The 115343-nt window shown below is 30.4% G+C and carries 89 protein-coding genes, 3 tRNA genes, 3 rRNA genes, 1 other RNA gene and 1 pseudogene (2 of these 97 cut by a window edge); 82 read left to right on the top strand and 15 right to left on the bottom strand.

Features of this window, described 5'->3' with window-relative positions; translation table 11 throughout:
- The 10 genes from thiI to QU666_RS09940 all read left to right on the top strand — a co-directional run.
- On the top strand, positions 1–200 hold the 3' end of the coding sequence (thiI, locus tag QU666_RS09985; RefSeq protein WP_021768912.1) for a tRNA uracil 4-sulfurtransferase ThiI. It extends 991 nt beyond the left edge of the window; 200 of the gene's 1191 nt are visible here — the last part of the coding sequence; the start codon falls outside the window, past its left edge; it ends in the stop codon at positions 198–200.
- Positions 201–294: 94 nt separating this feature from the next.
- Positions 295–1857, top strand: coding sequence for a YihY/virulence factor BrkB family protein (locus QU666_RS09980; RefSeq protein ID WP_021768911.1), 1563 nt, complete (start codon positions 295–297; stop codon positions 1855–1857).
- A gap of 19 nt (positions 1858–1876) precedes the next feature.
- A complete protein-coding gene (locus tag QU666_RS09975) occupies positions 1877–3319 on the top strand; it encodes a DNA recombination protein RmuC (protein WP_021768910.1) in 1443 nt (480 codons plus the stop codon).
- A 56-nt stretch (positions 3320–3375) separates the two neighbouring features.
- Entirely contained in the window at positions 3376–4446 is a 1071-nt protein-coding gene (gene nadR, locus QU666_RS09970; RefSeq protein ID WP_021768909.1) for a multifunctional transcriptional regulator/nicotinamide-nucleotide adenylyltransferase/ribosylnicotinamide kinase NadR, read from the top strand.
- A gap of 266 nt (positions 4447–4712) precedes the next feature.
- Positions 4713–6224, top strand: a 16S ribosomal RNA gene (locus QU666_RS09965).
- 42 nt (positions 6225–6266) lie between these two features.
- Positions 6267–6343, top strand: a tRNA-Ile gene (locus tag QU666_RS09960).
- An 11-nt stretch (positions 6344–6354) separates the two neighbouring features.
- A tRNA-Ala gene (locus QU666_RS09955) sits at positions 6355–6430 on the top strand.
- Between the two features lie 75 nt (positions 6431–6505).
- Positions 6506–9411, top strand: a 23S ribosomal RNA gene (locus QU666_RS09950).
- Between the two features lie 61 nt (positions 9412–9472).
- Positions 9473–9585 (top strand): 5S ribosomal RNA (gene rrf, locus QU666_RS09945).
- Together the 16S, 23S and 5S rRNA genes with 3 tRNA genes alongside form the textbook arrangement of a ribosomal RNA operon.
- 15 nt (positions 9586–9600) lie before the next feature.
- Positions 9601–9677 (top strand) — tRNA-Asn (locus QU666_RS09940).
- Positions 9678–10204: 527 nt separating this feature from the next.
- Here QU666_RS09940 and QU666_RS09935 read toward each other — a convergent pair.
- Positions 10205–11530 carry a spherulation-specific family 4 protein gene (locus QU666_RS09935; protein WP_021770327.1) on the bottom strand — a complete coding sequence of 442 codons (1326 nt, stop codon included), beginning with the start codon at positions 11528–11530 and terminating at the stop codon, positions 10205–10207.
- A gap of 385 nt (positions 11531–11915) precedes the next feature.
- A complete protein-coding gene (locus QU666_RS09930) occupies positions 11916–12146 on the bottom strand; it encodes a hypothetical protein (protein ID WP_036072093.1) in 231 nt (76 codons plus the stop codon).
- A gap of 222 nt (positions 12147–12368) precedes the next feature.
- Here QU666_RS09930 and QU666_RS09925 point away from each other — a divergent pair, with 222 nt between their 5' ends.
- From QU666_RS09925 to QU666_RS09890, 8 genes are all read left to right on the top strand, one after another.
- Positions 12369–12803 carry a DnaJ domain-containing protein gene (locus QU666_RS09925; protein WP_021770329.1) on the top strand — a complete coding sequence of 145 codons (435 nt, stop codon included), beginning with the start codon at positions 12369–12371 and terminating at the stop codon, positions 12801–12803.
- 16 nt (positions 12804–12819) lie between these two features.
- On the top strand, positions 12820–13647 hold the full coding sequence (locus QU666_RS09920) for an FHA domain-containing protein (protein ID WP_021770330.1): 828 nt from the start codon (positions 12820–12822) through the stop codon (positions 13645–13647).
- A gap of 43 nt (positions 13648–13690) precedes the next feature.
- On the top strand, positions 13691–14335 hold the full coding sequence (locus QU666_RS09915) for an FHA domain-containing protein (protein WP_021770331.1): 645 nt from the start codon (positions 13691–13693) through the stop codon (positions 14333–14335).
- Between the two features lie 299 nt (positions 14336–14634).
- Positions 14635–17004, top strand: a complete 2370-nt coding sequence (locus QU666_RS09910) for a PP2C family serine/threonine-protein phosphatase (RefSeq protein ID WP_021770332.1) — start codon at positions 14635–14637, stop codon at positions 17002–17004.
- Between the two features lie 15 nt (positions 17005–17019).
- Positions 17020–18435 carry a hypothetical protein gene (locus QU666_RS09905; protein ID WP_021770333.1) on the top strand — a complete coding sequence of 472 codons (1416 nt, stop codon included), beginning with the start codon at positions 17020–17022 and terminating at the stop codon, positions 18433–18435.
- Positions 18392–19297 carry a serine/threonine-protein kinase gene (locus QU666_RS09900; protein ID WP_021770334.1) on the top strand — a complete coding sequence of 302 codons (906 nt, stop codon included), beginning with the start codon at positions 18392–18394 and terminating at the stop codon, positions 19295–19297. The genes QU666_RS09905 and QU666_RS09900 overlap by 44 nt, the downstream gene beginning before the upstream one ends.
- A gap of 400 nt (positions 19298–19697) precedes the next feature.
- Complete coding sequence (locus QU666_RS09895) at positions 19698–22361, top strand: hypothetical protein (RefSeq protein ID WP_021770335.1); 2664 nt, start codon at positions 19698–19700, stop codon at positions 22359–22361.
- A gap of 15 nt (positions 22362–22376) precedes the next feature.
- The gene (locus QU666_RS09890; RefSeq protein WP_021770336.1) at positions 22377–23636 is read left to right on the top strand and encodes an efflux RND transporter periplasmic adaptor subunit; all 1260 of its coding nucleotides are present in this window, start codon (positions 22377–22379) and stop codon (positions 23634–23636) included.
- Between the two features lie 73 nt (positions 23637–23709).
- Here QU666_RS09890 and QU666_RS09885 read toward each other — a convergent pair whose 3' ends face one another.
- Entirely contained in the window at positions 23710–24861 is a 1152-nt protein-coding gene (locus QU666_RS09885) for a CapA family protein (protein WP_021770337.1), read from the bottom strand.
- A gap of 262 nt (positions 24862–25123) precedes the next feature.
- On the opposite strand from QU666_RS09885, the gene QU666_RS09880 reads away from it, so the two are divergent.
- Positions 25124–25789, top strand: a complete 666-nt coding sequence (locus QU666_RS09880) for a Crp/Fnr family transcriptional regulator (protein ID WP_021768311.1) — start codon at positions 25124–25126, stop codon at positions 25787–25789.
- 57 nt (positions 25790–25846) lie between these two features.
- A non-coding RNA gene (gene ssrS, locus QU666_RS09875) (6S RNA) lies at positions 25847–26048 on the top strand.
- 26 nt (positions 26049–26074) lie between these two features.
- Here the strand turns inward: ssrS and QU666_RS09870 are convergent.
- Both QU666_RS09870 and QU666_RS09865 read right to left on the bottom strand, forming a co-directional pair.
- Positions 26075–26938 carry a CPBP family intramembrane glutamic endopeptidase gene (locus tag QU666_RS09870; protein ID WP_021768312.1) on the bottom strand — a complete coding sequence of 288 codons (864 nt, stop codon included), beginning with the start codon at positions 26936–26938 and terminating at the stop codon, positions 26075–26077.
- A 55-nt stretch (positions 26939–26993) separates the two neighbouring features.
- Positions 26994–27599 carry a PadR family transcriptional regulator gene (locus QU666_RS09865; RefSeq protein WP_021768313.1) on the bottom strand — a complete coding sequence of 202 codons (606 nt, stop codon included), beginning with the start codon at positions 27597–27599 and terminating at the stop codon, positions 26994–26996.
- 542 nt (positions 27600–28141) lie between these two features.
- Between QU666_RS09865 and QU666_RS09860 the strand changes: the two genes are divergently transcribed.
- The 10 genes from QU666_RS09860 (at position 28142) to glmM (ending at position 41401) form a co-directional block, all read left to right on the top strand.
- Positions 28142–30130, top strand: coding sequence for a translation factor GTPase family protein (locus QU666_RS09860; protein WP_036069896.1), 1989 nt, complete (start codon positions 28142–28144; stop codon positions 30128–30130).
- Between the two features lie 533 nt (positions 30131–30663).
- On the top strand, positions 30664–31254 hold the full coding sequence (gene cobU / locus QU666_RS09855; protein WP_036069898.1) for a bifunctional adenosylcobinamide kinase/adenosylcobinamide-phosphate guanylyltransferase: 591 nt from the start codon (positions 30664–30666) through the stop codon (positions 31252–31254).
- 261 nt (positions 31255–31515) lie between these two features.
- Complete coding sequence (locus QU666_RS09850) at positions 31516–32094, top strand: 5-formyltetrahydrofolate cyclo-ligase (protein WP_021768317.1); 579 nt, start codon at positions 31516–31518, stop codon at positions 32092–32094.
- A gap of 392 nt (positions 32095–32486) precedes the next feature.
- The gene (gene dnaX, locus QU666_RS09845) at positions 32487–34046 is read left to right on the top strand and encodes a DNA polymerase III subunit gamma/tau (RefSeq protein ID WP_036069901.1); all 1560 of its coding nucleotides are present in this window, start codon (positions 32487–32489) and stop codon (positions 34044–34046) included.
- 49 nt (positions 34047–34095) lie between these two features.
- Positions 34096–34548 carry a 50S ribosomal protein L9 gene (gene rplI, locus QU666_RS09840; protein ID WP_021768319.1) on the top strand — a complete coding sequence of 151 codons (453 nt, stop codon included), beginning with the start codon at positions 34096–34098 and terminating at the stop codon, positions 34546–34548.
- Positions 34549–34753: 205 nt separating this feature from the next.
- Positions 34754–36187, top strand: a complete 1434-nt coding sequence (gene dnaB / locus QU666_RS09835; protein WP_021768320.1) for a replicative DNA helicase — start codon at positions 34754–34756, stop codon at positions 36185–36187.
- A gap of 43 nt (positions 36188–36230) precedes the next feature.
- Positions 36231–37499 carry a U32 family peptidase gene (locus QU666_RS09830; protein WP_021768321.1) on the top strand — a complete coding sequence of 423 codons (1269 nt, stop codon included), beginning with the start codon at positions 36231–36233 and terminating at the stop codon, positions 37497–37499.
- Positions 37500–37744: 245 nt separating this feature from the next.
- Complete coding sequence (locus QU666_RS09825) at positions 37745–38425, top strand: response regulator transcription factor (RefSeq protein ID WP_006805100.1); 681 nt, start codon at positions 37745–37747, stop codon at positions 38423–38425.
- 10 nt (positions 38426–38435) lie between these two features.
- Positions 38436–40040, top strand: coding sequence for a HAMP domain-containing sensor histidine kinase (locus QU666_RS09820; RefSeq protein ID WP_021768322.1), 1605 nt, complete (start codon positions 38436–38438; stop codon positions 40038–40040).
- Positions 40040–41401 (top strand): phosphoglucosamine mutase, encoded by a 1362-nt coding sequence (gene glmM, locus QU666_RS09815; protein ID WP_304984822.1) that lies wholly within the window; start codon positions 40040–40042, stop codon positions 41399–41401. Before QU666_RS09820 ends, glmM begins: the two co-directional genes overlap by 1 nt.
- A gap of 71 nt (positions 41402–41472) precedes the next feature.
- On the opposite strand, the gene QU666_RS09810 is transcribed toward glmM, so the two are convergent.
- Entirely contained in the window at positions 41473–42216 is a 744-nt protein-coding gene (locus QU666_RS09810; protein WP_021768325.1) for a gamma-glutamyl-gamma-aminobutyrate hydrolase family protein, read from the bottom strand.
- Positions 42217–42744: 528 nt separating this feature from the next.
- Between QU666_RS09810 and QU666_RS09805 the strand changes: the two genes are divergently transcribed.
- From QU666_RS09805 to QU666_RS09755, 12 genes are all read left to right on the top strand, one after another.
- The gene (locus tag QU666_RS09805) at positions 42745–43122 is read left to right on the top strand and encodes a hypothetical protein (RefSeq protein WP_021769228.1); all 378 of its coding nucleotides are present in this window, start codon (positions 42745–42747) and stop codon (positions 43120–43122) included.
- 174 nt (positions 43123–43296) lie between these two features.
- Positions 43297–44550, top strand: a complete 1254-nt coding sequence (locus tag QU666_RS09800) for a glucose-1-phosphate adenylyltransferase (protein WP_021769229.1) — start codon at positions 43297–43299, stop codon at positions 44548–44550.
- A gap of 240 nt (positions 44551–44790) precedes the next feature.
- Entirely contained in the window at positions 44791–46179 is a 1389-nt protein-coding gene (locus QU666_RS09795; protein ID WP_036070893.1) for a glycogen synthase, read from the top strand.
- Between the two features lie 500 nt (positions 46180–46679).
- Positions 46680–47375, top strand: coding sequence for an N-acetylmannosamine-6-phosphate 2-epimerase (locus tag QU666_RS09790; protein WP_021769231.1), 696 nt, complete (start codon positions 46680–46682; stop codon positions 47373–47375).
- A 110-nt stretch (positions 47376–47485) separates the two neighbouring features.
- Positions 47486–49105: a PTS transporter subunit EIIC gene (locus QU666_RS09785; protein WP_036070897.1), complete on the top strand. Its 1620-nt coding sequence runs from the start codon at positions 47486–47488 to the stop codon at positions 49103–49105.
- A 104-nt stretch (positions 49106–49209) separates the two neighbouring features.
- Entirely contained in the window at positions 49210–50193 is a 984-nt protein-coding gene (gene holA / locus QU666_RS09780) for a DNA polymerase III subunit delta (protein ID WP_021769233.1), read from the top strand.
- A gap of 174 nt (positions 50194–50367) precedes the next feature.
- A complete protein-coding gene (locus tag QU666_RS09775; protein WP_021769234.1) occupies positions 50368–50520 on the top strand; it encodes a hypothetical protein in 153 nt (50 codons plus the stop codon).
- A 338-nt stretch (positions 50521–50858) separates the two neighbouring features.
- Positions 50859–50957: an IS3 family transposase gene (locus QU666_RS11790; RefSeq protein ID WP_370528895.1), complete on the top strand. Its 99-nt coding sequence runs from the start codon at positions 50859–50861 to the stop codon at positions 50955–50957.
- A gap of 106 nt (positions 50958–51063) precedes the next feature.
- Positions 51064–51618: an ankyrin repeat domain-containing protein gene (locus QU666_RS09770; RefSeq protein ID WP_021769235.1), complete on the top strand. Its 555-nt coding sequence runs from the start codon at positions 51064–51066 to the stop codon at positions 51616–51618.
- Positions 51619–52096: 478 nt separating this feature from the next.
- Complete coding sequence (locus QU666_RS09765) at positions 52097–52699, top strand: TetR/AcrR family transcriptional regulator (protein WP_036069764.1); 603 nt, start codon at positions 52097–52099, stop codon at positions 52697–52699.
- A 108-nt stretch (positions 52700–52807) separates the two neighbouring features.
- Complete coding sequence (locus QU666_RS09760; RefSeq protein WP_021768148.1) at positions 52808–53347, top strand: NAD(P)H-dependent oxidoreductase; 540 nt, start codon at positions 52808–52810, stop codon at positions 53345–53347.
- Between the two features lie 14 nt (positions 53348–53361).
- On the top strand, positions 53362–53991 hold the full coding sequence (locus QU666_RS09755; protein WP_021768147.1) for a hypothetical protein: 630 nt from the start codon (positions 53362–53364) through the stop codon (positions 53989–53991).
- Positions 53992–54090: 99 nt separating this feature from the next.
- On the opposite strand, the gene rpsT is transcribed toward QU666_RS09755, so the two are convergent.
- A complete protein-coding gene (gene rpsT / locus QU666_RS09750; RefSeq protein WP_021768146.1) occupies positions 54091–54357 on the bottom strand; it encodes a 30S ribosomal protein S20 in 267 nt (88 codons plus the stop codon).
- A gap of 638 nt (positions 54358–54995) precedes the next feature.
- Between rpsT and gpmI the strand changes: the two genes are divergently transcribed.
- The 10 genes and pseudogenes from gpmI to QU666_RS09700 form a co-directional block, all read left to right on the top strand.
- The gene (gene gpmI / locus QU666_RS09745; RefSeq protein WP_036069760.1) at positions 54996–56531 is read left to right on the top strand and encodes a 2,3-bisphosphoglycerate-independent phosphoglycerate mutase; all 1536 of its coding nucleotides are present in this window, start codon (positions 54996–54998) and stop codon (positions 56529–56531) included.
- A gap of 439 nt (positions 56532–56970) precedes the next feature.
- Entirely contained in the window at positions 56971–67617 is a 10647-nt protein-coding gene (locus QU666_RS09740) for an autotransporter-associated N-terminal domain-containing protein (RefSeq protein ID WP_021768144.1), read from the top strand.
- A 205-nt stretch (positions 67618–67822) separates the two neighbouring features.
- Complete coding sequence (locus QU666_RS09735) at positions 67823–71161, top strand: DUF4132 domain-containing protein (RefSeq protein ID WP_304984820.1); 3339 nt, start codon at positions 67823–67825, stop codon at positions 71159–71161.
- Between the two features lie 57 nt (positions 71162–71218).
- Positions 71219–71833, top strand: a complete 615-nt coding sequence (locus QU666_RS09730) for a hypothetical protein (protein WP_021770092.1) — start codon at positions 71219–71221, stop codon at positions 71831–71833.
- Positions 71834–71841: 8 nt separating this feature from the next.
- Complete coding sequence (locus tag QU666_RS09725; RefSeq protein WP_021770091.1) at positions 71842–72819, top strand: FAD:protein FMN transferase; 978 nt, start codon at positions 71842–71844, stop codon at positions 72817–72819.
- Positions 72807–74522, top strand: coding sequence for a ClC family H(+)/Cl(-) exchange transporter (locus QU666_RS09720; RefSeq protein WP_021770090.1), 1716 nt, complete (start codon positions 72807–72809; stop codon positions 74520–74522). Before QU666_RS09725 ends, QU666_RS09720 begins: the two co-directional genes overlap by 13 nt.
- A 143-nt stretch (positions 74523–74665) precedes the next feature.
- On the top strand, positions 74666–74848 hold the full coding sequence (locus tag QU666_RS09715) for a transposase (protein WP_304984819.1): 183 nt from the start codon (positions 74666–74668) through the stop codon (positions 74846–74848).
- A gap of 8 nt (positions 74849–74856) precedes the next feature.
- A complete protein-coding gene (locus QU666_RS09710; protein WP_304984818.1) occupies positions 74857–74982 on the top strand; it encodes a hypothetical protein in 126 nt (41 codons plus the stop codon).
- Entirely contained in the window at positions 74946–75878 is a 933-nt protein-coding gene (locus QU666_RS09705; RefSeq protein WP_370528904.1) for an IS3 family transposase, read from the top strand. Before QU666_RS09710 ends, QU666_RS09705 begins: the two co-directional genes overlap by 37 nt.
- A gap of 30 nt (positions 75879–75908) precedes the next feature.
- Positions 75909–76280, top strand: a pseudogene (locus tag QU666_RS09700) (autotransporter domain-containing protein); the annotation flags it as partial.
- 205 nt (positions 76281–76485) lie between these two features.
- On the opposite strand, the gene glpK reads toward QU666_RS09700, so the two are convergent.
- Complete coding sequence (glpK, locus tag QU666_RS09695) at positions 76486–78003, bottom strand: glycerol kinase GlpK (RefSeq protein ID WP_021769950.1); 1518 nt, start codon at positions 78001–78003, stop codon at positions 76486–76488.
- Positions 78004–78247: 244 nt separating this feature from the next.
- Here glpK and cbiE point away from each other — a divergent pair, with 244 nt between their 5' ends.
- The 10 genes from cbiE to QU666_RS09645 all read left to right on the top strand — a co-directional run bounded on the left by cbiE (position 78248) and on the right by QU666_RS09645 (position 89395).
- Complete coding sequence (gene cbiE, locus QU666_RS09690) at positions 78248–78886, top strand: precorrin-6y C5,15-methyltransferase (decarboxylating) subunit CbiE (protein WP_036071661.1); 639 nt, start codon at positions 78248–78250, stop codon at positions 78884–78886.
- 15 nt (positions 78887–78901) lie between these two features.
- Positions 78902–80248, top strand: a complete 1347-nt coding sequence (locus tag QU666_RS09685) for an ATP-binding protein (protein WP_021769948.1) — start codon at positions 78902–78904, stop codon at positions 80246–80248.
- Positions 80245–80943, top strand: coding sequence for a hypothetical protein (locus QU666_RS09680; protein ID WP_021769947.1), 699 nt, complete (start codon positions 80245–80247; stop codon positions 80941–80943). Before QU666_RS09685 ends, QU666_RS09680 begins: the two co-directional genes overlap by 4 nt.
- Before the next feature lie 21 nt (positions 80944–80964).
- Complete coding sequence (locus QU666_RS09675; protein ID WP_021769946.1) at positions 80965–81822, top strand: hypothetical protein; 858 nt, start codon at positions 80965–80967, stop codon at positions 81820–81822.
- A 148-nt stretch (positions 81823–81970) separates the two neighbouring features.
- A complete protein-coding gene (gene leuS, locus QU666_RS09670; protein ID WP_021769945.1) occupies positions 81971–84649 on the top strand; it encodes a leucine--tRNA ligase in 2679 nt (892 codons plus the stop codon).
- A gap of 23 nt (positions 84650–84672) precedes the next feature.
- The gene (locus QU666_RS09665) at positions 84673–85509 is read left to right on the top strand and encodes an SDR family oxidoreductase (protein WP_021769944.1); all 837 of its coding nucleotides are present in this window, start codon (positions 84673–84675) and stop codon (positions 85507–85509) included.
- Positions 85510–85729: 220 nt separating this feature from the next.
- The gene (locus QU666_RS09660; RefSeq protein ID WP_021769943.1) at positions 85730–87091 is read left to right on the top strand and encodes a folylpolyglutamate synthase/dihydrofolate synthase family protein; all 1362 of its coding nucleotides are present in this window, start codon (positions 85730–85732) and stop codon (positions 87089–87091) included.
- 288 nt (positions 87092–87379) lie between these two features.
- Entirely contained in the window at positions 87380–87835 is a 456-nt protein-coding gene (locus QU666_RS09655; RefSeq protein ID WP_304984816.1) for a hypothetical protein, read from the top strand.
- Positions 87836–88011: 176 nt separating this feature from the next.
- Positions 88012–88620, top strand: a complete 609-nt coding sequence (locus QU666_RS09650; protein ID WP_021768504.1) for a DUF2278 family protein — start codon at positions 88012–88014, stop codon at positions 88618–88620.
- Between the two features lie 121 nt (positions 88621–88741).
- Entirely contained in the window at positions 88742–89395 is a 654-nt protein-coding gene (locus QU666_RS09645) for a DUF4240 domain-containing protein (protein WP_021768503.1), read from the top strand.
- 359 nt (positions 89396–89754) lie between these two features.
- Here QU666_RS09645 and QU666_RS09640 read toward each other — a convergent pair whose 3' ends face one another.
- The 4 genes from QU666_RS09640 to QU666_RS09625 all read right to left on the bottom strand — a co-directional run bounded on the left by QU666_RS09640 (position 89755) and on the right by QU666_RS09625 (position 93116).
- Positions 89755–90831, bottom strand: coding sequence for a Xaa-Pro peptidase family protein (locus QU666_RS09640; RefSeq protein ID WP_021768502.1), 1077 nt, complete (start codon positions 90829–90831; stop codon positions 89755–89757).
- A gap of 88 nt (positions 90832–90919) precedes the next feature.
- Entirely contained in the window at positions 90920–91903 is a 984-nt protein-coding gene (locus tag QU666_RS09635) for a hypothetical protein (protein WP_021768501.1), read from the bottom strand.
- Between the two features lie 47 nt (positions 91904–91950).
- Positions 91951–92367: a biopolymer transporter ExbD gene (locus tag QU666_RS09630; protein WP_006804489.1), complete on the bottom strand. Its 417-nt coding sequence runs from the start codon at positions 92365–92367 to the stop codon at positions 91951–91953.
- Between the two features lie 122 nt (positions 92368–92489).
- Entirely contained in the window at positions 92490–93116 is a 627-nt protein-coding gene (locus QU666_RS09625) for a MotA/TolQ/ExbB proton channel family protein (RefSeq protein ID WP_021768500.1), read from the bottom strand.
- Between the two features lie 492 nt (positions 93117–93608).
- On the opposite strand from QU666_RS09625, the gene QU666_RS09620 reads away from it, so the two are divergent.
- Together QU666_RS09620 and QU666_RS09615 are read left to right on the top strand one after the other, a co-directional pair.
- Entirely contained in the window at positions 93609–94295 is a 687-nt protein-coding gene (locus tag QU666_RS09620; protein ID WP_021769616.1) for a hemolysin III family protein, read from the top strand.
- A 79-nt stretch (positions 94296–94374) separates the two neighbouring features.
- The gene (locus QU666_RS09615) at positions 94375–94956 is read left to right on the top strand and encodes a helix-turn-helix domain-containing protein (protein ID WP_021769615.1); all 582 of its coding nucleotides are present in this window, start codon (positions 94375–94377) and stop codon (positions 94954–94956) included.
- A gap of 95 nt (positions 94957–95051) precedes the next feature.
- Here QU666_RS09615 and lgt read toward each other — a convergent pair whose 3' ends face one another.
- The 3 genes from lgt to kdsA all read right to left on the bottom strand — a co-directional run bounded on the left by lgt (position 95052) and on the right by kdsA (position 98050).
- The gene (lgt, locus tag QU666_RS09610) at positions 95052–95966 is read right to left on the bottom strand and encodes a prolipoprotein diacylglyceryl transferase (RefSeq protein ID WP_021769614.1); all 915 of its coding nucleotides are present in this window, start codon (positions 95964–95966) and stop codon (positions 95052–95054) included.
- A 117-nt stretch (positions 95967–96083) separates the two neighbouring features.
- Positions 96084–97169: an alanine--glyoxylate aminotransferase family protein gene (locus tag QU666_RS09605; RefSeq protein WP_036071295.1), complete on the bottom strand. Its 1086-nt coding sequence runs from the start codon at positions 97167–97169 to the stop codon at positions 96084–96086.
- A 44-nt stretch (positions 97170–97213) separates the two neighbouring features.
- Positions 97214–98050, bottom strand: a complete 837-nt coding sequence (kdsA, locus tag QU666_RS09600) for a 3-deoxy-8-phosphooctulonate synthase (RefSeq protein WP_021769612.1) — start codon at positions 98048–98050, stop codon at positions 97214–97216.
- Between the two features lie 223 nt (positions 98051–98273).
- Here kdsA and hemL point away from each other — a divergent pair, with 223 nt between their 5' ends.
- From hemL to QU666_RS09510, 18 genes are all read left to right on the top strand, one after another.
- Positions 98274–99575 (top strand): glutamate-1-semialdehyde 2,1-aminomutase, encoded by a 1302-nt coding sequence (hemL, locus tag QU666_RS09595; RefSeq protein WP_036071292.1) that lies wholly within the window; start codon positions 98274–98276, stop codon positions 99573–99575.
- Positions 99576–99597: 22 nt separating this feature from the next.
- The gene (cobT, locus tag QU666_RS09590; protein ID WP_021769610.1) at positions 99598–100725 is read left to right on the top strand and encodes a nicotinate-nucleotide--dimethylbenzimidazole phosphoribosyltransferase; all 1128 of its coding nucleotides are present in this window, start codon (positions 99598–99600) and stop codon (positions 100723–100725) included.
- Positions 100726–101085: 360 nt separating this feature from the next.
- Positions 101086–101706 (top strand): outer membrane beta-barrel protein, encoded by a 621-nt coding sequence (locus QU666_RS09585; protein ID WP_021769609.1) that lies wholly within the window; start codon positions 101086–101088, stop codon positions 101704–101706.
- 274 nt (positions 101707–101980) lie between these two features.
- The gene (locus QU666_RS09580) at positions 101981–102760 is read left to right on the top strand and encodes a lipopolysaccharide assembly protein LapB (RefSeq protein ID WP_021769608.1); all 780 of its coding nucleotides are present in this window, start codon (positions 101981–101983) and stop codon (positions 102758–102760) included.
- Between the two features lie 35 nt (positions 102761–102795).
- Positions 102796–103536, top strand: a complete 741-nt coding sequence (locus tag QU666_RS09575; protein ID WP_021769607.1) for a tetratricopeptide repeat protein — start codon at positions 102796–102798, stop codon at positions 103534–103536.
- A gap of 142 nt (positions 103537–103678) precedes the next feature.
- Positions 103679–103840, top strand: a complete 162-nt coding sequence (locus QU666_RS09570) for a hypothetical protein (protein ID WP_021769606.1) — start codon at positions 103679–103681, stop codon at positions 103838–103840.
- A 327-nt stretch (positions 103841–104167) separates the two neighbouring features.
- The gene (gene ilvD, locus QU666_RS09565) at positions 104168–105847 is read left to right on the top strand and encodes a dihydroxy-acid dehydratase (protein ID WP_021769605.1); all 1680 of its coding nucleotides are present in this window, start codon (positions 104168–104170) and stop codon (positions 105845–105847) included.
- Positions 105848–105874: 27 nt separating this feature from the next.
- Entirely contained in the window at positions 105875–106744 is an 870-nt protein-coding gene (locus tag QU666_RS09560; RefSeq protein ID WP_021769604.1) for an alpha/beta hydrolase, read from the top strand.
- A gap of 209 nt (positions 106745–106953) precedes the next feature.
- Positions 106954–107094, top strand: a complete 141-nt coding sequence (locus QU666_RS09555) for a hypothetical protein (protein ID WP_304984815.1) — start codon at positions 106954–106956, stop codon at positions 107092–107094.
- 36 nt (positions 107095–107130) lie between these two features.
- The gene (gene ilvA, locus QU666_RS09550; RefSeq protein ID WP_036071286.1) at positions 107131–108348 is read left to right on the top strand and encodes a threonine ammonia-lyase; all 1218 of its coding nucleotides are present in this window, start codon (positions 107131–107133) and stop codon (positions 108346–108348) included.
- Between the two features lie 36 nt (positions 108349–108384).
- Complete coding sequence (gene ilvB, locus QU666_RS09545) at positions 108385–110103, top strand: biosynthetic-type acetolactate synthase large subunit (protein ID WP_021769601.1); 1719 nt, start codon at positions 108385–108387, stop codon at positions 110101–110103.
- Positions 110096–110584 (top strand): acetolactate synthase small subunit, encoded by a 489-nt coding sequence (gene ilvN, locus QU666_RS09540; RefSeq protein ID WP_021769600.1) that lies wholly within the window; start codon positions 110096–110098, stop codon positions 110582–110584. The genes ilvB and ilvN overlap by 8 nt, the downstream gene beginning before the upstream one ends.
- Positions 110585–110841: 257 nt before the next feature.
- Complete coding sequence (locus QU666_RS09535) at positions 110842–111591, top strand: class I SAM-dependent methyltransferase (RefSeq protein ID WP_021769599.1); 750 nt, start codon at positions 110842–110844, stop codon at positions 111589–111591.
- A 29-nt stretch (positions 111592–111620) separates the two neighbouring features.
- On the top strand, positions 111621–112310 hold the full coding sequence (locus QU666_RS09530) for an aspartate/glutamate racemase family protein (protein WP_198012131.1): 690 nt from the start codon (positions 111621–111623) through the stop codon (positions 112308–112310).
- A 32-nt stretch (positions 112311–112342) separates the two neighbouring features.
- Complete coding sequence (locus tag QU666_RS09525; protein ID WP_021769597.1) at positions 112343–113854, top strand: 2-isopropylmalate synthase; 1512 nt, start codon at positions 112343–112345, stop codon at positions 113852–113854.
- A 25-nt stretch (positions 113855–113879) separates the two neighbouring features.
- Positions 113880–114290, top strand: coding sequence for a hypothetical protein (locus tag QU666_RS09520; protein WP_021769596.1), 411 nt, complete (start codon positions 113880–113882; stop codon positions 114288–114290).
- Positions 114291–114555: 265 nt separating this feature from the next.
- Positions 114556–115122: an NAD(P)H-dependent oxidoreductase gene (locus tag QU666_RS09515; RefSeq protein WP_021769595.1), complete on the top strand. Its 567-nt coding sequence runs from the start codon at positions 114556–114558 to the stop codon at positions 115120–115122.
- Positions 115123–115179: 57 nt separating this feature from the next.
- Positions 115180–115343: the 5' portion of a PspC domain-containing protein gene (locus QU666_RS09510; protein WP_021769594.1), read on the top strand. Its footprint extends 28 nt past the window's final position; only the first 164 of its 192 coding nucleotides appear in the window; it begins with the start codon at positions 115180–115182; the stop codon falls past the right edge of the window.

Genomic DNA, 115343 nt, shown 5'->3' with positions numbered 1-115343 from the left:
TAATTGAAATTGCAAAAGAAATAGAAACTTATGAAAAATCCATTGAGCCATACGAGGATTCATGCGTAATTTTTGCTCCAAAACATCCTGTTACAAATCCTAAGCTGGAAGATGTGCTGGCAGAAGAGGCAAAAATTGAAAACTATGATGAAATTATGAATGAAATTTTTGATGAACGTGAATATTTTAATTTTGGATAAATTTATTTTATAAAAAGAATATGCATAAATATATTTGTTTATACTATTTAGATACATTTTAATAAAAAAATAAAAAAGAAAATGGAGAAAGTTTATGAAAGAAAAGAAAAATTTTCAAAAACAAAAAAAAGAAGTAAAAGAAAACGGATTTAAAAGAAAAATATCCGAAATAAAAAGAATGATTTACTTAATTTATCGAAATTATCGTGATGGTGAAACGCAAATACTTGCGATTTCTTTAACCTACTACTCACTTCTTGCCATTTTTCCAGTAGTTGCTCTTGTGTTAGGAATCACAAAGGGATTTGGGCTGGATAAAATATTCATACAGAAATTTTTTGAATTATGGCCAGGAAATAACAGTTTTTTAAGGGTAATTGTGGATGTTGCTCAAAGACTTCTTTTGTCTACAGAAAGTAGTATATTAACTGGAGTAGGAATTGTTATTTTAATTTATTCAGCAGTAAAAGTTTTAATAATGCTTGAAAATTCCTTTAATAAAATATGGAAAATTAATAAGAAAAGATCAATTACAAGAAGAGTTATTGACTATATTGCAATTATATTTTTAGGACCAATATTTTTTGTTTTGCTATCAGCCTTAAATTCGGTTGCAGTTGAGGAAATATCCAAACATTTTTCAGGGAATGCAGTAATTATGAACTTATTTATTGGATTATTCGGGCCTGCGACATACATTATTTTGTTCAGTTATTTATTTTATGTAATTCCAAATACAAACGTAAAAATAAAACCAGCAGTTTATGCAGGAATTGTAACAACATTACTTACTTTTGGATGGAAATTGCTGTTCTTATTATTACAGTCGTCAATTACGAGATACAATATAATTTACGGAAGTTTGGCTTTAATACCTATTTTCCTAATATGGGTACAATATGTTTGGGTAACAATTTTGCTTGGAGCGCAAATAGCTTTTTCAATTCAAACATCCGATGAATTTTTATACAGCGAAAAAATTGAAATGCCAATCAAAGTAAAAAGGGAAGCTGGAATTTTAATTTTATCTTTAATTATCAAAAATTTTGTTGAAAAAAAAGAGTCTTTTACGTATCAAAAATTAACTGATAGGCTAGGTATGGAAGTTTTTTTTGTGAAAGAAATTTTGTCTGATTTGGAAAAAATGGGATTTATTAATGAAGTTTTTTATGATAAAAATTCAGACAGCCAATATCAAGTTGCGTATAGCCCAGAATCCATAACAATCAGAGAATTTATGAAAAAATTCGATACAAAGAATATTGAATATTATGAAAATATTTTTGATAATTTGAACGAAGAAGACAAAAAACTTCTTGAAAAAATAAGGGAAAAATTGGCAATGAAAAAAATAGAAAACCCTGATCCTGAATTTGAAAATTCTCCTGAAAAAGAGGAAACATATTTTTCAGAATCAGAACAGCCAGAAAATTTTCAAAATACAATAAAACCAAGAAATCCCGAAGAATTAACAATAGATTTTCAAATTTCAAAACAAAAAAATGAAAATTTACAAATAAAAGATTCTCCAAAAATAATAAGAAAAGAAAAAATTAACCGGGAATCAGAAGTTCAAACTTCTCAATCAGAAGATAATAATTCTCAAGATACTCAAAAAAGAGTCAGATACGAAGATGGAACTTGGAAATTCTTTTAATTAGAAATGAGGAATAGAAATGATAACAGTAGTAATAATTATCGTGATAATAAACATTGTTACAGTTGTTGGAACAATTATTTTTCTTAATAAGAAAAACATTGAAAATGAAGAAAAAATGCTGTTAAATCAGATTAACGAAAATAATCAGCAAAATTTTGAGGAAAATAAGAAAAAATTTGATGAAATTGAAAAAACAATAAGCCTAAATGCAAAAAATAACTTGCTTGAAGGCATAAATAACTTACAAAATAAATTATCTGAAAATAATGAAAAATTACTTTTAAGGTTTAATCAGCTGGGACAAAATTTAAGTGGTACAATGAACGATAATAATCAGTTGTTATCTAAAAATCATACTGAAAATAGCCAACTTTTAACTTCCAGCATGAATAATAACATTCAAAAGCTGTCAGTTCGTTTAAATGAAAATAATACAGCGTTGACAGGTGTAATGACTGAAAATAATCAGAATTTGACAAAAAATATAAACGAATTTAAAGATGGACTTACAAAAAATATAAATGAAAATTTTGAAAAATTAAGTCAAAAAATTGAAAATAGACTTGATGTAATGAATATGAAAGTGGAAGAACGTTTATCAAAAGGGTTTGAGGAGACAACAAAAACTTTTGGAAACGTGTTAGAACGTCTGAGTAAAATCGATGAAGCACAGAAAAAAATTGAAGCATTGTCAAGCAATGTGGTTTCACTTCAAGATATTTTAACAGATAAAAAAAGCCGTGGAATTTTTGGTGAAATTCAACTTTACCAAATATTATCTTCAGTTTTTGGAGAAAAAAATGATAAACTTTACCAAAAGCAATACAAACTTTCAAACGGAACCATTGTTGATTCTATTATTTTCACGCCAGAACCACTTGGAAATATCGCAGTTGACTCAAAATTTCCGTTGGAAAATTATAGAAAAATGTATAATAATGATTTATCTCAAATTGAAAGAGAAAATGCTCGGAAAGATTTTGTTAGTGATTTGAAAAAACATATAGATGCAATTTCTTCCAAATATATAATAAAAAATGAAACGAGTGAACAGGCAATATTATTTCTTCCAGCCGAAGCAATTTTTGCTGAAATAAACGCTTACCACACAGATATAATAGAGTATGCTTACAAAAAAAACGTACGTATAGCATCGCCAACAACTTTAATTTCAGTATTGACAGTAATTCAGGTTATGATGACAAACTTAGAACGTGACAAATATGCAAATATAATTCAGCAGGAACTCGAAAAATTGAATGTTGAGTTTACAAGATACCGTACTCGCTGGGATAATTTACAAAAAGATATCGAAAAAGTTTCTAAAGATGTAAAAGAAATTAATACAACTTCAAACAAAATAAGCAAAAGATTTACAGAAATTTCGAATGCAAAATTTGAAGAAAAAACAGTTAATAATAATGTTGAAAATTTAAAAATCTTAGAAATGGAAGAATAGATTTTATCAAAATTTAGTAGATAAGATTTACTTCAAAAAGGAGAATAAAATAAAAAATGCAAAAAAATGGAATAATATTTGGAAAGTTTTATCCACTTCATATTGGACATGTTGATTTTATTCAAAGAGCTAGTGGTTACGTAGAAAATTTATATGTTGTGGTATGTACTGATGATGACAGGGATAAAAAATTATTTGAAGACTCAAAAATGAAAAAAATGCCAACTGTAAAAGATAGAATTAGATTTGCAGAAAAAACTTTTAAACACCAAAAAAATATAAAAATAATACATCTTGCGGAAGATGGCATACCATTTTATCCCAATGGCTGGAAATTATGGAGTGAAAGAGTACAGGAAACACTTTTAAAAAATAAAATTAAAGTGGACATAATTTTTACAAATGAAACTCAAGATGTGGAAAATTACAAAAATAATTTTTTGACATTACCCAATTTTGAAAAAACTTTCAATAAAAATTTAGAAATTAAATTAATAGACATAAATAGAAACAATTTTCATATTAGTGCAACAGAAATAAGAAAAAATCCATATAAAAACTGGTTTTTTATTCCAAAATATGTAAGAGAATTTTTTGTCCTAAAAGTAGCAATAATTGGTTCGGAATATTCAGGAAAAACTAACTTAACTCATAAATTAGCAAATTATTATAACACAACTTATGTAAAAGAATATCGAAAAGAGTATATAAAAGAAGAAATGCAGAATCACATAGAAAATATTCAGTACTCTGATTACAGCAATATTGCTTATGAACACAATAGAAGAATACTAGAATCTATCAAAAATGCTGATAAATTAACTTTTATAGATACAGAATTTTCTTCTTTACAAACATTTTCAATAATTCAAAATGATACAAAAAACCCAGTAATAGAAGATTTTATTAAACATAGCAATTTTGATCTTCTGCTATATATTGAAAAAAAATCAAACTCAAAAGATAACTCAAAATATAAAACTTCTGAATATGATAAGATATTACAATCCTTACTTGAACAAAATAGCCAAGAGTTTATACAATTATATTACAAAAATAATAGTAGTCTTACAGAAAATTATATAAAAAGTATTGAAATAATAAATAAATATCTTGAAATAAACTAATATAAAATAATACCTTTCTAAGAAATAAAAAATAGACTACGAATAAAAATATTCAAAAACACAAATTTTTTGAAAAAAAGTAGTTGACAAATAAATTCAGTTATGATAATATATATCTTGTCGATACGAAATCGTGTCGCAGGACAATTGAGATAAGAATAGAAGAAGCAATAATGTGTAAAAGATAAATAATAGTCAAGAGCTCTTGTTGTAAAACAAGATTCTCGTCAAGATAAAGGTGAAATTTAAATATATGTAAAATATATTGAATGAAGAGTTTGATCCTGGCTCAGGATGAACGCTGACAGAATGCTTAACACATGCAAGTCTTTGGCAAATCTGTGCTTGCACAGCCTAGCCAAGGCGGACGGGTGAGTAACGCGTAAAGAACTTGCCCTGCAGACAGGGATAACAGACGGAAACGACTGATAACACCTGATACAATTGCCGGCACGCATGTGCCTGGCAATGAAAAGAGATGCTGCAGGAGAGCTTTGCGTCCTATTAGCTTGTTGGTGAGGTAACGGCTCACCAAGGCGATGATAGGTAGCCGGCCTGAGAGGGTGAACGGCCACAAGGGGACTGAGATACGGCCCTTACTCCTACGGGAGGCAGCAGTGGGGAATATTGGACAATGGGGGCAACCCTGATCCAGCAATTCTGTGTGCACGAAGAAGGTTTTCGGATTGTAAAGTGCTTTCAGCAGGGAAGAAGAAAGTGACGGTACCTGCAGAAGAAGCGACGGCTAAATACGTGCCAGCAGCCGCGGTAATACGTATGTCGCAAGCGTTATCCGGAATTATTGGGCATAAAGGGCATCTAGGCGGCCAGACAAGTCTGGGGTGAAAACTTGCGGCTCAACCGCAAGCCTGCCCTGGAAACTGTTTGGCTAGAGTGCTGGAGAGGTGGACGGAACTGCACGAGTAGAGGTGAAATTCGTAGATATGTGCAGGAATGCCGATGATGAAGATAGTTCACTGGACGGCAACTGACGCTGAAGTGCGAAAGCTAGGGGAGCGAACAGGATTAGATACCCTGGTAGTCCTAGCTGTAAACGATGATTACTGGGTGTGGGCATGAAGAGTGTCCGTGCCGAAGCAAATGCGATAAGTAATCCGCCTGGGGAGTACGGCCGCAAGGCTGAAACTCAAAGGAATTGACGGGGACCCGCACAAGCGGTGGAGCATGTGGTTTAATTCGACGCAACGCGAGGAACCTTACCAGATCTTGACATCCTACGAATGCCTGTGAGAACAGGCAGTGCCTTCGGGAACGTAGAGACAGGTGGTGCATGGCTGTCGACAGCTCGTGTCGTGAGATGTTGGGTTAAGTCCCGCAACGAGCGCAACCCCTATCGTTAGTTACCATCATTAAGTTGGGGACTCTAGCGAGACTGCCTGCGAAGAGCAGGAGGAAGGTGGGGATGACGTCAAGTCATCATGCCCCTTATGATCTGGGCTACACACGTGCTACAATGGCCGGTACAGAGAGCTGCAAAGCGGCAACGCCAAGCGAATCTTTAAAGCCGGTCCAAGTTCGGATTGAAGTCTGCAACTCGACTTCATGAAGCTGGAATCGCTAGTAATCGCAGATCAGCAATGCTGCGGTGAATACGTTCTCGGGTCTTGTACACACCGCCCGTCACACCACGAGAGTTGTTTGCACCTGAAGCTGCCGGTCTAACCGTAAGGAGGAAGGCATCTAAGGTGTGGATAGTGATTGGGGTGAAGTCGTAACAAGGTATCCGTACCGGAAGGTGCGGATGGATCACCTCCTTTCTAAGGAGTTAATTCATTACACTGCTTCTTCATATATCTTATGGGCGTGTAGCTCAGGTGGTTAGAGCACTGTGCTGATAACGCAGGGGTCGCTGGTTCGAGTCCAGCCATGCCCACCATATTATGTCTTGGGGATATAGCTCAGTTGGGAGAGCGCTGCCCTTGCAAGGCAGAGGTCAGCGGTTCGAACCCGCTTATCTCCACCAATTAATATTTAGGACAATGGGAAATGAATAGTAGGTAAAAGATTACAATGAAACTAGAGTAAAAGTTATTCTGGATAAAAAGCTAATAAGGGCACACGGAGGATGCCTAGGCAACAACAGCCGATGAAGGACGTGATAAGCTGCGATAAGCTGGGAGAAGATGCACATAATCGTTAATCCCCAGATTTCCGAATGGGAAAACCTGCATGTCTGGAGGACATGCGTGAAAACGGTAAGCCCGTGAACTGAAACATCTAAGTAACGGGAGGAAAAGAAAGTAAAAACGATTCCCTAAGTAGCGGCGAGCGAACGGGGAAAAGCCTAAACCGTGCCAGTGCCAAGCGGACAGCATTGCTGGCACGGGGTTGTGGGACTTCCATTAACGGATTGTCATAATGTTTAAACTGTATGTATGTAAGTAGAATCAGCTGGGAAGCTGAACCAAAGAAGGTGATAGTCCTGTAGAACATAAAATACATATAGTGACTGGAAGCACCCGAGTAGCGTCAGGCACGAGGAATCTGGCGTGAATCAGCGTGGACCATATCACGCAAGGCTAAATACTGTTGTTGACCGATAGTGAAGAGTACCGTGAGGGAAAGGTGAAAAGAACCCTGAGCAAGGGAGTGAAATAGAATTTGAAACCGTGTGCTTACAAACGGTAGGAGCACTTTATGTGTGACTGCGTGGATTTTGGTTAATCATCCTGCGAGTTATGATTAGTGGCAAGGTTAATAAAGTGGAGCCGAAGGGAAACCGAGTCTTAATAGGGCGTTAAGTCGCTAGTCATAGACGCGAAACCTAGTGATCTAGGCCTGTCCAGGCTGAAGCTGAGGTAAGACTCAGTGGAGGGCCGAACTCACCGCCGTTGAAAAGTTGGGAGATGAGGCAGGTCTAGGGGTGAAAAGCCAATCGAACTAGGAGATAGCTCGTTCTCTCCGAAATGCATTTAGGTGCAGCCTTGACGTTAAGATATGTGGGGGTAGAGCTCTGTATGGTCTAGGGGGCGTACTGCTTACCGAAATCAAGCAAACTTCGAATACCATATATTAATAGTCAGGAGTGAGTCCGCGGATGACAAGGTCCGCGGACGAGAGGGGAACAGCCCAGACCGCCAGCTAAGGTCCCTAATTATGTCTAAGTGGGAAAGGAGGTGGATATTCACAGACAACCAGGAGGTTGGCTTAGAAGCAGCCATACCTTAAAAGAGTGCGTAATAGCTCACTGGTCGAGAGTATCTGCGCCGAAGATGTAACGGGGCTAAGACATAAACCGAAGCTGCGGAGGCGTGTTTACACGCCTGGTAGGAGAGCGTTCTGTAGGCCGTTGAAGGAATGCCGTAAGGCCATTCTGGAGGTATCAGAAGTGAGAATGCAGGAATGAGTAGCGAGAAGGCGGGCGAGAATCCCGCCGGCCGGAAGTCCAAGGTTTCCAGGGGAAGGTTTGTCCGCCCTGGGGAAGTCGGGACCTAAGCATAAGCAAAATTGTGATGGCGAATGGAAAACAGGTTAATATTCCTGTACCACTATTATCGCTTGAGAGACGGAGTGACGCAGGAAGGTATGTGAGAAGACTGACGGAATAGTCTTTCTAAGGGCGTAGCATGGACACGCAGGAAAATCCGCGTGTCTAAATGTGAGACCTGATGGGGAAGTGCATTAGCATAAGTCACAGATCCTACACTGCCGAGAAAAACTTCTATCGATGAGAAATAGTGCCCGTACTGTAAACCGACACAGGTGGACAGAGTGAGAAACTTAAGGCCGACAGGATAACTCTAGCTAAGGAACTCTGCAAAATAGCCCCGTAACTTCGGGAGAAGGGGTGCCTGATATACTTGAGAGGAGAAACACCTCAAGGGGAAACAGGCCGCAGTGAAGAGTCCCAAGCAACTGTTTACCAAAAACACAGGTCTATGCTAAGCTGAAAGGCGACGTATATGGGCTGACACCTGCCCAGTGCCGGAAGGTTAAGAGGAGGATTGAGAGATTCGAATTGAAGCCCCGGTGAACGGCGGCCGTAACTATAACGGTCCTAAGGTAGCGAAATTCCTTGTCGGGTAAGTTCCGACCTGCACGAATGGTGAAATGATTTGGGAGCTGTCTTGGCTGGAGACCTGGTGAAGTTGTAATGTCGGTGAAGATACCGACTACCTGCAGTAGGACGGAAAGACCCCGTGGAGCTTTACTGTAGTTTGGCATTGGGTTTTGGCTGTGTGTGTATAGGATAGTTGGGAGACTGTGAAGTTAAGGCGTCAGTTTTAACAGAGTCGTCGTTGGAATACCAACCATATGCCGTTGAAATTCTAATCTGGTAACGGAGACAGTGCTAGATGGGCAGTTTGACTGGGGCGGTCGCCTCCCAAAGAGTAACGGAGGCGTTCAAAGGTTCCCTCAGGCTGGATGGAAATCAGCCTAAGAGTGCAAACGCATAAGGGAGCTTGACTGCAAGACTGACGGGTCGAGCAGGTACGAAAGTAGGAGTTAGTGATCCGGCGGTTCCGTATGGAAGGACCGTCGCTCAACGGATAAAAGCTACCCCGGGGATAACAGGCTGATACTTCCCAAGAGTCCATATCGACGGAAGTGTTTGGCACCTCGATGTCGGCTCGTCTCATCCTGGGGCTGGAGAAGGTCCCAAGGGTTGGGCTGTTCGCCCATTAAAGAGGCACGCGAGCTGGGTTCAGAACGTCGTGAGACAGTTCGGTCCCTATCCACTGCAGGCGCTTGAATACTGAAAAGATCTGACCTTAGTACGAGAGGACCGGGTTGGACAGACCTCTGATGTACCAGTTGTCACGCCAGTGGCATGGCTGGGTAGTCACGTCTGGAACGGATAATCGCTGAAAGCATCTAAGCGAGAAACCGACTTTGAGATGAGTATTCGCAGTATCCATGGAGAACACATGGTTGATAGGCCAGAGGTGTAAGTGCAGCAATGCATTCAGCTGACTGGTACTAATATTACATCTGCTTTTTAATTAATCTTTTACTACTACTATTTATTTCTCATTGTCTTAACTTGACAATTTAGTTTTTAAAGTTTGGTGATGTTAGCAGCAGGGATACACCCGGTTACATTTCGAACCCGGCAGTTAAGTCTGTTTACGCCTACGATACTTGGATTCGTCCCGGGAAAATAGGTAGTTGCCAAACTTTTTTCTTTTGTGTGTCTCCGTAGCTCAGCCGGTTAGAGCATCTGACTGTTAATCAGAGGGTCGTTGGTTCGAGTCCAACCGGGGACGCCATTTTTTTTGTTAAAAATATTCAAAAATAGACTTCTTTCATTTCAACTTTTCTATATTTTAGTTTGATTCTTTAACTTTTTATATATATTATACATTCTTAAATTTTGATGTTTATTTAGGTTTTATTTATTAACTATTGTAAAATAAATTTAGAGTAAATTTTATATAAATAATTAATCTATTAAAATTTTTTTTACAAGGATTAGAATCCAATATTTTTAATTAATATACAAAACTTATATTACAGACGTTATAGGTATTTTTGGTCGCTTGTAAGAGTATGTTATATTTGTGTCTATTTATTTTTAATACATAATAGATTTGTTATTTGATTATGATATTATGTCAAAAAAATAGACTGTGTCATAAAATTGATATCATGAGACAGTCTTAAATTATAGTATGTATAAATTTTTAAATATTTATTTTTGTGTGTTTTTCAAAAATTTTAGAATTTTTAAAAGATTCTTATTGAATACGTAAATTATAGTCTTAATTATGGTACTTTTAATTTTTTAATGTATTTATTATGTATTCCATTTTTTTCTTAGAGTAATTTTAAAATTTCCAAATTTATCCATTATATTGTGCGAAATATCGCTTAAAAATTCATCAAAAATATTAAATCCAAAATCAAAATTATTGTCAAATTTATTTTTTGAATAATTTTTGTAATGATTATTTAAAAGATTCCATAAGTCAAGACTTGAAAGATACAAGTTTCCAGTAATATTATATTTTTTAGGTATTCTTAACTTGAAAGAAACGGAATTAATTTCAACATTTTCTGCTGTATTTTGTGATAATTTGATTGTTTCAATTCCAGAAGTTAATTTTTTTTCCAAATTATTATTAGTATTTGAAAGAACGTGTGATGTTGAGTTATTTATTGATAATATTAAATTTTCAACATTTTGTGGTAAGTCATCATAAGGGATATTTGGCATATTTGTTGTTATCATTAGAAATCCTGCATTGCGTTCTTTTGAGAGTTTTAAAAGAGTTTCGTACTGATCTGGGGTTGCAGAATGAATGACATGAACAATACGATTTGCATTTTCAGGATTACTTTCAAAATTGTAATTTCTAGGAGTCCAGTAGTTGATGTAAGTATCTGCCGATACTTCGCTTGTTAGCCATAAATCAGAATAATTTGACATTTCATCTGTAATACTTACGCCAGGATTTGCAACAACCATTGAATCAGGATACTTTGTTTTGACATAATTGTATAATTGTGCCATATATTTGACCTCTAGAGGGTTTTTTCCAGATGATATTTCATCAAAGAAAATTCCTGAAATATTATCAGAACCATAAAATTGTATATATTTGTCAATTTCAGAATACACTTGCTTTATGCATTTAGTATATTCGTTTGTAGTTACGTATCCGAGATTTTTGATTCCCAGTTCTTTATTTTTTTTGATTTGAACAACATAGTTATAATCAGCCTTGTCAGATGGACCGTTGTCAGGATTGATTATAACGTAAGGAATTGTTGTTTCATATTCATAATTTTCAGAGTCTGGTGTACTAAGGAAATCATGATTAGAAGAATAAGTATTTGTAACTTTACTTTTATGAATATCACCAGTATAGCCAAAATCAACTTTAAATTCATTTTCATTTTTTAAATTATTTTTTATAATATCAAAAATTTCATCATTTTTAGAAAAATTAAAATTACTTTCTACACTTGATATGGTTTTATTTTTTAAATTATTAAAATTAGAAGTTTGTATTGACGAATCAATATTTGAGGAATGTACAGTTTTTTCATAACTTAATCCTGTTACACCCGCTAAGAAAGATGGAATTAAAAAACTGTTATTTTTTAATTTTTTCTTCATTTATTACCTCCCTTCAGCATTATTTATAATGCTAAAATTGTATTTAGCAGTTTTTTATAGATCTTTCAAATTGTAAGTTATATTTTGATTTTCTATAAAGCAGTTGACCAATAAAAATTTTAAGTCTAAAATTTTCCAATCCCATTTTAGCAATATATATTATCATTTTTTTTTTATAATTTCAAGAACTTTTTTCTAAAAGAAGATAAAATTTTATTAAAAATAAAATATGCAGCCAAATTAATAACATTGACTGCTTTTTCATAATTTTAAATTGGATAACATAGTAATACCATGTATTAAAGCTTAAATTAAAAGTTTTAATTACTATAAAGGAGTTTAGTGTCTTTTTAACTTAGCTTGTTTAAAGTTTTAGTAGTATAAATTAATGTCTTTTATTTTGTTTTATACTAGGTTTTTTAGTGTTTCTTTTTTCTTGAGGATTTATTGTTTGTTTTTTTGTTGGCTTTTTGTTTATCGTTTTTCTTTTTGATTGAACAACCGTTATTTTTGGTTTTGGCTTTGGATGCTTAGGAGGTACTGCAAAAGAGACTATTGAAATTCCAATAATTCCTAGAATTGCAACCATTTTCTTAAAGGTGTTTTTTATATTCATATTTAACCATCTCCATTCAAATTTATTTTTTCTATTTTCTCTTGACAAGTATATAGTATCATTTAATTTTGTCAAAATTATGTAAATTTTGTGTCTTTTTTGTGAAATTTAATTTTTATTTTTATAATATTAGTTAAATTAAAATTAAAAAATAATTGACAAAAATATAAAAATGTAGTATTATAAGTTAAAATTAAAATCTAATTAAGAAAAGGAAGGGGAATGGATTATTATAAAATACTGGAAGTGTCTGAAAATGCAGATATTTTGAAAATAAAAAAGCAATATAGAAAATTGGCAATGAAATATCATCCCGATAGAAACGCAGGAGATAAAAGGGCTGTAAAAAAATTTCGAGAAATAACAGAGGCTTATGAAGTACTTTCAAATGGGGAAAAACGGAAAGAGTATGATTATAAAAGAGAAAATGAGAATAATCATACAAAAAAGAAAAATGATAAGGAAAATTTTAAAAATAAATATTCTGAAAATAATTTTAGTTTTGGAAAAGAATTTTTTAAAAGTGCGGCCGAAATGAAAGGAATGTTTGAAAATAGTTTTGGGCTAGATAAAATGATAAAGAATAAAGCAAAAGATGAGAAGGAAAGTGTGAAAAGCAGGTTTGAGAGTTTTTTTGATATGAAAGAGAAAAAGTAAGAAGGGGAAATTAGAAATGTTGTGGGGAATCAGAAGAAGTTTTACAAATTGGAAAAATATTTTTAGGCGTCCGCTTGGGCGTGGAAGCATTTACAGGCTGGAACGGCTTAGAAGTGTGGCACGGCTTGGAAAAAATAGAGAAAATGGAAAAATTAACGATGAAATGAGTAAAATTAGTGTAGAAAAGGGAATTAAAAAATATGAAAAACGGAAATTGAATGTAAAAAATCAAAAAAGTTACAAATTTTTAAATATAAAAAATATTTTGATAATGACAGTTTTAATATTTACATTCATTTTTGTGCATTTTTCAGGATATTCTACTAAAAGTCTCTATTTTTCAATTTTTATTTATATTGGAGTTACACTTTACCTTCTTATTGTGGAAAGATTTTTTGAAAAGGTGAAAGTTGAGGAGGAAATCAAAAATATAAAAAATGAGAGGGAAAGGGAGCATAATGTATTTTTAGAAAGGGTAAAGGAAATTGAGGACTTGGAGAAAAAGCAGATTGAGCATATATTTTTGAAGGATTCAGAAGATTATGATATGAAAATTTGGAAAATTGGGAGGGCAACATCGCTTCTTATTGGGAAACAATCGCCAAGAAACAGGGTAGATATAGATGTAAGTGAAGGAATTTATTCAAATTTAGTCAGCAGGGTTCATGGAATTTTAAATCGTGTCAATGGAATCTGGTATTATGAGGATTTAGGCTCACAAAATGGAAGCGGAATTGAAAGAAGTTTAGATAAACGGAAAATAAAACTGAAAAAAAATATACCAGTAAAAGTGGAATCAGGAGACATAATTTATTTAGCGACTACAAAAATATTATTAAAATAAATCTATAAATTTATAAAATGAAAAAAGAAAGGAAAATTTTAAAATGAAATTGGATAGATGTAAAAATGGGCATATATACGATGTTTCAAGATACAGCTTATGTCCTTACTGCAAATCAGAAGGGCTGGAAACAGAAAATCTGGATGACAAAATTAATCTGGTTGAAGAAATGAAGGATGAAGACAGAACAACAGCCTACTGGTCTAAAGATAGCACCGTAGATCCAGTCGTAGGCTGGCTTACGTGTATTGAAGGGCATGATAAGGGAAAAGACTACAGGATTGTGAGTGAACGTAACTTTGTTGGGCGTGGAGAAAATATGGATATACAAATTTTAGGAGATACTATGATTTCTAGAAAAAACCATTGTTCAATAAGCTATAATCCCAAACAGCGAAAATTTATGCTAACTCCCGGAGATTCTAATGGATTAATTTATCTAAATGGAGAAGCAGTTTACAACACAGTAGAATTACGGGCATATTCAGTAGTGGAAATGGGGGAAAGCAAGTTTGTATTTGTGAATTTGTGCGGAGATTATTTTGACTGGGAAAAGGAAAAATCGAGAGAGGAAAGCGTGAAAAGAAAATATGAAAATTTAAATGATGAAAAAATTGTGAAAAATACGAATTTTCAGAATAAAAATAATGATTTAGAAGTAAAAATTGAAGATTATGAACAGATTTAATAAATTTATACTAAACTCAATTTAAATAAAAAATTTATTACAAACTTTTCTAACAAAAGATATAAATCTTTACTGTAAGATAAGGATTTGCGGCGATGAGCAATCCTACGAAAATAAAAGAAAAAATATAATATAAAATAAGAAAAACTGTTATTGAACAAAATAATCTAATACTAAATCTTATTAGAAAATAGAATACAATTCAAAATTTATTAGATATTAACCTTTTTAATGGGGAATAGTATAAAAATATATTTTATAAAGTTGAATTAATAAAAAATAGAGGGAGAAATTGAGAAATGAGGAAAGATGAGGCAAAATTTATTACGGAATTTTTGAGTGAGGCTGGGACGAAGGTTGAAAATAACGATTATTTTGGGTATGTTTTGCTGGATAATTATGCAATTTGGGCTGTGGCAGATGGATTTGATGAGGAAGAAGGGGCAAAAGTTGCGGCAAGGATTGCTGTGGAATCTGCTATTGAATATTTTATGCTACGTCCACGATTTAACTATGATGTAATAAAGGAAATGATGGATTATGCCAATCTGAAAGTTAAGGAAAAACAGGAAGAAACTCAGAAATATTCTCTTATGCACACTTCTCTTTTAATCATTATAAGTAATTATAATTCAATTTTATATGGAAATATCGGAAATACAAGGTTTTATCATATTAGAGGCGGATATATCATTTCTCAAAGTAGAGATGACACGATAGCACAGCTTTTGGTGGACGAAGAGGCATTGAATATATCGGATATGAGATTTCACAGGCAAAGAAATGATTTGCTGCAGGCAATTGGGGATTTTGGGAAAATTAAGCCAAATATTATAAAAAAACCTGTAGAACTTATGGAAAAAGATGTTTTTTGCTTGACGACTGTAGGATTCTGGGAAAATATTGATGAGCATGATATGGAAAATGATTTATCCAGATTTGAGGATAAGAAGCAATGGTTAAATTCATTGGAAAAACGGATACTTGCTTCGCTTAGGGATAATATTGAAAATTATACGATTGCACAGGTAGAAGTGAGTGCTGTAGCAAGTCCAGAGCCGATGGAAAAGGATAAAAGCAAACTTATAAAAAAAATAATACTTGTAATGCTCATTATTGCTGTAATTATTTTGTTTGTTGTAATTTGGAATGTAAAAAGGCGAAACGGTATTCTGCAGGCGGCAACGCAGTATGAAAAATTGGCGGATGAGGAGATCTTAAAGAAAAATTTTAATAATTCAATTGATAATTTGAAACTTGAAATTGGAGAGTATGAAAAATTAAAGCCAAAAAGCAAGGGTATAATAGGATTTCTTACGAATGCTGAGAAAAAGAGAGCTGATGCAAGTAAGAAAATTGATGAGATAAATAAGAAAATTGGAGAAACTGAGAAGATTAAAAAGGCATTTTCGGATATTAGTGAGGGAAATGAGATGTTTAACAGCGGGAATTATGACGAGGCGAACGTAAAATATCAGCAGGCTAAGTATAACCTGAATGACAACAGTTATAAACGTGACGAGCTGAACACGGAAGAGATTTTAACTACATTGGATTCACGGATAAATTCAACCGTGAAATTAAAGGAAGCCAAGGCTCTGGAGGTTGCTGGAGATGCGGCAGTTAATGAAGGAAGCTACAATTTGGCAAAAGTTAGCTATAAAAATGCGGCTGATATGTATTTGGCAAATGGAAGGGCAGATTATGTTTCGCAAGTTGAGAAAAAGCTGGAGGAAATAACGGATAAGGAAAAAACAGCGTATAATGGGGCAATGCTTGCTGAAAATAAAGGGGATTCGCTGGCACAAAGCAATATTAATTCTTCAAAAGAAGCGTATTATCAGGCACGACAGATGTACCAGACGCTTGGAGATACTGTGAAAGTGGAAGAAATTGACAATAAGATACAGGAACTTAATTCTCAGCAAAACGCTGATTTACAGACTGCCAATAATCTCGTTCAGGAAGGGCTTTCGCAAATAACTGTCAATAATCCAGCACAAGCAATAAATATTCTAACGCAGGCTAAAAATATTTATCAGAAGATGAAAGATACGAATAATGCAAATACCGTCGACAAATACATAAGCCAGGCACAGGAATTTATTAAATTTGAGAGCCAGAATGCTGAAAAGTTGAAAACACAGGAAATGGAATATTCGGAAAGGTTAAGGCAGCAGGAAATACAGATGGAGCAGCAACTGCAGATAAAAGAAGCTGAAATCAAGGCACAGCAGGAAGAAATGGAGCGGGAGCGGCAAAGACGTGAAGAAATAACAAGAAAAATGGAAAATGCGTCAAATCTGGAAACGCAGGCTGATCAGCTGGCTATAAATGAAAGATTTGAAGAAAGTATTTCAAAATATGAGGAAACGAAGAAACTTCTGGAAGAGGTGAATGCAGATGGAAATTTTGGAAATCAGATGTCTAAAATTCAAGATTTGAATAAAAAAATTGAAAAAAGTGAGGGATATTTGCTAAAGAAAAAAGCAGAAGAGGATTTTAAGAATAAAAAATGGAAGGAAGCTGTGGAAAAATTTACGCAGGCAAAGGAAAAGCTGGAAAAAAGCAACGCTAAGCAAAATGAAATAGGGGAAATTGAAAAAAAACTGAAAAAGGCTGAGAAAAAGGCGAGTAAAAAATGGTGGCAGTTTTGGAAAGTTTTTTAAAAGAAAGGAGGGAAAATGATAAAAAAAATAAAATTAAATACTTTCTTTTTTAAGGAATATGCGCAAATTGCTGAAAAAAACACTTATTCGGCATATATTCCAAATGGAAGCAAAGGAATATGGTGTATTGCTGACTTTGATGAAAAGACAAATGAAAAAATGCAGGAAAAGTCAGAAATATCTAAAAAAATTGAAAAAAGTAATGTTGAAAATAAGAAAATTGATAAGACAAATTTAGCAAAAATTGGAGTTCATAAAATTATTGAAAAATATTTGGAAAATAATGAATTTTCGCTAGAAAACATAAAACAGATGATACAATCTTCCATTGATAAAGTGGTTTTTGAGAAAACAAAATTATATAAATTTCATAAAGCTGAAAAAGATTTTGATTTAAAAAATTTTTATTCACAAATTGTTATTATTATTGAAAAAAATAATATGATTGTTGAAAATATGGGGAAAACTGAACTTGTTTTGTATAGGGAAAATAGAATTGTGGAAAAGATAGGTGGTGAGCAAGTCAAAAAAATAAGACTGAAAAAACATGATTATTTGCTGGCTGGGAATTCTGAATTTTGGAAAGTTGTTAATGAGAGTGAAATTGAGGAGGTTTATGTTGATAGGAAAAGTAAATTAAATGTCGAGCAGAATTTAAGTGAACAGATAAAGGCTAGTGAGAAAAAATTGGGAAAAGTGATACCATTTTTGTCGATTTTTGTTGAAGATATTGAAATGGAAAAGAATTATAAATTGTTAGGAAACGAGATTAATGAGAAAAATCAAAAGTGTGAAATGGCTGTAAAATATATGTTTTTAGTTGCAATGTTTATATTTTTATTTGTTTCTGTGGGAAAAAATATTCAAAAAGGTTATTTTGAAAACAGAAAAAACGGAAATACTGAAAATGTGATGGCTAAAAAGATTGGAGAAAAAGCAAATTTATTAGAAAGCAGGCTATATGTAAAAGCAGAAATAGAAAAGAGTAAAATTGAGCTGGAAAATTTGGGAAATGTTAAAGTTGAAGTTAAAGAATCCGCTGGGAATCGTAATTTAGTTGAATATCAAAAGGAAGAAACTGGGAATGAAGAAATAAAAAATAAAGATATGGAAAATTTACAGATAACTGAAAATAATAAAGAAAGTAAAGTAAAAAGGGCTGAAAAATTAAATAATTCAAGAATAAAAAAGAAAAGTTCTAAAAATAAAAAATATAATAGAAAAAATCTGAATGCAGATAATAGAAATTTTAAGAAATATTATAAGGTAAAAAGTAATGGAATTTCACAACTTGAAAAGGAAATTGAGAAAAAATGGGAAGTTCTTGGGCGTGATAGGAATGGGAATAATTTTGTGAAAAATAGAGAATTTAAAAGGGAAAAGAAGAATGGATTTTTTATTAAAGGGAACAATATTGAATGGGAAGTATAAAATTTTAAATTATGTAGCTAAAAGTGATTTTTCCAATATTTATATGTGTGAAGATAGACAAGGGGAAAAAGTAATTATTAAAGAATGTTATCCTTCCGAAATTGTTATGAGAAATGGCAAAGAGGTTTTTACGGAAAAGTATAAGAAAGATTTTGAACGGCTGAAAGAATGTTTTTGGAAAGAGAAATGTATTTTGGAGAAATTTTTGAAAAAATCTAAAAGGAGGAAACAGAGATTTGTGAATGATGTTGTTAAACTTGTGGATTTTTTTAGTGAAAATAGGACAAATTATATTGTTACTGAATATTTTCGTGGAGTTACCTTGAAAAAATATATTTTGGAAAATCGGATAAAAAATGGAAAATTGAGGATAAATCATATTTTGGAAATATTCTTTAAAATTGCAGAAGTAGTTTGTAAAATTCATAAAAAGGGAATTATTCATTGTGATTTGAAGCCTTCTAATATTTTGATTGATATTAGGGGAAATATTAGGATTATTGATTTTGGAGCGAGCTTAAAAAAGAAGGAAAAAGTTGAGTTTGTTAAGGTTTCGGAAGGATATTCGCCGATTGAGATTTATTCAGAAAAAGTAGAGATTGATGAAAGAACAGATGTTTATTCACTTGCGGCACTTTTATATTTTATGCTTTGTGGAGTGAAAGTGGATGGGGCGATTAATAGGTTTTATAAGGCTGAACTGGAGTTTGATAGAGAGGTTATTTTGGGATTTGAGAAGATTGAGAAATTTAAGGAAGTGGAAGAAGTTATAAAAAAAGGGCTAGAGTTTGATAGGCAGAAAAGGTTTGGAAGTGTTAGGGAAATGATTGAAAAATTGCGAAAAATTTTTATACAAAGCTAAATATTTTTAATATTTTTAGATTTTATAAATTATACTATTTGCCATTAAAATAATAGAATTATAGTAAAACTTCTTTAAAACCGAACTCAAAAATCATGACTATTTTACTCAAACTCTAAATTCATATAATTTTTAGTAGTTTAATTTTAAACAGGTTAGAGTATAGTATAATTTTTTTTATGCAACAAAATATAATTTCTGTTTTTTAAATTTGGGTTAGCATTAGATATGCTTGATAACCGTTTAAATTTAAAGTAAATATTGTTTAACAAAGGTAAAGAATTCTTTGTTATTCAGGAAACTATTAGATAAATCACGATAAAATCAAAAACAAGTAAATCTTGAATTTTAATAAAATCGTTATAATACTTGAAAATAGTAAAGGGGAAAAGGTAAAAATATGAGATTATTTTATGAAGAGGAATTGCGAAGAAAATCTTATTATGAGATGTATCAGATTGCAATCGAGGAACATTTGGTAAATGTACATGTGGAAACGCCTACGAGAGAAGAGCTTATCTCACTTTTGATGAAATATCGAGGGGTCAAGGGAAATTACTGTATTGACAAGTATAATAAAAATGGGCTTGTGAATGTTCAGGAACTTTTTGATAATAAACTTGGTGAGAGGATTCATTATGAGAATAAAATACGGGTGCCGCACAAGATTATTTTGTATAAGGAGCTTGATTTGATAAGGGAGGACAATTATAAAATTGAGATTCCTGAAAATGTCAGCAGTGCAAATGCTTTTCTTATAAATGCAAATAATTACTTGTGTGGAATTTTCCAGCTGGAAAAGGATTTGAACAGCAGGAATAAGTATTTTTTAATTAGTAAAAAGGAATTTTTTAGAGTCGAAACGCTGAGAAATAATAAATTTTCATTTTTGTTCTTTAAAGAAAATGACTTGAAATTTATTCATAAGTTTTATAATTTGAAGGAAGATGAAATGACACCGCTTTATCCGTACCAGATGGATTATTACAAAGTTGAAATTGAAAATTTTATTGTGAAAAATCTGGAAACTACGAATACACCGCTTTGTATTGATTTTGGAACGGTAAATACGGCTCTCGGGGCATATCTGGATAAAAATTATGTGAAGGATTTGCCTACTAACGATATTTTGAATGGAAATGTCGTAATAGATGCGATAAATTATGTGAAATTTGATGACGGAGAGAGACATTACCGTGAGATTTTTCCGACGTTGGTTTATGTTGATGATTGCAGCGATGCTAACAATATTCAGTATTCATTTGGCTACGATGTGGTAAGAAAGCTAGAAAGAAATGACTATATTGTCAATGGCTCAATTTTTTACAGCTTGAAAAGGTGGGTGCATGAACATAATAAACTTGAGAAAATTAATGATGAGTTTGGAAATATTCTGTATGTAAAAAGAAAGGATATAATAAAGGCATATTTAAAATATGTTGTGAATCGTGCTGAATATATGTTTAAATGCAAATTTAAAAAAATTCACGCTTCCAGCCCTGTAAAATTGAAGGAGCAGTTTTTGGCGATGTTTCAGGAAATTTTTATGATGGAAAATAAATTTAATAAAAATCAGAATTCTGAAATTTCTGAAAAAAATATAATTTCAAGTGAGAAAAATTATGAATATGAAATTATTCGTGAAAATGCGATGGATGAAGCAATTGCGGTGCTGTATAATACGATTGAGATACAGATAAGAAAGGGGAGATATAAGGAGAACGAAGAATACAGTGCATTAATTATTGACTGTGGTGGTGGGACGACGGATTTGGCGGCTTGTAAATATGTGATTAGTAAGGACAAAATTTCATATTATCTGGATATAAGAACAAGTTTTGAAAATGGGGATGAGAATTTTGGTGGAAATGACTTGACTTACAGAATTATGCAGTTTTTGAAAATTGTGCTTGGGGCAAGATATTCTGAAAATAGGGTCGTTTCTATTAATGATTTGATAAAATATGACAATGATATGATTTACAAGGTAATTGATGAGAGCGGTGTTGAGAAGATTTTTGAAAATATGAATTCGGAATATGAAAAGTATGAAAATGTAATCCCTACAAAATATTCACAGTTTGAGAATAAAATGAGCGAGGAATATCAGAAAATACGGAATAACTTTTATATGCTTTGGGAAGCAGCTGAAAATCTTAAAAAAGAATTTTTTACATCCGATGGAAGACTGCGAACATGTTTTGATGTGCCTAGAAATTATGAAAAACGGAATGATATTCATATAACACAGATAAAAAGCTGGAAAATTCATACTTATGAAAATGGAATATTTACCACAATAACAGATTATCCAAGACATATTTTTACTATAAAGGAAATTGAAAAAATCGTAAAAGCTGATATTTACGGAATGCTCAGAAAATTTTTGAATACATATTACAAGGAAGGGTTGCTTTTTGAATATTCATTAATAAAATTAAGTGGACAGTCAACAAAAATCAGTACATTTCAGGAAGTCCTAAAGGAATTTGTTCCAGGAAAGATGATTGAATACAAGGAACTGAGCCATCGTGATGATTACGAGCTAAAACTGAACTGTCTGGATGGAGCTATAAAATATCTGGATTATAAGCGTTTTGGGCATATAGATGTGGAAATTGTGAATGAAGTTCCGCTTGTACCATATTCTGTGTGGGTGGAAAAATACGATGGGGAAAAAGTGGAAATGATACAGACTTCACGGAAGGCTGATATTCTAATTGGACAAATTGACAAAAAGATTTCTGCTGAAGAACTAAAAATTTATGTTTATACTGCAGAAGGTGAATTGAAGAAAGAAATGATTTATAAAAATGAGGATAATTATGAAGAAATGGACGCACAGGAAATTTTGCCTGAATTTACAAATATAATTTCTCAAAATGATACCGATACAATTCAAAACAACACAGTAAGATTTTTTATTTATACTGATTTGAACAACTGGGGATTTTTTGTAGTTCCAATCCAAAGGAAATCAGACCAGCTTTATCTTGGACGAAAGGAATATTTCCCTTATGAAGATAATTTAAGTGAAAATTCCTATTTTGACGGAAACCACTAAAAAAGGAAGAGAAATTTGAGAAAAAAAGATGAGATAATTTGGATAATGCCCGCAATTTTTATTTTTATTATTCTTTTTATGCTAAAATTCTGTACTCCCAAAATTAATCAGAAATATGTTATTGAAAAAATAACACGTGAAAATCTTGAACTTTTTGTGGACATGAAAGGAACTGTTGTTGCACATAATATTACTAAAATTGGACTGGATGTGAATTTATCCGTTGATGATGTTTATTACAAGGTTGGAGATTTTGTAAAAAAGGGCGATGTGATAGTGAAATTTAGTGATTATCAGAAAAATGGATTGAATGAAAAACGTACGTTATTAGTGATTAAAAATCGGGAATTAAGAAATTTGGAAAAACAAAAGGAATTGGGAGCTGATGTTAGTCAGAAAATTCAGAAATTATGCGGAGAAATATCAGGATTGGAAATTGAAATTAAAGATGAAATGAGAAATACAAGATTGGTTCAGAGAAGTGTAAGAAGTCCATTTGATGCTTATATTGTGAAAATTAATGCAGTGAAAGGTGGAATTGCAAATAAAAATGAACCTATTTTGATTCTTGCCAAAAGGGAAGATTTAAAAATAGTTAGTGAAAGTGTGAAAAGCGATAAAGTTAAAAATCTGAAAATTGGGAATGTGGCTAAAATTAATATTTTTAGGAGAGAAAATAAAAAGATTGGGGAAGAAAAAACACTTGAAGAATTAATTGAAATGAAAAATGATAAAAATAAGGAAATTTTGCAAGATAAGAATAAGATAAAAGAGAATTCAGATTTATTTTCTGAAAAAAAAGTTATTGAAGCAGAATTATTTAAGATTAATAAAATTGGGGATATGAATGTGTTTGAATTTTTGCCAACATTATTTAAGGATTTGTTTTTAAATGAGCAAGTAGATATTCGTGTGATTTATAGGAAAAAAGAAAATGTTCTGGCTGTTCCAAAAAAGGCTGTTATTTTTAAAAATCAGAAAAGTTATATTTATTTGATTGATAAGAATAATTTAGTTAAAGAAAAGGAAGTGTTTATTGGGATGAATAACGGAGAGAAAATTGAAATTTTTGGAATGGATATTGGAGAAGGGTTGGAAATTATTAGAAATCCTGATAATAAGATTGAGAATAATGTGATTGTGGAACGAAGGAATATTAAGGATGAGGAAATTGAAAAGAAGAAAAAATTGGAAAGGTTAGAGAGGGAAAATGAAAAACTGGGGAATAGAATGGATGAAAATGAGAGGGAAATTATTAGACTAAAAAGAAAATAAATCAGGATGTTTTTATCCTGATTTTTAGCGATACTTTTTAAATTGGTATTAAATAAAAGAAGAACTTTTAATTTTAATTGTTGATTTTATTAATTTTTCCTTCTTCGTTGATAGAAAGTCCATTTCCATTTGGAAAATCAGATTTATTCAAGGAAATTATCTTTTTTATTGCTAATTTTTCTGAATCTATAAAAGGGCCTAAACTTTTGTAAGTTTGTCTTACTGGAATAATTTCTCCAGAAATAAAGTCTCCTTTATTGCTTATTTTGATTTTAAAAATAGGTGCAATTCCCATTGAACCAGAAACATTTATTTTTCCAAAAGTTGCAAAATTTCCTCCACTATACGAAATAAATTTATTTTTGTACAGCTCGACTGCTCTTGTAACGTGTGGTCCTTGCCCAAAGATTATATCAGCTCCGTTGTCTATCGCAAAATGGGCGAACTCATAAACATTTCCTCTATCTTCGCCATGAAAAATTTCATGTCTTTTAGTAATGTGTTCAGCATTAGCACCTTCGGCTCCACCATGAAACATGACGATTACAATATCAACTTTTGATTTTAATCCAGAAATAAGTTTTTTTGCATAATTATAATCATTTAGTTTTACAGTAGCTGAATTTGGAGAAAATGAAATAAATCCAAATTTTTTTCCATCTTTTTCTAAAATAACACTTTCAGCAATATCTTTAATTCCAGAATATTTTATTCCTAAATTATCAAGATTTTTAATAGTTTCCTTAATTCCAATTTCTCCAAAATCATTGCTATGGTTATTGGCAATGCTCAAATAATCAAATCCAGCCTGTTTTAAATATGTCCCATATCTTAAAGGCATACGAAAGACATAACATACATTTGGATTATTACAGCTTTTAGGAGTTCCATCATTATCAAATAGAGTTCCTTCCAGATTTCCCACCGTTATATCAGCATTTTTTAGTATATTTTGTGTATTTTGAAGAATATTGGCATCATTTTTAGGAAGCAAATATTCAAAGGGATAGTTTGAACCAAGCATTATATCTCCAACGCCAATTATTGTAAATTCTGTTTTTTTATTATATTTATCAATTTTAGAAGTATCATTTTTGGAAATATTTGATATTTTTGAATTATTAATAAATTTATTAGCAACAATTTTAAAACTAGGATTTGTTGGAATTATCATAAATATTGTAACTAAAATAGCTATTAAAATTAATACAATATATTTTTTCATAAAGTCCTTTCAAAAATGTTAATTTTTACACATATTTTACACATCTTTAATCTAAAAAGCAATAAATTTTATATTTAAAAAAATAATTTTTATTTATTATTGAAATTAAAATATAAAAATGATAATATAGAAATTAAGCAAAATATTTTATAATCAAATTATTTTGATTACAAAATTATAGATTGTTATTAGATTGCTTAAATTTTAAGTTTATTTTAAAAAGTTTAAGTATATTTGTGAAAAATATGGGAGAAAATAAAATATGAAAATAAAAGACTTATCAATTTTATTGACAAAAGTTTCGTTATTTAAAGGATTAGATCCTGAAAAAATTTCAAAATGTTTGGAAAAATTGGATTTTAAAATAAAAAAATATGAAAAGAATGAAACTGTATTTTTTCGTGGAGATACTTTGGAAAAAGTAATAATTATTATAAAAGGTTCTGCTTATGGAGAAATGCAAAAATTTAATGGAGATACGATTGTTATAGGTGAGATGAAAACAGGGGAAGTTCTGGCTTCTGCATTTTTATTTGGAGAAAATAATATTTTTCCTGTTGATTTGATAACTTTGGAAAATTCTAAATTATTATTTTTTGATAAAGAAAAATATTTAGATACAATTCATTCTGATAAAAGACTTTTACTTAATTTTGTAACTGAAATTTCAAATAAAAGTCAACTTTTATCAAAGCGAATATGGTTTAATTTTACAAATAAGACAATTGAGGAAAAGATTTTAAGCTACATAAAAGAAAATTCTGAAAATGGTAAAATTAAATTTTTGCCTAGTATTTCAGCTTTGGCAAAACGTTTTGAAGTAACAAGACCTGCTTTATCAAGAGAAATTTCAAATCTATGTAAAAAGAAAATTTTAATAAAAGCTGAAAATAATGTCTATTTGATAAATTTTAAAAAGAATGTTTGACATTTTTTCAGATAAAAGTTATAATGATTACAGATAAATAATCAATAATAAATTAAAAGTTTTCTGATCTATGCGACACTAATAATGAATTTTTGGGCTTTACTCTATTTTAATGGGGTTATTCCTTTATAAATTGTTTCAGGGAAATCACGACGGCTAATGCTTTGTACGGATTCTGTACAATTTATAAATATGACTACCACCTGTAACGTCTTACAGGCAACCAAAAATTACGTTAGAACGGTAGATCGGATTTTTTTGTGTTTTTAAAAGAAATTACTAAAATTATCTTTGCTGTTTTCTACATTTTCGAATAGATAATCCTATTATCAAATAAAGAATTGTCGGAATTATACCTACTGAAAGTGAAAAGAAAAGTGCTTGATTCTTTTCTACAGATACAATTCCTAGGAGCAGTAAAGGATTTATAACAGCATCTTCCATAGTATGCATAATAACTGCTGGCCACATTGATTTAGTAATTCTAAAAATTTCTGTGTACATTATAGTCCAGCATGCTACTACTACCATCCCTATCAGAAAAAATGTTAATCTATCAACTGGCAAAGTATTTTTTATTTCACTTTCAGATAAAAATATTAGAATATATGGCAAATGCCAAATCCACCAAATAAATCCCACAAGTAAATATATTTTTAAATCAGATAACTTCAGTTTTAAAAGTTGATTTGTAAGATAAGATCTCCAAACAGACTCTTCAAATATATTTTTTATAAATTGAGACGCAATTTGTATAAGTAAAACTCCAATATAGGTTGTAATTCCAATATTTACACTGGAAAATTTAATACTTTGTGTTATTAATCCTAATAAAAGAACAGTTAGAGTAACAACAGGATATATTAAAATGCTGATTAGATAAAACTTTTTATTATTTTTAAAATTGAGGGAAAATCCTGTATTTTTCCATCCATCTCCTTTAAAAGTACGAAGTATTATTGTGCAGATTAATGGAGATACAAGCCATATAAGAAGCCCTAATGATCCGTCCTTCCCTGTTGCCGTTCCAATATTTTGATAATAATCTTGCCCTGTCAGTTTATCAATAAAATATCCTATCCAACCACAAATAGTAATAGAAATTGTAAAAATAATTACATTTTGTTTAATCTTATTCGAATTATTCATATAATTTCACCTCTTATAAAATATATTTAAACTCTGTAATAAAAAATTTTCAAGTCTATATTTTTGTCTTTAGTTTTTTAAACCATTTAATGTTAAAATCTACAACATCAATTCCATAATCTAAAGTAGCTAAAGTAAATTTACTGATTTCTTTGATATTTTTAGACACATTATTTTTTTTATTTAAATTTTTAATTCTTTCCTGATATTCTGTATCTGTAAGTAGATAGTTTTCAATTGCTAGTCTTTCATTTTCAAAATTTATTGATTCTTTTAAGTTTTTTAGTTCAGAATATTCTTCTTCTAAAGAAAGAATGATTTTATTAATTAGATTTTTTTGTTCATTTTTTGGAATATATCCCATAAAAAGAAGTTTTCCCATATCTATATTTTTAGTTTTTGAAATATCAATAGGAATCTTTATCCATTCCATTAATACTTTTTCTCCAATATCAGTTATTACGTATCTTTTTTTATTTATTCCTTTTTCAACAAGCTCTTCAAAAGTAACCATTTTTAATGAGAGTAGTTTTTTTAGAGCGGCCTGAATGCTTCCAAGACTATCGCTGCACATAGACTTAAAATTATCTCTTATAGTATTTCTAAGCTCATATGCAGTCATTCTACGTAACATTAAAATTCCTAAAATTATTTTATCCATAATACACCTCCTATATATACCTTATAGTAACATACTTTTTAGGTATTGTAAAGTAATTATTTTAAGTTATCAAAAAAGAACAGCAAAACATGAATTTTACAGTTCTTTTATTTTTATAGTCAATTTAAAAATTGAAATATTTGTTATTTATTTAGATTAGTAAATAGCTCTAAATGCAAGGACATAAATCTGCTTTTTCACTCATTCTGATGTCATATCGTAAACATGCTTTCAATGTAGCTGCATAATAATGATGTCAGATTTAGCCTAAAATATTTCATCCTCACCCAAGTATTTACGTTTCGTATCATTGATATCAACAAATACATTTTCTCTCCCATTGTCCATTGCAATGTCCTATCCTAATTTTTTTAGGTTATACTGTTTAATTATATTTTCAAAGAGTATGGTTATAAATTAAAAAATTTATACAATTAAAGAAAAATAACAAAAACTAACTTGATTTTTTCGTATTTCAAGTTAAAATTTAATATAAGGTAAATTTTGTTAATTAAAGAAAGTAGATACAGGGAGGAAATGTTATGAGAATATATGACAGCAGTAACATTAGAAATGTGGGAATTTTAGGACATAGTGGTTCAGGAAAGAGTAATATGGTGGAGGGGCTGGAATTTACGGCTGGACTTACCAATCGTATTGCAGCAAATGAAAATGATACAAAAATTACTAATTCTTTGAGTTTGCATGCTATTGAGTATCAGGCTGCGAAATTTAATTTTGTGGATATTCCAGGATACGGAGATTTTTTTGGTGAGGTTGAATCGGGACTTGCGGCAGTTGACGGAGCGATTATTATTGTTGACGGAACTACTGATTTAACAGTTGGGACAGAAACGGCTCTTGAGTTGACAGACAGCAGAAATATTCCACGATTTATTTTTGTAAACAAAATTGACAATGAAAAAGCTGATTATGAAAAGATTCTTTCACAGTTGAGAGAAAAATATGGTAAAAGAATCGCTCCATTTCATGTACCTTGGGGACGGGGAGACGAATTTCGTGGGCATATTAATGTAATTGATATGTTTGCAAGGGAATTTGATAAAAACAAAAATGAATGTGCAACTGTGGAAATGCCCGCTGATATGGATGATGAAATAAATTCAATTCGTGAAATGCTTTTGGAAGCAGTAGCCGAAACAGATGAAGAATTAATGGATAAATATTTTAATGGGATTGAATTTACAACAGCTGAAATTCATCGTGGACTTAGACAGGGAGTGCTAGACTGTTCTGTAATTCCTGTTATTTGCGGTGCGACTCTAAAAAATATTGGACTTCACACAACTTTTGACATGGTAAAGGATTTCTTGCCATCACCTAATGACAATAAAAAAATTGAGCCTGAAAAAAATACATTTACATGCCAACTTTTCAAAACTACGATTGATTCTTTTTTAGGAAAAGTTTCATACGCAAAAGTTTATTCTGGTGAAGTTAAGCAAGATAGCGAAGTTTTTAATATAAATAGAAAAACAAAAGAAAAAATTGGAAAAATTTACACATTCGTTATGAATAAAATGGAAGAAGTTCAAAAAGGAATCGCTGGAGATATTGTTGTATTTTCAAAATTTAACAGTACAAGAACTTCTGATACGTTGTCAACTAATGAAAAAGAAGCTGCCATAAAGGAAATAACTTTTCCAAAACCACAATTATTTGTGGCAATAGAGCCTTTGAACAAAAATGATGATGAAAAAATGTCTTCTGGACTTAATCGTCTAATGGAAGAAGACCCATCTTTCACTTGGCACAGAAACCTTGAAACAGGGCAGACAGTGCTAGGAGTACAAGGAGAACTTCATTCTGCAACAGTTATCGAAAAATTAAAAGCTAAATTTGGAATATCAATAAAAACTATCGAATTAAAAGTGCCGTACCGTGAAACAATCAAAGGAACTTCTGATGTTCAAGGAAAACACAAGAAACAATCAGGAGGGCACGGACAATATGGAGATGTATTAATTAAATTCTCTCACGTAGATGAAGACTTTGTCTTTGAAGAAACAATTACAGGTGGAAGCGTTCCAAAATCATATATTCCAGCTGTAGAAAAAGGATTAAGAGAATCGCTAAAAGAGGGAGTTCTAGCTGGTTATCCAGTAACTAACATAAAAGCTGTCTTATACGACGGTTCATATCATGATGTAGATTCTTCAGAATTAGCCTTTAAAATTGCCGCAAACTTGGCCTTCAAAAAGGGAATGCTGGAAGCAAAACCAATTTTATTAGAACCAATTATGGAACTTACAATTATCATTCCAGAAGAATATATCGGAGATGTAATGGGCGACATCAACAAAAAACGTGGTAGAGTAATAGGAATGGAAGCCCACAAAAATACAAAACAAAAAATAATAGCTGAAGCCCCAATGTCAGAAACATTCAAATATGCCAACGAATTGAAAGCCATCACGCAAGGACGTGGATATTTTGAAATGAAACTTGTAAGATATGAAGAATTAATGGGAGACTTGGCACAAAAAGTAATTGACAGCAGAAAAAAATAAAATTTAACTAAAAATATTTTTATATAGTTTGAGAAAAGAGAGAAATTTAATAATATTATTTTTCTCTTTTTTTGTTTTGATAAAGTAATACTAAGCCCTCGTTTGAATAGTAGAAATCAGAAAATTCATGTAATCAAAGTCTTTTTTACAAGACTACCAAATTAATTGCTGTAGAATTTTATTTCTATTTTTTTAATAGAGTTTAGTATAAAATAATTTGAATGGGAAAATTTTTCTAAAAAACTTTGAAAAATCAAAAAAATATGGTACAATAAGTTTGTAGAAAAAATTCCTACCACTACTAAAAATTAAAATTGCAGAGAAAAATCCAGTAAGAATAGTGAATCCATTAAAACAAGGATTGAGACTTGGATAGCTCTTCGCTAATTTCAGTATATTCTAATACTGAGAGTTTTTCTGGTAAGAATACTGAATCCATTAAAACAAGGATTGGAATCAAAAATTAAAAACAACAACTTTTATGTAAGGTTGTTTTTTTGTTTATAGAAAATTGTAAAAAAGGAGTGAAAGAAATGGCGATAATTTTTGTTACTGGCGGAGCGAAAAGTGGGAAAAGCAAGTTTGCTGAAGAGTTAATTTTAAATTTGAATAATGGGAAGCAGGAGAATGTGTATTTGGCAACATCGCTTGTGTTTGATGAGGAAATGAAGGAAAAGGTGAGGTTGCATAAGGAAAGAAGGAAAAATGATTGGGGAACTGTGGAAACTTATAAAAATTTTGAAAGTAATTTAAATAAATATTTTCCTAAAACAGAAAATGAAATTAAAAATAATATGCTTGTGGATTGCCTTACGAATATGATAATCAACATAATTTTTGAGGAAAAGGATGTTGACTGGGATAATTTTGACAAAAAATCTTATGTAAAAATTGTGGAAAAGTTGAACAAAAATGTGGAAAACATAGTAAATGAACTCCTGAATATAACAAGTCAATTTGAAAATACGGTAATTGTGTCAAATGAGCTGGGACTTGGGCTTGTGCCGAGTTATCCATTGGGACGTTATTTTCGTGAAATTGCAGGAAAGATGAATCAGGCTGTGGCAAAAAGGGCTGATGAAGTTTATTTTGTGGTGTCTGGAATTCCAATGAAAATTAAATAATTAATAGTCTTGTTCGATAACGATAAGAACTTAGAATTTATAACTAATTTATTTTAATGGGGAGTGGTATAAAATATTATTATAGGAAATTGTAAAAGTAAAAGCAATAAAATTATTGAATGATAGGGGTATTTATAAGTACAAGAGATTAATCATTCTTTTCAGAGAATAGAGAAAAATAATAGAATAAAAAACTATATATAATTGAAATTTATATACTTTTACAATGGTTGAAAAGTATTAATAAAGGAGTATTTTAATATGAAAAACAAAAAAACAGATTTACAGCTAGAAAAGAATAAAATTAGAAAAGAAATTTTGAAAAAAAGAAATAATTTATCCATTGAAGAAGTAGAAAAAAAAAGTGATTTAATTATTGAAAATTTGGGGAAATTTATAAAAAATGCTGAAAATATAATGATTTTTATGGATATGAAAAATGAAGTGAAAATCACAAAATTGATGGAACTTTATCCTGAGAAAAGTTTTTTTATTCCAAAAATTACAGATAGTAAAAATAGAGAAATGAAAATTAATAAATATGAGGAAAATGAGCTTGTATTACATAAATTTGGATATTACGAATCTTCTTCCAGCGATTTTTATAACGAAAATATTTTGGATATTGTAATTGTTCCAGCAGTTGTTTTTGATTTGGAAAAAAATCGAATTGGATTTGGCGGCGGGTATTATGATACTTTTTTGAAAAAGATTCGAGAGGAAAATAAAAAAATTTTGTTTATTGGTATTTGTTATGATTTTCAGATTATTGAAAAAGTTCCGACAGAAGAGCATGATGTAGTCTTGGATTTTGTTGTAAGTGAAAGTAGAATTTTTTAAAAGTTTTACTAAAAAACATTATCCAAATATTTCTTTGTTTTTTTGATACTGTAGAATCACAATTTTTTGAAACTTATTTAGAGTTACAAAATCTATTTTAGTATGTAATCTGGTTTCATAATATCACATTTCTATATATTCGTGTATTCTCACTTCTAATCTAACCCTTCTAAATTTTTATTCGAAACATATTTTTTTAGTTATATAAAATGTTTTTTATAGGTATTATTTGAAGAGATTTTCTAGATTCATTGTAATTGAAAAATATAATTTTCTGTGTATTTTTCAAATATACGAGATTGTTTAGTTATTCTTCATTTAATTTTTCAGTAGTTCACAAATCATAGTAAAAATGTTATAATATCAAACAGTAATGAAAAAGGGTGAGAACATTGAATATTACTTTATATAGAAAATATCGGCCTCAGAATTTTGACGAAATTGCAGGGCAGGAATTTGTGTTAAGGGCAATAAAAAATTCTTTGAGGGAAAATAAACTTTCGCATGCGTACTTGTTTACAGGGCCACGTGGAGTTGGGAAAACAACTATCGCAAGGCTTATTGCAAAAGGTGTAAACTGCCTGAATAGTGAAGATGTGACAGATAATCCTTGTGGAGAGTGTGAAAATTGCCGTGAAATTTCTCAAGGGATTTCTATGGATATGATTGAAATTGATGCGGCTTCTAATCGTGGGATTGATGAAATTAGGGAACTGAAGGAAAAGATAAATTATCAGCCTGTTAAAGGAAGAAAAAAAATATATATAATTGATGAAGTCCACATGCTTACAAAAGAGGCTTTTAATGCACTTTTGAAGACGCTGGAGGAACCTCCTTCACATGTTATATTTATTCTTGCGACTACCGAGATTGACAAGATTCCAGATACAGTTATTTCAAGGTGTCAGCGATATGATTTTTTGCCAATTGATAAGGAAGATATAAAAAAATTGTTAAAAAATGTGGCTGAAAAGGAAAATATTAAGATTGACGATGCAAGTCTTGATTTGATTTACCGAAAGTCTGAAGGAAGTGCAAGGGACAGTTTTTCCATATTTGAGCAAGTTGTGTCAAACTTCAACAATGAAGAAATTGATATTACAAAGACGCAGAATGCTTTGGGAGTTGTGCCTGACGTTATTCTGGAAAAATTTTTAAATCTAGTAAAAGAAGGCGATAAAGAAAAATTAGTTGATTTTATTGATAAAATCTGGGAAGACGGACTTATTATCGAAACTTTTTTAAAGGATTTTTCGTATTATTTAAAAGAGCAGTTTAGGAAAAAAACCGATTTATCGGTAAATTTTCTGCTGGATACGATAAGGGCGATTTTTTTTACCTTGAATGAATTTAAGTATGAAGAGGATAAAAGGCTGCTTGGCTATGTGCTTATCCACGAGCTTTACAAAAAGAAGAAGAAAAATTCCCAAAGTACAAATTCTAGTGAAAACATTCCTGCTTTTAATAAAAACGACATGAAAGATATGTCAAACAGCATTTATGAAAAAGTATTAAGCCAAGTTATGAAAAATGCTAATATTGTGAATCAGAAGGCTGGCTCTATGGGAATTTCCGAACCTGTAAATATGGAAAAAACTGAAAAAATTGTAAAAGATTATGATATTTCAATTTTTACTGAAAATTGGAAAAAAGTTTTGGCTGGAATAAAAAAGCTAAGCGTTATGCTGGGGGCACTAGCGATAGAAAGCCGTCCAGATAGAGTGGAAAATGGAGTTTTGTATATAAAATTCCCCAAAAATCAAAAATTTCACAGCGAACAAGTTTTACTGCCAGAGAAAAAGCCGAAAATTGAAGCAGTTATTAATCAAATCTGTAATTCAGATATTATGATCCAAGCTTTTCTTGAAAGTGAAGATTCACAAAATGAAGAGGATAAATTTTTGCAAAATGCAGTCAAGTTCTTTGATGGAGAGATTTTGGAAAAAAAATAATGTTAAAATATTGGACAAAAAGTTTTAAACAAAGAAAGGAATGATAAATATGAAAATTAAAGTAATTTTGAAGGAAACTATCAAAGGTGTTGGGAAAAAAGATGAAATTGTGGAAGTAAAAGATGGATATGCAAATAACTTTTTATTAAATAAAAATAAGGCAATACTTGCGACTCCAGAGAATGTTAATAAATTGAAGGCAAAAAATGAAAAAATTCAAAAAAATCACGATAAAGATGTAAAAAATGCGAATGAACTAAAAGAATTCTTGGCTGACAAAGAAATTGTTTTAAAAGTGAAGGCTGGAGAAAATAATAAAGTGTTTGGTTCAATTGGGGCAAAGGAAATTGTAGAGGCATTGAAGGAGCAGTTAAATGTTGAAATTGATAAAAAGAAAGTTTCTGCTAATTCAAAAGTTAAGGAAATTGGAGTGCATAACGTAGAATTAAAACTTCACTCTGAAGTTAAAGCAAATTTAAAAGTCAGGGTTGAAGCTAAATAACTTAAATTATATTCAAACTTAGTAAAACTCAGAATAGAAGAAATTCGTTTGGTAAATATATGATTATAAAAAAATATTGACAAAAGGGGGGGCTTGCCCCCTTATAAAAATAAAAAACAGTAAATTATCAAACACATTTATAATATTATGGCTTCTAGTTTTGATTTTTAAATGGGATTTTTATAGAAAGTGAGAAATTTTAAAAATGGGATTGTATGATTTGGAAGAAGAAAACAGTAAGCCGTTTAGTATTGAAGCTGAAGAGGCTTTGCTCGGATCTATCTTTATAAATCCTAATGTTATTGGAGATGTTGTCGATATTGTAACATCCGAGGACTTTTACAAAAATAATTATAAGCTGATTTTCTCAGAAATGGTAAAGGCTTATAATGTTGGGAAAATAATTGATGTACTTTTAATTATTGAATCGCTGAAAAAGCAGGAAATGATGGATGAAGTTGGGGGCGAGGACATTATTTACGATTTGACGGAAGTTGTGCCGACTGCTGCAAATGCGGTGAACTACGCTCAAATTGTAAGAGATAAATCTATACAGCGGCAATTAATAGGCATTGGGGAAGAAATTGTTAAAATGGCTGTGCGTGGTTACGAAGATGTCGATAAAATGCTGGATAAATCAGAAGGCATGATTTTTAAAATTGCCGAATCCAAGCAGAAAAAGGACATTGTCCCTCTATTTGAGCTTGTTCAAGGCAAAGTTACACAAATGGACAATTATAGTGAGAGCAAAGGCAAGATAACTGGCATTTCTTCGGGATTTGATAGATACGATAGCATAACCAGCGGGTTTCATGGCTCTGACTTATTAATTCTTGCGGCACGTCCTGCCATGGGTAAAACAGCTTTTGCCTTAAATTTGGCTATAAATGTTGCACGGCAGGGAAAAGGCGTACTTATATACAGTTTGGAAATGGGAAATGAGCAGTTGTTTGACAGGCTTGTGGCAAGTGAGGCAAAAATACGGCTAAAAGCTCTGAAAGACAGCACAATGACACCAGAAGAACTTGTAAATCTGGGAAGTGGATTAGGCCGGCTTTCTGAAATGCCAATTTATATTTCAGATTCCTCAAGTGTGACAATGTTGGAAATAAAGGCCACTGCACGGCGATTAAAATCCGAAGGAAAATTAGACTTTATGTTAATTGACTACTTGCAGTTAATTAATCCATCTGAAAATTCAAGAAAAAGCAGGGAACAGGAAATATCTGAAATTTCGCGTTCATTAAAAATATTGGCAAAAGAGCTGAATATCCCGATTGTAACACTTTCACAGCTATCGCGTGGAGTAGAGCAGAGAGTGGATAAAAGACCAATTTTGTCAGACTTGCGGGAATCAGGGGCAATTGAGCAGGATGCGGATATGGTAATGTTTTTGTACCGTGATAAATATTATCACAAAGACACTGCTCCTGAAGTAGACAATATGAATGTTCCGTCAAAATATCTAAGTGCATCACAGGAAGTCCCAAAAGATAATGAAAATGAACTTGAAAAAGTGGAACTGATAATTGGTAAACATAGAAGTGGCCCGACTGGAACCATAGAATTAGGATTTAGACCAAGCTATCAGCAGTTTGTAAACGTTGTAGACGATGAATTTGTACCGCCTGCTGAATAATAAAAATAAAGAAAAAGAAAAATTAAGGAGAGAAAATTAAAAAATGGAAACAAAAAAAAGAGTAGAATTATTGGCACCAGCTGGAAATATGGAAAAGTTAAAAACAGCTTTTCATTTTGGAGCTGATGCATGTTTTGTTGGAGGAAGCGCTTTCAACTTGAGAGGAATGTCTTCAAACTTTAAAAATAAGGAATTAAAGGAAGCCGTGGACTATGTTCACAGTTTAGGTAAAAAAATATATGTTACACTAAATATTTTTGCACATAATACAGAGATCGAATATATGCCAAGATTTATAAAAAAACTTGATGAATTTGGTGTGGATGCGGTAATTGTGGCTGATCTAGGAGTTTTCCAGATGGTTAGGCAGCATGCTCCAAATCTTAAAATTCACGTAAGTACTCAAGCAAATAATACAAACTGGATGAGTGTAAAAACTTGGAAGGATATGGGAGCAAAAAGAGTTATTTTAGCTAGAGAAATGTCGTTAAAAGAAATAAAAACTATTCGTGAAAAAGTACCTGATGTGGAAATTGAAGTATTTATTCATGGAGCGATGTGTATGGCGTATTCTGGAAGATGCCTATTAAGTAATTACTTTACAAATCGTGATGCAAATCGTGGAATCTGTGCACAGGATTGCCGTTGGAATTATAAAGTGATTGCAGAAGGGCATGAGGAAACAGGGGCTCATGATATTGTAGAAAATGAAGAAGGGACATATATGTTTAACGCTAAAGATTTATGTTCCATCGAATTTATTGACAAAGTTCTTGAAACCGGTGTGGATTCATTAAAAATTGAAGGAAGAATGAAAAGTATTTACTACAATTCAACTGTTGTAAAACAGTATAAAAGAGCATTGGATAACTATTATTCTGGAAATTACGAATATAATCCAGATTGGCTAAAAGAGCTTAAAACAATCAGCCATAGACAATATTCAAATGGATTTTATTTAGGACCAACTTCTGAAAAGGATCAGAATTACGAAACGGGTCTTTCTTACAGCCAAACTTACAGACTTGTTGCAAATGTACTTGAAAAAGTTGACACAAATAAATACAAAATTCAAATAAGAAATAAAGTTTATGCAACAGAAACTTTAGAACTTGTACGTCCGATTGGAGATGCTATTAAATTCAAAGTAGAAAACTTTTTAAATACAAAAAATGACGAATTGCAAGAATATGTAAATCCAAATACAATCGCTATTATTGAAACAGATGTAGAAATGGGACCAATGGATTTGATAAGAATAAAACTTCCAGAAGGGCAATCTGACAGTGATATGGATACGTCTAATTTTTAATATAAATAAATCTTATTTTAATAAAAAATTTAACTAAAAAAAAGAGTAATATTCAAAACACTACATTTTTTAATGATAACCAAACTATATATTCACTGAAAATTATAATAAAAAAAAGATAAAATACTATACAAATCAAAAAAAATAGGTTATAATTATCTATATATTTAGAAACTTTTTATTTTTTAAAATGAGAAGATTGAAAATTATAAATTTAAAAAACAAAAATAGAATTGGAGATAATTATGAGAGAAAAAATATTAGTAATTGAAGATGATCCTAAAATTTCGAGATTACTTGAAATTGAATTAAAATTTGAAGGGTTTGATGTATTTTTTGCATACGATGGTAAAGAAGGTCTAAATATGGCTAAGTATGGTTCATACGATATTATCCTTCTAGATGTAATGCTTCCGAAAATGAGCGGAATGGAAGTTTGTAAAAGAATAAGGGAAACTTCACAAGTACCTATTATTATGCTTACTGCAAAAGATGAGATTAGTGATAAGGTAGTAGGATTTGACTATGGAGCAGATGACTACATGACAAAACCATTCTCAAATGAAGAATTGCTTGCGAGAATAAAAGCTCTTCTTAGAAGAACTAAAAAATCTGTTGTTCATAAAGGAATATTTGAATTTGAAGATTTGACAATTAACTATTCAACTTATGAAGTGTTCAGAGAATACGGAAAAAATCTAATTCAACTTTCAAAAAGAGAATTTGAATTACTTGATTTTTTAGTGTTAAATAAAGGTATTGTTTTATCAAGAGATAAAATCTTGGAAGAAGTGTGGGGATTTGATTATATTGGAAATGACAATATTCTTGATTTGTATATTAAATATTTAAGAGATAAAATTGACAGACCTTATGAAAGAAAATTTATTCAAACTGTAAGAGGAATTGGATTTATTTTTAAATAAGGAGTAAGGGATGAAAAATTTGAAACTAGAAGATCGTATTTCAGCAAATTACGCTCTTCTATTTTTGGTATTAATATTAGTTTCTAATATTATTCTTGTTTATTCACTGCAAAGGCAGTCCAATAAAGTGTTAGAAGATTCTGCCAGCGATAAAATGGATGAAATAAACAGTTTTTTGGATAAAGTTGGAATTTTTTCAGATAAAACAAATGTTCTTACACTTGATTTTAATCCTGAAATTATTGAAGGAAAAAAAGTTATTCATGTAAAACCATTTAATCCTGGTGAAGAAAATTATTTATATGTGCTAGAAATAAAGCAAGCTAAAGATTCTGTAATTCCAATTAATACACTTGGAGACACTGACACAGAGGAAGCTTCTATGACTAATGAAAAAATGGTTAATTTACTTGAAACTTTTAATTTAGAAGACAACGACTATGAAGGAAAAATAATAAATATTGAAAAAAATAAATATTTTGTTTTCAAAGTAAGTCGTGAAATAAAAAATTACAAATTTAATATTTATACTTTAAAGAATGTAACGCAGGAAAATCAAATTTATAAAAGGCTGGAATATCTTGTTATTCTATTTACAATAATTGGTGTTGTTATTACAATTATCGTTTCAAAAATAATGAGTAGAAGAATTTTGAAACCTATTAATAACGTAATAAAAACAGCTAAGAGCATCTCAACAGATGATTTGAGTAAAAGGATAGAAATTCCAAAAGAGGAAGATGAATTGCAAAATTTGACACTTATTATAAACGAAATGCTAGATAGACTTGAAACGTCATTTGAAAATCAAACAAAATTTGTATCAGATGCTTCACATGAATTGCGTACACCACTTGCAATAATAAAAGGTTATGCGGAAATTATACGAAAACGGGGAACTACTGATATTGACATCTTTGTAGAATCGATTGATTCGATAATTAGTGAAACTGATAATATGCGTAATTTAATTCAAAAACTTTTATTTTTGGCTAAAGGCGAGATTACAAAAATTAATACAAAATTTATAGATATTGATGCAAATGAAATGGTCCATCAAATTCATTCTGATACTGTAGTTTCTACTAAAACTCATAAGTTTCATCTTGAAACAGGAGAAAATTACAAAATCAAAGGTGACGAAACATTGTTACAACAAGCAATTAGAGCTTTAATTGAAAATGCTACGAAATATTCTGAACCACATACAAATATTTATATCAAATCATTTATTAAAGATGGTTTTGGACGAATTTCAATTCGAGATGAAGGTGTTGGAATTTCTGATGAAGATGCAAAAAGAATTTTTGACAGATTTTATAGGGTTGATTTATCAAGAACAAAGGCGACAGGTGGAACTGGACTGGGACTTGCGATAGTAAAACGAATTGTAGAAATTCATAACGGAAGAATTGAAATTGATTCTAAAATGAATAAGGGAACAGAAATTTCAATTGTACTACCAATAGGAGATACTGCTACAACTGTATCAGAAGAAGCAGCCAAAAATGTTAAAAAGAATAAATCAGAAAAAAAAGCTGTTTTCAGTTTTTTAAAAAAAGAAAATGAAAAAGAAAATAAAAGAAAAAACAAAAAGAATAGGAAGGAAATATAATGGCTAGAAAATATTTTGGAACCGATGGAATGAGAGGGGAAGCCAACAAAGACTTGACAATCGACTTAGTTACCCGTCTAGGACTTGCTCTTGGATATTATTTAAAAAAACATAGAAAAAAAGCTGGCAAGCCAAAAATTATTCTTGGAACTGATACAAGAATTTCAGGTTATATGATTCGTTCAGCACTTACTGCTGGATTAAATTCTATGGGTGTAAATATTGACTTTGTAGGAGTACTGCCTACTCCAGGAGTTTGCTATTTAACTAGAAAATTAAAGGCTGACGCAGGAATTATGATTTCGGCTTCACATAATCCTGTAAAGGACAATGGAATAAAAATATTCAGTCAAAATGGCTATAAACTGCCTGATTCGGTTGAAGAGGAACTTGAAAAATTAATGGAAAAAAAGGATGAACTTTTAAAACATCAAGTCCCAGGTGATGATTTAGGAACATTCAAATATGTGGAAGATGATATGAGAATTTATTTAGATTATCTTACTTCTACTGTAAAAACTAATTTTTCAAAATTACGAATTGTAATTGATACAGCAAATGGAGCGGCTTATAGAGTTGCTTCAAAAGTTTTTCAAAATTTAGGAGCGGATGTTATTGTAATTAATAATATTCCAAATGGGAAAAATATTAATGTAAATTGTGGATCTACACATCCAGAACTTCTTCAGGAAGTTGTCAAGGTTTATAAAGCTGATTTAGGTCTTGCTTATGATGGCGATGCTGACAGATTAATTGCTGTTGATAATACAGGTGCAATTATAAATGGAGACTTGATTATAGCGATTATTGCAGAATATATGAAAAAAAGAGGTTTGTTAAATGATAATAAAGTTGTAACAACAGTTCTTAGCAATATGGGATTTGAAAAATATCTTGATGAAAAAGGAATTGGATTAATTCGTGCAAATGTTGGAGATAGATATGTTCTTGAAAAAATGAAAGAATATGGTTTAAACATTGGTGGGGAGCAGTCTGGACATATTTTAATGCTTGACTACAATACGACTGGAGATGGAGTTTTATCGTCAATTCAGCTTGTTGCAGCTATTTTAGAAAGCGGAAAAACATTACATGAACTTGTAAAAGGAATTAAATTATGGCCTCAAGATTCTAAAAATATTTTTGTTGCTAAAGAGAAAAAAGCAACTTGGGAAACAAATAAGGAATTAATCGACTTCATAAAGGCAAAGGAAAAAGAAATCGCTGGGAAAGGTAGAATTTTAGTAAGAGCTTCGGGGACAGAATCACTTATAAGAGTAATGGTTGAGGCTGAAAGTCAAAAGATTGTGGATAAATATGTGGAAGAATTAAGTAAGAAAGTGGAAGAAACACTTTGCTAATTAGAAAAAAGAAAAAATAATTATAAAAAAAGAAAATCATAGTTAAACAGGCTATGATTTTTTTCTTTAAATTAATTTTTTTTCCTTAAATTTACTTCATTTACAAATTTTTCAAACAATTTTTGTGCAGTTTCATCATTAATTGCCATCATTTCTGGATGCCATTGAACTCCAACGATAAAAATTTCATCTGAAATATTTTCGATTGCTTCAATTACTCCGTCTGCACTTTTTGCCGTTACAACAAATCCTTGTGCTAGCTTATTTATTGTCTGATGATGATAACTGTTTATAAATCCAATTCCTTCAGGATAGATATCGCTTAAAAAACAGTTGCTTGCTACAGTAATGGAGTGTGTTGGAGTGTGGGCTCTGGCCTTCTGGAAATGCTTTATTGTAACGTTTTCATTGTAGGAAAGGTCCTGGTAAAGCGAACCGCCACATTCAACATTAGCTATTTGCATTCCACGACAAATTCCAAAAATTGGTTTTTTATAAGTTATTGCATAGCGGATAAGAAGTGAATCGAATTTATCACGTTCAGGAAATATTTCTCCAAGCTTCTCTTTTGGCTCTTCCCCATAAAGAAGTGGAAAAACATCATTTCCTCCAGTCAAAATTATTCCATCCACATTTTTTACAAATTCCTCAATAATATCTTCATGCTCATTCAAAGGCAGAAGATGCGGCACACCGCCAGCATTTATTACAGCATTGATATAGGAAACATCGACATAGGCTCGTTTATAGCCAGCAAAAAGACCTTTTTCCAGTCCAAGTATATTACTGGAAATTCCGATAATAGGTTTTTTCATACTATCCTCCAATTATAAATTTTATATATAATTTAACCATATATTTTTTTGTTAGTCAAATTTTTTATTTTTAAAGTGTTTAATATTTTTTTAGTTATTAATTTTTTATAATTTTGAATTTAAAATTATAAGAAACCTTTGTTTTAAAGAGTTTTATTTCATTTTTAACCTTTTATTTAATTTTATTTTAATTTTTATAAATTCTAGAATATATTTGTTTTAGATATATTTAGCCTAATTAACAAAATATAAAATATACTCTAAAAATTTTGAAATTATTATGATATAATTTTTTTGATAATTTATTTTTTTAATAAATTAAACAATTTAAACAAAGATATGGGGAAATAAATAAATAGTATATAGGAGGTGAATAATATTGAAATATATTAGGTTAGATGTAAACTAATAATAGCGAATCTAAAATTATAGACTTATAATCTATGTATAATTTGAACTAATGTGAAAAAACCTTAATAATTTAGATTTGATTGTAATTAAAAAATTAAAAATCAAAAGGAGAAATTTATGAGAAAAAATACAGAAGATTTCATTTTTTATATGGATAAAGAAAATATTGGTACATTAAATCATGAGATATGCGGAAATTTTTATTTAAAAAAAGATGAGATTAAGGATGAAAACATTGAAAAAGTTCAGTTTGACAATTTAAAATTTGGAATCTATTTTTCTAAATCTGAAGAAAATAAAGAAAGAATACTGGTTTTAAAAAATAAAAAGAAGATAAAATGTGGACATTATGTTATAAATGGGATAAAAAAAGAGTTTTATACAGACTTATATTTTCTAATAATGCACCAAAAAGAAAAAGACAAAAATAAAATTTTTGAAGAGTTAATTGAAAAAATATTGGGAATTATTAAAATAAAAGATGTAAATCTATAGAGTTTTGTTGTAAAATTACTGTGAAATAAAAAGAACGTTGTTATAATATAAATTAAGCTACATAATTTAAATAACAGATAATATTATCAAAAGAAATTTTTTAAAAAAATAATTTGATTTTTTGAAAAATGGGGGTATACTTTTAATGTAAAGAACAAAAATGGAGGTATTTATATGAAAGTTTTAGCTATGATTTTAGCTGGTGGAAGAGGGTCAAGGCTTGATATTCTATCAGAAAAAAGAGTTAAACCAAGTGTTCCTTTTGCTGGAAAATTTAGAATTATTGATTTTGCGCTAAGTAACTGTTCAAATTCGGGTATTTACGATGTTGCATTATTAACTCAATATTTGCCATTATCATTAAATGAGCATATTGCATCTGGAAAACCATGGGATTTTGATAGAAGAGACACTGCAATTACAATGTTGCAGCCACATGAAAAACTTGGTGGAAATTCTTGGTATCAAGGAACTGCCGACGCAATTAGACAAAATATTGACTTTATTAAAAGTAGAAATCCTAAATATGTATTAATTTTATCTGGAGACCATATTTACAAAATGGATTACAGATGGATGTTAAAAGAACATGAAGAAAACGACGCTGAACTGACAATAGCTGTACAGCCTGTACCTATTGAAGAAGCAAGCAGATTTGGTATTTTTGAAGTTGATCAAAATAAAAAAATCTTAAACTTTGAAGAAAAACCAGCTGAACCAAAAAGTAACTTAGCTTCAATGGGAATTTATATTTTTAACACAGATTCATTATTAGAATACCTTGAAAAATTGGAAAACCACGATTTAGACTTTGGAAATCACGTTATTCCTGCGATGATTAATGAAGACAGAAAAGTTTATGTTCATACTTATGACAGCTACTGGAAAGATGTAGGAACTTATGATTCATACATGGAAGCAAATCTAGACTTAATCAAAAAATCTGAAGAAGTTGGAATTAACTTGTATGACCAAGGATGGAAAATTTACACAAGAAGTGAAGACTTGGGACCTGTAAGAATTGGAGTTACAGGAAGTGTTCAAAATTCATTAATCTGTAATGGATGTAAAATTGAAGGAAGTGTGGAAAATTCAGTATTAGGACCTGGAGTTACAGTTAGAAAAGGTGCAACTGTCAGAAATTGTATTATTTTCTCTGGAACTTATGTAGATGCAAATTCTCACTTAGATACAATTATTTCTGATAAAAACACATATATTGGTAAAAATTCATTTATAGGAAATGGAAATGCAAATATTCCAAACAAAGAACGTCCAGACTTGCTGTCTTCAGGAATAACGGTCATTGGTAAAGGTGTAGTTATCCCTGATGGTTCAATTATTGGTAAAAATGTAAGAATTTTTGCTGGAGTAAAAATTGATGAACATAACAGATTAATTGAAACAGGGGAAACTGTAAAATGGTAGTTTGAACTGCCTAAAATTAATAATTTAAAAAAATTCAAGTTATTGAGATTTTTAAACTATTTTAAATAGTGTATCTTGGTAGCTTGAATATTTTAGAATGTGCCCAAAACCTTATAAAATCGAACAGATAGAATAAAAAAGGTTTTGGTAAAATAATAGAATAATAGAATAATCATAATTTTGCAGTTTGGTTTTAAAATGATTGTACTAAAAATATTTTTAAGAATAGGAGTGATTAATTTGAAAATAGTATATTTGGCATCTGAAGTGGCTCCGTTTTATAAATCTGGTGGACTAGCTGACGTTTTGGGGGCATTACCTAAAAAAATGCAGGAATTAGGACATGAAGTTTCTATAATAATGCCTAAATATGATATAATACCGTTAAAATATCTTGAAAAGCTGGAATGGGTAGCAAGGCTTGAAAGTCACGGAGATGTGTTTAATTTAGTAAGATACCCAGATGATAAGATAAATTATTACTTTATTGAAAATAAAGCATTGTACGAAAGAGGACATGTTTACGGGGATTTTGATCAGGATGTTCAATATGCGATGTTTTCAGAATTGGCACTTAGATTTTTGAAGGAAATTAATTTGCAGGCGGATATCTTGCATTGTAATGACTGGCAAACTGGTCCAGTTCCGTATTTTTTGAATGTTAGATATAACTATGATCCATTTTACTGGGATATGAGAACAGTTTATTCAATTCACAACTTAATGTATCAAGGAAAATTCTCTAAATACTCATTTGAAAGAATGGGATATTATATGGATGACAGACATGACTTGAACTTTATGGAAATTGGAATTGGATATGGAGATGTTGTAAATACAGTGAGTCCAACTTATGCCGAAGAAATAAAATACGCTTACTTTGGTGAAGGGCTGGAATGGATTACAAACAGAAAATATATTCACGGTATTCTAAACGGAATAGATGTAGAAGAATTTAATCCTGAAACAACAAAGGGAATAATTCCTTTTAATAAAGATTCTTTAGATAAAAAGAAAGAAAATAAATATTTACTGCAAGAAAAATTAGGATTGCCAAAATCAGATGTTGCTTTAATTTCCATAGTTTCAAGACTTGTGGAAGGAAAAGGGCTGGACTTGGTATCAGCGGCACTTGAAAACTTATTGCAATATGACGCTGTTCAAATAGTTATTTTAGGAAGTGGAGATAAATTCTACGAAGACTACTATAACCACTTGGCATGGAAATATCCAGATAAATTCAAAGTTTATCTTGGGTACAACGGACAGCTTGCAAATGAAATCTACGCTGGAAGTGACATGTTCCTCATGCCATCAAGATATGAGCCTTGCGGACTTAGCCAAATGATAGCAATGAGATTTGGAACAATACCAATTGTAAGGGAAACAGGAGGATTAAAAGATTCTGTACAGCCTTACAACATTTTTACAGATGAAGGGAACGGTTTTTCATTTACAAACTTTAATGCAGATGATATGCTTTTTACAATAAAAGTGGCAGAAGGAATTTATTATGACAGGCCTGACATTTGGGAAAAATTGGTAAAAAGAAACATGGAGCTTGATTTTTCTTGGGACAGATCAGCAAGAGAATATGAAAAACTTTATGAATTAGCTAAATCTTATTAATTTTTAAAAAATAAAATGGAGTAGAACTTTGATGTTACACTCCATTTTTTTGTTATTTTAGTCAGTTGAGTGCGTAAGAGTCGAATTATGAAACTACTCGGCTGTCTTATATTAAATGGATGTCTAAATACAATAAGTAAATTTAAGTATAGACGCAAAATTATATACAAACAATACAAAAAAGTGTAGGAGAAATTCTAAGAAGTTTATGTGAATACAACAGGATTAGATCAAGCAATAAAAAATATACAGTAGCAATCGATAAATAAAGTGTAAAAGAGTATAAAAATCATTTCAAATTAAAGTGAAAAATTAGAACTATGATATTAAAATCATAAATTTGTTTTGGTATAAAAGAGTTCAAGTATAATTTGAAAAAGATTAAAATAAAATTTTTTTTATAATAAAAAATTAAAACCTTTTTCTATTGACAAATTGAAAAAATGGGGTAAGATAGGAATATAAGAAATATTAATTGAAGGATAAAAGAAGGTGTAATTATGAGTAAAGAAGAATTATTGAAAAAATTAAAAGGAAAATTGATTGTTTCATGTCAGGCATTGCCTGGGGAGCCTCTTTATATAGAAAATGGGACTATAATGCATCTTATGGCTATTGCGGCGGAACAAGCTGGAGCAGCTGGAATAAGAACAAATGGAATAAGAGATATTGAAAAAATTAAAAAAAATTTAGATTTACCTGTTATAGGACTAATTAAAAAACAATATGAAGGATTTCCTCAGCATATAACTGTAACGATGAAGGAAATAGATGATTTAGTAGAAGCTAAAACAGATATAATTGCACTAGACTGTACAATGAGAGAACGTCCTGAAGCAAAAACAATAAATGAATTTATAAAAAAAATTAAGGGGAAATATCCTGATGTATTATTAATGGCGGATATTTCAACATTTGAAGAAGGAGTGAATGCTGAGAAAGCGGGTGTAGATTTTGTAGGTACAACGCTTAGTGGGTATACTCCTTACAGTAAAAAATCAGAAGGTCCTGACTTTGAATTAGTAGAAAATCTTGCTAAAACTCTTAATATTCCAGTAATAGCCGAAGGGAAGATACATGAGCCAAAACAGGCGAAAAAAATGCTGGAATTAGGTGCGTTTGCAGTAGTTGTTGGAGGTGCCATAACAAGACCTCTTGAAATAGCTCAAAGATTTGTTAGGGAAATGGAGAAATAAAAATTAGTAATTAAAATAAATATTATAGAAAGGAAATTATTGAAACTGTTTTATAACACAAGAAGGGAGAATAATTTAATATTTTAAATAGTTTCAATATGGTATATGCTATGAAAAATAATGGAATTTTTGCAGTATTACAGAAAATAGGAAGGGCTTTTATGCTTCCTATTGCAGTTTTGCCAATGGCAGGGATACTTTTAGGAGTGGGAGGTTCTTTTACAAATCCTGTCCTTATAAAAACGTATAATTTAACTTTTCTTGAACCGGGAACACCGTTAAATTATCTTATGCAGCTGTTTTCTAATACAGGATTATTTGTTTTTGCAAATTTACCTTTACTGTTTGCGGTTGGTGTAGCTATAGGGCTTGCAAATAAAAATAAAGAAACTGCCGCTTTATCAGCTGTTTTAGGATTTTTACTTTTTCACACTATAATAGGAACGATATTGAGTTTTAAAGGGATAACTCCTGATTCGGTAACTTATGACGCTCTTGTTGGAAAAGGTTTGAGTGAAGCCGCAGCAAGAGGAACGGCGGCATTGTATGCAAAGGAACTTGGAATATTTACATTACAGACAGGTGTGTTTGGTGGTATCGTGTGTGGTATTGTGGCTTCGGCAATTACAAACAGTTTTTCAGATAAAAAATTACCTGATTATTTAGCATTTTTCAGCGGAAATAGATTTGTGCCTGTTATGACGATTATTTTGTTTATTCCTTTGGCAGCGATATTTCCGTTTATTTGGCCTACAATTTTTATGGGAATTGTAAAAGCTGGAGAAATGTTTGCAGCTACAGGAGCTATAGGAACATTCTTCTATGGATTTACAATGAGATTGTTAAATGTATTTGGATTACACCATGCTATATATCCTCTGTTCTGGTATACTCAGCTTGGAGGTTATCAGGAAGTGGCAGGACAGATGGTAGCAGGAGGACAAAATATATTCTTTGCACAGCTTGCAGACCCTTCAGTAAAACATTTTAGTGCAGCGGCTACAAAAACAATGACAGGTGGATTTTTACCTATGATGTTTGGATTACCTGCAGCGGCCCTTGCAATGTACAGAACTGCGGATGGTAAGAACAAAGCGGTTGTAAAAGGAATATTGCTATCAGCTGCATTGACATCATTCCTTACAGGAATAACTGAACCAATAGAATTCACTTTCTTATTTGTAGCGCCTGTACTATATGTAATTCACGCATTGCTTGAAGGACTTGCCTATATGCTGATGTATGTGCTTAATGTGGCAGTAGGAATTACATTCTCAAGAGGAATTATAGATTTCACTTTCTTTGGACTTTTACAAGGAAATGCAAAAACTTCATATTACTGGATACTAATATTAGGGCCTGTATACGCACTTGTATATTATTTTGTGTTCAAAACATTAATTTTGAAATTTAATATTCTTACACCAGGTAGAGGAGATTCTGAAAATAAACTTTACACAAGAAAAGATTATAACGAAGCCAAAGAAAATACAGAACTTATAGACAATATAGTAGTTTCATTAGGTGGAGCAGAAAATATAGAAAATATAGATGCCTGCATTACAAGACTTAGAGTTACTGTAAAAGATGCTTCTATAGTTGCTGATGATGCGAGATGGAAAGAATTGCAGGCAAAAGGTGTAATTCGTTCTGGAAAAGGAATTCAAGTAGTATACGGAACTCAGGCTGAGACATATAAAAATCAAATAAGAGAAAAATATAGAATATGATTTTAACAAATTTATTTGTTTTTTGTTTTAAAGTTCAAATTATACAAAAAATTTGATATAATTTTCTCAAGAAATAAAAAATAATTATAGACGTGAGGAAATAAATGATTTATTTTATTGGAGGAAAAAAGCAAAGAGAATTTAAATATTTTGAACTTTTGGAGAAAATTCGGAAGGAAAATGTTGGAATTAGTGAAAGTTTTTTTGATGTGGATTTGAAGGAAAATGAAAAATTTTTGGAAAAAATAAATATTAATTCCATATTTTCAAGTCAGGAACTGGTTGTATTGAAAAGAGCAGAAAAACTTAAAAATATTGAGGAAATTTTGAAATACATAGCAAATCTTGAGATAGTAAATAAGGAAATTATTATTGATTATGACAAGGAAGATGGGAAATTTGGAGTAAAATTAAAAAAGCTGCTGGATGAATTTAGTAAAAATAAGCAAATGGAAGTTTTTTTATTTCAGAAGGAAACAGAAGAGGAAATACGGGCTTATGTTGTAAATGAACTGGATATAAATGCAAGGGATGTGGCAATGCTTCTTGAAATGATAGGGAGCAATCCGTTTAAGGTCAGAAATGAAGTTGCAAAAATTAAGATTTTTCTGGATGGAGAAAAGTTTGATATTGAAAAAATTAAAAATATTGTATCTATTGAAAAAGATTATCAAATTTATGAAATGACCCGAAACATATTGTTAAACAACCCAGCGGATGTAATGAGATACTTGGAGCAAAAAAAAGAATATATGGGAATCTTGTATTCTCTTTACAATGAACTTGAAATAATGTACAAAATAAGCTCGTTAAAAATGAAAGGTCGAAAATTCAGTAAAAATTACAACACTTTTAAAATAGAATTTGAAGAAATAAAAGAAATTTTTAAATCCAATAATAGAATCCCAAATTCCTATGTAATTTTCAAAAAAATAGAACTGGAGCAAAACTACACAAATGCCAGTTTAAAAAAATTAGTTTTTAGATGCTGGGAAATCGAAAAAGATATAAAGACTGGTAAAATAGAAATGGAAACAGGAGTTGAAATGTTAATTATGGAAATTTGCTCATTATTTAGAAAAAAATAATTTTAGAAATCCTAAAATATGAATAAATATAAACATCGAACAAAGATGTTTAAATAATTGATTTATAATTAGATTGCTTAAAAGCTACGTTAACTGAACCTGATAGAATTTTAACAAAAAAATTAAAAAATACGAATAAAATTTGAAAGCAAACATAAAAGAGGTGTATTTCTAATGGGAATATTAAAAAAAATATGGGATATGCTGCCAGAAGGACGTCCAGTTTGTGTGCCTAAGCCTGAAGCGTGGGGAGTAAAACAGGAGGAAGATAAAGAAGCAGATAAAGATTTAAAGAAAAAAGATGATGTGGAAAAAGTAAAAAAATAAAATTTTTTGTGAAATTAAGTTTTAATATAAACTGATTATTGTCAGAAAATAATGGAAGAGGGTGCATTTAGACGCGCTCTTTTTTATTTTATAAGATTTTTATATTAAACCCCGCTTAAAAATAGGAATAATTTTTTATAATAAGGTTGTTTGATAATTGGTTTATAATCATTCAACTAAATTATTTTTTAGATATTTTGATTAATAAATATTTTTTCATAATTACTATGTTTTTTCTTTTTTACTTTCACAGGATTACTTGTTGTCGCAAAACCTTATCTTGCAGTAAAGGTTTGAAAGTCTAAAAACATAAAGCAGAAATATACAATTATAAAGAAATGTGGTATAATAACAGCAGAATACACAGTAAAATAGGATTTACAAGCCCGAATGAATACGAAGAAAGCATGAAGAAAGGAAACAAAGAAATTACTTAAAAATAGTCTAAATTTTGGGGGACACTCCAATGACCCAACACATTATCAATTTGAAGTACCTTTAAATAATAAAAGTCATAAATATGAATAAGAGGGGATGATTTATATGAGTAAATACTCAACATTATTTGCAGCAACATTATTGGGAACATATGAAGATTTTAGAGAAATGTTCAAAGAAGGAGCTCAATATAAGAAAGACACAGTAGGGGATACTTTATTACAGACAGCATTAACAAATTCAAAGCCTGAAGAAAAGTATAAAATAGCAAATTTTTTAATAAATAAGGGAGCAGATGTAAAAGTAGTATCTAAAGATGGAGCAACATTGTTTTTTGAATTGTTTCTTTATGGAAGTGAAGATATAATAAAAACAACGATGTTATGTAAAACTTTGTTAGAAAAGGGAGCAGATATAACACCATTATATAAACCTCATAAAACAGTAATGTTCAAAAATATATTTAATTATGATCTTGTACCTGAAATAGAAATGATACCTCTATATGATTTAATCTTTTCTCAAAAAGGACTGAAATTACTAAAAAAAGATAAATGGGGATTAACAGTATTAGAATTTGCAAAAAAAGGGAATAAACATATAGGAGTTAAATATATGGAAGATTATATAAAAAAATATAATTTGAAAGAAGAAGTATAATAATAAATTTGCCAGTGAAGTAGGAAAAAGAATTTCTAATCGTGGAACTTCGACACCGCCATTTTCTTATGCTCAAAATTTAGAAGAACAATTAGTGGAGTGTACCCAAAATCTTGGACAAATAATTTGAAAACTTGTTTTCTATTTATTAAAACTTAGTTTAAGAAAAGTAATTTGAAAAAAGTACATAGATGAATTTAAAATGTTAATTTTAGAATTATTAGAAGAAGGAAAAATAGAAATTATAAAAAAACAAAGCTATATTTTCAAATAATCGTTGTTGTAAAAGACAGCGGTTATTTTTTTAATTTGAATTTTTAAAACAACTTTTTACCCAATAAATTTTATAAAAATATTTATTTATACTAAACCCAGTTAAAAAGTAGTAATAAATTTTTAAAATAAACTTGACAGTGTTAAGATTTGGGCGTATAATCTTTACAGTGATAAGATAATGAAAGTTAGGAGGAATTTAAGTATGGAAAAATCTAAAAAAAGTTACCATCATGGGAATTTACGAGAAGAATTGATTGAAAAAGGGATAGAGGTGATAAATGAAGTAGGAGAAGAAAAATTATCTTTAAGAAAAGTGGCTAAAATGTGTGGGGTAAGTAATGCAGCACCGTATACATATTTTAAGAAAAAAAGTGATTTGCTTTACGCAATGAGCGATTATATATGGGGAATATTGGCGGTGGAACTTGATAGAACGAGGAAAAAATATGAAAATCAAGAGGATTTGCTGGTAAAATTAGGAAAAACGTACGTTATGTTTTTTTGTGAGAATCATAGATACTATCATTTTATGATTTCAAGAAAAAATATGAAAATAGATTTATTCTCAAAGTTTTCAAAAATAGAAAATAATAATGAAAAAGCTTTTAGCATATTAAAAATTGAGGCAATGAAAATACTTGAAAAAATGGGAGTGCCAAATCAAGATATGCAAGATAAAATTATAGCAATGTGGGCCTTGGTACAAGGATTGACAACAATAATGATTACAAATGATATAAAGTATTCTGAAAGCTGGGAAGAAAAAATAGAGGAGATAATAAAATCAGTTTGTATAGCGAAATAATCTTAAAAGAGAATTGAAAGTTGCTGGTTATTGTACAATTTTGAAACTTAAAATATTTAGCAGTTAAATTTTAGATAGATTTTAATATATCTATGGAAGGTGAGAAATATGGAATTAATTATACACGATTTAGATGATGAAAAATTAGAAAATCTAAAGTGGAAAATTGAAAAAAAAGAAAAAATTATGGATAAAATAAAAGATAGTATAAATCAAAGAAAAATAATAGTTGGGGAAGATGTGTCTATAATTTGTGACAATGATAGAATTAAAAGCTGTATGGGATGTTTTGAATGTTGGATTAAAACTCCAGGGAAGTGTAAAATTAGGGATGGATATGAAAGTTTAGCAAAATTATATTCAAAAGCAGATAAAGTTGTGATTATAAGTCAATGTGTCTATGGTTCTTACAGTCCATTTGTAAAAAATGTGCTAGATAGGACAATTCCATATTTGTTGCCATTTTTTAAATTTAAAAATAAAGAGATGCATCATATTACACGAAATAAAACAAAATTTGACTTAAATGTATATTTTTATGGGGAACATTTGTCGCCAAATGAAAAGACAGCCGCTAAAGAAATAGTAAAGGCCAATAGCGTAAATTTAGATGTGAAAAATTTTACAGTTTCTTTTTTAGAAGATTAGGAGAATGATGAAATATGAAAATTAGTGTAATAAATGGAAGTCCAAAAGCAGGCAAAAGTAATTCTGAAATATTAGGAAATTATATTTTATCCTTGCTTAAAGACAATGAAATAAAAAAATATTATTCAATTTCTTTTAGATTAAATAATGAAAATAAAAATGAAATTTATAATAGTGATGTTTTAATATTTCTTTTTCCATTATATGTTGATGGTATTCCGTCTAATTTATTAAAGTTATTTGTAGAATTTGAGAAAGAAAAAGTTGTAAATCCAGCAACTAGAGTTTATTGCATAGTGAATAATGGATTTTATGAAGGTAAGCAAAATCGGTTGGCAATTTTACAGATGAAAAATTGGTGCGAGAAAGTTAAGGCAGACTGGGGACAAGGAATTGGTGTAGGTGCAGGGGAATTGTTGCCGTATTTGAAAAAATATAAACTGGGACAAGGACCGCTAAAAAATTTAGGTAAAGTGTTAGATGAATTTTCTGCTAATATTAGAACTTTAAAAAGTGATGAGGATATTTATATAAATCCAAACTGGTTGAAAAGCCTGTATTTTTTTCAAGGATCAATTTCATGGATTTTAAAAGGTAGAAAAAATAATTTGAGAGTAAGAGAACTTTTTAGAAAAAGTAATTAAAATTGTATAACTAAAAAAGACTATCCTTAAATTGTGATAGTCTTTTATTTTTGTTAATCTTAAAAAAATTTTTTTAAAATCAATCAGTGGCAAAAAAAATTAATTTGCCAATGAATTAACTTTTAATGTTAATCTAGATTTTTTTCTTGATGCAGTGTTTTTCTTAAGAACACCTTTTGTTACAGCTTTATCTAATTCTTTATATGCTACGCTTAATGCTGATTTAGCTTCGTCGACATTTTTAGCTTCAACAGCGGCAAGCACTTTTTTTACGAAAGTTTTAGTTCTGCTTCTAATAGCTTGATTTCTAGCTGCATTTCTTTCACCAATAAAAACTCTTTTTTTAGATGATTTTGAGTGTGCCATTTATTTCTCCTTTCAATAGTTTTTACTTATAAAATAAAATGCTATATAATTTAATATATGCAAATTACACAATATATTATCATTTTTTTCAATAAAAATCAAGCTATAAAGAATAATTTTTTTCTATTATCTTGATACTAGGTTATTTTAATCAATAAATATTTTTTTGTGATTTATATGTTTTTTCTTTTTTTATAAAGCAAAGGGGAACAGTCGCTATCCCCTTTGCAAACCCAGCTCGTCTAAGCATTTTTTTGGAATGAAAACTAAACTCGCTTTTTAATAAAAGTTATACCAACCCTTTAGATATTTATTTTTTAAATGTTTTGAAAAAGCTCAAACAGTAGTTTTCATTCCAAAAAAATCACGACATTTTTCATTTAATCATAAATAACTATTTTGATTAAAAATTATAATTTAAAAAAAGACTATATAAGTTTTAAAATAAGCAAAATTTTGTTAAAGAAAAAATATGTGAATAATAGAAAGAAAATTCATTAACAATAATTTTTTCAATAAGTATATTAAAAAAAAAGAAAGAGAAATTTTTTATTCAAATTCCTTGATAAATTTAGAAAAAATCTGTATAATAGATATAGAAAAAGAAAGTTATTTAAAAAATGGAAGGAAGAATGTTTATGAAAAAAAGACCAGTAGTTTTAATAATTTTAGATGGATGGGGAATGAACCATCACGATAATGAAGTAGATGGAGTAAAATTAGCAAAACCTATAAATTTTAACAATTATGTAAAAGAATATCCATATACTGAATTGAGAGCAGATGGGGAATTTGTAGGATTGCCTGAAGGACAGTTTGGAAATTCTGAAGTTGGGCATACAAATATTGGTGCTGGAAGAGTAGTTTACCAAATGCTGCCAAAAATTACAAAAGCTATTAAAGAAGGTACAATTTTAGAAAATAAAGTGTTGTCAGATATTATGGAAACTACAAAATCGAATGGTAAAGCTTTACATATTACAGGATTGACTTCTGATGGTGGAGTTCACTGTCACATTAATCATATAATTGGATTAGCTGACATGGCTAAGAAAAAAGGATTGACAGAAGTTTATGTTCATGCAATTATGGATGGAAGAGATACTGCCCCTGAAAGTGGAGTGGAGTACTTGGCACAATTGCAAAAAGCATTGGATGAACTTGGTGTAGGAAAAATTGCTACAGTTGTAGGAAGATACTATGCAATGGATAGAGATAACAACTGGGATAGAATAGAACTTGCCTATGATGCTCTAACTTCTGGAGAAGGAAACTTGGCGGCAACTGCTGATGAAGCAATCAGAAATTCTTATGCAGAAGGAATTACAGATGAATTTGTAAAACCTGTTAAAATTGGTTCAAAAGATAATGGATTGATTAAAGATGGAGATGGTGTAATTTTTGCAAACTTTAGACCTGATAGAGCCAGACAACTAACTAGAACATTTGTTGACCCTGAGTTTACTGGATTTACAAGAAAAGTTTATCCTAAAGTAAATTTTGCTACAATGGCTCAATATGATGCAACATTCAGCTCGCCAGTGGCATTCCCGCCTGAAACAATTGTAAATGGGTTTGGGGAAGTTGTATCAAAAGCTGGATTAATTCAAGTAAGAACAGCAGAAACTGAAAAATATGCACACGTAACATTCTTCTTCAACGGAGGAAAAGAAGAACCATATCCAGGAGAAATCAGATTGTTGTCTGATTCACCAAAAGTTGCAACTTATGATCTGCAGCCTGAAATGAGTGCATATAAAGTGAAAGACAGATTAATTGAAGAATTAAATACTGGAAAAGTTGACACAGTTGTATTAAACTTTGCAAATCCTGACATGGTTGGGCATACTGGAAATGTAGAAGCTGTTATGGAAGCTTGTCAAGCGGTAGACAACTGTACTGGGCAAATTGTAAGAAAAGTATTAGAATTAGATGGTGCGGTATTAATTACTGCAGATCACGGAAATGCTGATTTATTAGTAAATCCTGAAACAGGAGAACCTCATACAGCACACACTGTGAATCCTGTTCCATTTATCTTCATCTCAAATGATATGAAAGACGCAAAATTAAGAACAGATGGAAAACTAGCTGACATTACTCCAACAATGCTTGATTTATTAGGATTGGAAAAACCAGCTGAAATGGATGGAAGTACATTAATTGTAAAATAAATTATTTTAATTGAAAATAGATTCAAAATATAGGTAAAAAGAAATCTCTCTATAAATTTAAAAAGAGAGATTTTTTTGTTGTAATCCAAATAAAAAAGTGTTATAATAGAACGAAAACTAAAAAAAATTTAGATTTAGATTTGAATTATAATTAAAAATTAAAATAACATAATTTAAAGAGTCAATCAATTTAAAATTATTATACAGTTCTACTCAAATCCGTAACTTTCTTAATTCTCTTTAACATGATTTTGAATAGATTTGAACATGTAATAAATGTTTTTGGATATGATTGGCTATATTTATGTAAAAATTTAAAATTGTAATTATTACAGAGTGATAAAGATTTAAAAATTTAAAAATAATTAATTAGATAGTGGTACAATTAGAAAATCATATGTATTTTATCTGATTAGAAAAAAGTAAAAAGGAGAAAAATATGAGTAACAATTTACAACAAGCAAAAAAAGATTTAAAAGCCTTTGCAAAAAGGGCAAAAAATGTAAAGTATACGGAATCATTACTGTTTTCATATTTAATAACAGGAATGATAACGTTTTCAATTGGTTTGAACACTTCTTCAAATGTACTTTATGAGCGTATGAATAAAGAGCTAGTAATGTCAGCTGATAAGACTCGTACTGCTATTAAGAAAAAGAAAAAAGCGAATGAAGAAGCAATAGAAGATTTAAATTTAGAATTGATTCAATTAATGGAACAAGGGGATCAAGTTGTAAAATCAAAATGGGCTTCGTGGCAATTTGGATCAAATACTTTTATATTAAGCAGCAATGGAGCTTACAAAGGTAGAGGAGATAAAGCTGCAAAATATCCGTTTAATGGGATATTTACTCGTGGAAACTGGGCAGATAATGGAATTTTGTCAACTAGACGTAGAGGATTTGGTAGTGCCCCAATACATTCTTCAAATGTGGATACAAGATCTTATGGACTAGCTTCATTATTACATGTTCAAGAGCCAGAAGTAGAAATTCAAATAATGGCAAATGTACGTCCAAAATCTGTTACAAAGGAAGAAATCTCAATCAATCCGCAAATTGATATGCCTAGAGAAGTTGTGCGTCCTGAGATTAATTTGAGCGTAACTTCGCCAATAACAGCCCCAAATATAAAATTTCCAAACGTTAAACCAGTTAATATTGATATAGAAAATCCAGTTGCACCAAGTGAGCCAACAGTAATTGGAGCACCAAGTATAAATATTACATTGGCAGAACCAACTGTTAAATTAAAAATTAATTCACCAGCAACACCAAATATCAATATTAGTGTAACTCCACCAGATATTAAACCATTGACAATAGCTAAACCAAGTGAAGTGGAATTACCCCAAATAGATGCACCAACGATAAATCCAATAAATTTTTCTATTAATCCTACAGGAAATGCGAATTATAAAGATGCAGGATGGAAAAATTGGGCAACTGGGGGTAAAACTACTCACAATATTACTGACTTAAAAAATAAAGATTACATAACATTGAGTGCAGGGCATATTACTGGTGCAAATGTAGAGGAAAAATATACTTTTAATGTAACTGTTGATAATAATAGAGCTTTTGTCTTAGATGAAGCTGCTGATGAACAAGTATTTACAAATAAAGCAACTATAAATCTTCTAGGAAGTCAAAATGTTGCGATTGATATTCAAGGTACACATGGTTCAGGAAAAAGTGGAACAATGCATGGAAGAGAGTTGAAAGCTATTAATGAAGGAACGATTACAGGGGAAAAGGGAAATGGCAATAAAAATCAAGTTGCTTTTGGATTTAACAATCCAGATGCTTCAGATAATAAGACTTTAACTAAGATGATAAATAAAGGAACAATTACATTAAAAGCAGATGAGAGTGCAGCTTTTCAGTTGAAACCGGAAGATCCTCATAACTGGGATCCAGATAAGCCTGGTGGTACTGGATGGGGTAGTGCTCCAATAGAAGTTGGAGGGAGTACACCGCTTAACAATCGTGGAAAAGTTGCAATGCAAGCAATTAATGAAGGGGTAGTAAATATAAATGGTGATAACAGTTTTGGAATTACAACTGTGTTTAACGAAGGACTTCCAATTGGATTTCTTAATAAAAATAAAAGACATCTGTATGAAAATCTGAAATCTCAAAGACAAATTTCAAATCAAATAGTAAATCCAGGTGGAGAATTTGGGAATAGTAAAATTTCAGGATTTGAAAGTGGGGTTTATAACGAAAGTACAGGAACAATAAATATAAATGGAAAAAATAGTATAGCGATTGGTTTACTACATGATATTCAAGAAGCTAAAATTGATGGGATAATAAATATAAATTCAAACAAAGGAGTTGGAGTATTTACTGGTGTTCCTGTTGGGCTTCCAACAGCAACTACACCTGATTTTGTTGAATTAAAAGGTAAAATAAATATAAATGATACAGCTGTAAATGCTGTAGGAGCCTATGTTGGAGATACTTCGACAGCGTTAAACCCTGGAAAAGTAAATGGTACTAATGAGGCAACTCGTAATTATTTAAGATCAGGAGATATAAAAGCTGAATCTACTTCTATTATTACAGTTAAAGGGACAACTAATTATGGATTTGTTGTAAATAGTAATTCAAATTATTCTAAATTTTCAGCTACTACAAAAGATGATAATATGCAACAAGGTACAGATAAATCAAAATATGGTAGAGGTGTAAATGAAGGGAAAATTAATGTAGAGGGAGTGAGATCTGTAGGATTTGCATTGATAAAAGGAGGGACATCTTCAAATAGTGGTACAATCAATGTAAAAGCCGATTCTAAAAATTCTGTTGGATTTTATGGGGAACAGGATGAATTTGCAAATTCAGGAACTATTGAAGTGACAGCAGCAAAAGATACAGGGAACACAGCTGTTGCGTTAAATGGTAAGGCAAAAAAAATTACATTTAATAATACTGGTAAGATATATGTAAATGCTAATCAGAATTCAAATACGAATTTAATAGGTAATACAAATACAGGAATCTATGCCGAAGGAAAATATGAGTTTAATCATAGTGGTACAAATGCTAATATAATAGTTGGAAAAAATGCTACAGGATTTTATGTGAAAAGTGCTACAGGGAAGGTAAATATTAATGCTCCAATCACATTAGAAGAAAGTGCGACTGGAGCAGATGCTGGGACTACAATTGGATTTTATTCAGATGGAGCTGCAGAAGTTAATTTTGGAACAAATTCATTATTAACAATTGGAAAAGGAGCAGTTGGACTTTATTCATCAGATTCAGAAAAATTTAATAACACATTTAGAATAAAAGCTGGAGAAAAATTAGATGTATCTCTTGGTGAAAATTCAACATTTGGATTTTTAAGTGGAAATTCTACAAGCCCTTCATTGAAAAAATATTTAAATAATGGTTCAACAGATAAAATAAATATAACAAATTTTGGTGCAGGTGCGACTGTCTTCTTTGCAGCAAATCAAGGAAAAGCACTTTTAGATGGAGATTACAAGATAACTAATGGTGGAAATGCTTCTACTTCAGTTTTATCAGCGAATAATGGTTCAACAGTTGGAATTAATAGTGGTGTGAAATTAATTACGAATACTCAAGTTGGATTGGTTGCAACAAAAGGAGAAAATGCAACGGATACAGCTTCTACAGCTGAAAATTCAGGAACTTTGGAATCTACAAGAACTTCTGGAGTAGGTATTTATGCTAATGCAAGTAATGGTAAAAATGAAGCTACTGGTAAAATAATAATGACAAAAGCTAGTTCTGTTGGAATATTAGGGTTAGCAGATTCTGAATTAACAAATGCTTCAAGTGGTGAAATTACAGTTGAAAAAGGTTCATCAGCTGGAATATACGCTGAAAATAGTAATGTAACAAATAGTGGAACAATAACTACAGAAGATGAAAAATCAGCTGGAATATTTTCAAAATCTACATCGGCTACTGACAAGACTGTTAAAAATTTAGGAGATATTAAAATTACTGGTGCTGCAGGAAAAGAAGAAAGTGCTGGAATTTATGCGGAGTTAAAAAATACTGCAACTGGTAAATTAAAGGTAACAAATGATACATCTGGAAAAATTGAAGTTGAAACAGCAAAATCAGTAGGGATCTACGGTAAGAATGAAACAACTGTAAAAGAAAATTTTGAAGTAACTAACAAAAATAAAATTACAATGAAAAAAGATTCTTCAGTAGGTATTTTAGCTGAAACAGCAAAAGTAACAAATGAATCTACTGGAAATATTAAAATAGAAGGAAAAGGATCAGTAGGAATATTTGGTAAAACTGATTCTGAAATTGAAAATAGTGGAGAAATTTTAGCAACAAATACGGATGTTGAAAGTACAACTCCACCACTTAGTACTGCCTCAGCTTCAGTAGGAATATTGTCAGATGGTGGAAAAGCAACTAATAAAAAGACTATAAAAATGTCAGGTGGAAGTTCTGCTGGAATAATGGGAATAAATAATGCTGAAATAATAAACGATGCAGCTGGAACGATTACAATGGAAAAAACAGGTTCAGCAGGAATTTACACGCAAAATAGTAATGTTAAAAATAATGGTCAAATTAGTTTAAAAGAAGATAAATCAGCAGGAATTTACGCACAAAATACTTCTGCAAACAATTATACCCTTTCAAATTCAGGAACTATTACTGCTGAAAAAGATAGCAGCATTGGAATGTATGCGAATGTTGTTAAAGATAAAAATACACCAGCTGTTATACCAGGAATAACTACAATGAATAACAGCGGAACTATTGATTTAAAAGATGAATCTTCAGTAGGAATGTATATAAAAAATGAGTTAGATGATAGAACAAAAGCTGTAATGAATAATAAAAATACAGGAATAATTAATGTAGAAAAGTCTAAATCAGTAGGAATAATGGCAGACACAGCAACTGTTCAAAATGATGGGACAATTAATTTAGAAAAAGAAGAATCAGCAGGAATTTATGCAATTGATAATTCTTTTGTTACTAATAATGCTAATATAACTGCCAAAGATAAAAAGTCAGCAGGAATTTATATAAGCGATAGTGATGTTGTAAATAATGCAGATAAGACAATTACTACAAATAAAAGTAAATCAGCAGGAATTTATGGTAAATTTAAGAATAATAAAGATCATACAATTACAAATAATGGAACAATTACTTTAGCAACAAGTAGTTCTGAAAAAGAAAGTGCAGGAATTTATGGTGAATTGGAATCTGGAGCAACAAAAGCACTTACTATTACAAATTCAGCTAATTCAGCAATAAATGTTGGAATGAAGGAATCAGTTGGAATATATGCTCAAAATTCTTCATCAAATGGAAAAGAAAATTTGACAGTTGATAATAGTGGAACAATTGTAACTTCAAAGGAAAAATCAGTTGGAATCTTTGGTGAAAAAGCTACTGTTACAAATAATAAGACTATAGAAGTAAATGGACAAGAATCTATTGGAATCTTTGGAAAATCAGGATCAGAAATAAAAAATGCTTCGACTAATGAAGGAATTAAAGTTGTTGGTGAAAATTCAACAGGAATATATGCGACAGATTCAGGAACAACTGGAGAAAATACAGGGAAAATTACTTTATCTGGAGAAAATACAACAGGAATGGGTGCTGCGGATAGTGCATCTATAACTAATAAAAATGAAATTTCTGGAGCAGTTAAAAATGTAATTGGAATGTATGGTAAAGGTAGTGGAACAAATGTTACAAATATAAAAAATATAAATTTATCAAAAGAAAATTCCACTGGAATATTTACAAAAGATGATGCTGTAGCAAAAAATGAAACAGGTGCAAATATTAATTTAGAAGAAAAAAATTCAGTTGGTATTTTTGGACTTGCAAGTGCTGCAGGTAAAAAAATAGATTTAACAAATAATGGAACTGTAACTTTAAAAGGTGAAGGATCTACAGGAATTTTTGCTAGTAATGTTGAAAATCCTGTTGGAAGTGGTATTTATACAGGAGCACTTACTGATTCTTCTATAAAAAATACAGGAACTATAACTTTAGATGCTAAAAAAACAGTAGGTATTTATACACCAAAATCAAATATATCTAAAGTAGGAAATATAATTATGACAAACAAGGCTGATTCATCAGTAGGTGTTTATCTTACACAAGATGCAAAAGCGGATGGAACAGGCTCTGTGATTGATTTAAATAGTAATTCACAAAACCAAGTTGCTTATTATATTAAAGGTAATGGAACTATATTAAATTCTATTGGAAATATTAAAGGCTATGGAGTTGGAGTTTACTTAGATGGAACGGATAGTACTGGAGCAGCTTTAGCAACACCAGCACAGTTAAATGCACCAGCACTTGATTTTGTAAGTGGAAGTTCAACGCAAGGAAAAGGAATAATTGGATTATTATTAAAAGGGAATACTGATATTTCGACTTATACTGGAGGAATAACAGTTGGAGATTCTGTTTTGGATGGAACAAATGATTTCTATGCATTAGGAATTTATACTGATGGACAAGGAACTTCTGGAACTCCAAAAGCGATATCTACTGCTATTACAACAGGAGCAAATGGAGTTGGATTGTTTGCTGAAAATAGTAGCCATATAAAATATACAGGAACTATGAATATAGGGGATAATACAACAGCTGGAACTGGTATTTATGTTGGAAACGGTGGAGATGGAAGCAAGGCTTCAACGGTAGTAATTGATAAAGGTGCAACAATCAAGTTAAATGGAGCAAATGGAGTTGGAGCAATAGTTACTAGTAAAGCGACTGTTAATTTTGAAAGTGGTGCAAAAATTGAATTTGGTGGAGATGGAGTAGGTATTTTTGCCCAAAAGGGAGGACACATTGTTGATAATGGTGGAACATTAGTTACTAATGGGTACTCTGTAGAAAGAACACGGGTTACTGAAGGAAGCTCCATAACTTCAAAAAATTTAACAGTAGCACTTGGAAATGCTTTGGATACTGGAAATATACTTTCTCACGTTATAAATGGGGAAGCTATTATACAAACAGGAGTTACAGTTGAAGCAAAACCATCAACTAAGAATATTATTGGACTTATGGCAGATGGTAATAGTAATCCTTCATTAACTTGGGCTGGAACTGCTGGATATGATGCTGAAAATAAAGGAACTTTGGATTTATCAAATGCTGAAACAAGTACAGCGATGTATCTTGAATCATCAAGAGGACTTAATTCAAAAGATATTCTTGTAGGAAATAAATCAACTGGAATTTATGGAATTTATAAAGATTCGACACCAGTTTATAGTGGTGCACCAGCAGGAACTGTAAATAAAGGTACAATTACAACAACAGCAACTTCTAAAATAACAATTGGAAATGAGTCGTCTGCTATTTACTCAATTGGATTTGACAAAGTTGAAAATAATGGAAGTATAACTGGTGGAGATAAATCAGTTGGAATTTATGCTAAAAATACGTCTGTTAGCAGCAAACTAATCAATGTTGAAAATACAGGAAACATTACTTTAGGAAAAGGAACAGCAGGAATTTATATTGCACCAGAAACTACAAATGCTTCAAATGCAACAGTTGTAAATAGTGGAAATATTACGGTTGGAGATTCTACATTGAATTCAAGAGGAAATGTTGAATCTACTTCAGTTGGAATATTTGTAAAAAATAAAACAAATTTGACTACTTCTGGAGATGTAACAGTTGGAAATAAAGGATTTGCATTGTATGGAAATGATTCAACATTAACTGTAAATGGTGGAAATTACAATTTTGCAAATAATGGAAGTTTGGCATACTTGGAAAATAATGCAGTATTGAATTATAATAATGGTGGAACATTGACAACTTCTTCAGAACCAATGTTATACATTATTAACAGTAAGGCACAAATGAATAATAATGATATTATCGTGTCTTCAAAAGGAACAGGAATTTATATGACAGGAACATCGACTTTTGGTGGATGGAACGATATGACATTAAATAACGGTTCTACTGGAATTTATGTAGATAATTCAAATGCTACAATAGATGGTAAGAAAATAACTGGTACAGCTGATAAAGCAAAAGGAATTGTTTCAATAGGTTCAAATGTTACAAACAAAGCTGATATGCAATTTTCTAGTGATGATTCAATTGGAATTTTTTCACAAAATAAATCAGGAGTAATAAAAGCGATTGTAAATAGTGGAAATATTGACATTACTGGAAAACGTTCGATTGCAGCATATCTAGAAGGAACATCGGATCAGACATTTGAAAACAGCGGAACTATAAATGTGGATAGAACTGCAACTTCTGTTAAAAATGATTCTACTGTCGGAATTTATGCACAAAATGGATCAACAATTAATATCAAAAACAGTGGAACAATAAATATTGGAGAGGCTTCATTTGGAGTTTACTCACTTAGTGAAAATGGAAATGTAGAAACTACAGGAAGTTCTATAATCAATGTTGCAGATAAGGCTATTGGAGTTTATAAAAAAGGTGGAAGTGTTAATTTAGGTGGAACAGTAAATGTTGCAAATCATTTGGTTATGGATGCGAACAGTGAACCAGTTGGAGTTTATGGAACGAGCGGAGTTACAATAAATGATACAACATCAAACTTTAATGTTGGAGATAAATCTTATGGTGTAATTTTAGCAAATCCAGGAATGAATAAAACAAATGTTTATTCAAATTCAGCTTCGTCAAATGTAACTTTAGGAAAAGAAGCAACTTTCATTTACGCAGAAGGAGCTTCAGTAGTTACAAATAATGCAACAATTACATCTGGAACAAATGGAAAAATTATTGCAATTTATGGAAAAGATGGAGCAAATATTGTAAATAATGGAACAATTGATTTATCACAAGGAATCGGAAATCAAGGAATTCTTGTGACAGGAGCGTCAAATGCTGTAAATAGAGGAACAATAAAAGTTGGAAAAACTGATAAATCTGATCCAGATAATATCGTTTATGGAATTGGTATGGCAGCTATAGGTGGAGCAAGCATTTCAAATGAGAGAGACATTTATGTTTCAGGACATCTAAGTATTGGAATGTACGGAGATGACAGAGGAACACGATTGAGAAACTCAGGAAATATATATTTGGATGCTTCAAGAGCAACATCTTCTGATAAAATTCAGACAATGATGGGAGTATTTGTAAATAATGGAGCTACATTTGTAAATACAGGAAATATTACTACAACTGGTTCTTATCGTGGAAATGAGAATGTTCAAGGACTTGTGGGAGTTGCTGTATTAAACGGAAGTACTTTGGAAAATTATGGAACAATAAATATTGATGCAGATAGTAGTTACGGTGTATTAATAAAAGGTACTACAAACAATAAATCTATAATCAAAAATTATGGAGAAATTAATATAAATGGTTCTAAATCTTACGGAGTTAGATATGATGTAAATTCTCAAGGAGTAGCTGGAGATTTACCAATAGCAGCTAATGCAACTCCTGGAAATGTGTTACCAGCATTGAGTTCTGGAACTGGAAAAATTACTTCTGGAAATGGAGCACAAGATTATTATTCACCAACAGATCCAAGTAAAACTGTTGGAGGAGTTGGAATTGTTCAATTGCCAAATGGACGGCTTGCAATTCAGAGAAACGGTGTAACATTAGATGACAGCCAAGTTCAGACAATTGATTACACTACTCCTTACACAAACTATGCTTTCTCAAACTTTGGAGTATATGTGGATACATTAGGAAGAACACGTCCAATTAATATAAATGGAGCAAATTCTCTTGGAATTAACAGTGATTTATTAATCGGAACAGAATTTTCAGTACTTACAAATGCAAAAAATGTAATTATTGGGAAACAAATATTACAGCCGTTCTTAAATCAGATAAATTCTGGAATATTTAACTTTACTCCGTATTCTGCTTCATTGACTTGGATGGCAACGCCTGAAGTTGATCCATCTACACAGCAAATTACACGTGTTCTTATGACAAAGATTCCTTATACAGCCTTTGTTTCAACAACTTCAAATGAATTTAACTTTACTGACGGATTGGAACAAAGATATGATGTTAATAGCTTGGATTCAAGAGAAAAAGAAATATATAATAAGTTAAACTCTATCGGAAATAGTGAAGAGGCGTTATTAGTTCAAGCAATTGATGAAATGATGGGACATCAGTATGCAAATGTGCAACAAAGAATTTTTGAAACTGGTAATTTGTTAAATAAAGAATTTGGATATTTAAGAAATGAATGGGATACAAAATCTAAAAATTCTAATAAAATAAAAGCATTTGGAATGAAAGGCGAATATAAGACAGATACAGCAGGAATTATTGACTACAAGAATAAAGCCTATGGATTTGCATATTTGAATGAAAATGAAACTGTCAGATTGGGAGAATCATCAGGATGGTACGCAGGAGCTGTTAGAAACAAATTTGACTTTAGCGATATAGGTGGTTCAAAAGAAGAACAAAATATCGTAAAAGCAGGTGTGTTTAAATCAATGCCAATTGGAAAAGATCATAATAATGGATTGAATTGGACTGTTTCAGCAGAAGGATTTGTAGGAACTGGTGAAATGAAGAGAAAATTCCTTGTTGTTGATGATATATTTGAAGCGAAATCTGAATATCGTTCATACGGATTTGGACTAAAAAATGAGCTTAGAAAAAATATTAGAACAAGTGAAAGAACAAGTATTTCTACATACGGAAGCTTAAAATTTGAATATGGAAGATTTGACGGAATAAAAGAAAATACAGGGCAAATGCGTTTAGAAGTAAAAGCAAATGATTATTATTCGATAAAACCAGAAGTTGGAGTAGAATTCAAATATCAACAGCCAATGGCAGTAAGAACAAATTTTGTTGCTAAATTAGGGCTTGCTTATGAAAATGAATTAGGAAAAGTTGGAGATGTAAATAATCAAGGAAGAGTACGTTATACAACAGCTGGATGGTTTGATATAAGAGGTGAAAAGGATGATAGACGTGGAAACGGAAAAGCTGATTTGAACCTTGGAATTGAAAATACAAGATTTGGTGTAACAGTAAACGCTGGTTACGATACAAAAGGTGAAAATGTAAGAGGTGGAATAGGATTTAGAGTAATTTATTAATTTTATCCTGTTTTAATACTAAACTATTATTTATTATCTGATAAATAAAAAATACATTTAATTGAGAGAGTTATTTCAGAATAAAATGAGATAACTCTTTCTTTTTATTTATATAATTTAAAAAAAATATTAATGAAAAAAAATTAGAAATGTTGTATAATATAATGGGAGTTTTTATGAAAGAAAAATAAAAGGAGGCATTATAATGATTAAAGATGAGGTGATTGAAAACCTTGTTAGTGAGGTGGAAGAAGATTCACACCGCAGTAAAATTAAAAAATTTTTAAATGGAGAGATAGATAATTTTTTAGATATTAATAAAAAAAGTTTGAAATTTGTTAATAATTTTAAAATGGAAAATTATATGGAAGAAGACGTTTTTTTTGAAAGTGAAGCAGGGAAAATATTGTTAAAATATTTTAGGTATATGTATAATAATTTTCCTAATGAACTGAGTTATCAATTTTCAAATTTTCCATTGAAATATAAAATATTTAAACTGTTAAACTTCTCAGCAGAATTTGTAAAAAAGGATTTTGAAAATAATTTAGAAATGAAAAATAAGACAGTTTTCGTTGAAAGTTGTAAATATTTTTTGAATTATTTTGAAAATCTGGCGGATGAATATGTCGAAAATTATAAAAAATATAGTGATAATTTTTTATTAAAAATCGGTATTTTAATAATTATTAGAAATAATGATAATAAAAATAGTGAAGAAATAAGAAAATTAGAAAATATTTTTGTAAATTATATAAAAAATAAGATAGATAAATATAATATAAATGAAATATTTGAAAAATATTTGGATAATGGTAATTTTACAAGATATTTTATAAATGTGGAAGCTTTAAATTTGGAAAAAACTAGAAAATATGTTGAAAAGATATTTTTTTTGGTGTTAAAAAAGAATATAGGTATTTCAAAAGTTATTTTTGAAGGAATTGAATTATTTATTATGTTTTCTGAAATAGAATTTTCATCGACAAATAGTAACTATTATTATAGAAATAAAATATTTGATAATTTAAAGAGAATTTTTAAGAAATATTCTTTTTCGCATGGGCAAAAACTTTATTTACTCGTTAATTATGGAACAAATGTTATTTTTTATAATTTTGATTATTCAAAAAAAATGTATGATTTATTTTTGGATACAATAAAAGAAAATGTTATAAATAGTAAAGCATTTTTCAAAGATAATTTGAAAGGGAATAAAATAATATATTTGTTTTTGCTTCATTTTTTTATAAAATATGATTTAATTGGTGAAAAGGAAAAATCTAAATTTCTTGTAAGAGCTGAAAATATTCTAATCAGCAATTTGAAAAAATTATTTAAGCCAAAAGTTTGGAAATGGAAATCAAAAGAATTTAAAAATCTTGAATTTTTGAAGAAAGATAAAATTGATTGGAAAAATATTAAAGTGCAATGTTTGAGAAATAAGGATGGAAAGGCTTTGGTACAGAAGGATACGATAGTTTTTTCATTATTAAAGTATTCTGAAATATATAAAAAAGCTTTTCAATTTTTTGTAAATGGAGTAGAGAAAATAGACTTATTTACAGATATATTTGAGAGATATTCTGTAATTTATGATATGAATGATTTGAAATTAATATTGGATGAAATGTGGGATTACAATTTATCAATTAATTTTATAAATCAAAAATATTTTGAATATATTGCCAAAACAGGCTGTGAAAATGAAAATAATAAAATTTGGATAGAATTTTTGCATAGGCATGAGAAAGAGCTTTACAAGAGCTTTGGAAATGACGCTGAATTGAAAAATGTGGAAAAATATGTGGAAATTTTATACTCAAAGGATAATAATTTTGATTATTTTCAGTTACCAAAATTATTGTTAAAAGCGGATAAAAATACAGGACAAAAAATCGAAAAAATTTTAAGAAAAAAACCAGAAATAAGAAAAGAAGTGGAAAAATTGCTGGAAAATACATTTGCACCAGCAGTACAAATTGCAAGGAATTTAATTAGATATTGGAACAATGTGGAAGCTCAAAGGGAGCTAAAAAATTTGACAAATCCAAAAGAAATTTTTGAATATTCTGAAAATATTTGTCTGAAAAAACATGAGGAAAATGCCATATTTAGTAGTTTAGTTGATTACGGAATGATAAGAATAAGAAAAAGTGAGGAAAAGGTTCCTGAAAAGTTAATGAAATTTTATATTTCAGAATATATTTTGGAAAATGATATAAAAACTATCGAGGTTTGTAATAAAATTGAGGAAATAGTGGACAGAAGTGATTTGAGAAAATTTATTGCAAAAATTTTTCAAAAATGGAAGGAACATAGATTTAATCCTAAATATAAAAATATTTTTATTCCATTAATACTTACTTCTAATATAAAGATAATCAATGATAATATGATAAGTATTATTGACACACTTGTCAGTGAATATAATAAAGTGGCAGTTGCAGCTTATGGAATAAGAGTTCTTGCTTTAAGAAATGAAACGAAGGAAATTGGAATATTAGTAAAAGGTTTTTTAAACAATTACAAAGATAAACGGATAAAAATGGCTTCTGATCAGACACTTGATATAATTGCGAGAAATGGTGGGATTACACGTGATGAGCTAAATGATATTTTGATTCCTAATTTTGAATTTGGACAGGATAGAACAAGAACTTTTGATTATGGTGAAAGAAAGATTAAGGCAAAAATTGATATTATGAGTACACCTGCTAATATCATTGCTTATGATGAAGAAGGGAAAATCTTAAAGGGTCTTCCGAAGGCAAGTAAAAAGTTTAATGATGTAGAAAGTGCAGTTGAAGAGTACAGAAGAGAAGTCAAATATATAAAAAAACAGATAAAGGAAATCATAACAGAACAGTCAAGTAATTTGTTGAGAGCATTGTTTTTAGAACGTAAATGGAAAACAAAAAGATGGATTGAAATTTTTATAAAAAATCCAGTTATGCAAGAATTTGCAGTTCAGCTTATTTGGAAAGAAATTGATGAAAATGGGAAATTAATAAAAACATTTAGGTGCATGGATAATGGGGCTTTCAAAATGTCCCAAAACCAAGAATGTACTTTAAATGAGAATAGCTTTATAAATGTATTGTATTTTCCAGAACTTTCAAAAGAAGAACAAAAACATTGGGAAGAAAACTTCAAAAATGAAAAAATAAAACAGCCAATAAATCAAATTAATATGACTGTTTACAAAATCACAGAAAAAAATCAGGAAAAAATAGAAATTTTGGATTATAATAAAAAAGGTTTTTTAGTTAATAAAATGCGAAAAAAAGCTGAAAAATTTGGCTTTGAAATTAGTTATGGAAATGATGGATTAGGATATGGATGCCATTACTATGATAAAAAAACAAATATAGACATAAGAATTTTAACAAATTCATTTTATCCTGGCGAATATACAAAAACATTACACATAGAAAAAATACTGTTTTTAGAAATTAATAACGAGAATTTTTTAAAATTAAAGGAAGTTCCACAGCGGATATTAAGTTTAGCTTGTTTTATAGCAGAAATTTTGATTGGTTAGAAAATCAAAAAAATTAAAATATTAAAATTTATGTAGAGAAAAAATAGGGAGAAAACAATGAATAATAAAAAGAAAATAATACTATTTTTGGGCGCAATTTCATTAATTGCTTTTGGAAATTATACACGGTTTCTAAAAAATAATAACGGGAAAACGGTAGTTGAAGGTAAAAATAGTGAAAAAGCTACATCTTCAGCAGGAGGAGCAGGTAAGGAAGGAAAAGGTAGCAAAAAAGCAACTTCATCTGCTGGTGGAAAAACTGGAACGGAAGGGAAAAATGCTGAGCAAACAACTTCGTTAGGTGGGAACAATAAAATTCAGAATGCTCAAAATACTGAAGTTATGGCAGAAATAAAATCTGTTCCACAATCTGAGCTGCAACCAGCTCCAGCGGTACAGACACAAAATAAGCCAGTTAATAATGATTCACAAAGTAAAGTATCTGAAAAAAAGAATACAAAGAACGACAACAATCAAAAGAAAAAAGAAAATTCTCAAACTTCAAAACCAGAGACTTCAAAAACAACACAGCAGCAAAAAACTAACACTAATTTAAAAGATAATCAAAGTGCAAAAAATCAGTTTAAGTTAGACAATAAAAAATCAGAAACTTCAAAAACAACAACAGAAACTAAATCAAGTGAAAAAGCGACTTCATCAGGTGGAAATTAGGTGAAAACATGATGTATAAGGTTCAAGTACGTTTTTTATTTCATTCGGATATAAAAATTAAAATACCTGAAAGCTATGATGATTCTGTTTTTGACAGGTTATTTGGAATTTTAGAAAATGTGAATGAAAAGTATAATTCTTATGCTGAAAATTCGTATATTGATAAAATAAATAAAAATAGTGGGCATTTTGTAAAAGTAAATGATGAAACCATAAGTATTTTGAATAATATTATTCATTTATCAAAAATTATTGGTGGAGAGTATGACATTACAGTAATGCCTCTTATAAGATTGTGGGGTTTTTATAAACAAACCCCCATTTTGCCGTCTTTTGATAAAATAAAAAAAGCGAAAAGGCTTGTAGATTATAAAAAGATAATTATTGATAAAAAGAAAAAGCGGGTAAAACTTGAAAAGAATCAGGAAATTATAACGGGTTCATTTATAAAGGCGTATGCAATAGAAAAAATGGCTCAGGAGATGAAAAAAATTGGGATAAAGGACGCAATTGTAAATGCTGGCGGAAGCAGTATCATTGCTATTGATGAATGGGGCATTATCGCTGAAAATCCTGAGGAAGAAAAAGAAATATTAAGAAATGCCGATGGAATGCCTGTAAGAATAACAAAGTATGGGTATAATGGAAAAAATGAAGATAATGATTTATTTGAAATAAAAATAAAAAATACAAGTTATTCCACTTCTAATCAAAAAAATACATATCTTTTGATAAATAACGAAAAATACGGACACATTATAAGTCCCAGAACTGGTTTTCCTTCTCAAAATAAACAAGTTGGAATAATTACAAAAAGTGCCTTTTTTGGTGATATTATTTCAACAGGGATGTATAACCAGACACCTGAAAAATTTTATGAAATTATGGGAAAATTATCTGAAGAAATGGAAATTTCAGGATTTTTGATTAATAAGGCAGGAAAGATATTTTATTTTAATATGGAAGAATATTTTTGTGGAAAATAAAAAAGGAAGAAGGAAATAAAATGGCAAAAGATGTTTTACATGAATTAAGGGATATAAATTCACTAAAATCAAGACGGAATAATGTGGTACTTATATTATTGTGTTTTGTAGTAGGGATTTTTTCAGGAATAATTGTCGGAACATATACATTAATGTTAAAAAAAATGTCGATTTTCAGGGAATTTTTTACAACAAATCTGGAATTTCATAAAATATTTATTGGAATAGCAGTTTTTGTTATTATGGGGTTAGCCATGCAATTTATGCTTACAAAATATCCGTTAATTAGTGGGAGTGGAATTCCTCAGGTTAGTGGACTGCTTACGAAAAAAGTGAAATTTAAATGGTTTGGGGAACTGGTTACAAAATTTGTGGGAGGAATATTAGCAATTGGAGCTGGAATGTCTATGGGGCGTGAAGGACCTTCGGTTCATTTGGGGTCTTTAGTAGGCTCTGGAGTAAAGGAAATTACAAAACGTTCTGAAGTAGAGGAGAAATATCTCGTAACATGTGGGGCAAGCGCTGGGATTTCTTCAACATTTAATGCACCTCTTGCGGGAGTTATTTTTTCGCTGGAAGAACTGCATAAATTTTTCTCGCCGTTATTGTTAATTTGTACTCTTGTGGCAAGTGGAACCTCAAATTTTGTTTCAAGAATGATTTTAGGCTCACAAACTTCCTTTCAATACAATTTTATGCTTCCAAAAGGCATACCATATTATATATTTGCTCTTATAACGGTTGTTTTCTGCGGTATAATTACAATTACTGGAAAAGCGTTCAGCTATTTTTTATTGCTTATTCAAAGACATTATAGAAAAATAAAAATTAATAAATATGTAAAAATAGCTTTGTTTATGGTAATGGCATACGTTATTGCCGTATTTTTTAGTGAAATAACAGGTGGTGGACACGAACTTATTGAGGAAATGTTTGGGAAAGATGTTATTCTAAGGACACTTATTATAATTTTAGCTTTGAAATTTTTTTATACAATGCTTTGCTATGCAACAGGAGCACCTGGCGGGATTTTCTTGCCAATGCTTGTAATAGGAGCTTTAACAGGAAAAGTATATGGAGTAATATTAAATCAGTATTTTGCAATTCCTAACGAAGTAATCGTTCATTTTATGCTGCTTGGAATGGCTGCCTATTTTACAGCAGTTGTGAGAGCTCCGATTACGGGAATCACGTTAATTCTCGAAATGACAGGAAATTTTTCGTATCTTTATATGTTAATAATTGTCTGCACAATAACTTATATTTTTACAGAATTGCTTAAAATGGAGCCAATTTACGAACGGCTTTACTTTAATATGTTTCAGAAGCAGATTTTAGAGGAAGACAAGAAAAAAAGAAGAATGCAGAAACGTTTCAAAAGACTGGAAATTTTAGAAAAATGGTGGAAAAATAAAAAAATTGAAATTGGAATAAAGACAGACGAAAAAAATATAAAGGATAAAATAGTAACACTTTTAATTCCTGTAGGAGCAAATTCTGAATTTGATAATAAGACAGTTAAGGAATTGAATCTGCCTGAAAATCTTCTTATTGTGAGTGTACGTAAGGCTGGGAAAGATAGTATCGCACGAGGAGACACGTTAATTCAGAGTGGAAATCAGCTTGTGATTATTACAGATTATACGACAGCTCAGAAGTATGCTGGGGAATTGAAGGAAAAGGGAATGAAAATAGTGGATTAATATAAAAAGATAAATGAAAATATAAATTAGGTTAGTTTTTTTAGTCTTTTTTATATGTTTGGAGTGTACCCAAAATCTTGGACAAATAAATTGAAAACTAGTTTTCTATTTGTTAAAATATAGTTAAGGAAAGGAATTTGATTATGAACAAGAGAAGTAAAAGGTACACAGATGAATTTAAAATGTTAATTTTAGAATTGCTGGAAGAAGGAAGAACAAAAAAATCATTAGAAAATGAATATGGGGTAGCAACGGCAACAATCAGAAAATGGGAAAAAGAATTTAAAGGAATCATAGATAAAAATACAATGCTGACGAAGCTTTAAATGAAATCATGGCCTTAAAAAGGCAACTGCAACAAGAAATGGATAAAAATAAAAAATTAGAAAAAGAGCTGGAACAAAAGGAATTAGATATTGACATATTAAAAAAGGCATCAGCCATATTGATGAAAAAATAAGAACTGTTGACAAGTACACATTAGTAAAGACTTTATTCAATGAGTTTAATGTTTCAAAATTAAGAATAATTAATTTAATAGGCATTAAAAAAAGCAGCTATTACTACTGGGTTAAAGAGGTCAAGACACAAAGGGATATAGAAAATAAAATTTTGTACGATATAATAAAATCAATACGGCAAGACAGCAGAAAAACTTACGGAGCAGTAAGAATTCATAAAAAGCTAAGAAAATTAGGATTAGAAGTAAACATAAAACGAGTCAGAAGATTGATGAAGGAAAATCAGATAAAGTCAATAATTCATAAAAAATTTAGAAATTATAACAAATCAGAAGATATAAAAGAAACAGCAAGAAATATTTTAAAAAGAAATTTTGATACAGAAAAATTAAATGAAAAATGGGTAAGTGATATAACATATATCTGGACAAGAAAGGACGGGTGGTGCTATTTATCAAGTATAATGGATTTGCACAGCAGAAGAATAATATCACATAAGGTTGGAAAATTTATGGATATAAAATTAGTTATAGATACCTTAAAAATGGCGATATATAAAAGAGGGGATACAACTAATCTCATAATACATACAGATAGAGGAAGCCAGTATATGAGTAAAGAATATCGTAAATTTTGTGCAAAAAAAGGCATAAGCATATCTTACAGCAGAAAAGGAAATCCTTATGATAATGCCTGTATAGAATCATTCCATGCAACATTGAAAAAAGAATATGTACATAATGAAAACTTTGAAAATCTAGAAAGTTTAAGAAGTAGAATGTACGAGTATATAAAAATATGGTATAATAACAGCAGAATACACAGTAAAATAGGATTTACAAGTCCAAATGAATATGAAGAAAGCATAAAGAAAGGAAACAAAGAAATTGCTTAAAAATAGTCTAAATTTTGGGCGACACTCCACATTAAAGAAGACAGAGGAGAAATGAGACTAGAAATACAAGGAAACGATTATTTCTCAGTAAAACCAGAAGTTGGAATGGAATTTAGATATGTACAACCGTTAGCAGTAAGAACAAACTTAACAGTAGGAGTAACAGCTTCTTATGAGAATGAACTAGGGAAAGTTGGAAATATAAACAACAAAGGAAGAGTTAGATACACAACAGCTGACTGGTTTGGAATAAGAGGAGAAAAAGAGGACAGACGAGGAAATGGTAAGTTTGATTTAAATATCGGTGTTGACAATACGAGATTCGGAGTTACAGTAAATGGTGGATATGATACTAAAGGTAAGAATGTAAGAGCAGGAATAGGGTTTAGAGCCATTTACTAATGTATCATAAAAGTTCTTTAAATTAGATTTCAAGTTTATAACAATCTATTTAAGCCTTTATTTTATTTCATTTGGATGATTTAATATTAAAGATATTTAAGTCATAACGAATATTATTTAATTGTTATAAAAAAATGAAAAGTTTTAAAAATAAAAACAGTGGAATTTGACTTTCACTGTTTTTTTGTATTATTTATTATATTTGTTAATCTTCTTCCCAGCTTTTAGCTTTTTCAACCGCCTTTTTCCAATGGATATAATATTTTTCCCTTAAATTGTCAGGTAAGTCTGGTGTAAATTGCTTGTTTAAACGCCAGTTTTTTTTGATTTCTTCTTTATTTTTCCAGAATCCAACGGCAAGTCCAGCCAGATAGGCGGCGCCTAATGCAGTTGTTTCGATAATTTCAGGACGTAAAACTTTTGTATTTAAAATATCGCTTTGAAATTGCATAAGAAAATTGTTTGCTGTTGCACCACCATCGACTTTTAGAGAATTTATTTCAATACCTGAATCTTCTTTCATTGCGTTTATCAAGTCTTTTGACTGGTAGGCGATGGATTCGAGGGCAGCACGAATTATGTGGTTTTTATTAGATCCACGGGTAAGCCCAACGATTGTACCACGGGCGTACATATCCCAGTATGGCGAGCCTAATCCAACAAATGCTGGAACTAAGTAAACGCCACCGTTATCATCGACTTGCTGTGCAAAATATTCTGTATCAGAAGCCTTGTCAAAAAATCTTAATTCGTCACGAAGCCACTGGATAACAGCCCCGCCAATAAAAATACTTCCTTCCAGAGCATATTCCACTTTCCCGTCAATCCCAATGGCAATAGTTGTAAGTAAGCCATTATTTGATTTTATGCACTTGTTCCCAGTATTCATAAGCATAAAGCATCCTGTTCCGTAAGTATTTTTTATATCTCCAGTATGAAATCCAGCCTGCCCAAACAACGCCGCCTGCTGATCTCCAGCGATACCTGAAATTGGAATGGAAGTACCGTTTTCTTCACCAATCGTAATTCCCATTCTTGTTTTTCCGTAAACTTCGCTTGAGTTTCTAACTTCTGGAAGCATACTTTCTGGAATGTTAAGTTCCTTTAAAATTTTTTGGTCCCATTCTAAATTTTTTATGTTAAAAAGCATAGTTCTGGAAGCGTTTGTAAAATCAGTAACATGCACTTTTCCGCCAGTCAATTTCCATACAAGCCAAGTATCAATCGTTCCAAAAAGCAGTTCCCCATTTTCAGCTTTTTCCCTTGCACCTTTCACATTGTCAAGAATCCATTTCACTTTTGTCCCTGAAAAATAAGCGTCAATTATCAGTCCTGTATTTTCCTTTACATAATCTTCAAGTCCACGGCTTTTCAATTCTTCGCAGATTTCAGCCGTTCGTCTGCATTGCCAGACAATTGCGTTATAAACAGGTTCACCAGTATTTTTATCCCACACGATTACAGTTTCCCTTTGATTTGTAATTCCGATTGCCGCTACATCCTTTAGAGAGATTCCAGATTGTGCGATAACTTCGGTAAGAATGGAACGCTGGCTTGCCCATATTTCCATAGCATTATGTTCAACCCACCCCGGCTGTGGAAAAATCTGTGTAAATTCTTTTTGAGCTTTCCCAATAGTGTTCAGATTTTTATCAAAAATAATTGCACGTGAACTAGTTGTTCCTTGATCTAGAGCGATTATATATTTTTTTTGATTATCCATAAAACCTCCTTATAATAAATTATATCTTGAGAAAGTTATTTGTCAAATATTGATTTTAAAAAATATACTTGTGCGAAATTAATAAATTAAACTATACTAATATTTGAGTAGAATAGCTATAATTTTAAAGTTTGTTTTTAAAGTGATTTACTATATTTTTCTTTAAATTTTCAAGTATTTGGGGTATAATAAACATATAAAAACAAAAAATAATAATATAAAATTTACATAGGAGAAAATGAGAATGAAAAATAAAATAAATGTACTCGGTTTAGGACCGGGAAATTTGGACTATACTTTGCCAGTTGTATTAAAAGAAATTGAAAAATCAGATATAATAATTGGTGGAAAAAGACATATCGAAAGTCTTGGAAAATATGCAGAAAATAAGGAATATTGTTATATTAATGCTGATTTGCAAAGAGTTTTAGATTTTATCGAAGAAAATCGAAATAAAAAAATATCGCTAATCTTGTCTGGTGATACAGGTTTTTATAGCATGCTAACATTTATGAGAAAACATTTTGATGCAAAGGAACTTAACGTAATACCTGGAATTTCTTCGATCCAATATATGTTTGCAAGAGTTTCTGAATATTGGAATGATGCTTTTATATCAAGTGTTCACGGACGAGAAGTTGAGTATGTTCAAAAATTGCGTGAATTTGGTAAAATCGGACTTTTAACAGATAACAAAAATACACCTCAAAAAATAGCAGAAATACTTATTGAGAATGGCATGGAAGAGGCTATTATTTTTGTTGGAGAAAATTTGTCTTATGAAAATGAGAGAATTTTGGAACTTTTAGCAAAAGAAATGGTGAAGGTTGAGGATAAATTTGAGATGAATGTAGTTGTGATTTATTGGGATGGGAAGGAATAATGATTGGAGAGGAATATGAAAATAAAATTTAAAAATTTAGGTCCTATTGAAAGTGGAGAGATAGATTTTAATGATTTAAAAGGAATTAATTTGATAATTGGGAAGAATAATACAGGAAAGACTTATTTGAGTAATTTGTTGTATACATATTTTAAAGTGAGAGAAAGACAGAATATAAAAATGTATGAAGTAGTTGGAATCAGGTTTAAAGATAGATTATCTGATTCAGATTATGAAATAATAAAAGATTATTTTGAAAAGAAATATGAAAAGGAAATAAAAGATACTCTTCCTAAAGTTTTCCATACTTCAAAAGATACTTTTAAGGACTTTGAAATAGAAATGGATTTAAGTGATGAAATTTTAGAATTTAAAAAATTAGATGACGATACGATAATATATTTTAGAGAGATGAGAAAAATTATTAAATTAAAAAAATCTGAAGATGAAATAGAATATCTTATGGAAGATTATGATGAAAATAAAGGAAAAAGATATATAACATATAATCCGAAAATTGAAGAAGAAGAAGCAAAACAAATTATATTTGGGTATTTTTTACATATAAAATTTTTTCAAAAAATTTATAAAATTCACTCTTTTCCTGCTGAAAGAAGTGGTGCAGTTTTATTTTATAAACAGTTATTGGAAGAAAGAAGTGATGTTTTAAGAGAATTAGAATTGGAAAATAGTAAAAATATAGGAAAAATTTCAAGATATTCTGAACCTGTGAATGATTATATAAAATTTTTAAATTCTATTTCTGATCGTTCAAAAGGGTTAACAGAACTAGATATTTATAAAAAATTAGATACAGAATTAAAAGAAATATTAGGTGGAGAAGTAATAATTGATTCAGAAGACAACATAATGTTTAAAATGAATGAGAACAAAATAATAGATATAGGAATGGTTTCTTCAACAGTAAAAACATTAACAGGATTTTACTTGTATTTAAAATACTTCGCAATGGAAAGAGATATTATTTTCATTGATGAAATTGAATTAAATTTACATCCTGAAAATCAGAGAAAAATAATGAAACTCATAAATTATTTATCAAAACAAGGAATAAAATTTGTAATAAGCACACATAGTCCAATTATTAGTGAGGAAATTGATAATATGCTTTTATTTGAAAAAGTTAAAAATAAAATCAGTAAAGAAGAAATGAAAGAATATCAACTTAACGAAGAGTATGGTTTAAAAAGTAGCGATATAAATGTATTTCATTTACACAATAAAACTGTTGAAAAAATTAAAGAAAATGATGGAGAATTTGAAATAGAAACATTTAATGGTGTTCTTGAGGAAACGGATAATCTTTATCAGACTTTGTTGTTTTATGCGGAGGAAAAATGATACTTGAAAATAATAATTTTTTTGATTATTGTAAAACTGCATTGCATAAAAATTTTTTTACTGTATCTGAAAATAATAATGTAAAAATAAAAGAATCTAAAGATGATGCAAAATTAAAAGAAGTAAAAGTATATTTTGATAAAAAACATTATAGAGTGCTTCAAATAACTTTTGACATTAATAATTTGGAAAAAAGGGAAAACATAATTAATATTTTTCCCTACTTTAATGGTGAAATATGTAAATCCGTAGATTCAGTAATTTTAGTACAGGAAGTAAATGCTCAAAATTATTATCTTTTCCACATCGAATTAAAATCGAAAAGACCTGATGATACAGAAATATTTAAAAAATATATTTCTTCTATTAAAATGTTAAATTTTATTTTTGAGATTCTGTATTTAAAATATAGAGAAGAAAGTAGAAATTTTAAATTTCCTGAAAAGATAGTGAATATGCCAGTTCTATTTTTTTCAGAACATAATAAAAAATTAAAGAGCCAGAAAAATAAAGAAACGAAATTATTGGCAAAGGAATTTTCAAGTAATAAATTCATTAACTTTGAGAACAAGTACTGTTATTATTTTTGTAATTTTATAGGGAATAGTAAAGGGGTAATTCAACTTAGGGAAATGTGTAGTAAAGGTAAAAATATGGGAATGTCATTATCAGAGGTTAAATTTTTTGAGAGATAGGGGAAGGAAGGAGAAATTTTTTTGGATGAAAAAGAGTATGAAGAATATATAAAAAAGATGTATGGAACAAATTGGAAAGAAGAAATAAAATTAAGAGCAAAAGTATTACAAATTGTACCACCTTATATGATAGAAAATTTAAAAAATGAAAAGATGTATAAAGAAAAATTGAAACGGGCAAAAGAAATATCGAATTTAGTTCCAAAAAATTTTTTAGATAGAATAAAAGATGTCAATAAACTTTTAGAAAGAAAATTATTAATATTAGATAATAAAATTCCGAATAATATAAAAAAGAATCTTGAATGCTGGGTAGAAAAAAATTGGATAATAGTTTTAAGTTTACGTTATGTAGAAATACAAACTTTATTTTTCTCAAAATCTAATGATACTGAAAAGGATAATCTTTATTTGATGGAGGAAGTTAAGAAAAATTTAAAAAATGAAGAAATAAATCAAAAAGTTTTTAAATCAAAATTTTTTAAAAATAATGCTTTTAAATCTGTATTAGAATGTTATAAAAGTAAAAATTATTATGTGGGTGTAATGGTGTTGGCAACTATGATTGATGGGGCTTTGATAAAAATTCAAGAGAAAAAAGAAAATAGAAGAAAAATTGGAAACAATGTTTCAAAAGAAATAAATAATAAAAGTGATGAATCGTGGAGTTTAGAATATATCCTAGATTACAGTTTAATCATTTGGCTAGAAAAATTTTTTGAAAATGCAAATGATTTTAGTAATAAAAAATTAAACAGAAATATGTTATTACATGGTATGTATGAAAAAGAAATAACTGAGTTAGAATTTTTTCAATTATTGAATGTTGTATATGTTATGTCAGAAAGATTAGATGATTGGAGAGAAAAAATAAATTAAAAATAAATTATATTTAAAGCTATAGAAGATAAAATAAAATTAATTGTCAAAAAAACTAAAATATAGTACAATAATTACATTATATATTACTAAGACATGAAATAAAAAGTATCAAAATTATAAATACTGAAAAAAATGGAGGAAAACAATGATAAAGGAATACAAACCGTCGGAAATTGAAAAAAAGTGGCAGGATAAGTGGTTTGAAGAGGATGTTTTTAAATCGGAAAATAAGATTGAGGGGAAAGAGAATTATTATGTGCTTGAGATGTTTGCATATCCATCTGGAAAGCTTCATGTTGGGCATTTGAGAAATTATGCGATTGGAGATGCGATTGCAAGATACAAGAAGATGAAAGGGTTTAATGTGCTGCATCCGTTTGGATGGGACAGTTTTGGATTGCCTGCGGAAAATGCCGCGATTGACAATGGTGCACATCCTGGGAAATGGACTAAAGCGAACATTGACAATATGAGAAGGCAGATGAAGCTTATGGGGCTTTCTTATGACTGGAACAGGGAACTTAGTACTTATACTCCAGAATACTATAAGTGGAATCAGAAATTTTTTATTGAAATGTATAAAAAAGGGCTTGTTTACAAGAAAAAGTCTTATGTAAACTGGTGTCCAGACTGTAATACCGTACTTGCGAATGAGCAGGTTGAAGGTGGGAAATGCTGGCGTCACGGTAAAACTGATGTTATTCAAAAGGAGTTGTCGCAATGGTACTTTAAAATTACAGAATATGCAGAAGAATTGCTGCAGGGGCATGAGGAACTTAGAGGACATTGGCCAGAGCAAGTATTGACAATGCAGAAAAACTGGATTGGAAAATCAACAGGATCTGAAGTTGACTTTATTTTAGATTATAAATTTGAAAATGATGGAAATTCACATTTAAAATTGAATGATAATGGAGAAGTTGTGATTTCTGTGTTTACAACAAGACCTGATACGCTTTATGGGGTTACGTATGCAACTGTTGCACCAGAACATCCGTTGGTTGAGGAAATTATTTTGAAAGAAAATCCTTCGATAAGAGAAGCTGTTGAAAGAATGATAAATGAGGATAAAATTGCACGTACAGCGGAAGATAAGGAAAAAGAAGGAGTATTTTCTGGACTTTATGTGATTAATCCTGTGAATGGTGAAAAAGTGCAGTTATGGATTGCAAATTATGTGTTAATGGATTATGGGACTGGAGCAGTAATGGCAGTGCCGGCACATGATGAAAGAGATTTTCAGTTTTCTAAAAAATATAATCTGGATTTGAAAATTGTTGTAAATCCTGTTGATAAAAATGGAAATTTGGAAGAAGTTTCTGTTGAAAAAATGGAAAATGCCTTGGTAAATTCAGGAGTATTAGTAAATTCAGAAGAATTTAACGGATTAAATAGTAATGAAGCAAAAGAGAAAATTACTGAAAAATTGGAAAAAATTGGACTAGGTAAGAAAACAGTAAATTATAGGCTTCATGACTGGCTAATCAGTAGACAAAGATACTGGGGAACTCCAATTCCTGTGATTTATGATGAAGATGGAAATATTTATTTGGAAGAGGAAGTAAACTTGCCTGTGAAACTACCTACAGACATTGAGTTTAGCGGAAAAGGAAATCCACTTGAAACTTCTGAGGAATTTAAAAATGTGATTTTGCCAAATGGGAAAAAAGGTAGAAGAGAAACTGACACAATGGATACTTTCGTTGATTCTTCGTGGTATTACTTGAGATATTTGGATTCTCACAATGATAAAGAGCCGTTTAAAAAGGAAGATGCAGATAACTGGACTCCAGTTCACCAATATATCGGTGGAATTGAGCATGCGGTAATGCACTTGCTTTATGCGAGATTTTTCCACAAATCATTAAGAGATTTAGGATATGTTGACACAAATGAGCCATTTAAACGTCTTTTGACACAAGGAATGGTTTTAGGGCCTTCTTACTATTCTCAAAATGAAAGAAGATACTTGTTCCCAAGAGAAGTGGAAATGAAGGATGGGAAGCCTGTTTCTAAGGAAACTGAAGAAGAATTGGCAACAAAAGTTGAAAAAATGAGTAAATCTAAAAATAATGGAGTAGATCCAGAAGAAATCGTGAAGGAATACGGAGCTGACTCTTCAAGAGTGTTTACATTATTTGCTGCACCGCCTGAAAAAGAGCTGGAATGGAATATGAACGGACTTGCAGGGGCTTACAGATTCATAAATAGACTTTATCTGCTAATTTCATCAACAGCTGATTTTGCTTATAAAAATGCAACAAAGGAAGATAATTATGGAATTAATTTAGATGCAAGAAGTGAAAAAGACAAGGAAATTCAGAAAAAATTACATCAGACAGTAAAAAAGGTTACAGACAGTATTGAGGACGATTTCCACTTTAACACAGCAATCGCTGCAATAATGGAACTTCTAAACGATATGACAACTTACAAGCAAAATGTAATTGACAAAAACGACATTTCGTCAGAAAGTAAAAAAGTATGGCACGAAGTTCTTGAAAAAGTGATCTTATTAATTGCACCTTTTGCACCGCACGTGGCGGATGAATTATGGAGTGATTTAGGAAATACAACTCTTACTTTTGAGCAAGAATGGCCAACATTTGATGAAAAATTAACTGTGGAAAACAACTTTAACTTGGTTTTACAAGTAAATGGAAAAGTTAGAGATATGGTTCCTGCACAAATTGGAATTTCAAAAGATGACGCTGAAAAATTAGCATTTTCTTCAGAAAAAGTTCAAAAATTTGTTGATGGAAAAGAAGTTATCAAGGTAATTGTTGTGCCTAATAAACTGGTTAATATTGTTATAAAGGGATAAATGGAAAAAGAGGAGAAAATAAAATGGCTAAAATAGCAGTAACTGGAGTGACAGGAAATTTGGGTGGCATGGTTTCAAGATTATGCAAAGAAAATGGCATAAAAGTGAGAAATTTGGCTAGAAATAAGGAAAAAGCTGAAAAAATGGGATTTTCTGATGTTTTTAAATCAAGTTACGACAAGTCAGAAGATACTATAAAATCGCTTGAAGGGATTGATGTGCTTTTTATGGTGTCGGGTTCTGAAAATCCTGACCGTGTTCAGCAGCATAAAGATTTTATTGATTCTGCTAAAACAGCTGGAGTGTCGCACATTGTTTATCTTTCGTTTTACAATGCTTCAAAAAATTCGATATTTACATTGGGAAGAGATCATTATGCAACTGAGGAATACATTAAAGAAAATGGCTTTAAATATACATTTTTGAGAGATAATTTTTATGCGGATTTCTTTGTGGATATGTGCAGAGAGTACGGTGAAATAAAAGGGCCTGCTGGAAATGGTAAAGTTTCGGCTGTGGTGCGTTCGGATGTGTCAGAAGTGGCTGCTAAAATTTTGGAAAATCCAGAAAAATGGGAAAATCAGACTTTGAATATGACAGGATCTGAAGAATTGACAATGGAGGAAATTACAAAACTTGCAATTAAATATTTGGGTAAAGAAATTAAATATATTCCTGAAACAGTAGATGAGGCTTATGAATCACGTAAAATCTGGAAAGCCGAGCAATGGGAATATGATTCGTGGGTTTCGACTTACACTGCAATCGCTGAAGGTGAGCAAGCTGGTATTTCAAATGACATTGAAAAAGTGCTGGGACGTAAAGCAACTTCATTGACTACGTATTTGGAAACACTATAAATAAAAAAATGATAAAAATTACCAATAGGAATATAAAATTATTAATAAAGAGTTAGCATTAGGCTGGCTTTTTATTTTTCATAAATTTCGTTATTTAAACAAGTGGTAGGATTAGATACAAATTTTTTAATATCAAACTGATAAAATTAAATAATTTTAAAGAAGATTTATTATAATTGATTGAAAGGAGAAATTTTTAATTATTAAAATAAATATAAATATGAGAATAGATGAAGTTTTAGAAAAAATTTTTAATATGAGAACAATTAATAAAAGAATAACCAATGAATCTTTGAAACAAAATAATGAAAAGTTGAGAAAAATTTATGAGTTGCTGGGAGAACCGTGTAAAAATAAGAAAATTGTTCATATTGCAGGAACGAATGGGAAAGGTTCGACAGCTACATTTTTAGAGGGTATTTTTTTTGCGGCAGGATATTCTGTTGCAAAGTTTACTTCGCCACATATTTTACGGTTTAATGAGAGAATTTTAGTAGATAAAGAAATGATTTCTGATGAGGATGTTGTGAAGTATTATGAAGCTGTTATGGATATTTTGGAAAAAAATTCATTGCAGATAAATTTTTTTGAGATAACGACTTTTATGGCTTTACTTTATTTTGAGGCAAAAAATCCTGACTTTATATTTTTGGAAACTGGTCTTGGTGGAAGATATGACGCTACAAATGTTGTAAATTCAGCAATTGCGGTTATAACAAATGTGAGTTTTGATCACGTCAGTCTTTTGGGAAATTCACTTGAAAAGATTGCAGACAGGAAAGCTGGGATTATAAAGGACGGACAGTTATGCATTTATGCTCAGAATTTGGCTGAATTGGAGAATGCTGTAAAAAAGGAAACTGATAATTCGGTAAATGTCTTGAAAAAGTATGAGAATTTACAAGTCGAACTGGATACACAAAATTATAAGACAACTGTGAAAATTTTGGAAAGTGAAAAATTGGAAGAATTTGAAAATATTGAAGATAAAAAAAATAAACATAATCTAGAAAAAATATTTATATTGCCACTTTTTGGAAAATTTCAGGCAAATAATTTTTTGATTGCTTACGAAATTGCTAAAATTTATGGTATCAGCGATGAAGTTATTCAAAAAGGGCTTGATGAAATTTCGCTGGCTGGGCGATTTGAGATTTTTTCACAAAATCCAGCTACAATACTGGATGTGGCTCATAATGATGATTCTGTACGAGTTCTTGTGGAAAATTTGAATGAACTTTTTAAAAACGATGAAGTGATTTTTATTCTTTCGATACTTGGAACAAAGGACATTGCAAATATTTTTGAGAAAATTTTGGAAAAAAATTACAAAATTTTTATAACGTCTTTAAAAGACGTTACTTACGGACTTTCTGCCAATGAAATAAAGAAAAATTTGGAAAATGTAAATATTTTGACAAATAATATTATTTTTGAAGACAATATTTTAGATGCCTATAATCAAGCAAAACAGATGGTTTTGGAAAAGAATAGTCGGTATAAGGCGATAGTGGTTTGTGGCTCTTTTTATGAAATTGCGAAATTTAAGAAGCTGTGTGGAAAAAAAGATGAGCATTTTTAACAGTAGAAAAGGGAATTGTTTCACACGATATTGAAAAATATATACAAAATGAAAGATTTGAAAAGAGAATGTACGAATAAGTAGAAATGTGATATAATAATAGCAAGAAACATAATAAAATAGGGACTTGTAATCCTAAATGAAGTTGTTGAATAGATATATAGATTTTAAAGTAATTACAAGAAAGTCTTTTAATTTCTAAAATTATGAGTAGAAATTAATTGTGATATTAATTTTTTAATACTACAAAAGAAAATAAAAAAGAAGGTGATATTTTTGAAATTAAAAGTGAAAATATTTTTTATTATAATAATTATATTTTTTTTGGTAACTATATATAATTATTATTTTCATGAAGCAAAAGATGAATGTCTATTTTCTTCAGAAAATGTGGAAAAAAGTTATTATTTAAAAGTAAATAAATTACTAAAAAAAGAAGGCATAAAATTATTTCTTTATGATAGTAATACGATGAAATATTATGAAGCTAAACGTCCTTATGAAATTTTTTATTCATTAGTACATGTGTCTGGAGATATAATAATAGCAAAAAAACAAAAAAGAATGAATAAAAAAGATAAAGTATCCTGGGCATTAGGTATCTCTAGAGAACCAACATATATCTATATTCCTGAAAATAAAAGAGCAGTTATTTTAAAAAGAAAGAATCAAATTTTAAAAAATATAGGAACATGTTATTTAGTTGATAATTTACTGGGATATCATGTTCCCGTAAAAGAATAAAGAAATTTAATTTTTTAAATAATCGTTGTTGTAAAATATAGCGGTTATTTTTTTGGTTGTAATTTTAAAAAATTTATTTAATAAAATCTCCAATCCCTTTTCTTTCGTAAAAAATATGTTATACTTATAATGAGAGATTAAATATATAATAATATCACTTTAAAATAGAGGAAAATATGGAAAAATATGTGATGTTTCGAGGAAAAGTTATAGATAAATGGTACGACTTTGATAAAAGGGCACATTATCATATTGTAGCGATGGATGATGCTGGGAAAAGATTTGATTTGGCGGTTAATATTGGGAGTATTTATGAGAAGATGAACGAGATAGTTTCTTCCAATTTGAAGGTTTATTATGATGAGAGTTATAGTTGCCGAAAGCGAATTGTCCGTAAAATGCTATTGCAAAAAAATGGTATTACAGAATGTCACAAGGGTTTATATCTGGATTATATTAGAATGAAACTTTTTCCACACGAAAAGATGATACAGATGAAGGGGTTTGATGTAACAAGTATTTACTTGACTGGGATTATTGAGAAGAATGTTGTGCAGGCTATGAATAATGATGAATATGAAGTGATTGCGTTTGGAAGGCTTTATGCGAACGGGAAGGGGTTGCATGATATTCATATGAATCAGGGAAGCACAGATAAATTTAGGAAAAATGATGCTTCGTATTCTGATGGAGGGCTGTTTTTTAGAAATAAACGAGATAATAAAATTACAGCTGTATTTATTGCATTTATTACTCAAAGTTTGAATATGCCTGAAAGTGTTTAGAGTCAGATTAATAAAAATTAGACGGAATTTATGAGGTGGATTTTAAAATAAATTTTTATAAAAATAATTAATAAAATATGGGGAAATATAAAAGTTAGAAAAGAAAAGAGGTGTGACAAAGATGTCTATAAGAAATTTTGCTACAAAACTTAAAATGAAACGTGAAGAGTTTTGGAAATACATTTCCATATCTCATAAAAAAGCTAAAAATAACAATGAGTTTGTAGATTATTTAATAGATATTCTGTCAAAAAAAACAGATGAGGAAATTTTTGATTTTGAAATAATTACATTTGAATTAATGCGTGAAAGTTACAATGAAAAGCTGTGGTGTGCCTCGTATCTTGTGAACGGTGACACAGCGAGCTGGAGCTTTGATTTTTTTAGGCTATGGTTAATTTCGCAGGGAGAAAAAATATATTATTCGATTATAAAAAATCAGGATAATTTATCAAAATACATAAACATATCTTTTGAAGCTAAATTTATGACAAATTATTTTGAAAATGAAACATTCGCCTTTATTCCAGCCTATGCCTTTTCTAGAAAAAACTGCTCACACAATATTTTAAAAAAGGAAAGTTACAAAATTAATAACAGAACTATTTTTCAAGATGATTTTATCGATGATTATAATAAAAGATTGAATACTTATAAGAGAAAAATAGGATATATTAATAAAAAATATCCAAAAATAATATTTCACTGGTGTACACAATTTCCAAACAGCATGAAAGAAGTGTGTCCAACATTATTTAAAAAAATGTATTTTTAAAAAAACAAGGGAGTGTCTCAATTTATGGGACATTCCTTATTTTTGTAATTAGTTTTAATTGATTTCTGCTACTTACACAAAACCCTATTTAAATAATAGATTTGTTACAAATTTTTTCAATGAAAGATAAAAAAAAATTAGCATTTCTAAATAATTAAAATATAATTTTTTAGTTTTAATAAATTGGCGGAGCTTTTATTTGTTCAACTGCGATTGTCTGACGACTGAAAGGAGGTTGGGCAAATAAAAGTCGTAGTCTAGCCATAGGTATTGCGTAGCAATCTTGCCACAAATTTAATCATTAGGATAAACATTTATTGCAAGATAAGGATTTGCGGCAATGAGCAATCCTGCGAAAATTAATGTAAGATAATTAATTCCTTATTACTTTTATTCAATATTTCTCTACCATCTTTTTTCACTACAACATCATCTTCAATTCTAACTCCACCCCATCCGTCAAAATAAAGTCCAGGCTCAGAAGTTACAACCATATTTTCTTTCAGTTCAATATGTGAAGCACTTGATAAGTAAGGTAATTCATGAATTTCAGCACCAATTCCGTGTCCCAGTCCGTGTCCGAAATACTCGCCATATCCTTTTTCAGTTAAAAAATTTCTAACAACTTTGTCAACATCATCTGACATGATTCCTTCTTTTATAGTATTTACACCTAGTATTTGTGCTTCTAAAACAGTATTATAAATTTCTACGTGTCTATCAGAAATATTGTCTCCATAGTAAACAGTTCTTGTCATATCTGACACATATCCTTCATAATATGCCCCAAAATCCATTGTAATAAATTCTTCTTTTTGAATTTTTTTATCAGAAGCAACTCCATGTGGCATAGCTGAACGGTATCCGCTGGCTAAAATTGTTGCAAATGAACGATCTTCAGCCCCCAGTTTTCTTTGAATATATTCCATATATGAAGAAACTTCCTTTTCAGAAACCCCTTCCTTTATAATTTTTAAAGCCTCTGAAAATGCCACATCACTGATTTCCACAGCCTTTTTAATAAGTGCAATTTCTTCTTCTGATTTTACCATTCTTTCCATTACAAGTTTATTTCCAACTGGCACTAATTCTACTTTGAAAATGTCTTTTATCGTTTGATAAAGAGAAAATGACACATTCACATCTTCAAATCCCACATTTTTTAGACCAAATTTCTTTATGTATTCTCCAACTGTCTGAAGTGAGCCACGTGAGACTTCCACAAATTCAAATCCTATTTCACTAACTTGTTTAGTAGCTTGTGTCTTGTATCTAAAATCCGAAAAGAAAAAATTTCCGTTTTTTGTTGCAAGAGCGACTCCAGTCGTCCCAGTAAACCCAGTAAAATATCGAAGGTTATACAAGTCTGTAATAAACAATCCATCAATATTCAGTTCATTTAAAATTCTTGATAATTTTTCAGTTCTTTTTTCCATATTTTTTCCTCTTTTTTATTAAAATTTTTTTACTTTTAAAGTGTAACACAAATTCAAAATTTTTTCTATTTATTTTTTGTAAGAAATTTTAATTAATATTAAATTGCAATGTAACTATTCCAGAAGAACAGTTATTTGTCAAAAAACTTACGTGTACATTACTAGCCGCTCTTCTTGCAGCAGCTTGAGACTGACTGTTTCCTCCTGTAACGGATTGGATAGAAACAGAGCCACCACGGGTAAATCTGATTGTAGCAACAATGGTTTCTTTCCGTTTTAACCGTTGATTTGCAGTTGGTACTTCCAGATGGCTATTGTAAGAAACAGAAAAATCTACGCCACGTCGACATCCACCACCTCGTGTATTTCCAGACTTTTTATCATTTCCATTTCCAGAACTAGTTGAATTTCCGCTTGTTCCTGTTCCATTTCCGTTTTTGTTACTTGTAGAGTTTTCGTTAGCAGTATTTCCATTTTTATTTCCATGTGAAGTTCCTGAATTTGAGGGAGTGTTTTTATGTCCAGAATTATTGGAAATAGTGGAGTTTGAAGCAGTTATGGTGTTTTGTACTGGTTTTGTACTGGCAGAATTTCCTGTGGATTGTGAAATTACTGGTTGTGTAGCATTTTTAGGGGTGAAGGTAACTGGGGGGGTAATTGGTCTTGACGAAGATTTTGGCTGTTCTTTTGGTATGGTGTTTTGAGGTACTTTGGGAGGTTGTGGTGCTGGTTGCTGTGATTGTTTTGGCTGTATTGGTTGTGATGGTGGAAGTTCGGGCTGTTTTAGATTTTTAGGCTGTTTACTTGGTTCTATGTTTTGAGTTTCGGAAATTGCATTGTTTTTATTTTGTGTATCTCCCTTTTGTAATCCAGCCGTTCCGTTACTTTCCTCATTGCTATCCGTATCAACTGTGCTTTTTGTCTTATTTTCTTCTAAAATGCTGTTTTTTAAGTCAATAACAATAGTCTGCTTTTGTTTTTTTTCTTCAATTTTTTGCTTTAAAACTGGAGTTGCAATTGGAATAAGGAGTATTCCCAAGTTTATTGCAGCTGAAATTATGTAATATTTCATTTTTCACCTTCATTCGTTTTCTTTAAATATCTAAATTTTATATAGTTTTAATTTTTATTTTGGATATTTAAACTTATATTTTCTATGTTCATATTTTTTAAAATGCTCATTGTATCTACAATGTCCTTATATTCTAAATGTTCATCAGCAGTTAAAGTTATATTTTTTAATGCTTCCTTTGGCAATTTTGAAAATTCGGAAGCTATTTCATTTTGGGAAAGTTCCCTAGTTTTATCGTCTATTTTTAAGAAGTATTTTTTGTCTTTATTTACGATTACTTCTATTTTTGTATCTTCCTTTTTTTCAAGCTGTGCTGATGTTTTTGGAACTGACAGCTGAAATTGTGAATAATTGTTAAATGTAGTTGCAAGCATAAAAAATATTAGCAACATAAAAATTACATCAATTAAGTTTAACATTGATATATCAACGTTTTGACGTTTTCGTCTGTTAGAAAATTTCATATTTTTCTCCTAAGAAATTTGATTTGTAAATTTTACTTATAATTTGTTTGAAGTTAAACTAATCTAAATCAGATAAAATTAGTTTGGATTTTAAATCTAAGATTAGAATAAAAGGTTAAAAATCAATCTTTTACTCGGCTCAAAAACTGCAATGCCGCCCTTTCCATCTCGGCTACAATAACATCAATTCGTCTGTTAAAATAATTATAAAAGACTAATGCAGGTATTGCAACTATTAATCCAAATGCAGTTGTGTAAAGTGCTTCTGAAATTCCGCCAGCCACTATTTTTGCTGTGCTTGTACCATTTCGGGTAAGGGCTGAAAAGGCTGCAATCATCCCTGTAACAGTTCCCAGAAGTCCAAGTTGAGGAGCAGCATTTACAACTGTTCCCAATAAACTCATCCCTTTTTCGAGTTCAGTAGTCTGCTCTAAAATGCTTTCACTTATTATACCCTCTATAACCTGTCTATGTGAATTATCAAGTTCATCAAAGTTAATATCCATATTGGAAACAATTTTTGTTACACTTTTAGAAATTGAATCAGTCTTATCTTTACAAAGTTTTAAAATTTCTTCTCTGTTACCTGTTCTAAGTGCTTTATAAAGCTGATTTTTCTCATTTTCTGACAATTTTTTCTCTTTTGATAAAAAAGTATACATTTTTTCAATAATAACAGCAAGTCCAGATATTGAGGCAAGTAAAATTACCCACATAAATATCCCGCCCTCAATAAGGTATTTTAACATATTTCGTCCTTCTTTCTCTTAATATTTTTGATATAAAATTATTTTACTATAAAAATATTTTTGTGTCAAATATTGTTTGGAAATAATAATATAATAATAATTTAGAAATTTAGTAATATATTTAATTTTTTTAGTTAAATTTTTAGTATATACAAGTAATTATTTTGTTTTAATTAAAATTTTTTAATTATAAATTGTTATTTTAGGTTGATTATAATCAAAATACCTGTTATAATAAATTATGTAATATAACAGGTGATATATTTGTATTTGAAAATTAAATAATTATAACTTGATAGCAAAAAAAAATCATTTTATAAGCAAAAAAAAATGCACTATTAAATTTTATATGGTATTATTATAATACAAAGTTAGTATTTTAAAATTGATTTTATATTCATATATATCTTATTAATCGTTTATTTAAGCATAAAGATTGATTAACTGATGTGGTAAAACACAAAAAATATCTTTGTATATGAAAGGAAAAATATGAATAAAAAAACTAAGAATAAAAACGCTAATACGTTATTAGAAATACATAAAAAAGCAGAAAGTTTTTCACAAGGTGAGGAAATTGCTAATTTTGTGAGTCATACTGTTGGTGCTGGACTTGCTGTAATAGCTTTCATAGTACTTACGATACGTGCAAGCTGGAATCGAGATATAGGAACAATTATATCTTTTATGGCATTTGGATTTGGATTAGTTGTTTTATATACAATGTCTGCAATATATCACGGGTTAAAACCAGGAACAGCTAAAATGATTTTTGAAATTTTTGATCATTCTGCAATATATATTTTAATTGCAGCATCTTATACACCTTTTTTATACCTAGTCGTTGATTCTCCAATGAACAAAATTATATTGACGATTCAATGGGTAGTGTGTATTTTAGGAATTGTTTTTAAAGCATTTTTTACTGGGAAATTTAAGTTGTTTTCCACAATGTTATATTTAATAATGGGATGGATGATTATATTTGCTTGGAATGATTTGATAAAGAATATAAATCAAGTTTCATTAATTTATTTAATTTTGGGTGGTGTGTTATACTCACTAGGAACAATTTTTTATTCGTGGAAAATATGTAAATTTAATCATATGATTTGGCACATTTTTGTTATTTTAGGAAGTGTCTTTCATTTTTTTGCTGTATACTATTTAGTTTCATAAAAAATTTAAAACGGGGTAATTAAGGTACTTATTGTATTAAAAATGTAAATATATATTTTATTTTGGAAAGGGTAGTTTAATGGGAAGAAAATCGAAAATATCTAATGAACTAAAAATTGAGCTCGTAAAACGGGTATTATCAGGAGAAGCAAGCATTAAAAGTTTAGCAAAGGAATACAATATTGCAAAATCTTCATTAATGACTTGGAAAAAGAAATATGTTGAAATCGGCGAAGAAAGTATTATGGTTGGAGATAAAAATAGACGTTATAGCCGTGAAATTAAAGAAAAAGCTATCAAAAGCTATTTAAATAATGAAGGATCTTTGTTTGATATCTGTAAAAAATACGATATTGCGTCTGTAAGTGTACTAAATTACTGGATTAGAGATTATAGAAGAAGTATGGATGCAAATGGAAATTATACAGTAGTAAAAAAACATATAAGAAAATCAATTGATGCAAAAGTTGAAGCTGTAGTATTTTGTCAAAATAATAATTATGATTATAATTTAACAATCAAGAAATTTGGCGTTTCATATCAACAAATTTATTCATGGGTAAAAAAATATGAAAAAGGTGGAGTTGACGCATTAGTCGATAATCGTGGAAAAAGACATCCTGAAAATAAAGATGAAAAATCTACTAAGAAAAAGAAATAATAAAAAACTGTCACGTTCTAATAAAATGAATTTGACAGTTTTTTTGTATATTTAAATTTTAAAGAGTTTTGTACAAAGAATTCTTAAATAGAAAATTATTCAGCTAATTTTGTTTCTTCTTTTTTAACTTCAATAGGTGTAAATTTTTTGTCTGGACTACTAAGATATTTTATTCCAATAATTGCAACAATAATCATAGCTATACTTATTAGATATGGAAGTCTGATTCCAAAAAGTAACAAATCTTCGGCTCTAAATGTACTTACAAACATTCTAATGATTGCATACATAATTAAATAAATCATTGATAAAACTCCAGGGTTATATTCTTTTTTTCTAAAATAGAACCAAAGAATTATAAAGCCAATCAAATTTAAAAATGCTTCATAAAGCATAGCTGGATGTAATGGTAAATTTGGAAATTCTGAACCAGCAGGCGTATCTAATGGAAAACTTATTCCCCAAGGCACAAGCTGTTTAAACTGAGTTTTTGCAGCAATGCTCATCGCTTGATATTCTGACCACCATTTAGTAAATGTTCCTGAAAAAATTACACTAAGTGGAGTAAATGTTGGTACACCGTGTACTTCTCCATTTGCCAGATTTCCAAATCTTCCTAAAAATTGTCCAAATAGTAAAGGTCCAACAGCCATATCTGTGAGTACCCACAAACTTCGCTTATTTTTTTTAGCATATAAATATGAACCTATGAATGCACCAATAATCCCACCATGAATGGCAAGTCCGCCTTCCCAGATATAAAAAATTGATAAAGGATTTCCTATATAATCTGAAAATTTGAAAATAACATAATAAAGTCTTGCTCCAATCAATCCAGCCAAAATTGTTGTAAATGCAAAATCTTCAATAATTTTTCTATCATCAACGCCTCTTTTTTCGGCAACATCATCAGCAAGTGCGATAAACATTCCAAAAAGAAAGGCTAAAATATACATTAAACTATAAATTCTAAGTTCAAAACCTCCAATTTTAAATAAATATGGTTTCATTTAAGCTCCTTTTCAATATTTTGCAACAGGAACTGTTAAAGTATTGTATTTTTATTTATTATTAATAAATAAAATTCTTTAAGACAGTTCCATTACTTTATTTATTTTTTGTAAATTTTATAATTGTTTTTTTAATTCTTCTTCAAAGATTACAAAGAAGTCATCAATTTGCTCTTTTGAAATTTGTCCTAAAATTCCAATTCTCATAAGACTTTCAGCATATTTACCTTTTCCACCTGTAACAGTGTATCCTTTTTCTTCAAGAGCGGCAATAATTGATTTTATAACAATTCCTTCTCTATACACTGAAATTAATGTATTTGTTCTATTTTCTTCATTTTTTACTAATAGTTCAAATCCTAATTTTTGTGCTTTTTCTTCAACATATTTTCTTAAATCGTGTTTTTGTTTAATTGTGCTTTCAACTCCATTTTTAACTAAGTCTTTTAGCGATTGATTTAATGCTAAAATTAAAGCAATTGCTGGAGTATACGGTGTTTCTGAGTTAGCATCAAAATATTTTTCATATTGTTTTAAATCAAAATAGTATTTTGGCAAATCAGACGTTTCCATAGCTTTTTTTGCCTTGTCACTTACAGCAACAAAAGCAAGTCCTGGTGGTATTAAAAATGCTTTTTGGCTTCCTGCGATTGCTACATCAATATGCCAAGCGTCAAAATCAAAATCATTTACTACAAGTCCACTAATTGTATCAACAACTAATAGAATATCAGTATTGTTTGTTAAATCTCCAAGTGCTTTTATATTATTTAAAATTCCAACTGAAGTTTCACTATGAGTTGCTAGAATTCCTTTTAAATCAGAGTTTTCAGCAATAACTTTCTTTACATCGTCTAGATTATAGCTGTCCCCAAATTCATATTGTAAATTGATTACATTTAAACCATAAATTTCAGCAATTTTTCTAAATCTGTCTCCAAAATATCCAGTATTTATTGCTAAAACTTTATCTCCTTTTGAAAAGAAATTTACAATGGCAGTTTCCATTGAGCCTGTTCCAGATGAAGTAAGTATAGCTACATCATTTGTTGTTTTAAAGACTTTTTTCAAGTTTTCGTTGTTTTCTTTCATAATTCTTCTAAATTCAGGTGTTCTGTGATGAATAATATCATTTCCCAAAATTTCTAAATATTCTTCGGGTATGTTAGTTGGCCCGGGTGTTAATAATAATTTTGAACTCATAATCATAATCCTCCTAAAAATTTATTAAAATAAATATTTTTATTTTATAATTCTTTTGTCAATTTATCATACTGTAATAATTTTGTTAAAATATCTTCAACATCGTCAAGTTTTAACATATTTGGTCCGTCAGATAATCCTTTGTCAGGTTCAGGATGTACTTCTGCAAAAACTCCGTCAACTCCAACAGATACAGCTGCTCTAGCAAGTGGATAAACATAGGCTCGGTTTCCACCTGAAGTTTCTCCTTGTCCTCCTGGAATTTGTACTGAATGTGTTGCATCAAATACAACAGGATAGCCAAATTTTCTCATTTCCAGAAGTCCACGCATATCTACGACTAAATTATTGTATCCAAACGAAGCTCCACGTTCGCAAAGCATTATATTTTCATTTCCAACTTCTTCAAATTTTCTTACAACATTTTTCATATCCCAAGGTGCTAAAAATTGTCCTTTTTTTATATTCACAGCTTTTCCAGTTTCTGCAGCAGCAATAAGCAAGTCGGTTTGTCGTGATAAAAATGCAGGTATTTGAAGTAGATCAATTATTTTGGCCGCTTCTTTACATTGCCAAGGTTCGTGAATATCTGTTGCAAGAGCCACACCGTATTTTTCTTTAACTCGTGCCAAAATTTCAAGTCCTTTTGTAAGTCCTGGACCTCTAAACGAGGAAATAGAAGAACGGTTAGCCTTATCAAATGAAGCCTTAAAAACATATTGAATCCCTAGCTTGTTAGTGATGTCCTTCATTTTCCCAGCCACTTCCATAACCAAATCTTCTGATTCAATCACGCAAGGTCCAGCAATCAAAAAAATCTTATCATTACCAATAGTAAGATTATCAGTAATCTTGACTTTTTTCACTTTATCTATCAACATAAGATCAATCCTTTCCTAAAAAAAATTCTTATATTTCATTTTATCATAATATTGTTTTTTTTGCTAATTTTTTTCTAAAAAATATAGAATAAAAATTTATCATTTCATCTTATTATTTTAATTAGTAAATTTTTTTAAAATTACTAACTTGAATCAATATTTGCAAAATAAAATAAATATGATAAAATGGAGAAAATATTATTTAGAAAAGAGGGAAATTTTAATGAAAACAGATAATTCAAAAAAAATTTATGAAAAAGCTAAAAAATCAATACCAGGTGGAGTAAACAGTCCAGTTAGAGCATTTCAGTCGGTAGATAAAGAATATCCGATTTTTATTAAAAGTGGAAATGGAAGTAAACTTTATGATGAAGACGGAAATGAGTATGTAGATATGATAGGTTCCTGGGGACCCATGATTTTGGGACATAATTATCCAAAAGTTTTGGAAGTTGTAAAGAAAGAGCTTGAAAAGGGGACTTCTTTTGGACTTCCTACGAAAAAGGAAGTAGAACTGGCAGAACTTGTAAAGAGCTATTTTCCATCAATTGAAAAATTAAGATTGACTACTTCAGGGACAGAAGCGGCTATGGCAAGTGTGAGAGTTGCTCGTGCATTTACTGGAAAAAATAAGATTATAAAATTTGAAGGATGTTATCACGGACATTCAGATTCATTACTGGTTAAGGCTGGATCAGGGCTTTTGACATTTGAGCATCAGGATAGTAACGGGATTACTGAGGGAGTTGTGAAAGATACGATAACATTGCCTTTTGGAGATTTTGATAAATTAAAGAAAACTTTGGAAAATGATAATGATATTGCATGTGTGATTATTGAGCCAATTCCGGCAAATATGGGGCTTATTGAAACAGAGAAGGAATACTTGGAAAAGGTACGTGAAATTACAAAAGAAAAAAATGTGGTGTTAATCTTTGATGAAGTAATTTCTGGATTTAGGGTTTCATTAGGTGGTGCTCAAAAAGTATTTGGAATTACACCTGATTTAACTGTTCTTGGAAAAATTATTGGTGGTGGTTATCCAGTTGGTGGATTTGGTGGAAAAAAAGAAATTATGAACTTAATTTCGCCAGTTGGTAATGTTTATCACGCTGGAACGCTTTCTGGAAATCCAATTTCAGTTGCTGCAGGAATAGAAACAATTTCGATTTTGAAGGAAAATCCTGAAATTTATGAAAATGTAAATAAAAAAACGGAGAATTTGGTAAATAAAATTAATGAATTAATAAAAAAATATGATATTCCAGCAAGTGTGAACTACTTCGGAAGCTTATTTACAATATTTTTCTCAAAGGAAAAAGTGAAAACTTTAGAAGATGCAATGAATACAGATGATAAATTTTACAGCATATATTTTGATACAATGCTTGAAAATGGAGTAATTGTGCCACCTTCAAAATATGAGGCACATTTTGTTTCTTATATTCATAATGATGAGGATGTGGAAAAGCTATTGAAAGGTGTGGAAAAAACTTTTCAAAAAATTGCTGAAAAATTAAAATAAATTTGTAAATAGAGGAATATATATGGAAATTATAAAGAGTAAAATTACAGGAGAAATTTTATTTGATACAATAAAAAAAATAACGGCTTTAGATAGAAATAAAATGAAAAAAAAGGAAAATGAACTGAATTCATTGCTAAAAACTCCAAAAGGACTGGGAAAACTGGAAGAACTGGCAATCAGGCTTGAGGGAATGAGCGAAAATTATAAACCCCGCAAAAAAATGGTGCTTGTAATGGCAGCGGATAACGGTGTGGAAAGAGAAAAAGTCAGCAAATCCAAAAGAGTAATAACGCAGTATGTAGTGGAAGCGATGTTAAATGGCAAATCATCAATTAATGCTCTCTCAATGGCGTATAATGCTGATGTGAAAGTGGTAGATCTGGGAATTGATGAGAGTTCAGACATTAAAAAAGAAATAGATTTATCAGGAATTATTAGCAGAAAAATTATGGAATCAGGTACTAATAATATTGCTAAACAAGCCGCAATGGAGTATGAAGATGCTGTAAAGGCTATAGAAACTGGAATTGAAATGGTTGATGAGTTTGCAAGGGACGGATACAATTTATTTGCAACTGGAGAAATGGGGATTGGAAATACTACGACTAGTAGTGCCATTTTAAAGGTTCTGACAGATTTGTCGCTAGATGAGATTGTCGGATATGGAAGCGGAATAGATGATAAAACTTTGGAGCATAAGAAGAATGTTGTTAAAAGAGCAGTTGAAGTAAATGGATTGTTAAAATTTTTTGAAGAAAATATAAATGGAACAGGAAAAAAAGAAAAATTTGAAAAAAATAAAATAATAGATGTACTGGCAAAAGTTGGGGGACTTGATATTGCTGGAATGGTGGGAACTTATCTAGGATGTGCAAAAAACCGTGTGCCTGTGGTGATAGATGGTTTTATTTCAGCGATTTCTGCCCTTGTTACATATAAAATTTGTCCAAACTGCAGGAATTTTATGATTGCTTCCCACTTGAGCGAAGAGCCTGGAATGAAGTATATTATGAAGGAGCTGGATTTAGAGCCAATGCTCTTTATGAATATGAAATTGGGGGAAGGTACTGGAGCTGTTGTGATGTTCCCTGTGATTGAGGGAGCTTGTAATATTACTGAAGTTGTAAGAAAATATCCTGATGTATAAGATTAGAATGTATTGTTTAAACTATTTAGTTTTTTAGTTTTTATTTTGTTTAGTGTCATATAAATTTATTTGTATATTTTTTAATAAGAGAAATGATAAGATAAAACTTTTTTTATTTAATAAAACAAGTTTTAGATATATTTTTATAAAGTATTTATCATAAATATTCAATGCTTTATTTTTAAGACTTTGAAGTAAATGTATCAGGTGTTATATTTTTGTAACAAATGTTTTACATCTATACATCAGGTGTTATATTTTTTAAAATAAGTTGTTGACAAAACATTAAAAATTTGATACTATGCTAATAATTAACAAAAATTTTGTTAAAATAAAAACTAAGAATTGGAGGTAATTTTTGTGAAAAAATTATTGTTATTATTGGGATTAGTTGTAAGTGCAACTGCTATGGCTGGTGTTGCTGAAGTTAGAATAGGTGGAGACTTGACAAACCGTGCAACATTTAAGGATACTGACAATTCAACATGGAGAATCAACAAAGATGCATTAAAGAGAGGATTTGAAATTACAGGTGAATATAGAACACCAGTATTCAATGAAAATCTTGAAATGGGTGGTGGAATTGCTTATAAATATAATAAATTAAGCAGTAAGAACTTACCAGGAGTTAGTGTAAAAGGACTTAGTTCAGTACCTGTGTATTTTACAACAAGATATAACTTTAAAAATGATTCTGAAGTTACACCTTATGTAAAAGGTAACTTAGGAGTTGCATTTAATTCTGGAAAAATAGAAATTAAAGAAGGACCTTCTAGTGTTAAATTCAAATATAATTCAGGAATTTATTATGGAATTGGAGCTGGAATACAGTATAAAAATTTTGTAACTGATTTATCATATAATATAAATAGTTTGAAAACAAAATTAGATGTGGATCTTCCTGGATATAAAGCAAATAATAAATTTAATACTAATCACGGAGCACTTACTTTAAGCGTAGGTTACTCATTTGGATTATAATTAAATATAAAATAGAAAACAAATATTTTAACTGTCTTTTAGAATTGAAAGGCAGTTTTTTTGTTTAAATAAAAAGCTAAATTTAATAAGGTTTACAAATATTTCAATCATAAATTTCAGAAATCTACTTTAATTTATAAAAATTAAAGTTCAAGATTATTAATTTTAATACTTCTATATCTAAAATTTTGATTTTTTTAATGATTATGATACAATAAACAAAGAAAATTTTACTAAGATAAAACAACGAAATATTGAAAAAGGCAGGTAGAAAATGAAAAAAATATTAGTTTTTATAGTGATTCTAGCTAATTTAGTTTTTGGAGTGCAAGTGTTTGCAGAAATAAATTCTAAGGAATTTGAAAAAGTGATGGGGAAAGTAGCAAAAGAATACGATAAAGGGAACAAGCAGAAAGCATTGTCAATGTTAAAAGGAGAGATACAAAAAAATCCTTCTAATATTAGATTAAAAGTTATGTTGGGAATGTTTTATAATGTTATGGATAGAAAGAACGAAAGTGAAAAGGAATTAAATGAGGCAGTAGAGTTGCAGAAAAAATATCCTTATATAGCAGATAATGGTAAAAAATATGATGTAAGGCTAGTGATTGGAATATTATATATGTATCAAAGGGATTATAAGAAAGCATTAGAATGGTTTAGTGAAATTGATAATACAACTTTTGAAAAAATAGATGAAATGGATCTTGTAATGGGTACTTTAAATTATAGATTGGGAAATACAGAAGAAGCAAAAAAATATTTATTAAAATCCTACATCAAGGATGAAGAAGGTATGTCACAAAATATTTTAGGGCAAATTTATCTTGCTGAAGGGAATCAGAAAGAGGCTAGAAAATGGTTTTTAGAATCCTCAGATAAAGGAAATTCAGGAGGCCAAGCGAATCTAGGGATTTTGTACTATCAGCAGAGAGACAAGAATGCAGCATTAAAATGGCTAAAAAAATCTTTTGAAACAGCGAAAAAAGAAAAAGATCAAAAACAAATGAAAGATATACAGGAGATCATTAAAGAAGTTGAGAGTAATAACTAAGTTTATTAATATAGGAGATAGAAAGAAGGGACATTATGAAAAAATACTTGATTTTGTTATTAGTAATTGCAAATTTAGGATTAGGAGTTCAAAGCTTTTCAGCGATGACAAAAGAAGAAAAAACAAAATTAGAAAAACAGATAGATGATGCTTATGGAAAAAATGATAAGAAAAAATTGGAAACTTTAATTACAAAATATGTAAATGAATTTCCAAACAATGCAGATTATTTAAATAGGTTGGCAGTTTTATATACTAATCAAAAAAATTATTCAGAGGCTGAAAAGTGGTATTTAAAAGCCATAGAAAAGGGTAACTTTACAGCAATTTCAAATATAGCGTATTTATATTTTGAAAAAAAAGATTATGAAAAATCAATAAAGTATTATAAAGAATATCAAAAGTTGGTGGATAATCCCGATAATTATCTTTGGATTGCAGCAGCATATTATGAAATGGACGATTATAAAAATGCAAAAGAATGGTATTTAAAGGTAGCTAAATTTGAGAAAGATGGATTTTCGGAAAATAAATTGGGGGTAATGTTTGAAGAGGAAGGCAATCAAAAAGAAGCATTAAAATGGTATCAAGCCTCTGTTCAAAAAGGATATCCATGGGCATATTATAATCTGACGAACTTTTATGCTGGGTTAGGAGATTCTGAAACAGCAGAAAAATGGGCTAAAAAAGGAATGGAAATATCTAAAAAAGCAGATGATTCAGAATTGAAGAAATATTTACAAGAAGCACTAGATGTTATTCAAAAAGCAAAATAAATTTTATTTAATTTGAAATTGTAAAGATTAATGAAATATATAAGTCATATATATAACATATATTTTACAAAATGATTGATTTTTGTTATAATAATTTCATAGCAAGAGAAAGAAGCAAAAAATTTAAAAATTGGAGGAAATTATGTCATTATTAATTTTAGTCTTATCATTATTACTGATTATTCAACTTTTAGAAATTGTAATTGTGCAAAACCAAAAATATGTTGCCTTAAAAATTTCTGAAAATGATTTTGTTATGTCGGTAAATGGTAGAGATGTAATGACTAATTTCGTTAGAAAATAGTTAATAAAATCATATGCAGTATTAATAATAAAAAACTTGAGGCGATTTATATTTAAAAATCGTCTTTTATTTTTTTAGAAGTAAAAGTAAATTTAAAAAAATTTGCTATACACATATAAAAAAGTAAAAAAAATATAAAAAATGTGATAAAATATAGATAAAGCCAATTAAAATTGAGTATATAAACTTAGATTTTAGATTGGAATTAAAGAATTTTGGTATTTAATCAAATAGTTTTGAGGCTGATAAAACAGACTCAAGCTAGATTTGTTGAAATATATATAAGAAAAATAGTGAAACATAAAAATTTTTAGGAGAGTGAAATCAATGACAATGAAAGGAAAAGAAAGAAGTAACAATTTAACAAGAGGAGAGGCTAGAGCTCCACACAGATCGCTTTTGAAAGGGCTAGGATTTACAAGTGAGGAAATGGATCGTCCAATTATTGGGATAGCTAACTCATTTAATGAAATTATACCGGGACATGTACATTTAAAAAATTTGGTTCAGGCTGTGAAGGATGGTATAAGAATGGCTGGAGGAGTTCCAATGGAATTTAATACAATTGGGATTTGTGACGGGCTTGCAATGAATCATATTGGAATGAAATTTTCACTGGTAACAAGAAACATAATCGCAGATTCAATTGAAGCAGTTGCAATGGCTACTCCGTTTGATGCGATTGTATTTATGCCAAACTGTGATAAGGTAGTGCCTGGAATGTTAATTGCAGCTGCAAGACTAAATATACCTTCAATATTTGTAAGTGGAGGAGCTATGCTTGCGGGAGTGTATAAAGGTAAGAAGATAGGGCTTAGCAATGTGTTTGAAGCAGTTGGACAATATGAAGCTGGATTAATAACTAAAAGAGAACTTAATTCTGTTGAAGAAATGGCGTGTCCGACTTGCGGATCTTGTGCAGGAATGTATACGGCAAATACAATGAACTGCCTAACAGAAGCGCTTGGACTAGGGCTTCCAGGAAATGGAACTGTACCAGCGGTATTTTCAGAAAGAATACGGCTTGCTAAAAAAGCTGGGATGCAAATTATGGAAGTATTGAAAGCAGATGTTCGTCCAAAAGATATTTTGACAAGAGAAGCATTTGAAAATGCTGTTGCAATGGATATGGCTCTTGGTGGATCATCAAATACAGCTCTGCATTTACCAGCGATAGCACATGAAGCAGGAATAAAATTGACATTGGAGGATTTTAATGAAATTGCAAAAATAACTCCACAATTGTGTAAATTATCGCCATCTGGAGAACATTTTATAGAAGACTTGTACAGAGCAGGCGGAGTAACAGGTGTTATGAAAAGAATGCTTGAAAATGGAAGATTGCATGAAAATACAAAAACTGTAGCATTGCGTACTCAAGGTGAACTTGCAAAAGAAGCATTTATAAATGATGATGATGTAATCAAGCCTTGGGATAAGCCAGCCTACAAAACTGGTGGAATTGCAGTATTAAAAGGGAACTTAGCACCAGATGGCTGCGTTGTTAAAGAAGGGGCAGTAGATCCAGAAATGCTGCAGCATACAGGACCAGCAAAAGTATTTAATAGTGAGGAAGAAGCTGTAGAAGCAATTGTTGGTGGAAAAATCGTAGCAGGAGATGTTGTAATTATTAGATATGAAGGACCAAAAGGTGGGCCTGGAATGAGAGAAATGTTATCGCCAACAGCTATGATTGCTGGAATGGGACTTGATAAAGATGTTGCATTAATTACAGATGGAAGATTTTCAGGAGCGACAAGAGGAGCTTCAATTGGACATGTTTCGCCAGAAGCCGCTTCGGGTGGAAATATTGCTATAGTTCAAGATGGAGATATTGTAGAAATTGATATTCCAAACAGAGCAATTAATATCAAAGTTTCGGATGAGGAAATTGAAGCAAGAAAAGCTAAATTGGAGCCATTCAAAATTGAAGTAAAAGGGTATTTGAAAAAATATGCAATGCACGTGTCTTCTGCGGATAGAGGAGCTATTGAGATATTGGATTAATGTGTTTTAACAAAGGAGAAGATTGAAATGGGAAATGGTGGAAAAAGTAAAGTTTTAAATATTGAGCTGACACAAGAGAAGATAAAATCAATAGTGAATGTTACTTATTCACAGCCAGTCAGCTATTTTAGAAAAAATATAAAATTGGAAATGGATATTTTGAAACCTAGTAGGGAAGGGAAATTTCCAACAGTGCTGTTCGTAACAGGTGGCTCATTTGCACATAGCTACAAGGAAAATTATTTACAGCAAAGAATTGAAATTGCAAAGGCAGGTTATGTGGTTGCAAGCATGGAATATAGAACTATTCCTGATGGAGTATTTCCGCAAAGTGTGGAAGATGTAAAATCAGCAATTAGATTTTTGAAGGCTAATGCTGATGAATATGGGGTAGACAAGGAGAGAATAGCTATAATGGGTGATTCTGCTGGTGGATATCTTGTAGCAATGGCTGGAGCGACAAATGGAACAAGAGATTTTGACAAAGGTGAAAATTTATCTGAAAATAGCGATGTAAAGGCAGTTATTGATATTTATGGAGTAACAGACTTTGGAGAAGTGGATTTTGAAATTCCAGATGATATTGATGAAGGTTACAGGGCAATATTATTATCAGTGAAATTTTGGCTAAATGATGTAAGAAATGATATAAAAGTAACAAACCCAATATCATATATTTCCGACAAAACCCCACCATTTCTATTGATGCACGGAGACGCAGACACTTTAGTCCCTCCAATTCATACAGAAAAACTTCACAAGGCATTAATTGAAAAAGGGATAGAATCAATAAGATATGTAGTAACTGGGGCAGGACATTCTGATGAATATTGGTTTCAGCCAGAAATTGTAAAGATAATAATAGAGTTTTTAAATGAAAAGATAAAAAATATATGATTCTTATTTTAAAATATTTGATTAATAATTATTTTATTCTTATTATTTGTGGCAGTTAAATTAACTATATATAATTAAACTAAAATTGTCGTGATTTTTTTGGAATAAAATTGATTGTCTGAGCTTTTTTAAAAATATTGAAGTTGAATTTGTTTAAAGAGTTGAAATAATCTTTATTAAAAAGCGAGTTTCAATTTTATTTCAAAAAAATGCTTAGACGAGCAGGGATTGCAAAGGGGATGGCGATTGATCCCCTTTGCGTTATAAAAAAGAAAAAACATAGAAGTTATAAGAAGAAATATTTATTAACAATCATTCAAAGAACTGTTAATATTAATTTGAGTTATTAAAATAAAAAATAAAAATTTTTGAAGAAGGTGAAGAGATTGCATAAACTTTATGATTTTATAGAAGCAAGAGAGAGATTAAGTACTGTGATTACTAAAACTAAATTGATTCACAGTTCAGTATTCTCGAAAGAAACTGGAAATGATGTTTATATTAAGCCTGAAAATTTACAAAGAACAGGTTCGTTTAAACTTAGGGGAGCGTATAACAAGATTGCAAAATTGACAGAAGAGGAGAAAAGAAAGGGAGTTATTGCTTCATCAGCAGGGAATCATGCTCAGGGTGTAGCTCTTGCAGCTCAAAAACTAGGAATTAAGGCAGTTATTGTAATGCCTAAATACACACCGCTTATAAAGGTGGAAGCAACTCGTCAATATGGTGCTGAAGTTATTTTGGCAGGGGAAGAATACGATGATGCCTATAATTATGCAAGAGAATTGCAGGAGAAGGAAGGATATGTGTTTATTCATCCGTTTAATGATGATGATGTTTTGGAAGGACAGGGAACGATTGCACTTGAAGTGTTAGAAGAATTACCTGATGCTGATATAATTCTTGTGCCACTTGGAGGTGGAGGACTAATTTCAGGAATTGCACTTGCGGCAAAACTGAAAAATCCTATGATAAAAATAATCGGTGTAGAGCCAGAAGGAGCAGCTTCGGCAATTGCAGCTCTAAAAAATGGAGATGTTGTGGAACTGCCTGAAACTAATACAATTGCTGATGGAACGGCAGTTAGAAAAATTGGGGAATTGAATTTTGATTATATAAAAAATTATGTGGACGATATAATTACAATTTCAGATTACGAACTTATGGAGTCTTTTCTTCTGTTAGTTGAAAAACATAAAATTGTTGCAGAAAATGCAGGAGTTCTTTCGGTTGCGGCACTTAGAAAAATTAATGAAAAAGGGAAGAAGATTGTATCAATTTTAAGTGGAGGAAATATTGATGTGCTGACTATTTCTTCTATGATAAATAAAGGGCTTATTGTAAGAGGTAGAATATTTAGATTTTCGGTTGACTTGCCTGATAAACCGGGGCAACTGGTTGCTGTGTCACAAATTCTTTCTGAACAGAATGCAAATGTTATAAGGCTTGATCATAATCAGTTTAAAAATCTTAATAGATTTCATGATGTGGAACTTCAAGTAACGGTGGAAACAAATGGCGAGGAGCATATTCAGAAAATAATAGAAGAATTTAGTAAAAGAGGATATGTAGTAAAAAGATTGAATTCTCAGGAAATAGAATAATAAAAATAAAATTTTAAAAGAAAAGGTGGTTGAAAAATGAGTAGCGAAATGATAAATGGTGCAAGAATGCTGTTGGAGTGCCTACATAAAGTAGGTGTGACTGATATGTTTGGGTATCCAGGTGGAGCGGTAATACCTATTTATGATGAAATTTACAGTTTTGACAAGATTAAACATTACTTTGCAAGACATGAGCAGGGAGCAGTACATGCGGCAGACGGATATGCGAGAGTTTCTGGAAAAGTGGGAGTTTGTCTTGCAACTTCGGGACCTGGAGCAACAAATTTGGTTACAGGGATTATGACAGCACACATGGACTCTATACCATTGCTGGCAATAACAGGGCAGGTAAGAAGTAACTTGCTTGGTAGAGATGCTTTTCAGGAAACTGACATTGTAGGAATTACAGTTCCAATAACAAAAGGGAATTATCTGGTGCAAAATATTAAAGATATTCCAAGAATTATAAAAGAGGCTTATTTTATAGCTTCAACAGGAAGACCGGGACCTGTATTGGTGGATATACCAAACGATATTCAGCAGCAGGAAATTTCTTATGAGGAATTTAACAAGCTGTTTGACAAGGAAGTGCAGCTGGAAGGATACGATCCGACTTATGTTGGGCATCCTGTACAGATAAAAAGAGCATTATCATTGATAAAAAAGGCGAAAAAGCCATTAATTATTGCAGGAGCAGGAGTTATAAAATCGCAGGCTTCAAAGGAACTTTTTGAACTTGCAAATAAAATGGATATGCCAGTAACTACGACTCTTTTAGGACTTGGAGCATTTCCTGAAAATCATGACTTGTCACTTGGAATGCTTGGAATGCACGGGACTGTTCCAGCAAATTATGCTACAGACGAGGCAGATTTAGTAATTGCAGCTGGGATAAGATTTGATGATAGAATCGCAGGAAATCCGAGTAAATTTTGTGAACGTGCGAAAATAATACATATAGATATTGATCCTGCTGAAATTGATAAAAATAAAAAGGCTGATGTTCCAATCGTTGGAGATTTGAAAAATGTACTTTCTGAAATCAATAAGGAATTGGAGCCACAGGATCACAAAGAATGGACAGATAAAGTAAAAGAATGGAAAAAGGAATATCCATTGGCACATAGAGATGTTGGTAAGGATAAATTGCTTCCACAGGAAGTATTAAAGGCAATTAACGATATTCTGGATGGGGATACAATCGTTGTAACAGATGTTGGACAGCATCAAATGTGGGCTGCACAATATATGACTTATAAAAATGCAAATAGCATTGTAACTTCAGGTGGAGCTGGAACGATGGGATTTGGAGTGCCAGCAGCAATCGGAGCTCAAGTTGGGGCGAGAGATAAGAAAGTTGTGTTAATCGTTGGAGATGGCGGTTTTCAAATGACGCTTGAAGAAATTATGATGATTAGACAGTATAACTTGCCAGTAAAAATAGTAATTATAAACAATTCATTCTTGGGAATGGTTAGACAATGGCAGGAATTATTTAAAGATAGAAGATATTCTTTTGTTGATTTGGAATGTAACCCTGATTTTGTGAAAATTGCTGATGCGTATGGCATAAAATCGGAAAGACTGAAGACAAAGGCAGATTTGGAGAATAAATTAAAAGATTTGATTTTATCAGATGAAGGCGTGATACTGGATTGTATTGTTGAAAAGGAAGAAAATGTGTTCCCAATGATACCTGCTGGAAAAACTGTAAGTCAGATGATAGGTAAGAAAGGAGTGTTGGAAAATGATTAAGGAGCATGAAATATTAATAATTACTAAAAATACAAACGGAATTGTATCAAGAATAATGTCTATGTTTAATAGAAGAGGATATTCAGTAAACAAAATGACAGCGGGAGTTACAAATAAGCCAGGTTATGCAAGATTGACACTTACTGTGGATGGAGATGACAAAGCCTTAAACCAGATTCAAAAACAAGTTTATAAAATCGTTGACGTTGTAAAAGTAAAAATTTTTCCATCGGAAGGCGTTATAAGACGTGAACTTATGCTTATAAAAGTAAAATCCGACGCTCAGACTAGAGCTCAAATCGTTCAAATTGCAGACATTTATCGTGGAAAAGTGCTGGATGTGGCACCAAACTCGCTTGTAATAGAACTTACAGGAAATGTGAAAAAATTACGTGGATTTGTAGAAATGATGAAAAGTTATGGAATACTCGAAATCGCTAAAACTGGGGTTGTAGCAATGAGCCGTGGAGAAAAAATGTAATATTTTCAGAATTTATACAAAACTCTTTTTAAATAACGAAATTATTGCAAATTTTTCAAGTAAGAAAACATAATAAAAATAGAAAAACTATTATTAAACAAAATAATTTGATACTAAATATCGTTAGAAAACAGAAACTGTAGTAATAATGAGAACTTTGCTAAATAATATGTATTTTAAAATTTATTAAATATTCACTATTTAAATCAGGAATAGTATCAAAGTGTAATTTTAAAAAAACAGAAGGGGAATATAAAATGAAAGTAAGTCAGCATTGGGAAAAGGAAAAATATGAGAAAAATGCACGTTTTGTATCAGTTTACGGAGAAGAGCTGATTGAATGGCTAAATCCTCAAAAAGATGAGTATATCTTGGATTTAGGTTGTGGAGATGGAGTATTGACTAAGAAAATTACTGAATATGGGTGCAAAGTTTTAGGACTTGATGGAAGTCAGAAATTTGTTGAGGCAGCAAGAAAAATTGGGGTTGAGGCAGTACAGGGCGATGCACAGAATATGAAATTTGAAAATGAGTTTGATGCGATTTTTTCCAATGCGGCGCTACATTGGATGACTAATCCGGAAAAAGTAATGGAAGGAGTATCTCGAGCCTTGAAAAAAGGCGGACGTTTTGTAGCCGAGACGGGCTGTAAGGGAAATGTGGGAAAAATAGAAAATGCTATTTTTGAAACTGTAGAAAAATATAACCTGAAAGCTAAAAAATGCTGGTTTTTTCCAACTCCGGAAGAAAAAACGGAATTACTTGAAAAATATGGATTAAAAGTCAAAAGAATGATAAGCTTTCCCCGTCCTACTTTGCTTCCAACCGGGATAAAAGGATGGCTGCAAACTTTTTCTGCACCTGTTTTTGTGAATATTCCTGTTGAATTACACGAAAAATTGATAGATGAAATAACAAAAAAATTAGAAAATGAACTTGAAAAAAATGAGAAAGGACAAATTCTGGCAGATTATATCAGATTGAGATTTGAGGCTGTGAAAGAATAGAAAATTTTTATTTTGAAAGGAAGATGAATTTGAAAACAATAGGATTAATAGGAGGAATGAGCTGGGAAAGCACAGTAACTTATTATAAAATAATAAATGAAACTGTGAAAGAAAAGCTTGGTGGACTTCATTCGGCTAAATGCATATTATACAGTGTAGATTTCCAGGAAATAGAAGAATGTCAGGCAAATGGCAACTGGGAAAAAAGTGGAGAAATCTTGGGAGAAGCTGCATATAATTTGGAAAAAGCGGGAGCAGATTTCATAGTTATCTGCACAAATACAATGCACAAGGTTGTTAACCAAATTAAAGAAAAAATCTCCATTCCAATATTGCATATTGCTGAAATGACAGCAGAGAAAATATTAGAAAAAGGATTGAAGAATATAGCATTGCTTGGAACAAAATATACGATGGAACAGGATTTTTACAAATCAAAACTTATTGAAAAGGGTATAAATGTTATAATACCTGATAAGAATGATATAGAAATTATAAATGAAGTAATATATGACGAACTTTGTCTTGGAACCATAAATTCTGATTCAAAAAAGAAATTTTTAGAAATTGTTGATAAGCTAAGAAGTAAAGGAGCAGAAGGTATAATATTAGGATGTACTGAAATAGGGCTTCTTATAAAAAATGAGGATACTGATGTTCCATTATTTGATACAGCGATTATTCACGCAGAGCAGGCAGCAATTTATTCTATAAAATAAAATGAAAAGTATTACCTAATAAGGAGGAGACAATGAAAAAACATATTAAAATATTCGATACAACGCTAAGAGATGGAGAACAGACACCACGTGTCAATCTTAATGCACAGGAAAAGCTGAGAATTGCAAAACAGCTTGAGAGTCTTGGTGTGGATGTGATTGAGGCTGGATTTGCGGTAGCATCACCAGGTGATTTTGAGGCAGTTAAGATGATTGCAGAAAATGTGGAAAAGTCTACAGTTACGAGTTTGTCCCGGGCTGTAAAAAAAGATATTGAAGTAGCTGCAGAAGCAGTGAAAAATGCGAAAAAACCAAGAATACATACATTTATTGCAACTTCTCCGATTCATAGGGAATACAAACTAAAAATGACAAAAGAGCAGATTTTAGATAGAGTGAAAGAAATGGTGTCTTATGCAAAATCGTTTATTGACGATATTGAATTTTCTTCAGAAGATGCGACTAGAACTGAAAAGGAATTTTTGGTGGAAGTATATGAAACAGCTATAAAAGCTGGAGCAACTACACTTAACGTGCCTGATACAGTAGGTTATAGAACTCCAAATGAAATGTTTGAACTTATAACTTATTTGAAAAAAAATGTTAAAGGGATTGAAAATGTGGATATTTCTGTGCATTGCCATGATGATTTGGGACTTTCTGTAGCAAATTCGGTTGCGGCGATTCAAGCTGGAGCAACTCAGATTGAGTGTACAATTAATGGACTTGGAGAAAGAGCAGGGAATACTTCGCTTGAAGAGATTGCAATGATTTTAAAAACTAGAAAAGACTTGTTTGAAGAATATTATACAAACATTGATTCAAAGCAAATTTACCCAACAAGTAAATTAGTAAGCCTTTTGACAGGAGTTTCAACACAGCCAAATAAAGCAATTGTTGGAGCGAATGCCTTTGCACACGAATCAGGAATTCATCAACATGGAGTATTAGCAAATCCTGAAACTTACGAAATTATGAGTCCAGAATCAGTTGGAAGAAATCCGGACAGCTTAGTACTCGGAAAACATTCAGGAAAACACGCTTTTGTACAAAAATTAGAATCACTAGGATTTAATCATGTCGGAAGTGACAGAGTGGAAGAATTATTTGCACAGTTTAAAAAATTGGCAGATAAGAAAAAATATGTTTTAGATGAAGACATTATCGCATTAGTTGCTGGAGAAGCAGCAAAAATAGAAGGAAGAGTAAAACTGGCTCACTTTGAAATTTCAAGACAGGAAGGGAAAAAGCCAAAAGCGGTAGTTACCATTGAATTAGATGGAGAAAAACTGGTTAAAGAAGCTCTTGGAGATGGTCCTGTTGACGCGGCTTATAATGCAGTCAATTTAGCAGTAAGTGACACATTTGTTCTGGAAGAATACAAGCTGGAAGCAATAACAGGAGATACAGATGCACAGGCACAAGTAGTTGTAATTATCGAGAAAAATGGAAACAGATTTATTGGTAGAGGACAAAGTACGGATGTTGTGGAGGCTAGTATAAAGGCTTATATTAATGGGATAAATAGGCTTTATAATAAATAATTCTGAATGATCGAGAGGGAAATTTATGCCTAAATTGATTATAAATGATAAATCAAATATTAGACAAAATATTTCAATGAATTTTTTTCTGGATGATGAAATAATAACATTCAAGGGAATAAAAAAAGAAATTGAATATGTAGATTACGGAGAACATACAATCAAAGCAAGTACACTTTTTGTTAAAAGTTTGGAACAAAAAATAAACATTGAAAAAGAAGTTACGGAAATTGAAATAAGATTTAATTGGAAAATTTGGTTATTTGCTTTGATATTTTGGCTTTCAATTACAATTTTATTATTTAAAACTTTAAATGGGGAAACAACAACAAGTAAATTCCTTTTTAGCGCTTTGACACTTGGTGTATTGGGTAATTTGTGTCTTATTATAGGAAAGCCTTTGGTTCTGAAAGTAAAAGAACAGATAAAATACTAATATTAGTTTAGGTAGAGATGGAGGGAATTTTCTGATTTTTTAAATACAAAAAGTGTGAACATCGTTTGCATAATTTAGAAAACTTTTATTGTTTTATGGTTTTGGAAAATGGCGGACACTGTTCGCCAAATTAATTTCAAAGATTATAGGTTAAAAATTTTTTTAAATATCGAAATCGCTAATTTTTGTATTAAATTTAAATGTATCCAAAAAGTTTTAATAAAGTATTTTGAAAAATTATTTGTAGAAAAGAGGAAATTCAAAAATGAAAACAATAGTTTTTGCACATCCATGGAATGGAAGTTTTAACAAGGCAATTTTAGATAAAGTAGTGGAAAAACTTGATGAAACAAAACAAAAATATACAATTATAGATTTGAATAAGGATAAATTTAATCCTGTGATGACAGAAGAAGAATTGTCTTTGTATTCACAAGGGAAAAGTATTGATCCTTTAGTGGAAAAATATCAGGAAATTTTGAAAAATACTGATGAATTGATACTTGTATTTCCAATATGGTGGATGTCAGTGCCTGCAACATTAAAAGGATTTTTTGACAAAGTTATGACTAAAGGATTTGCTTATGAAAGTACACAAACTGGAATAAAGGGTAATTTAACAAACATAAAAATGACAAAAATGATTACAACTGCTACAGCACCTAAATTTTTATTGAATATTACAGGATTTGGAATTACCATGAAAAAAGCCAATCTTGGTGGAATTGGGATAAAGAAAACGAAATGGATTCATTATAGTTTTAAGGCAAAAGGTAAAGATGAGGATAGGAAGAAATTTCTTGAGAAAGTTAAGGAATTTGTGAGTAATTAGGAAGAAAAATAGAAAATATTTGTATTTAAAACAAACGAAGAAAAGGAGTTTTATATTATGAAAAATAAATTGTACAAATCAGTAAAAGATAGAAAACTTACAGGTGTATGTGGAGGACTTGCAGAATATTTTGACATTGATTCAAATATTGTAAGAATAGTGTGGCTTATTTTGGTTCTTTGTGCAGGAACAGGCTTGCTGGCTTATATTATTTGTGCGAT

The organism is Leptotrichia sp. HMT-225 (assembly GCF_030644325.1).
In the GTDB taxonomy this organism is placed as follows: Bacteria; Fusobacteriota; Fusobacteriia; order Fusobacteriales; family Leptotrichiaceae; genus Leptotrichia; species Leptotrichia massiliensis.
This window is presented reverse-complemented; position numbering and strand designations above follow the sequence as displayed.

Coding starts and splice junctions, on each gene's coding strand:
- QU666_RS09980 (WP_021768911.1), top strand. CDS start 295: ATGAAAGAAAAGAAAAATTTTCAAAAACAAAAAAAAGAAGTAAAAGAA.
- QU666_RS09975 (WP_021768910.1), top strand. CDS start 1,877: ATGATAACAGTAGTAATAATTATCGTGATAATAAACATTGTTACAGTT.
- nadR (WP_021768909.1), top strand. CDS start 3,376: ATGCAAAAAAATGGAATAATATTTGGAAAGTTTTATCCACTTCATATT.
- QU666_RS09935 (WP_021770327.1), bottom strand. CDS start 11,530: ATGAAGAAAAAATTAAAAAATAACAGTTTTTTAATTCCATCTTTCTTA.
- QU666_RS09930 (WP_036072093.1), bottom strand. CDS start 12,146: ATGAATATAAAAAACACCTTTAAGAAAATGGTTGCAATTCTAGGAATT.
- QU666_RS09925 (WP_021770329.1), top strand. CDS start 12,369: ATGGATTATTATAAAATACTGGAAGTGTCTGAAAATGCAGATATTTTG.
- QU666_RS09920 (WP_021770330.1), top strand. CDS start 12,820: ATGTTGTGGGGAATCAGAAGAAGTTTTACAAATTGGAAAAATATTTTT.
- QU666_RS09915 (WP_021770331.1), top strand. CDS start 13,691: ATGAAATTGGATAGATGTAAAAATGGGCATATATACGATGTTTCAAGA.
- QU666_RS09910 (WP_021770332.1), top strand. CDS start 14,635: ATGAGGAAAGATGAGGCAAAATTTATTACGGAATTTTTGAGTGAGGCT.
- QU666_RS09905 (WP_021770333.1), top strand. CDS start 17,020: ATGATAAAAAAAATAAAATTAAATACTTTCTTTTTTAAGGAATATGCG.
- QU666_RS09900 (WP_021770334.1), top strand. CDS start 18,392: ATGGATTTTTTATTAAAGGGAACAATATTGAATGGGAAGTATAAAATT.
- QU666_RS09895 (WP_021770335.1), top strand. CDS start 19,698: ATGAGATTATTTTATGAAGAGGAATTGCGAAGAAAATCTTATTATGAG.
- QU666_RS09885 (WP_021770337.1), bottom strand. CDS start 24,861: ATGAAAAAATATATTGTATTAATTTTAATAGCTATTTTAGTTACAATA.
- QU666_RS09880 (WP_021768311.1), top strand. CDS start 25,124: ATGAAAATAAAAGACTTATCAATTTTATTGACAAAAGTTTCGTTATTT.
- QU666_RS09870 (WP_021768312.1), bottom strand. CDS start 26,938: ATGAATAATTCGAATAAGATTAAACAAAATGTAATTATTTTTACAATT.
- QU666_RS09865 (WP_021768313.1), bottom strand. CDS start 27,599: ATGGATAAAATAATTTTAGGAATTTTAATGTTACGTAGAATGACTGCA.
- QU666_RS09860 (WP_036069896.1), top strand. CDS start 28,142: ATGAGAATATATGACAGCAGTAACATTAGAAATGTGGGAATTTTAGGA.
- cobU (WP_036069898.1), top strand. CDS start 30,664: ATGGCGATAATTTTTGTTACTGGCGGAGCGAAAAGTGGGAAAAGCAAG.
- QU666_RS09850 (WP_021768317.1), top strand. CDS start 31,516: ATGAAAAACAAAAAAACAGATTTACAGCTAGAAAAGAATAAAATTAGA.
- rplI (WP_021768319.1), top strand. CDS start 34,096: ATGAAAATTAAAGTAATTTTGAAGGAAACTATCAAAGGTGTTGGGAAA.
- dnaB (WP_021768320.1), top strand. CDS start 34,754: ATGGGATTGTATGATTTGGAAGAAGAAAACAGTAAGCCGTTTAGTATT.
- QU666_RS09830 (WP_021768321.1), top strand. CDS start 36,231: ATGGAAACAAAAAAAAGAGTAGAATTATTGGCACCAGCTGGAAATATG.
- QU666_RS09825 (WP_006805100.1), top strand. CDS start 37,745: ATGAGAGAAAAAATATTAGTAATTGAAGATGATCCTAAAATTTCGAGA.
- QU666_RS09820 (WP_021768322.1), top strand. CDS start 38,436: ATGAAAAATTTGAAACTAGAAGATCGTATTTCAGCAAATTACGCTCTT.
- glmM (WP_304984822.1), top strand. CDS start 40,040: ATGGCTAGAAAATATTTTGGAACCGATGGAATGAGAGGGGAAGCCAAC.
- QU666_RS09810 (WP_021768325.1), bottom strand. CDS start 42,216: ATGAAAAAACCTATTATCGGAATTTCCAGTAATATACTTGGACTGGAA.
- QU666_RS09805 (WP_021769228.1), top strand. CDS start 42,745: ATGAGAAAAAATACAGAAGATTTCATTTTTTATATGGATAAAGAAAAT.
- QU666_RS09800 (WP_021769229.1), top strand. CDS start 43,297: ATGAAAGTTTTAGCTATGATTTTAGCTGGTGGAAGAGGGTCAAGGCTT.
- QU666_RS09790 (WP_021769231.1), top strand. CDS start 46,680: ATGAGTAAAGAAGAATTATTGAAAAAATTAAAAGGAAAATTGATTGTT.
- QU666_RS09785 (WP_036070897.1), top strand. CDS start 47,486: ATGAAAAATAATGGAATTTTTGCAGTATTACAGAAAATAGGAAGGGCT.
- holA (WP_021769233.1), top strand. CDS start 49,210: ATGATTTATTTTATTGGAGGAAAAAAGCAAAGAGAATTTAAATATTTT.
- QU666_RS09775 (WP_021769234.1), top strand. CDS start 50,368: ATGGGAATATTAAAAAAAATATGGGATATGCTGCCAGAAGGACGTCCA.
- QU666_RS11790 (WP_370528895.1), top strand. CDS start 50,859: ATGTGGTATAATAACAGCAGAATACACAGTAAAATAGGATTTACAAGC.
- QU666_RS09770 (WP_021769235.1), top strand. CDS start 51,064: ATGAGTAAATACTCAACATTATTTGCAGCAACATTATTGGGAACATAT.
- QU666_RS09765 (WP_036069764.1), top strand. CDS start 52,097: ATGGAAAAATCTAAAAAAAGTTACCATCATGGGAATTTACGAGAAGAA.
- QU666_RS09760 (WP_021768148.1), top strand. CDS start 52,808: ATGGAATTAATTATACACGATTTAGATGATGAAAAATTAGAAAATCTA.
- QU666_RS09755 (WP_021768147.1), top strand. CDS start 53,362: ATGAAAATTAGTGTAATAAATGGAAGTCCAAAAGCAGGCAAAAGTAAT.
- rpsT (WP_021768146.1), bottom strand. CDS start 54,357: ATGGCACACTCAAAATCATCTAAAAAAAGAGTTTTTATTGGTGAAAGA.
- gpmI (WP_036069760.1), top strand. CDS start 54,996: ATGAAAAAAAGACCAGTAGTTTTAATAATTTTAGATGGATGGGGAATG.
- QU666_RS09740 (WP_021768144.1), top strand. CDS start 56,971: ATGAGTAACAATTTACAACAAGCAAAAAAAGATTTAAAAGCCTTTGCA.
- QU666_RS09735 (WP_304984820.1), top strand. CDS start 67,823: ATGATTAAAGATGAGGTGATTGAAAACCTTGTTAGTGAGGTGGAAGAA.
- QU666_RS09730 (WP_021770092.1), top strand. CDS start 71,219: ATGAATAATAAAAAGAAAATAATACTATTTTTGGGCGCAATTTCATTA.
- QU666_RS09725 (WP_021770091.1), top strand. CDS start 71,842: ATGATGTATAAGGTTCAAGTACGTTTTTTATTTCATTCGGATATAAAA.
- QU666_RS09715 (WP_304984819.1), top strand. CDS start 74,666: ATGAACAAGAGAAGTAAAAGGTACACAGATGAATTTAAAATGTTAATT.
- QU666_RS09710 (WP_304984818.1), top strand. CDS start 74,857: ATGGCCTTAAAAAGGCAACTGCAACAAGAAATGGATAAAAATAAAAAA.
- glpK (WP_021769950.1), bottom strand. CDS start 78,003: ATGGATAATCAAAAAAAATATATAATCGCTCTAGATCAAGGAACAACT.
- cbiE (WP_036071661.1), top strand. CDS start 78,248: ATGAAAAATAAAATAAATGTACTCGGTTTAGGACCGGGAAATTTGGAC.
- QU666_RS09685 (WP_021769948.1), top strand. CDS start 78,902: ATGAAAATAAAATTTAAAAATTTAGGTCCTATTGAAAGTGGAGAGATA.
- QU666_RS09680 (WP_021769947.1), top strand. CDS start 80,245: ATGATACTTGAAAATAATAATTTTTTTGATTATTGTAAAACTGCATTG.
- leuS (WP_021769945.1), top strand. CDS start 81,971: ATGATAAAGGAATACAAACCGTCGGAAATTGAAAAAAAGTGGCAGGAT.
- QU666_RS09665 (WP_021769944.1), top strand. CDS start 84,673: ATGGCTAAAATAGCAGTAACTGGAGTGACAGGAAATTTGGGTGGCATG.
- QU666_RS09660 (WP_021769943.1), top strand. CDS start 85,730: ATGAGAATAGATGAAGTTTTAGAAAAAATTTTTAATATGAGAACAATT.
- QU666_RS09650 (WP_021768504.1), top strand. CDS start 88,012: ATGGAAAAATATGTGATGTTTCGAGGAAAAGTTATAGATAAATGGTAC.
- QU666_RS09645 (WP_021768503.1), top strand. CDS start 88,742: ATGTCTATAAGAAATTTTGCTACAAAACTTAAAATGAAACGTGAAGAG.
- QU666_RS09640 (WP_021768502.1), bottom strand. CDS start 90,831: ATGGAAAAAAGAACTGAAAAATTATCAAGAATTTTAAATGAACTGAAT.
- QU666_RS09635 (WP_021768501.1), bottom strand. CDS start 91,903: ATGAAATATTACATAATTTCAGCTGCAATAAACTTGGGAATACTCCTT.
- QU666_RS09630 (WP_006804489.1), bottom strand. CDS start 92,367: ATGAAATTTTCTAACAGACGAAAACGTCAAAACGTTGATATATCAATG.
- QU666_RS09625 (WP_021768500.1), bottom strand. CDS start 93,116: ATGTTAAAATACCTTATTGAGGGCGGGATATTTATGTGGGTAATTTTA.
- QU666_RS09620 (WP_021769616.1), top strand. CDS start 93,609: ATGAATAAAAAAACTAAGAATAAAAACGCTAATACGTTATTAGAAATA.
- QU666_RS09615 (WP_021769615.1), top strand. CDS start 94,375: ATGGGAAGAAAATCGAAAATATCTAATGAACTAAAAATTGAGCTCGTA.
- lgt (WP_021769614.1), bottom strand. CDS start 95,966: ATGAAACCATATTTATTTAAAATTGGAGGTTTTGAACTTAGAATTTAT.
- QU666_RS09605 (WP_036071295.1), bottom strand. CDS start 97,169: ATGAGTTCAAAATTATTATTAACACCCGGGCCAACTAACATACCCGAA.
- kdsA (WP_021769612.1), bottom strand. CDS start 98,050: ATGTTGATAGATAAAGTGAAAAAAGTCAAGATTACTGATAATCTTACT.
- hemL (WP_036071292.1), top strand. CDS start 98,274: ATGAAAACAGATAATTCAAAAAAAATTTATGAAAAAGCTAAAAAATCA.
- cobT (WP_021769610.1), top strand. CDS start 99,598: ATGGAAATTATAAAGAGTAAAATTACAGGAGAAATTTTATTTGATACA.
- QU666_RS09580 (WP_021769608.1), top strand. CDS start 101,981: ATGAAAAAAATATTAGTTTTTATAGTGATTCTAGCTAATTTAGTTTTT.
- QU666_RS09575 (WP_021769607.1), top strand. CDS start 102,796: ATGAAAAAATACTTGATTTTGTTATTAGTAATTGCAAATTTAGGATTA.
- QU666_RS09570 (WP_021769606.1), top strand. CDS start 103,679: ATGTCATTATTAATTTTAGTCTTATCATTATTACTGATTATTCAACTT.
- ilvD (WP_021769605.1), top strand. CDS start 104,168: ATGACAATGAAAGGAAAAGAAAGAAGTAACAATTTAACAAGAGGAGAG.
- QU666_RS09560 (WP_021769604.1), top strand. CDS start 105,875: ATGGGAAATGGTGGAAAAAGTAAAGTTTTAAATATTGAGCTGACACAA.
- QU666_RS09555 (WP_304984815.1), top strand. CDS start 106,954: ATGCTTAGACGAGCAGGGATTGCAAAGGGGATGGCGATTGATCCCCTT.
- ilvB (WP_021769601.1), top strand. CDS start 108,385: ATGAGTAGCGAAATGATAAATGGTGCAAGAATGCTGTTGGAGTGCCTA.
- ilvN (WP_021769600.1), top strand. CDS start 110,096: ATGATTAAGGAGCATGAAATATTAATAATTACTAAAAATACAAACGGA.
- QU666_RS09535 (WP_021769599.1), top strand. CDS start 110,842: ATGAAAGTAAGTCAGCATTGGGAAAAGGAAAAATATGAGAAAAATGCA.
- QU666_RS09525 (WP_021769597.1), top strand. CDS start 112,343: ATGAAAAAACATATTAAAATATTCGATACAACGCTAAGAGATGGAGAA.
- QU666_RS09520 (WP_021769596.1), top strand. CDS start 113,880: ATGCCTAAATTGATTATAAATGATAAATCAAATATTAGACAAAATATT.
- QU666_RS09515 (WP_021769595.1), top strand. CDS start 114,556: ATGAAAACAATAGTTTTTGCACATCCATGGAATGGAAGTTTTAACAAG.